Below are 113,916 nucleotides of genomic sequence, written 5' to 3'. Positions count from 1 at the left end.
AACGGAGGGAACCGAGACGGGCTCTGGCGACGTTGGCGGATCAGGTTCAATGACGAACCCAGGGACGGGCGGTTCCAGCTCGGGCGGCACAGGCGGTTCCAGCACGAGCGGCAGCGGCAGCGGCAGCGGCATGGGCGGCGGCTCCACCTCCGGCGGTACCTCTAGCGAAGGTGGCTCAAGCACTGGCGGCTCGGGTGGTGGCGGCTCCGGTGGTAGCGGTTCGAGCACTGGCGGCTCGGGTAGTGGCGGCTCCGGTGGTAGTGGTTCGAGCACTGGCGGCTCGGGCTCAGGCGGCTCGGGCTCAGGCGGCTCGGGCTCAGGCGGCTCAGGCTCAGGCTCAGGCGGCTCAGGCGGCTCAGGCGGCTCGGGTGGTGGCGGGGGCGACATGAGCCGCTGACCCTGACGAGCCGAGGACGCGCGGTACGCGTCCTCGGCTCTCACGTGGCTTCTTGCCCGTGCGCTCAGCGCGGTGCGCACGCCCGGCTCAGCAGCCACTCGGCGCCCCGGCGTGCGGCCTTCCGCGGATGCGCCGTGGACGACATTTCCACTGGGTTCACGTCCAGAGGCCCCTGGCGTGCGCGGCTGCCTACCTCCGTCTGCCCGGTCCCGGACGCATCTGACGCTTCCCCGGGACACCTCCCGCGCGTATCACTGGCCTTCGTGCGCACACCTACCGACCGCTTCCTGCCGCCCCGCACCGACGCTTCTTCCGCCACGCCGCCCCTTCGCGGGCGGGTGGTGGTCATCGCGCCCACGCGAGCCGCGTGCGAAACCATCGAGCTGGCGCTCGGGCTGGAGCTGCGCACGTACCTGGAAGAGCATCACGGCGAGCGCCTCCTTGCGCTCGCGCGGAGCGGGCAGGGGTTCGGCATCGTCGCGGGCACGGGCACGGGCAAGACGCTCGCCATCCGCCCCATCGCGGAGGAGCTCACGGGCCGGCGGCCCCTGCGGGTGGCGGTGGTCAACCGCGAGCGGGAGGCCACCGCGGAGACGCCGCTCGCGGACGTGGCCATCGTCACCACCGGCATCGCGCGGCGCTGGTTCCAGGGCGGCGCCATCCGGCGCGAGGACACGCTCATCGTGGATGAGATCCACCAGACCTCCGCGGAGCTGGAGCTGTGCCTGGCCCTGGGCAAGCGCGTGGGCTGCCGCTTCATCTGGCTGTCCGCCACGGTGGATCCGGCCTTCTACGCGCGCTACCTGGACAGCGCGGACGTGCTCCAGGTGTCCACCTTCGACCCGGGCAAGGCGGCCCAGGTGGAGGTGGAGCGCCGCAAGCCGCTGTCCTTCCTCGACGATGCCTTCCTCCAGGACGTGCAGCGTCAGGGGCGCGGCGTGGGCGTGTTCCTGGCCACGCGTGCTGGCGTGGAGGAGGCGGCGGCCCACGTGCGTGCCCGCTCACCCGAGGTCCACGCGGCGCACTACCACGGCGGCGAACCGCTGCGCGCCATCCGCCCCTTCCTGGAGGGCACGGCGCCCCGGCCGTTCGTGCTCACGATGACGGCGGCGGGGCAGAGCGCGCTCAACGTGCCCGGATTGGACACCGTCGTCATCGACGACCTGCGCTTCACGAACGTGGTGGAGGGCGGCCGCAACGTGCTCACCCGCGTGCACCTGGGCAACAACGAGCTCTTGCAGATGGCGGGGCGCGTGCACGGACGGGTGGCGGGCGGGCGCGTCTTCATCCTCAGTGACCGGTTGATCCACTTCGCCTCGTTGCGGCCCACCGAGCCCGAGTTCCAGCTCGCGGGCGAGCCGGAGCGGGTGGCGCTCACCGCCGCGGCCCTGGGCGTGCGGGCGGATGAGCTGGACCTGCCCGTGCCGTTGGACCGCGCCGCCTATCGGCGGGCGCTCGCGAAGCTGGAGGCGCGCGGCATCGTGGACGCGGATGGACGGCTGTCCGCCTACGGCCGCGCGGTGGAGGCCCTGCCCGTGGAGCGCCCCTGGGCGGAGCTCATCGTCAACGCGGAGGACGCGCTCCTGCCGTTCCTCGCGGTGTGCAGCGCGGTGGAGTCCCTGCACCGGATGACGCGCGAGGAGCGGAACCTGGAAGAGGTGCTCGTGCCCGGCAGCGATCACCTGACCGCGTACAACCTGTACGCCGAGGCCTTCCGTGTGGCGGGCACGGTGGGGGAGGTGCAGGGGTTGCCGCGTCACATCTTCGACCCGGAGAAGCTCGCGGCCTGGGCGGAGGGGCGCGGGGTGCTGGTGAAGGCCCTGGAGGACGCGGCGCTCGCGATGGCGAGCGTGTACCGGAGCGTGGGGCTGGCGCTGCCCGCGCGCATGCCGTTCGCGAACTCCAGCGTCCACCATCGCTTCTGCGACCAGCTCGCGCGCTTCATGCCCTTCGACCTGGTCATCGACGAGCGCACGGCCTGGGGTGAGCTCACCCGCGTGTCGAAGACGAGCGTGTGCGGCAACCTGGGCGCGGTGGCGGGCACGCTGCGCTACTTCGCCGACCGCAATGGTGAGTCGCAGGGCGCCATCGAAGGCACCCAGTTGCCCCAGGCGCTGCTGCGCCGCTACGCGCGCCGTCACTCGGAGGCGCCCGCGTATGACGCGCGCTTCCGCTCGGTCGTGCTCATCAGGCTGCTGGACTACTACGGCTTCACGCTGGAGCAGGAAGTGGACGTGCTGCGCGCCTGGGGGCCAGAGCTCGCCAATGCGGCCCGGCACGCGCTCGCGGAAGCACTGGCGAGGGGCGAGGCGCCGCATCCCGCGGTGGACCGTCACCGGGTCGCCATCGCAGAGGTGCGCGAGCTGTGGCGGCGTTCGGGAGGCACCACCGCGCCGCTGGGGCACCCGGAGCTCACCGCGCTCTACGAGGCGCAGCTCGATGGGGTGGACACGCTCGATGACTTCCGGGAGCGGCCGCTGCGGCTGGACCTGGACGCGCTCGTGCCGCGCGCGACGCGGCAGGCCCTCCTGGCGCTCCCGGACGCCGTGGAGGTCCGCGAGCAGGCGGTGCCGCTGGAGTACGACGTGGAGGAGCTGTCGGACGGCGCCCTGCGGAGCGTGGTGCGGCTGCACCTGCCGGAGAAGCTCGCCCGCACCCTGGTGGAGGAGGAGCTGCCGCTGCTCGACCGCCCCCAGCGCTTCAGTGTGGCCCGGGGCCGGCGGGGCGTGCTCCAGGCCCGCTCACTCCTGGATCTCCAGGACCTGCTCGACCAGCCCTGGATGCCGGACGAGATCACCGAGGCCACCCGCGAGCGTCAGCCCCAGGCGCGTGGCGCCCCCGAGCGTGGGGGCAACCGCGGCCACCATGGCAAGGCCTCAACGTACGGAGGCCGGCGAGGAGGCGGCAGGCGGAGGCGCTGACCTGTCGCACGGGCCCTGGTTGCTCACCACGCGGAGCGGTCCATCCAGGCCTGGAGGGCGCGCGCGATGTCCTCCGGCGCGTCTTCCGGCGCATGGTGCCCCGCGCGTCCCAGCGGAACGATTTCGAGGGACCGGAGGTTGGCGCGCGCCCACTCGACGATGCGCGGTGCGTTGAGCCCCGTGTCGCCGAACGTCAGCAGGAGCACCGGCTTCACGGATGGCTGCGAGAGCCACGCGTCATAGCGTTCGATCACCGCGGCGACGTCGGCGGGCTCGCCATCGATGGGAATCTCCCGGGGCCACTGCAACACCGGGCGTCGCGACGCCGCGTCTGGATACGGAGCGGAGTAGACGGCCCGATCACCCTCCGCGAGGCCACGCTGGACGCCGTTCGCGAAGGACTTCTCGAGGAACGCGTTCTGTTCGAGCACGAGCTGCTCACCGACCTCCGGCGTGCGCAGGGCGCGGAACAGCTGCTCGCCCTGGGGAGGCCAGTCGCTCCAGCGCATGGGACGAAGGAATGTCTCGAACACGGCCACGCCGCGCACGCGGTCCGGATGCCGCCGCGCCCAATCCAGGGCCAGCACTCCGCCCCAGTCGTAGCCGACGAGCACGACGTCCCGCAGGCCGAGCGCGTCGAACCACGCATCGAGGTACCTCGCGTGGTCCGCGAACCGGTATGCGATGTCCGGTTTGCCCGACTCCCCCATGCCGATGAGGTCGGGCGCGAGGCACCGGCCCCGGTCGGCGAGCCGCGGAATGACGTTTCGCCACACGTGTGAGGACGTGGGGTTGCCGTGAAGGAACACGATGGGCGAGCCCGTCCCGGCCTCGCGGTAGGAGATGAACGAATCCAGGACCTGGACCTGGTGAACCATGGGCATGGGCGTGCTCCGGGATGGAAGCGGTGGAGAGGTGTGGCATGCGATGAGCACGCCCGCGACGAGACAGCCGAGCAGTCTGTGCATGCACCCATGATGGGGAAGGGGACACCTCCCTGGTAGTGATGGTTCGTGAGGTCTAGGCTCACCAACCGTGAGCATTTCTATCGCCGCCCTCGACCTCAACCTCCTCCTGGTGCTCCACACCGTCCTCACCGAGCGCAGCGTGGTGCACGCGGCCGAGCGGCTCCACGTCACGCCCTCCGCCATCAGCAACAGCCTGGCGCGCCTCAGGTCCGTGTTGGGCGACCCGCTGGTCACGCGCAAGGGCCGTGGCATCGTCCCCACGCCTCGCGCGCTCGCGCTGGCCCCCGCCATCGCCCGAGGCCTGCGCGAACTGGAGTCCGGGCTGCAAGAGGCCCCATTCGAGCCGGCCCGCTGCACGCGCACCTTCACGCTCGCCGTCGCCGATGCGGGTCAAGTCACGTGGGGACCGCGAATCGCCGCCCGGATGGCAGGAGAGATGCCGAACGCGCGCCTCTCCGTGGTCGGCATCGCCTCGCTCGTGGCGCTCGGGGACCTGACCTCGTCACAGGTCGACCTGCACATCGGCCTCGCCGGGCGGGGCGCGGGCCTGCACGTCGAACCGCTGTTGGACGAGCGCACCGTCCTCGTGGCCCGCGACGACCACCCCGTGCTCACGAAGCGCCTGTCCGCGCGTGCGCTCGGCGCGCTCCGTCACGTGGGCGTGGAGATGGTCCCGGGCAAGGGCTTCCGGGACCTCGTCGGCGCCGCGTACGCACGCGCGGGCATCCGCCGCGAGGTCGCGATGACGGTGCCCTCGTTCCTGACGGCGGCGGCGATGGTGGCCGCGACCGACCTGGTCGCGACGCTGCCGGAGTCACTCGTCGCCGCGCAGGGAGCGCGCCTGGGTGTGCGTGGCGTCAACGCGCCGGTCCCCGCTCACACCGTCAAGATGGCCCTGTGCTGGCATGACCGCACGCATGCGGACCCGGCGGTGAGGCACTTCCGTGAACTGGTCCGGAGCGCTGTCCTGGCCGCGTGAGCGTCAGAAGCTGAAGCCCACCCGCAGGATGTCCATGTTGATGTCCACGATGCGCCCGTTCCTGCGCGTATCACCCCACGGCAGGCTGTACTGGCCGCCGAGGTCCAGCTCCTTGCGCTGCTGGTTCCAGCTGTAGCCCACGGCCGCGCCGAACACCGCGGCGAGATAGAAGTTCGTGCGTGCGAACGTCTTCCGGTAGCCCAGATCCAGGCCCAGGGTGAGCTGGCCTCCCGTCGTGCTTCGATTGGCGGGCTCGCCCTTGTCGGCGTCGGGCCGGTCCTTCTCGTTGCTCACCATGCCGCTCAGCTTGGGCTGGAGGAAGAAGCCGTCGCCCCGTGCGCGGGGCCACGGCGTCCAGGCCACGCCCGTGGAGACCGTGAGCGCCCGGCCCGTGCCGCAGTTGCCGATGTCTTCCGTGCAGCGGCGGCGCGCGTACCGGGGCGTGACTTCAATGACCAGGTCGGTCTGGTCCGACAACTGGAGGTTCGTGCCGACAGGGAGCGCCAGGTGGAGCGTGCCGCCCACGAGTGGCCCCGTCAGCAGGAGGGAACCGGTCACCAGCGGCGAGATCCAGAGCGCGTGCGCGGGCCGCTCTCCCACGGAGGACCGCGGCCCCGGCGGCTCCATGGCCTGGGCCTGGGTCGCGGTGAGGAGAAGGAGCACCGGAATCAGCATCGCCTTGTTCAACGCATGCCTCCTGCTGCGAATGGGGACGGACCCTTGCTGGAGCAAGGGTCGTTCCACCCGTGTGCATGAGGCCCGCTCAGAGTGCCTTCGCACCCGCGCATGACAAGGTTGTCAGAGCCCGCGCCCGCGGATGTCGGACGCAGGTGTCACACGCGCCGTTCAGCGAGCGCCGCGAGCTGCGCCGTGACGGTGCCCCAGCCTTCGTGGAAGCCCAGGTCATGGTGCATGTTTCTGTCCGCGCTGTTCTTGTGCATCACGTGGGCGCTGTAGTCGGTGCCCTGCGGATGATCCTTCAGCGTGATGATGGCGGTCATGAGCGGCATGCCGGAGACGTCCGCGGGCCGCCAGTCAGCGACCATCACGTTCGTGAACACGATGCGCTCGAGCGTGTCGACGGCGAGGAAGCACGCGCTGAGGTGAGGCATGAAGTCGCTGGTGGCCGTCTCGCTGAAGTGCGTCAGCAGCGCGCCGCCGGGCCGCAGGTCCAGCTCCAACACCTTGCACCGGGACGGCGCGGGCACCCACCACTGCTCGAAGCTGGCGGGGTCCGTCCAGGCCTTCCAGACGACAGCGCGCGGCGCCTTGATGATGCGCGAGATGCTCAGGTCGAGCTCGGGATTCAGGGCAGGGGACATCGGTTCACTCCTTGTTGGAGAGGGTGGTGACGAACTGCTCGAGCCGGTCCGTGCGGGCCTCCCAGAGGGCGCGCTGCGCGGACAGCCAGGACTCCACGGCGGCGAAGGACTTCTTCTCCAATGCGCACGTCCGCACGCGCCCTTCCTTGTGCGTGCGGATGAGCCCGCTGTCCTCCAGGAAGTGGATGTGCTTCATGAAGGAGGGCAGGGCCATGTCGAAGGGCTTCGCCAGGTCGCTGATGCTGGCGGAGCCCTTTCCCAGACGCGCAATCACAGCCCGGCGGGTCGGATCCGCGAGCGCCTGGAAAATTCCATTCAGCTGTTCCGGATGCTTTTCCACGAGGCTAAGTAACGTCTTCAGACACTTAGCGCAAGAGCTAAGTGATGAGGTGGCCTTTTGTGATAGCCGGGCCCAAACCCCTGGAGGCGCAATGTCGAACTGGAGTGCCTGGCTGTTCCCCTGCCTTGCCTTGCTGACACCCGGATGCATGCCATTGGAGGCGGACGACGTGCGGGAGCCGGAAGCTCAACAGCAGGCCCTGCCGGGCTCGGAGGTCATCGACTTCGCCTCCGCGAGCACGCAGGCGAACACGGACGCGTCGGGCAAGAGCGGCGGCATGGCCGTGCTCAAGACGAACAGCGCGAACTGCACGGTCGGCGCGTACGCGGACTGCTATGCGCAGTACATCGAGTTCAGCCCCAGCTACACGGGCTCCCTGTCCTTCAACCTCTCCAGCCTCACCCTGGCCGCGCCCACCCCGGCCCAGGTCACCCAGCTCAGCCTGCTGACCAAGTACCAGGGGCCCGGGGTCGCCACGTCCTACTACCAGTGGCAGCTCTACAAGTTCTCCACCTCCAGCTGGGTCAGCATCGCCAACTCGCAGGGGCGCGGTGATTGGGTGTGGACGCCGGCCCTGACGCTCGCGCTCCCCACCACCGAGGTCGCGTCGAACTTCGTGTCGAGCACCGGGGAGATCCGCGCGCGCATCATCAAGGGTGCGGGGACGGACGCGGCGCAGTTGGACAGCCTCCGGCTCCAGGTGGCGTGGGACATCTCCACGACGTGCACGGCTGAGACGGACGCGGCCTTCTGCACGCGGCTGGGCGCGAGCTGCGGTCAGGTGAGCGGCACCGACAACTGTGGCCAGGCGCGCACGGTCGCGAGCTGTGGCGCCTGCCAGAGCCCCCAGACGTGCGGCGGTGGCGGCACGCCGAACGTCTGTGGAGAGGCTTCCTCCTGCACGGTGGCGGCCTTCCCCAAGGGCACCACCTGGATGTGGGACCTGGAGCACAACGCCATTCCCACCAACCTCAACGCCCAGGTCTACGTCGTGGACCTCTTCAATACGACCGCCGCGAAGATCCAGGAGTACAAGACCGCCGGCAAGAAGGTGGTCTGCTACTTCAGCGCGGGCTCCTATGAAAACTGGCGGGACGACGCGAACCAGTTCCCGCAGGACACGTACTGCACCCCTGGGGAGAACTGCGCGCAGTCCGTGCACATCATGGGGGACTGGTGCACGAGCGGCGGTGGCTGTGAGTGGTGGTTGGATCACCGCAAGCAGGCGGTGCGCACGGTGATGACGTCGCGCATGCAGCTGGCGAAGAACAAGGGCTGCGACGCGGTGGAGCCGGACAACATCGACGGCTATTCGCACGACGATGAGATCAACTGCACCGACCAGGCCTGCTGGGGCCTCACGGCGGCGAACCAGCTCGACTACAACCGCTGGCTGGCCACCACCGCCCACTCGCTGTGCCTGGGCATCGCGCTCAAGAACGACGTGGACCAGATCCCCGCGCTCGCGGACTCCTTCGACTTCGCCATCAACGAGGAGTGCCAGCGGTTCAACGAGTGCGGCGCGTACAAGACCTGGTTCACGAACAAGAACAAGGCGGTCTTCAACGCCGAGTACCGCAAGGACTCGAGCGGGGACATCACCAACTGGACGTCATGCACGGGCACCGGGGCGACCTGCGCCTGCGGTGAGAGCGGCTTCGCCCAGGGCGACATGCGCACCCTGGTCTTCAGCACCGCGTCGGTCCGTTACGACAATCTCCAGTTCACCTGCTGGTAGCGCGAGCGAGCCGGGGCGGTCCTCCCGCCCCGGCTTTCTCCTCAGTACTGGACGGTCGCGGTGTAGGCGAAGTGGTCGGAGCCGTACTTCTCCAGGCGCTCGGCGGGACCGGTGCCGATGCCCACGGTGACGTAGATCTGATCGATGGGCACGCCGCTGACACCCGCCGTGTTCAGGTGGTTCATCCCGGGGATGTCCTGCGACAGCGCGCGGTTGAAGTCGCCCACCAGCACCACGGGCAGCCCCCGGCCACGCAGCTCCGCGACGACCTCGCGCACCACGGTGTTGTGCGTCCGCCAGCGCTCCTGCCGCTCCGGGTGCTCCCCGTTCCAGGCGCCGGAGATGTAGTGGGTGTTGATGAACGCCAGCTTCTCGCCGGTCGCGAGGTTCTTCAGCACGACCCAGTTCACGAAGCGCGACGGCGTCACCCCGGCCTCGCCGCCGTGCGTGAGCCGGGACCCGTCGCCCGTCTTCTCGAACTTGTTCTTTCGCCAGGAGATGGCGATGGAGTTGCGCGCGTCCAGCAGGTCATCACCGGGCCGGAAGTGCGCGTAGGCATCCATCGCCCCGAGCTTGGAGTGGCCCTCCGCGGTGTCCACCTCCTGCCAGCCGATGATGTCCGCGAGCGGCCTCGTGTTCGCCTGCCCGTGCCACGTGTTGTGCGTCGCGACCGTGGTCGTCGTGGCCGCGAGCGCCGCCGTCGCTGACTCCTCGGAGGGCGCGGGCAGGAGCCCCAGGGAGAGCAGCAGGCTGAGGACGGCCGACGACAAGAGCTTGAGCATGGTTCCCTCGGAATGCGCGCCAGGTCATTCCTGGCGCGTCCTGGGGAAGCTAGCCAAAGCCGTATTTTCTGAAAATACGAACCGGAATGTTTCTGTCAGCCGAGGACGAAGTCCTTGGGGCGCAGCGGCTCCGGCTGAGGCTCTCCCAGCGATTCCAGCATGTTGATCTCCGCCGTGCGGGACATCGCGAGCAGGGGCAGGTCGTTGGGAGCTTCTCCGAAGGGCTCCTCCAGCTCCTCACTCAGGAGGTCCAGGCCGAAGAAGGTGTAGGCGATCATGGCCGTGAGCACCGGCGTGAACCAACCCATCGACTCGGCGAGTCCGAAGGGCAGCAGCAGACAGAAGAGGTAGGCCGTGCGGTGCAGGAGCACCGTGTAGGCGAAGGGCAGCGGCGTGAGGCGGATGCGCTCGCAGGCGGTGAAGATGCTCATCATGGCGTGCACCCGTTCGTTCAAGACGCCCCAGGTGATGTCGGTGAGCCGGCCCTCACGGAGCAGGCGGGCCAGCTCCAACTGGTGCTCGCGCAGGAGGGCATTCGGGCGGTTTCCGCTGCCCAGGACGCGCGAGCGTTCGGGCTCCTCGAGGTGGCGGCCAATGGCCTCTCCGACGTCTTGCGAACGGAGGTGCGCGGCGAGCGCGTAGGGGAAGGCGATGGTGCGGTGCACCAGCCTCCTTGCCGCCTGCCGCCCGGCTTCGGGCAACTCGGCGCGCCCGTCGTCCAGCAGCGCGATGGTCGCGTGGGTGAAGGCACGCACTTCGATGATGAGCGCGCCCCACTGCTTCCGCCCCTCCCACCACCGGTCGTAACAGGCGTTGTTGCGGAAGCCGAGGAAGATGGAGAGCGCGATGCCGAGCAGCGACAGCGGCGCGGGGGACGTGATTGGAAGCCGGATGTAGCCCTGCTTGAGCGTCAGGACGACCAGCGTGGCGAGCGCCGCGACCCCCAATACGTGGGGCAGGACGCGCGGCAGGATGGTGCCGCGCACGACGAACAGGAGCTTGAAGAAGCCAGGGCGGGGACGGACGATCACGGCGCGTCTCGTGCCCCAAATCCCCGACTGCCGCAAGCGGTCCTCGCTGTGACGCCGCGAATGACCCTTGTTCATCCCGGGTGCACCGCCGCCCTAGACTGCCTCCCTCCTGGAGGCTGAATGCACCCGAAGAGACTTCACCGGTTCCCTGTGTCCACGCTGCGCTCCCTGGCCGCGGGGGTCGCGCTGATGTGCGCCGCTGGCTGCTCGGACGATGAGGGCGTGGACGTGCCCAACCCGCTGACCAATCCGAAGGACGGGCCCCCGGCCGGCAACCCGAACGCCGAGGCGACGTGCGCCGTGCCCGCCGAGGCAGGGCTCGCGGACGTGTCCCGGCCCACCACCGTCGTCGGGACGGGCACGTCGGCCAGCTGTACCTCCGATGCCTTCGTCAACGCCGTGGCGAAGGGCGGGATCATCACCTTCGACTGCGGCCCGGAGCCCGTCGTCATCACGCTGGACCGGACGGCGAAGGTCTTCAACGACAAGGGGCCGGAGATCGTCATCGACGGCAAGGGGCTGGTGACGTTGAGCGGCGCGGGCAAGCACCGCATCCTCTACATGAACACCTGTGATCAGGCCCAGGTGTGGACGACCTCCCACTGCCAGGATCAGGACCACCCGAGGCTGACGCTCCAGAACCTCACCTTCGTGGACGCCAGCTCCAAGAGTGAGAAGGAGTTCGACGGCGGCGGCGCGGTCTGGGTGCGCGGCGGGCGGGTGAAGGTCATCAACTCGCGCTTCTTCAACAACGTGTGCGTGGACACCGGCCCAGACGTCGGAGGCGCCGCGCTGCGGGTGTTCGACCAGCACGACGACCAGCCTGTCTACGTGGTGAACACGACCTTCGGCGGCAAGGCGGGCTACGGCGGGGTCTGCTCCAACGGCGGCGGCATCAGCAGCATTGGCGTGTCGTGGACCGTCATCAACAGCCTCTTCTCCCACAACCGGGCCATCGGCAACGGTGCCAATCCCGCGAAGCCGGGCACGCCGGGCGGTGGCAGCGGCGGGGCCATCTACAACGACGGCAACACGATGACGCTGTCGCTCTGTGGCACGCGCATCGAGCACAACGAGGTCAACGCGCACGGCAGCGCCATCTTCTTCGTGAGCAATGACCACTCAGGCGACATCCGCATCGACCGTTCGGTCATCCAGAACAACAAGGGCGGCTCCTGGTACGAGACCTATCCGCAGATCTCCAACCACGCGGACACGCCCATCCGGGTGACGAACTCCACGATTGAGTAGTGATGGGGCTCAGATGCCTCGCTGGAGCGCCCGCTCCAACCGTGCCTGGAACTCCTCGAGCGTGGCTCCCGCGAGCGAGGGGTGTTCGAGCACGAAATTGGGCCAGTCCAGGTCGCCCGCGTATTCGAACGCCCCCGGCTGGATGGGCACGCTCCACGAAGCCTGCTTCGCCTCGAACACGTGCTGGAGGAAGCCCGGTGGCAGGCGGGTGTCTTCCGCGAGCAAGACCGCGTCGTAGAGGTCCTTGCCCTGGGGCCAGCTGTCATTTCTGAGCCAGAGCAGCTTCCACGCCAGGGACTCCTCTGGCGTGGCGACCTGGACCGGCACTCCCTCCACCGTGTGCCGGAGCGGAGACGAGAGCAGCTGTTCGTTGAACACGACGTCGACCTGGACCGAGTCGCGGACGCGGCCCTCCCAGCTCCACGGGAACGTGAGCCGGCGGCCCTCGGCGCGCTCGTAGGTCCAGATGCCGTCCACCGGGATGCTCGCCGGATCCAGATGGATGCCTTCAAGCCGCAGCGCATCCGTGACGGCCCGGGTCAGGTCCGCCATGAGCTGCCTTCCCTCGCTCGACGTCGGGCTCACGGATGCGGGCGTGACGACGAAGTCGAGGTCCTTGGCCGGCCGGGCGCGCTCTCCGTACCAGAGATCGAGGACGACGCTGCCACGCGCGACGAGCTGCTCACCCACGCGCATGCGGCCAATGCCGGCGAGGCACCGCCGTAGGAGCCGGGCACGGGCCTCACGGAAGCGGGCCGCCTCCGTGGGGTCCTCGAAGCGGGGGGGACCCTTGATGAAGGCTGCGTCGTGGTGCTTGAGGGCCGGATCGAACACGTCGGGCCGGTTGTCGTCCCGCTCATAGCCCGCGGGAAGAACGTGCCGCGGCGATACGGGCTTCGTGGGGCCGCTCATCGGGATGTCTCCTCCAGCCAGCCCTCGTCGAGGGCGATGTTGTCATCGAAGAGCACGCGCTCGCGCTCCACCTTCGTCACCGGGAGCCCCGCGTCCGCCAGGCTCGCCAGGAGCGAGTCGAAAGCCGCACCCATGGCGGCATCGTCCGAGGGACCGAACCGCTGGGTGAGGAACCGCTCCTGGACCCCGTCCGGTGACACCTTGTACGCGCTGCGGGACAGGTGGGCGGACTGCGAGGCCGCGAGCCGCCCCAGGGCCTCCAGGTCGCGGGTGGCCACCCGGACGTGGTGTTCCAGATAGACCGGGGCGGAAACCGCGAACGGGCCCTGGGACCACGGCGCCTCGACCTTGAGGCGGCACCTCCGTGCACCGCAGGTGGAGAGGGCCTCGAAGGCCAGCGCCTCGGCGTGCTGTCGCGCCTCCACCACCGACGTGCCGCTGTGCAGGGTCAGCATGACCTGCCGGGGTGCCACGCCGCGTACGAGCTCGATGCACAGCACCTTCACTCCACGGCGCACGGCCCATGTCCGGAGCTCCGGCTCCGCTCCAGGAGGCAGGGCGAGGGTGAGATGTGTTTCCAGGTGCATGGCGTGCAGTGGCTCGCGGAACGGGTTCTGGCCGGGCCCGGAGCGTACCGCTGCGACGGCTCGGAGATGGAGGCCCTGACGCAAGGAGGACGCGGACACGGCCGTCCTGGTGGCGAACCAACGTGTTTCAGTATGCTCCGCCCCGGTCTGTGTATCCGGCCGGGGGGACTCATGACGGAACGACGTGAGTGGGCATTCGGAGCGCATCGGGTGCATCTCGAGGAGCCCGATGTCTTGTGGGTCGACTTCAACGGCACCACCGGACTGGAGGATGCGAAGCGCCTGCTGTCCATCGTGCAGGAGGTGGCGGTCCAGGGGCCCGTGTTCGTCGTCGTGGACATCGACGGGTCCGTCATCGACAAGCCGGCTCGCGAGTACTTCAGCAAGGAGTCCCGCCCGGAGTGGCTGCGAGGCGTCGTCTACGTCGGAACCCAGCGGCTGCAGATGGCGAGCGCCAAGGCCGTCGCCTTCGCGCTCTACCTCACGGGCCGGCTGAAGGGGGACGTCGAGTTCGTCACGAGCGGACAGGCCGCGCGCGAGCTCATTGAACGCAAGCGCGCGAAGGCGGCGGTCCGCTAGCGGCGCTTCGAGGCATGGCGCCCTCTGTTACATTCGGCGCCATGCGTGCATGGCTGGGCTTCGTGGTCCTGTTCTGCGCCCTCGGCACTCCGGCCCTGGGCGTCACGGTGGAAGCGGTGCCCCGGCCCGCCGCGGGCTCCTGGACGGTGGACCTCACGCCGTCCCACGTCCTCACGCCAGCCGTGAGGGCGGAGGTCGACGAGCTGGCCCGGTCGCTGGACGACCGCGGGCTGGGCCAGCTCATGGTGGTGATGGTGGACACCACGTCGCCCAAGCGCTCGCGTGAGTTCGCGCTGGAGCTCTTCAACCGCTGGGGCATCGGTCATCCCGGAAGGGACGACGGCGCGCTGCTCTTCATCGCGTACGCGGACCGCAAGGCGGAGATCATCCTCGGAGACGGGGTCGATGAGCCCGACGACCAGGTGGCCAGCGACGTGGTGATGGCGGAGGAGATCGTGCCTGCCTTCAAGCGTGGCGACCCGAACGAGGCCGTGCGCGGCGGCGCGCAAGGCCTGAAGGAACTCATCGAGAACTCGCGGCTCAACAACCCCGTCGCCGCCGCCGACGCTCCGAGCGCCGCCAGTGACGACGTCGAGCTCACGGACTGGGAACGGGAGGCGTTCCTGAGCACTCCACAAATGCACGTGCTCACAGCGGAGGAGTCCTCTTCGCCACCGAATGTCGGCCTCTTCGCGGGCGCCGCGGGCGTGCTCGGCGCGGCGGGGCTCGCGGGCCGTGCCTGGCTCCGCCGTCGTCCGCGCAAGTGCCGCACGTGCGGCAACCCGCGAGTGCGGCTCGGCGAGGCGGAGGACGATGCCCACCTCGACCCGGGCCAGCGGCTCGAGGAGCAACTGGGCTCCATCGACTACGACGTCTGGTGGTGTGGACCGTGCGAGGACGCGAGCGTCGAGCGCTACGGCCGGCTCTTCTCAAGCTTCAAGCGCTGCAAGCGGTGCCGCTACGTGACGGGCAAGCAGACCTCGCGCACGCTGCGGAGCGCGACCTATGACCACGGTGGCGAAGTGGAGGTGACGGTGCGCTGCGGGCACTGCGACTTCGTGTCCACCTCGCGCCACAGCACGCCCCGGCGCACCCGGTCCTCGTCGTCGAGTTCCTCCAGTTCATCGAGTTCCTCCCGCTCCTCGTCCGGGGGCGGGCGCTCGTCGGGAGGAGGCTCCAGCGGAAGCTGGTAGCGGCTCCCGGCCATTCAGGGGCGCGGTGGCGCCCAGAGGGCGCTGTGGGCCTCTGGCGCGTCCGGGGATTGCTCCGCCGTGTAGAAGTAGGCCGCGACCGCGGCCCGGCCCCGTCCTTCGGGACACTCCAGCGCGGCGGGGTGGCCATGCCAGTGCGTGTCTCCGTGCGCCATCACGACCAGCCGATCGAGGACCGGAGCGATGCGGGCCTCGCACCGGGAGAGGTCGGCGTTCCATAGCTCCAGGTCGCCGCCCCACGCGGGCTCCCAGCCCGGGTTCAGGTAGTACAGGACGGTGAGTCGCCGTGTGAGCGCGCGGGTGTGGTCGCGGTTGAAGTCCGCGTGGAGCGCCAGATGGCCCCCACGCAGCGTGAGGTGCAGCCCGGCGCCCCGGAAGTGCGGATCCGCGATGAGCCCTTTGACTCCGGTGAGCGTCTCCAGGAAGTCGAGGAACGACATGCCCGAGAGCTCCGCGAGCAGGTGCCGGAGCGCGCCATGCACGCCTTCGAAGGCCTTGCGCTGAAGCTGTCCCAGGCGGGCCGCCTGCTCCGGGTGATCACGGCGCATCCAGGGGGCCCCGGTCGCGCCTGGAAAGACGCCGGCAAGTTGCGTCGCCAGCCGCTCTCCCAGGAAGCCGTCGATGACGACGTGCGGATGGGGCCGGGCCGCGCCGTAGGTGTCGCGATGCGCCAGCCCGAGCGAGCGGAGCGCCGTGCGGCTGAGGAAGAAGCTGGGTCCCAGCAACGGACCTTCATCGACTGTTGCGACGCTCACGGGACCTCTTCTGCTCGGGTTTCCGGCCTTCGATGATGGCATGCGCACGAAACGCATGTCTCTTCCGTCCTCACCCGGGGTCGCCGCCTTCGGTCTCGAGGAGTGCCGCGAGGAACAACGCATACGTCAGCTCGGCGACGGGCCGACGCTCCCGCCGGGCCTGGAGGCGCAGCGCCTTGGGCAGGGAGCAGGACTGGCCCCGTTCACCGTCGCGCATCTGGACATAGCCTCGCGGGGAGTAGCCCATCACCTGCCAGCCCATTTGACACAGCGCCCGGCTGAGGTCGTCGGTGAGCTGGTGATGGAGGGCGCGAGCGATGGGGACGGGGCGGAAACGCTCGCTCGACCAGCCTTCCGTGTCCTCGCGCCAGCCGCGCGCGCGCAGGTAGTTCACCTTGCGCGCAAGCGACAGTCCGCCGACGTGGCGCTCGAGCTTCATGGGGCCTCTGAGGAGCGGGAGCAGAGCATCCGCGAGGCAGGGGTTTTCACGTCCACGGGCGCATCATCCAGCAGCGCGTCCCCTACAATCCGAAATTCTCGTTCCACATCTCAGGAGGGGTTTCTCGCGGAGCCCCGTCGGCGCGGTCTTGCGCTTCTGCTAAGTCGGGACGAAACGCCCCGGAGGCCCGAAGACCATGGCGACGACGACCCGAGTCCCGCAGACGATCGATGCCTATCTGGCGAGCGTGACCGACCCTGCGGCGAAGAAGACCCTGACCGCCCTGCGCACGCAGCTGCGCAAGCTGCTCCCCAAGGCCACCGAGACCATCAGCTACCAGATGCCCGCCTTCAAGGTGGACGGGGACCTCGTGGTGGGCTTCGCGTTCTTCAAGAAGCACTGCGGCTTCTACCCCGGCAGCGGCAGCGTGGTGCCGGCGCTGAAGTCGGAGCTGGAGGGCTACACCACGTCGAAGAGCGGCGTCACCTTTCCACCGGACGAACCGCTCCCGGCGAAGCTGGTGAAGAAGTTGGTGCAGACGCGGCTCGCGGAGATCGCCACGCGCGCGAAGAAGCCCGCGGCCGCGAAGAAGTCCGCGGTCGCGAAGAAGGCGCTCATCACCGAACGCATCACGGACGCCTCGGTGAAGGAGGCCACGGGCCGTGATTGGAAGGCCTGGATGCGCGCCCTGGACAAGGCGGGGGCGGCCGGGCTGACCCACAAGCAGCTGGCCGCGCTCGTGGGCCGCGAGGTCGAGTCTGGCTGGTGGCAGCAGTCCATCGCCGTGGCGTACGAGCAGGCCCAGGGCAAGCGGGTGGTGGGCGAGACCGCCGCCACGGGCTTCCAGGTGGGCGTGGTGCGCACGCTGCCGATGACCGCACCCGAACTCTGGGAGTGGGTCACGACGCAACCGGAGCGCTGGCTGGGCCCGGGCGCGACACTGAAGGCCGAAGCCGGCGGCCGTTATGAGGCCCCCAAGCGTCGCGGGGCACCCGGTGTGCGAGGCGAAGTCCGGGTGGTGAAGCCCGGGCAGCGCCTGCGCATGACCTGGGAGACGGACGGCTGGAAGAAGCCGGCGACGTTGCAGCTCACGGTGACGCCCAAGACGAAGGGCGCCTCCCTCCACGTGCACATGGAGAAGCTCCCGGACGCGGACGCCCGGGAGGCCATGCGCGAGCGCTGGTCGAAGGTCCTCGCCGGGGTTGCCTAGCGTCATCAGGGTGGGGATTGACGCTGCGTCCACCCACCCTGTACCTCCAAGCCCTCACCGCCGAGACGCCGCCCTGGGGGCTGGCCGGTGGTGGATGAGGGGACGCACATGCAGGCCATGGCGAAGTGGGGGGCTCTCCTGGTGGTCCTGTGGTTGGGCCTGGGAGGGTGCTCGGACGCGGGGCGTCCGGGGGCTGGAGTGTCTCCGAAGCAGGGCTCACGCGCCCAGGCGCTCGCGGCGGGGGAGGCCCGGCTCCTGCGCGACATCCACCCGGGAACAGCCGGCACGATCTACGGAAAGGGCGGGGGCGAGGGCCTGCGTGTGGGTCGCACGCTCTTCTATTTCGCATCCGACCCGAACAACGGGGCCGAGCTCTGGAAGAGCGATGGCACCCCCGAGGGCACGGTCCTGGTGAAGGACATCCGGCCGGGGCCCAACGGTTCGAACCTGGCCTACTTCGTGGAGCTGGACGGCATCCTCTACTTCACCGCCAATGATCACGCCGGCAACGAGCTGTGGCGCAGTGACGGCACTTCAGAGGGGACCTGGCGGGTCAAGGACATCGCCCCGGGGCCCGACAGCGGTGGGCTGAGCTTCCTCACCCGCGTGGGCCACCAGCTGTTCTTCACCCGCACGACCGAACTGTGGAAGAGCGATGGCACCGAGGCGGGCACCGTGCTCGTGCGCTCCTTCGCGGGCTCCAACTGGGAAACCATCGGAGAGAGCGCCGCCGTGGGTGGGACGCTCTTCTTCTCCGCGAACGAGGCGGGCTACGGCTGGGAGCTCTGGAAGAGCGACGGCACTCCCGAAGGCACGGTGCTGGTGAAGGACATCCAGCCCGGCACGGGACATTCGCAGCCCGGGAACATGAGGGATGTGAAGGGGACCCTCTTCTTCACCGCGAATGACGGTGTGCACAGCACCGAGCTGTGGAAGAGCGATGGCACGCCCGAGGGCACGGTGCTCATCGCGGATGCGTCCCCCGGAGTCGGCAGCCTGGACGTCTACAATCCAGGGGTCGTGGGCGGGACGTACTACTTCGCGAGCCATGGGCTGAAGGGCGAGGGAGTCGAGCTGTGGAAGAGCGACGGCACCCCTGAGGGCACGGGGATGCTCAAGGACATCAAGGAGGGGAGCGGCAGCAACCCCGATGACTTCATCGAGCTGAACGGGGTGGCGCTCTTCAGCGCCGAGGGCCAGGGGATCGGAGAAGAGCTGTGGAGGACCGATGGCACGCCCGGGGGCACGGTGCTGGTGAAGGACATCTGGCCCGGGGGGTATTCCTCCTCGCCCTTGTCCTACACCCGGGTGGTGCTGGACGGAGTGCTCTACTTCGCCGCGAATGACGGCGTGTCCGGCAACGAGCTGTGGCGGACGGATGGCACGTCCGAGGGCACCTGGCGGGTGAAGGACATCCACCCGGGCTCCGAGAGCAGCGGACTCAGCAAGTTGCTGGTGCTGGATGGCCGCCTCTATTTCTTCGCCTCCGACCCGGCGGTGGGCTCGGAGCTGTGGACGAGTGATGGCACCGAGGCCGGCACCGTGCGGCTGACGTACCGGGGCCCCTCGACGGTCGGCTCCATGTCCCAGCCCTTCGTGGACATGGGCGGCACGGTGTTCTTCTCCGCGGACGATGGCGTGCACGGCAACGAGCTGTGGAAGAGCGACGGCACGCCCGAGGGCACGGTGATGGTGAAGGATATCTCTCCGGGCCTGGCCAGCTCGACGGTGGCGGGGTTCAGCCGGGTAGGAGAGACGCTCTTCTTCATCGCCCACACGCCGGCCTCTGGCTACGAGTTGTGGAAGAGCGACGGCTCCGAGGCCGGCACGGTGATGGTGAAGGAGATCGGCCCCGGGACGGAGTGGTGCAGCTGCAACATGCTCGGCGCCTACCAGGGGCTGTTCTATTTCGTCGCCAACGATGGCGTGTCCGGCGTGGACCTCTGGCGCACCGACGGCACCGCCGAGGGCACGGTGAAGGTGCATGACTGGCCCAACAGCGAGGCCAGCGGCTTGTTCCGCAATCCCGTCCAGATGGAGGGCATCCTGTACTTCATCCGCCTCACCGCGCTGTGGCGCACGGACGGTACGGACGCGGGGACGTGGATGGTGAAGCAGCTCAACAGTGATTGGAGCAGTGATGCCTACCCACTCACCGCCGTGGGGAACCGGCTCTTCTTCCGCGCCTCCGACTCCGACTTCGGCTACGGCCCCGAGTTGTGGATGAGCGACGGCACGCCCGAGGGAACCGCGCAGGTGAAGGACCTCTGGCCCGGCCGTAATGGCTCCAAACCCTCATCGCTGGTGGGCCTGAACGGAAGGGTCTACTTCGCCGCGAATGACGGCGTGTCCGGCAACGAGCTGTGGACGAGTGATGGGACGCCCGAGGGCACGGTGAAGGTGAAGGAGCTGGTGCCGGGTTATGTCGGCACCGGGCCCATGTTGCTGACGCGCGTGGGCGGGACGCTCTACTTCGCCGCCACCGACGCTTCAGGTGCCCCCGCGCTGTGGAAGAGCGATGGCACCGAGGCGGGCACCGTGCGCGTCAGGGGACCAATGCCGGGCCTCCTGGGCACCGGGGACCCGATCTCGTTTCTCGCGCTCGAACCCGAAGGCATGTTGCTGTTCGCCGCCGCGGATGCCGCGTCCGGCGTCGAGGTGTGGAGGACGGACGGGACGGAGGCGGGCACCGTGCGCATCACGGACATCGTGCCGGGGCCCGGCTCCTCGCGCCCGCGCATGCTCACGCGCAGCGGCAACCGCATCTTCCTGTCCGCGAATGACGGCTGGACGGGCTTCGAGCCCTGGCTCATCCCGTGGCGGGCGGTGACCGGACCCGTGCCGCCCACTGTCACTTGCCCCAAGGACGTCACCGCCGAGGCCGCCAATGCCGCGGGCGCGGACGTGAGCCTGCCGGAGGCTCGGGCCTCGGACGACGCCGCCCCGCCGCGGGTGACGTACAGCCCCGAGTCGGGCAGCACCTTCCCGCTGGGTGACACCCTGGTGTCGGTCACGGCGCACGATGAGGAGGAGCTCACGGCCACGTGTGCCTTCCATGTGCTCGTCCGCGACACCACCGCGCCCCAGTTGACGTGTCCGGAGGACGTCTCCGTCACCGTCGAGGCCGAGGCTGTGCACACCGTGGAGTTCCCTCCCGCCACCGCCGTGGATCTCGTCACGGCCTCCCCCGTCCTGACGTACAGCCGGGACTCGGGCAGTACCTTCCCGCCCGGGACGACGCCCATCACCGTCACGGCCGAGGACGCCGCGGGCAACCGCGCCACGTGCGATTTCCAGGTGTCGGTGAACGTGAAGCCGGCACCCTTCGACGCGGGGACGGAGCCGGACGCCGGGACTCAGGAGCCGGACGCCGGGACGCAGACGCCGGACGCGGGTGTGTCACCCATCCCGGATCCAGAGGGCAGGGGGTGCGGATGCGCGGCGGGCAGTGGTGCGCCCGCGAGCGCTGTCTGGTGGATGCTGGGCCTCCTCGGCGCGATGGCGGCCCGGCGGCGCTCCATCTCCTGAGCGACATCTACAGGTGGAACTCCTTCTCCAGCAGCTCCGCCGCGCGCGCGGCTCCCGCCTCCGCGCGTAGCTCCTTGCGGAGGGCCGCGAGCCGGGTCGCGACGGCCGGGTCCTCCGTGAGCTGGAGCAGCGCGGAGCGCAATGCCTCGGCCGTGGCGTCATCCGTGTCGATCCGCCGCGCGATGCCGAGCGCGACGAGCTGGTCGGCATTGGAGAACTGATCCGTGGACTGGGGCACGGCAATCATGGGCAACCCGCAGTACAGGCCCTCCTGCGAGCCTCCCATGCCCGCATGGGTGATGAACGCATCGGCCTGCTCGAGCACCGCCAGCTGCGGCACCCAGCGGTGGACCTCGACGTTGTCTGGGATTGTTCCCAGGTCCTCCATCGCCACGTGCTTGCCGATCTGCAGCACGACGTGCCAGCCGGGAAGTCCTCCAAAGGCAGCGAGGCACGCGCGGTAGAACGTGGGCTGGCGGGTGAAGGTCGAGCCGAGCGACACCAGCAGCACCTTCCGAGCGCCTGGGGGACGCTGCCACGAGCCCTGCGCCGAGCGATCTCCAAAGCACGGCCCCACGAAGGTGAAGCGCTTGCGGTCCACCCGGTCCGCCTGGGGTTGGAGCGCGCGAGGAATGAGCACCAGCCCGCGCGGCGGCTTCCCGACGAAGAGCATGGCGTCGGTCTCCGCCACGCCGCACTCCTTCATCCAGGCGGAGTAACGCTGGTAATGCGCCACGGCGCGCGGCTCGGTGCGCAGTGTCTCCACCAGGGCGGCCATGTCCTGCTCGTAGCCCTCCCAGGCGACGGAGGAGGGGGAGAGCTGGACCGCGGGGATGCCCCAGTTCTCTCCGAGGATTCGCGCCGTGGAACATCCGATGTCGTAGAGGAAGAGATCCGGCCGGTCGTGCTCATACGCCGCGCGCAGCTGCGGAAGCATGGACATGGCGTCATCGAGGAACATGTCCAACTGTCCCACCAGGTCGTCGGGCCACCGTTTGTCCGGCGCCCCATCGCGGGGGAGCAGGGAACGGTAGGGGCGAAGCTCCGCGCCCGTGCGGCTGATGGGCTCGGCGAAGGCCGCGTCATTGGCATACGTCACCCGGTGCCCGCGAGACACCAGCTCCCGGATGAGCTCCAGGCTCGGATTGACGTGACCGTGGGCGGGGATGCTGACCATCGCGATGTGGGCACGACGAGACATGGCGTTCTCCTGGCGGGAGGTGGCGAGACGGACCGTATCGTTTCGTCACAGTCCGTCTGGACGCGCTGGATGTCAAGACGAGACGTTGCGTCTCGTTAACTGATAGGCTGGTGGCCCATGGCTGACCCGAAGACCCCGGAACCGTCCCGCCGCAGTGAGCGCTCCCGCCAGGCCATCCTCACGGCCGCCGTCGAGCTCGTCGGAGAGGTGGGCTATGCGCGTCTGACGGTCGAGGCGATCGCGGCGCGGGCGGGGGTGGGCAAGCAGACCATCTACCGGTGGTGGGCCTCCAAGGGGGCGGTGGTGCTGGACGCCTTCGTGGAGCTGAGCGGCGGCAACCAGCCCGCGGCGCTGCCGGACACCGGCAACCTCAAGGCAGACCTGCGGGAGGTGCTGCGCGCCACGGTGCAGGAGCTCACGGATCCGCGCTTCGAGCTGCCCTCGCGGGCGCTCACCGCGGAGTCCCAGGCGGACCCCGCGCTGGCCCAGCAGTTCGTGGAGGCCGTGCTGCGGCCCCACTTGAGGGCGGTCCAGGAGCGGCTGCGCTCGGCCCAGCGCGAGGGCCAGGTCGCGAAGGGGGTGGACCTGGATGTCGCGGTGGAGCTGCTCGTCGGGCCGCTCTTCCATCGGTGGCTGCTTCGCACAGCGCCCCTCTCGAGCGCGTACGCCGACACCGTGGTGGACCTGGTCATCGCCGCGCTGCGGCCCCTGCCCAAGGGACGCTAGCGGGACCCGGAGCCTTCCGGGCGAAGTGCTGGCGGTAGTAGCGCGTCCAGAGGTTCAGCCCCACCACGCCCACCACCGTGGGCCCCAGGAAGCTCGCGAGCTGAAGGCCCTCGGCGCCGACGTGCCGGGCGTTCACCACCCGGAGGGGACGGTGAAGAACCAGACCTCCAGCATCCTCTCCAAGCTGGGCGTGAGGGACCGCACCCGCACCGTGCTCCGCGCCATGGAGCTGGGCTGCCTCTGAGCGGGCCGCGAGGATTCACGCGAACGGGTGGTGCTGCCGGAGCAGCGCGACGAAGGCGTTCGTCGCGGGCGAGGCGGTGACGGCCGGGGTGGCGACGAACCAGTCGAGCCACAGGCCCCGGCCGATGCTCAACGCCACCACCTCCCGGCGACGCAGCGAATCCTGGACGAACCAGCGCGGACAGACGGTGACACCCCGCCCGGCACGGGCCATCTCCAACGGGACTCCGGACAGGAAGGGCAGGGCGGTCACCCGGGCGAACCGGACTCCGGCCCGCGCGAACGCATCACCGAGCGGAGTGCCGGGCGAGAAGCTGTCCTCGGCTCCCCAGTAGTGCTCCCGGGCCAGCGCTTTCAACGCGATGCGCTCCGACTTCGCCTCCGGGTGCGTGCGTCCGACCAACGCCACCAGCTCGTCGCGGAACAGCTTGTGATGGGAGATGCGCGGGTCCGTCGGCCTGTCTCCGACCACGATGGCCAGGTCAAGCCGCCGCTCGCGCAGCCAGTCGAGCGGGCTGCCACCTGCCTCGGCGACGAGCTCGAGGTGCATGCGACGAGTATGGCTTGACGACATGGTCGGAACAACGCGTTCGACTCAACGCAGCCGGAGCGGCAGAACAAAGCGCGAGGCCCCATGAACGATACGATTGAGATTCGCGAGACCATCGAGCGCTTCCACGACGCGGTGAACCAGCGCAACCCCCAGGCCATCAGCGGGCTCTTCACCTCTGACGGCGTCTGGGAGGTCGCGCCGCCGTTCGAGCACCGCTTCACCGGCCCGGAGGCCATCGCAGCGGGCATCGCCGGCACCATCGGGCGCACCGTGGTGCTCGTGCAGACGTGCGCCCCCATCGTCATCGAGCGCCTCGACGCCCATCACGCGAAGGCGCGCACGTCGATGCAGGAGTGGGGGCGCTTCGAAGACGGCGCGTCGATGCATGCCGCGGGGACCTACTTCGACGCGCTCGTGAAGAGCGGCGACGGGCGCTGGCGCTTCACGCACCGGCGCTTCGTCGCGCACTACGCGGACACGGAGCCGGTGCCGGGCACCGTCTTCCCGGTGAGCCGCTGAGGAGCGGAAGGTCCTCGGTGCCGCGGTCACTGTTGGCTGAATTGGAGGCAGCCCGAACCCACCGCCACAGCAAGGACATGTCTGGACTTTCGAACCGCATCCGGCGGGAGCGACCGGTCCTGGACATCGAATCTGTCCAAACCCAGACGTCACGACGTGAGGAGGCAAGCGTCCAGGGCACATGGGAGTCCGGTCCTGGAAGGGCGGCCATTCCCTGAGGGGCATTGGGAGGGTCCGTTTGCGCCCATACCCTTCCAGGCCACATCGACCTGAAGCGAGGACCCCTGATGTCAAACCCCCGCTGCTCGTGCCGCTCTCGTTGGATCCATCTCCCGGTCTTGGTGCTCTCGCTGCTGCTGTGCAGTGCATGTGAGGCCGTGGGCCGGATCGAGTCCCCTGAAGTGCAGGCGCTTCCCATGGAGCCTTCTTCCGCGCCCGAAGAGGAGGTGCTTCCTCCACCTTCCCCCGCGCTGCCTCCGGCTCCCGCGGGGCTTCGTCCCGTCTCGGTCTGGGAGGGGATGTTCGTGGAGGAGTGGGGACGTGCGCACATGCAGACCTTCCTGCCCTGGAGCAACTCACGCGACAGTTGGGACTTCTACAACCTCGCCTACGGCCTGGACGCCAATACGGCGATGTACCGGGCCACCGGGAAGAGGGCCTACCTGGACCGGGCCCTGCTCTACGTCAACAACCTGGTGGCCTCCGCCCGTGTCTCGTCTTCGTTGCCCCAAAGCCAGTTCAAGGATGGGTACCTGGGCTGGACCTCGTCCCTGTCGGTTCCGGCCGGGCAGGAGGTGCCGCTGTATGAGAGCTACTGCTGGCGCTACGTGACGCGCATGCTGCGCATCATCCGCGAGACGCCGGACCTCTACGGCTCCGCCAGCTACCGCAGGCAGTACGACCGGCTGCTGGCGTTCACGGAGCGGAACATCTTCGACAAGTGGTTCCTGCGCGGGGCGAACGACTTCGTCTACCGCAACCGCACGCACATGGCCGCGCACTGGGCCTTCATCTCCATGGACCTGTCGCGGATGACCACCGACCCGGAGCGGAAGGCCCGCTACCTGGAGGTCTTCAGCAACATCAACCACGGCATGCCGAACTTCCCGTCCTCCCTGCGCGAGAAGCTGGCGCCCAACCCCGACCACCCGACGGCCTGGTTCTGGAACGACAAGTGGGACACGAACGCCCAGCCCGGCCAGGACGTCGCGCACGCGAACAACGTGCTGGCCTTCATCGTCGAGGCCCACGACGCGGGCATGGAGTGGACGGACGCGGACATCCGCAGGTTCGTCGTGACGCTCAACACTGTCATCTGGCCCTCGCCCAAGGTCTATGCGGAGTACGTGGACGGAACCGGGCCCGGGGATGGCTGGTTCAACGACGGGCTGATGAAGCTGGGCCGTTACGACGTCAACCTCCAGCGCCGGCTGGAGCAGCATCGCGTGGGCCAGAACAGCCAGTACTTCGCCAACGGCGCGCTCAACGTGCGGATGCTGTCCGAAAAAGCCGTGCAGTAGGTGGGGGAGGGGGCCCCGTCCTCGGACAGAGGACGGGGCGCGGTGTCGGCACCGTCAGCGGGCCGCGCGGGCCGCCGGGAACAATCGGACCATCAGGGCCGCCAGCGCGGAAGCCGTCGCCAGCAGCGTCACGCCCACCCAGCCCCAGCGGGCCAGGACCAGGCTGCCGCTCGCCGCGCCCACGGACATGCCGGCGAACACGCCGACGAACAGCACCGCGTTGAGGCGGCTGCGGGCGGCGGGCTCGATGCCGAAGACGAGCGTCTGATGCGCCACGAGCGTCATCTGCGCACCCAGGTCGAAGCCAATGGCGCTGGCGCCAATCAGCCACAGCCGGTGATGGGGCTCGAGCCACGGCGCCGCGAACATCGTGGCGAAGGAGAGGACGGTCAGACCGGCGCCCAGGCGCGTGACCACTTCCGGCCCGAAGCGATCCGCGATGCGGCCCGCCACCGGCGCACCCAACGCCCCCGCCGCGCCCGCCAGACCGAAGGCACCGGCCGCCGCGCTCCCCAGGTGGAACGGGGCGCCATGCAGCATCACGGCGAGGGTGGACCAGAACGCGCTGAAGCCAATGGAGATGAGCCCCTGGGCCAGCGCCGCCCGGCGCAGGGCACCATGCTTGCGCCACAGGCCGGCCAGTGAGCCGAGCAGGGCGCCGTAGGAGAGCGTGTTGCTCGGGCGGAAGCGGGGCAGGCCGCGCCAGGCCGCCACGCCGACGAAGGCCACGCTGGCTGCGGCGACCATGAACATGGCGCGCCAGCCGAAGCGCTCGGCGACCACGCCGCTGATGACGCGGGACAGGAGGATGCCGAGCAGCAGGCCCGTCATCACCGTGCCCACCACCTTGCCGCGCTCATGCTCGGAGGCCAGGGTCGCGGCGGCAGGGACGATGTCCTGCGCCACGGTCGCCGTCAGGCCCACGGCGAAGCTCACCACCAGCAGCAGCTGGATGTCCGGGGCCAGGCCGCCCAGGAGCAGGGCCACGCTCAGCAGCGCGGCCTTGATGAGGATGATGCGGCGCCGGTCGAAGCGGTCGCCGAGCGGCGTCAGCAGCAGGATGCCCAGCGCGTAGCCCAACTGCGTGAGCATGGGCACCAGACCCACCGCGGTGTCGGAGGCGCCGAGGGTGGACCCCATCACCCCCAGCATCGGCTGGCTGTAATAGATCGACGCCACCGACAGGCCGGCGCTCGCGGCCAGCAGCAGGCGCAGACCGTGCGACAGGGAGGCGCTGGCGGCGGAGACCGGGGAGGGGAGGGCGCCGCTTCCGGCGGTTCCATGTACGGAGCGAATGAAGGACATGATGTTCACCTCGGGTGATGCGCGATGAGGTGACAGTGCGCCAGAGGGGAAGGAGACGGTAGACGCGTGCTCCGTACAGCGGTTATACGCGGCACGTATCACCTCCTATGGGAGCAGGCCCGCATGCCCAACCCTTCGAAGCCCGCCCGGCGGCGTGGGTCCCCGCCGAAGATTCCCGCGTCCGCCAGCGCCGACCGGCTGGAGCTGATGCAGACGTTCATCCGCATCGTGGACGCCGGGAGCCTGTCCTCCGCCGCCGCGCAGTTGGGCACCACGCAGCCGACGGTGAGCCGCCGGCTCCAGGCGCTGGAGCGTTCACTGGGGCTGCGGCTGCTCCAGCGCTCCACCCACGCCATGAAGCTCACCGAGGATGGGGCGCGCTGCTACGAACGGGCGAAGGAGCTGCTGGCCAGCTGGGACATGTTCGAGTCCGACCTGCGCGGCGCGAGCGACGAACCCGAAGGCACGCTGCGTGTCGTGGTGCCTCACGCGTTCGGGCAGGAGCTGCTGGTGGCGCCGCTGACGGAATACCTGGGCCGTCACCCGCGGGTCTCCGTCGAATGGCTGCTGCATGACCGGCCGGTGGACTTCATCGCGGACGGCATCGATTGCGCGATCCACGTCGGCGAGGTGCAGGACCCCAGCGTGGTGGCGTTTCGCGTGGCGGAGGTGCCTCGCATCGTCGTGGCCGCGCCCTCGGTGCTGGCGGGGGGACGCGTGCCGGTGCATCCCGACGAGCTCGCGAGGCTGCCCTGGCTGTCCCTGCGCACGTTCTATCGCAGCGAAATCACGCTGACCCATGTGGCCACCGGCGAGGTCCAGCCCATCGTCTTCCAGCCGCGCGTGAGCACGGACAGCCTCTACGCCATGCGCAGCGCCGCGGTGAAAGGCCTGGGCGTCTGCGTGGGCTCGTCCTGGGTGCTCCAGGAGGACCTCCAACGCGGCCGGCTCCTGCACCTGGTGCCGCAATGGCAGGCCTCGCCGCTGCCCATGTACCTGCTCTATCCAGCCGCGCGCTTCCATCCCGCGAGGCTGCGCAGGTTCGTGGAGTGGATGCGTGAAAGGATTCCAGCGGCCCTGGCGGTGGCCACGCGCACGGGATGAGTCAGCTCTTTTTGGACGAAATTGACATACGGAGGGTGAATCCAGTGCAAGCCCTTTTCGGGTGCAAAGGACTCCATGGTGCAAAAGAAGCTGCTTGGTTTTGGATTGGGATTGGCGCTGCTCACGGGGAGCACCGCTGCGTGGGCGGGCGGCAAGGGCAGCTCCCCCGTCTACATCAACATCTCGCTCCGTTATGCCTCTGGGAGCATGGGAGATGCACGCAACTCCCTGGACACGGACCAGGGCATCAGCATCTCTGTCGATGCCTCGCCCGGCTCTGAGTTCGCCTATGTCAACGTTCGTGATGGGCCCTCCAGGCCGAGGCCCATCAGTGGCTGGACGAACGCCTCGCCTCCGGTCGATGGGGCAACACGCAGCGCGAGGCGCTCCGCGCCTATCGTCTGCGCCTGACCGCCGCCCAGTACCACGAGCTGTTCAAGAAGCTGGCGGTCGAGCTCAACAGCCAGAAGCTGCGCATCGAAACGACGGACGGCCCTCCCTTCTGAGGGCGCGCCCTGGCTATCTGGCGGTGGGCACGAGGCCGTAGAGGGTGGTGACCTCCCGGGAGCGCGCGGCGTGCAGGGGGTCCGCCTTGTCCTTCGCCTTGGAGTGCCGTGCCGGGGTGGCCTTTCGCCACGCCACCGTCAGGCCGCAGCGCTCGAGCTGCTCCTCGAGCCACCCGGGCGGACGCAGGCCCAGCAGCACCGCCAGGTCCGATAGGATCAGCAATCCCTCTCCCTCCGGGTTCAGCGCGGCGGGGAGCCCTTCGAGGAAGCCGCGCAGGAACTGGCTGTCCTCGTCGAACACCGCGCGGTCCACCCGGTTCTTGGGAGGCTCGGGGATCCACGGCGGATTGCAGACGACGAGGTCCGCTTTTCCTTCCGGAAACAGGTCCGCCTCCGCCACCTGGAAGCGCTGGGAGAGGCCCAGCCGCTCCGCGTTCTCCCGTGCGCACGCCACCGCGCGGGAGTCGCAGTCCGTGGCCTGCGCGAACGCCGCTCCGCGCTGCAGGAGGAGAAAGGACAGCACGCCGGTGCCGGTGCCCACGTCGAACAAGCGCTTGCCCTTCACGTCCGGCACGGCCGCCAGCAGCTCCACGTAGTCCGTGCGTGTGGGCAGGTAGACGCCGTAATGCGGATGGAGCAGCCCCTTCAGCCCCGGGACCTCCAGGCCCTTGCGCCGCCACTCCGCGGCCCCGAGCATGCCGAGCAGCTGCTTGAGCGGCACGACGGTGAAGTCCTCCGTGGGCTCGCCCCAGACCTGCCGGCACGCCTCCGCGACGTCCGGCGCGCGCGCGAGGTCCAGGCGGTAGCCTCGGTCCAGCGCGACGACGATGCGCGACAGCGTCGCGTGCTCCTGCTGCCGCGCGCGGCGTTCGGCCCGGAACGCCTCCAGCGGTGAGCGGGCCTGCCAGGGCCGTTCGAGCCGCCGGCCCAACGCGCCCAGCAGCTGCTTCGCATTGTGGAAGTCGCCGGTGTAGCGCAGGAACTCGCCCCGGCGGACGCGCTTGAGCGCGGTGTCGGCGCTGAGCCCGTCGTCCACGGGCGACAGGCGCGTGGGCGCGGGCTCGTCACTCTCTGAGTGCCAGGTGAACGCGGCTCCGGGCGGAAACTCGAAAGGCGAGGCGGTGGGGCGGCGGGGGCGATCCATGCCCCTGGGGTAGCACGTCCTCGTCCCTCAGTCAGGACTCACGGCACAGCCGGTCCACGAACTTCAACATCGTCGGCAGGCGCGATGCGCCGTGCATCCGCCGGATGTACTCCGCGGCGGTCGCGGTCTCCATTCCAATGGATGTGACGAGCAACGGACGCAGGCTCTGGCCTCGCACGATGGGCAGGGCCGAGCCGGTGGTGACGTAGGGCGTCTTGGCCACGCCGATGATGGGCACCGTGCGACAGAGCGCCTCGTACAGGTGGGCGCCCAGGCCGGGCACGCCCTCCCCGAGCCACACGTAGCCATCCACGACGATGGCCTCCAGCGGCTCCTGCACGTCGGCGAGCACCCGCAGCAGGTGCGGCAACTCACGGCGGTAGAACTGACCGGGCTCGTAGGGGGCCGCGATGGGGCCCCGGTCCACCAGGTGCGCGGCCTCCTTGGCATCTGTCCACGCGCGGAAGAGGACACACGCGGCCACGGTGACGTCAGGGCGGTAGTCCACGTCCACGCAGGCGAGCATCCGGATCTCCTCGGGCGTCCCCCACGCTACAGCTGATCCACTGGACACTGGAGTTCTCAAATCATGGTTGGGTATTTCCTGATTTCGGGCTTTTGCTGTTAATGCAAATTCCTTGCCGGGGGAGTCCAGATGATGAGGCGTGCGGTGGTGTTACAGGCGGTGTGTCTGTTGGGGGGCGCGGGTACGGCCGGGGCGGTGACGCCCACGAACGTGACGAAGGTGGCGCGGGTGACGGGCGCCACGCCAGCGGGTGAGACGCTGCCCAACCCGAACCAGACGCATACGAACTACGAGGTTTACGGCACGGACCTGGGCATCGTCTGGGACAAGGGCGGCGGCGAGGTGTTCGTCCTGTTCGGGGACACCTTCGGCGCGGGCTGGTGCGGCAACGGCGGGTGTGGCGGCGGCTGGCGCAGCAACGTGCTGGCGCGCTCGGCGGACACCACGCTGTCCAACGGCCTGTCCTTCACCACGATGATCCAGGACCGCACCCGCCACGCGAAGGAGGTGCTGGCGTCCAGGAAGGTGGACAACGACGAGATGACCGTCATCCCCACCGCGGGTGTCAGCGTGGGGACGCGCCACTACATCCACTACATGTCCGTGAAGCACTGGGGCGACCCGGGGCAGTGGACCACCAGTTACTCGGGCATCGCGTACTCGGATGACAACGGACAGAACTGGGTGAAGCACCCGTCGGCGCGCTGGGTGAACAACGCGTCCTTCACGAATCCCTTCCAGATGGGCGCCTTCGTGAAGAACGGAGGCTTCGTCTACCTGTACGCCACGCCCAACGGGCGCTTCGGCAACGTGCACCTGGCGCGTGTGCCGGAGGGCGCGCTGCTGGACATCAACGCGTACCGGTATTGGGACGGCAACGGCTGGTCCGCGTCCCAGGCGGCGGCGCGCCCGGTGGTCATCGGCATCGCGGGGGAGCTGTCCGTCGCCTACAACGCCGCGCTGGGCCGCTTCCTGATGACGTATCTCAACGAGCACCGGCAGGCCGTGGTGATGCGCGACGCGGGCACGCCCACCGGGCCCTGGAGCGGGGAGAAGCTGCTGGCCACCGGTGCCGCCTTCCCCGGCGTCTACAACGGCTTCATCCACCCGTGGGGCAACAGCGCCAACGAGCTGTACTTCATCACCTCGCAGTGGACGCCCTACAACACGTTCCTGATGCGCGCGACGCTCACGGCCGACGCGGAGGGCAACAACCTGCTGTCCGAGCCGGGCTTCGAGACGCAGGCCGCGACGCCGACGATGGCGCCCTGGTACCTGGCGGGCGCGGGCGGCATCGACCGGGCGCTGGGCGGTGCGCGCTCCGGCCAGGACAACGGCTTCGTGCGCGCGTCCAGCGGTTGGAACGCGCTCAAGCAGAGCGTCGTGGTGCAGCCGTACACGGACTACACCCTCAAGGGTTGGCTGCGCTCCTCGCCCAACACCACCCGGGGCTACTTCGGCGCGCGCGCCGCGGGCAATGGCCCCATCCTGGGGGAGACGCAGTACGGCTCGCTGCCGTCCTGGGCGGAGCGCACCGTCACGTTCAACTCCGGCGCGAACACCCTCGTGGAGGTGTACGGCGGCATGTGGGCGGACACAGGCGACACCTGGGCGCAGCTGGACGACGTGAGCCTCACGCGGGGCGCGAACCTGGTGGCGCAGGGCGGCTTCGAACAGCAGCCGTCCTCCACCGCCACCTCCCCCTGGTACGTGCAGGGCAACGGCGGCGTCGACCGGGGGCTGGGCTTCGCGCGCACCGGCGCCAACAACGGCTTCGTGCGCAACAACACCGGCTGGAACGCCCTCAAGCAGGAGGTCGCGGTGACGCCCAACACCGTCTACACGCTGACGGGTTGGGTGAAGACGTCCTCCAACCAGGATGACGGCTACTTCGGCGCGCGCATGCTCAACGGCGGCCCCATCCTCAACGAGGTGCACCTGACGCAGCCGCTGGGTGGCTACACGTTCCAGTCCGTCACCTTCAACTCCGGCGCCAACTACAGCGTGGAGGTGTACGCCGGAACCTGGGCGAACACGGGCGACACCTGGCTGCAGGTGGATGACGTGGCGCTGGTCCGCGACTGAAGCTCCAGGATGTACGGCACCTCCGTGTCCTGCGAGCTCGTGGGCTCGGAGTCCACGCCGAGCGTTTCGACACAGCGGTAGTTCGCCGCGCCGCGGTTCGTGTCCTCGCCGTTGACGCTGCGGATGCGTGGCAATCCGCTACTCGGCGGAAGCGCGGACGAAGAGCACCTTGCCTGTTCGAATCGTGCACTTCACGTCGGCGAGCCGCCGGACATCCGTGGCGGGATCGCCGTGGAGCACCACGAGGTCGGCGTCGAAGCCCGGCTTGACTCGGCCCCGGCGCTCGGCGGCGCTCCAGCGCGCAGCGGGGGCGGTGGTCAACGATGCGAGGAGCTGCATCGGTGTCAGCCCCGCGTGGGCCATGAGGACGTATTCCTGCGTCGGATCCAGGTCCGTCATGTACCCGACGTCGGTGCCGAACAGGACCTGGCCACCCGCGCGGGAGAACGCCGCGAGCTGCCGTTCGGCGCTCCCCACCAGGCGGTCGCGCACGTCAGCGGGCACGTCCGCCTTGGCGAGCTCGTACCCCCAGAGCTGCAACGTCGGCACCACGGAAACGTGGCGCGCGATCATCTGGCGGACGAGCTCCGCGCTCCACTCGGTCTTCGGTGAATCGATGGTCGTGTGCACGATGACGTCGACGCCAGCCTGCACGGCGGCACTCACGCCCTCGGGGTCGGTGGGGTGCACCATGACCAGGCCACCCCGCTGGTGGGTTTCATCCGCCGCGGCGCGAGCGACGTCCGCGGCCATGCGCCGGATCTCACCACCTCCCTGGGGCGTGGCGACGAACAGCTTGGTCCCCTTCGCGCCGTCCCCGACATTCTTGCGGACGATGGCGCGGGCCTCCTCCGCCGACGCGGGTTGCGGAAGCCGCGCCAGCAGCTCGGGCGGCAGGTCCCTCAGGTAGAAGGGAATGCCTTTCTCCGGATACATCGGGGAGCCAACGGTGAGGATCGCCGGCCCCTGCAGCTCGCCCCGCTCGATGCGCTGGCGAAGCGCCTCCGTGTTCGCGGGGTCGGAGCCGGTATCGACGACCGTCGTGAAGCCGAAGCGCGTGGTCATCCCGCTCAGCGGTGGCTGAAGCTCGTCGCGCGGACGGCTGCCGGCTCCGGCGAACGCGGCATCCGTGAAGTGGACGTGGCTGTTCTGGAACCCCGCGGTGATCACCCCACCGCTGCAGGCGTCCTCGAGCCGCACTCCAGGGGGCGGAGCAACCGGCGCGGAGCCCATGGCTTCGATCCTCCCGCCGCTCACGACCACCCAGGCGTTGTCCAACGGGGGCGCGTCCGGAGCCACATAGAGCCGCGTGCCCGTCAGGAGATAGCGATCCGTGGGAGCTGGACGCTGGCTGGACGCGCAGCCGGCGGAGGCCAGAGAGAGAAGCAGAGCGACCCGTTTCATGATGTTCACCTCGCTGATCCGAACCGTGCTCCCAAGCGCGGAGCCCGTCAAACGGCCGATGCATTGGACCGGCGCCTGATATGACTTCAGCCATGTCCCTGAAGCACGTCTCGCCCCTCCTCGCGCTCCTGCTGTCCGTGCCTGGTGGTTCCCCCCGGGCGGCGGATGCGAAGCCCGGTGCTCCGGTGCCCTCCAGCTGCGCCCAGGCCCCCTTGTTCCAGCGCTACGCGCGCAGCGGCATGGTGGAGTCCCTGCCTGGAAACAAGGTGCGACTGACGGTGGTGGCGGACGTCCACAGCGCGGACTGCGGCACCCCCGACTGCTACTTCACGAAGGTGCGGGCGGTGTTCCACTTCGCGGAAGGCAAGGGCTGCCACGTGCGCGAGGTGGAGGTCTCCACGGAGGAGGGTGGCTGCATCCCGGAGGGTGAACGTGCTCCGCCGAAGCGGGAGGCCTTCTTCCCCAAGGGCCCCGCGGACGTGGCCGACCCGGCGTTGGCGCAACTCACCCTGCGCACGCGCAAGGCGGACCGTGCGCTCGTCCTCCTCCCGAAAAACCTCTTCTACTTCGAGGACGTGAAGGCGGGTGCTCCGCTCCACACCACGCTGCCCACCGATGCGGAGGGCGAGGCCGCCTGCTGCTGGGGCGCCTCCATCGCGGAGTCGCATTTCCGCGCCGAGTGATTTTTCCAGTATATTCCAGTTTGTCTGAATAGAATTGACTTGCTGGTTTCCGTGCTCGCAATGTCTCCCCGTCGCCAACGATGGCGACAGGGGGAGCACACCATGCCGAAGTCGAAGCAACTCGCGTCCTGCCTTGCCCTCGCGCTGGCCACGGTCTCGCCAGTGGCCCTTGCTGACTCCGCGATCTACGGCGGCGGCCCGTTCTATTCCGGCGGCACCGCGGTGATGAACGACCTGCGCGGCTCGGGCTTCACCACCGTGATCCTCTGGAGCTTCCACATCGAGGACAACGGCGACCTCGTCTACAACGACATCCCGGTCGTCAGGAACGGCGCCTATATCGGCGACCCGGCCTGGCCCACGCGGCTGGCCACGCTCAAGACGGCGCCGACTTCGGTCAATCGCATCGAGGTGTCCATTGGCGCCTGGAGCGTCCCCGACTTCGAGCGCATGGCCCGGCTGGTCAACGGCACCGCCGCTGGCTGCGGCAGCACGCTCGTCTGCGGCACCGGCACCAACAGCATCCTGTACCGCAACTTCCAGGCGCTGAAGGCCGCCACCGGCGCCGACGCGGTCAACTTCGACGACGAGAGCGCCTACGACCTCGCTCCGACCACGCAGTTCGGACAGATGCTCATCGGCCAGGGCTTCAAGATCACCTTCGCGCCCTACACCCAGCAGACCTTCTGGCGGAACCTCAGGAACAACCTCGGCTCCGCGGTCGACGGCATCTACCTTCAGGTCTACGACGGCGGCGCCGGCAACAACCCCGCGAGCTGGAACACCGCGATGGGCATGACCGTCGACCCGGGCCTGTGGTCGCGCCACGGCACCAACTGCGCCAGCGGCGACAGCCCGGCCTCGGTGCAGAGCCGGATGAGCAACTGGAAGAGCACCGCCGGCATCAACGGCGGCTTCATGTGGCTGTACGACGACATCCAGAAGTGCGCGGCGCAGGGCACGAGCGCGCAGTACGCGGCGGCCATCAACACGGCGGTCAGCGGCAACACCCCGCCCGTGGCCAACTTCGGCGTCACCGTGAGCGGACTCACCGCGACCTTCAGCGACGCCTCCAGCGATAGCGACGGCACCATCGCCTCGCGCAGCTGGAGCTTCGGCGACGGCAGCGGCTCGACCGCGACGAATCCCAGCCGGGTCTATGCCAGCGCTGGCAACTACAACGTCAGCCTGACCGTGACGGACAACGGTGGCGCCAGCCACACCCGGACGCAGACCGTCTCGGTCGGCGCGGGCTACGCCAACCTGGCGCTCAACAAACCGGCGACCGGCTCCACCGCCTGCAACAGCAGCGAAACGCCGGCCAAGGCAGTCAACGGGAGCGTCTCCGGCGGCACCACCGACAAGTTCTGCTCGCTGGTGTCGGGCGCCTGGATGCAGGTGGATCTCGGCTCCGTGCAGACGGTCAGCAGCTTCACCGTCCAGCATGCCGGCGCGGGCGGCGAAGCGAGCACCTGGAACACCCGGGCCTTCACCCTCCAGACCTCCAGCAACGGCACGACCTGGAGCACCCCGGTGACGGTGACCAACAACACCGCCAACACCTCCACCCACGCCATCAGCGCCACCTCCGCGCGCTACATCAAGCTCAACATCACCACTCCGTCCCAGAACGGCGACCCGGCGACGCGCATCTACGAGCTCGAGGTTCGCTGACCGACCCTGCCCACGCCCGGGATGGGATGGAATCTCGACAACAAGTAAAAACTGATAAATAGGACTTCCAAGTCTTCGCAGGCCTGGAGGTCCATCGATGAAGAACCCCCCGTTGTTGTCCGCCGTCGTCCTCGCCGCGCTCGCGGCGGGGTGTGGTGAGGAGCGTTCCGACGGCCCCCTCGTGGACGAGGCCCCGGTGGCCACGTCCACGGGGGCGCTCGCGTGCAGCACACGCATCACCTACGGGGACCGGTGGATCCACCCCGGGCACCCGGAGCAGTTCGACATCGCAAGCGGTCTGGTGACGTGGGACGGCAGCTGCGTCAACGAAGGCTCCAACTCCTACGCCGTGTTGTCGAACGGCTGGAAGCCGTACTTCACCGGGTCCAACGCCTGTGTGATGGCGCTCGACACCTCCGACTGCTCCGGCGCCACGGCCTGCGCGACGCGCGTCACCTACGGTCCGGCGTGGTTGCACCCCGCGGGGCACCCGGCGCAGTACGACGACGTGGGCGGCCGCGTGTGGTGGGACCGGGGCTGCACCAATGCGTCCCCCAATTCGTACACGGTGCTGTCGAACGATTGGTCGCCGTACTTCAGCGGCAGCAACGCGTGCGGCATCTCGCTGCGCTACACGGGCTGTGGCGGGCTCTACCAGAACCCCGTGGTGCCCGTGGACTGCGCGGACCCGGGCGTCATCCACGACGGCACGCAGTACGTCGCGGCCTGCACGTCCGGGGGCGCGGCCAACGCGTTCCCGCTGCGCACGTCCAAGGACCTGGTCACCTGGACGGCCGCCGGCAACATCTTCCCCTCCGCGCGCCGTCCGACGTGGGCCACGGGTGACTACTGGGCGCCGGAGCTCCACAAGGTGGGCAGCCGGTACATCGCGTACTTCACCGCGCGCCACCAGGACGGGAAGCTGTCCATCGGCGCCGCGACGGCCACCAGCGCGCTGGGGCCCTTCACGGACCTGGGCCATCCGCTGGTGCATGACGCGGGCATGGGGATGATTGACGCCACGTTCTTCTACGACACCGCGGGCGTGCCGTACCTGGTGTGGAAGGCGGACGGGAACGCGGTGGGGCAGCCCACGCCCATCTATGGCCAGACGCTGTCGGCGGATGGGCTGTCGCTCACCGGCACGCGCCGCACGCTCATGAGCAACACGCTCGGCTGGGAGGGCGGCGTCGTCGAGGCGCCGTGGGTCGTCGCGCGGGGTGGCTACTACTACCTCTTCTATAGCGGCAACTCGTACGCCAACAGCACCTACGCAGTGGGAGTGGCCCGGGCCACGAGCCCGCTGGGGCCCTATACGAAGCTGGGCAACCCCATCCTCAAGACGGGCGGCGGCTGGGTGGGGCCCGGCCACAACTCGGTGGTCACCGGACCCGGCGGGGACACGGTCATGGTCTATCACGCGTGGAACAGCGCCCACACGGCTCGGGTGATGCTCGTGGATGCCATCACCTGGCCCAACGGCTGGCCCGCGGTTCCGGAAGCGCCGTCCTCCGGTTCGCGTCCGATGCCGTAGCGGGACTCTTCAGGCAGGGGACTGGCGCCTGGCCCCTGCCTGACGACGCGTTGTCACCCGGCGTCCGTGATGCGCGCCAGCAGTTCGCTCAACAGCGCGCTCTCGCCTGGGGTCAGGACGGTGAGCCGGTCCAGGGAGGCGCGCAGCGTGGTGGCCGCTGAACGAACCTCCGTGTTCGCCTGAGGGGCGGCCTCGCTGGTGATCGCGGCCATGACCGTCTCTCTCGCGGCCTCCGACAGCCCCAGGTCGCGCTGCCCTTCAGGCTGGCGCAGGAGCGTGAGCACGGCGCCGTTGCACATCGACGACACGAGGCCGAGCGCCCGCTCTTCACTGACCCGCAGCCGGCCCGCGAGCGCGATGTTCCGGATGCGGCGCCGCAGGACTTCATTCCCCGTGCTGCTCACGGAGGACTGGGGGGCTGGCTCCAGGTCGCTGCACATGAGCGCGAACAAGCCTGGATGGCTGAGTCCGAACGCGACGTGCATGTCCCAGCCCATCCGCAGGTCCTGAAGCGGATCCGGGTGCGGCTTGCGCGCGGCCTTCTTCGCCACGTAGCTCGTCAGCTCGTGCTCGACCACGGCTGACAGGAGGCCGCGCTTGTCTCCGAAGAGCCGGTAGAGGGTCGGCGCCTGCACACCGGCCGCGGCGGCCACGGCACGTGTGGTCGCGGCGTCGGGCCCTCCAGAAGCGATGAGCTCCGCGGCGGCCGCCAGGATGCGCGCACGCGTATCGGGGCCCTCGGCGTCTTCGGCGGCGGCCTTCTCGCGATCCTTCATGCGACCGACTTAACACGCGGCTTCCGGAACGGCGGTAACGAACACTTGATAACGGCGATAGCGGTCGCTACGTTATCGTTGGTATCCAGTTTTCGTTTCCGAGGATACGGAAGAGGGGACGTTCAATGATCGTCGTGACCGGAGCAACGGGGCAGCTTGGCCGCCTCATCGTGGAGAAGCTCATCGCCCGCGTCCCCGTGGACCGGGTGGCGGTCAGCGTCCGGGACGTCCAGAAGGCCCAGGACCTGGCGGCGCGCGGTGTCCGGGTGCGGAGGGGGGACTTCGCGGAGCCGACGAGCCTCGCGCAGGCCTTCGAGGGCGCGACCCAGGTGCTGGTGGTCTCGTCGAACGCCGCCGCGCATGGGGGCGATCCCCTGGCCCAGCATCGCTCCGCCATTGACGCCGCGCGGTCCGCCGGCGCGCGGCGCATCGTCTACACGAGCCACATGGGCGCGAGCCGTTCGTCGGCGTTTCCTCCGATGCTCGACCACGCGGCGACGGAGCAGATGCTGGCCGGGTCCGGTCTGGCGTGGACCTCGCTGCGCAATGGCTTCTACGCCTCGAGCGCGGCGTTCCTGCTGGAGCGGGCCCTGCCATCGGGCGTCTTCGAGGCGCCCGCGGACGGGAAGGTCTCCTGGACCACGCACGCCGACCTCGCGGAGGCGGCGGCGGTGATCCTGACGAGCGAGGGTCGCTTCGACGGGCCGACGCCGCCGCTCACGGCGTCGCAGGCGCTCGACTTCGGTGAGCTGTGCGACGTCGCGTCGGGCATCCTCGGACGTCCCATCCGTCGAAGCACCGTGTCGGAGGACGCGATGCGCGCGAAGCTCGTGGCGAGCGGCATGCTCGCGCCCGGGGTCGGCATCTCGCTCGGCCTCTACCGCGCGAGCCGCGACGGTGAGTTCGCGGCCGTCGACCCCACGCTGCGGCAGCTGCTCGGGCGTGAGCCGACGAGCATGCGCGAGCTGCTCACCGGGAAGCTGATGCTCAAGGCGCGGGGATGAACCGAAGCTCCCCGGGACGCAGCGGCCCCAGGTACTTCAGCCACTTCTCGTACTCGCTGTCGTACGAAGCCCGGCGCACGTAGACGTCACCAAAGGCCCCCGAGGTGGGTGTGGCGCGCAGCCACAGGTCCAGCGCGCCCGTGTCGTCCATTCGCGCCACGCCGATGTCTCCCGGCGACGGCGTCCCCGGCAGCGGAGGCAGGGGCTCCACGCCCTCGTCAGGCTTTGTCTGGAGGCTCTGCATCCGGTCCCGGATCGCGTCCAGCACCCAGGGGTCCATGCCCGGCAGCGCGCGCAGGCGGGCGTCCTGTGCCTCCAGCCGCGCGCTCAGCGTGGGGAGCACCTGGGTGCGGAGGGTCTCCACGGCCCGGGCATCCCAGCCCAGGTAGCGGGTGCTGGTCTGGAGGGCGAGCTGCAACCGGCCCAGGTCGTCCAGGGTCGGCAGCTCCTGCGTCCGGGCCAGCCACGTTTCATAGAACGTGCGGAGGAACCACTCCTGGTCGTGCCGGATGACCGGCACCGCCTTGCCCCATTCCCAGTCCGGCGCGAGCCCCGTCTGCCCCAGGTGCCAGGTCGTGAATCCGCCGCGCTCGTCGGCGAACTTCGCAAGCTGCGTCCAGCGGGCCCCGGTATCGGGGCGGGACTCGATGAACTCGCGGCAACGGCGCATGTCCTCGGCGGAAGCGCGCGGATCCGCGGCCACCAGGTCACACGCCTTGTCCACCGCCCCCCCTTCCACCGCGGCGCGCAGCGCGAGCCGCGCTTCCTGCTCCTGCCGTGCGCGGTGGCGCGACGTCGCCCACTCGCCGCCCATGATGGCCAGGAAGGCAGTGACGGCGCACGCGACCAGCGCCACCATGGGCAGGCCCATCCCCAGCGGGACCGGGTCGAACGAGCGGTCCGACAGGAAGCGCCGCCAGCCGACCCAGAGCGTGAGGAGCAGCGGAAGCACCGCGAGCACGAAGGCCAGCCCGTTCAACGCCTGATGCAGCGGCGTGGCGGAGTGCCGGTATGACTCACTGCTGAAGGCCAGGGTGAAGAAGGTGCCGACCAGCAGCGCCACGCCCAACCCCAGCTCCACCAGCAGACACACTCCCGCGACGACCGCGCTCATCTTCGTTGCCCCTGTCCCGTCGCGGTCAGGGCCCCATGCTCCCGGCCGCGCGCCGTGAGCGTAGCCGAATCCGGCGGTCCCTATGCCGCGAGCGGACGGCTGGAGGCGCCACCCTCACGGAAGATGCGCGGGTAGACGCTCCGGGCGACCCGCGCCGAGAAGAGGATGGCCTCCTGATCCTCGGGGTCCGTCAGCTTCCCCAGGATCTTCACCATCTCCGCCACGTGGTCTCCGTCCAGGGCCCCATGGCTGCGCAGGAACGTCACCGACTTGTGGATGTTGGGAATGGCGGCCGCCGCCTGCATCCGCTCCGCCCACCGGCCCGCCCGCGTCTGCGACAGGTACTCCAGCACGTAAGCGGTCCCCAGCACCGCCGTCGGTACGCCCGCGCGCGAGGTGAAGAAGTTCCACCCCGTATAGGCATCCACCGCCGGACTCTTCGCCGCCGCCTCCACCTGCTCCTCCGTACACCCCAGGTTCTTCAGGTCGGACAGCAACCACAGGTCGTGCCCCCGCTCCTCCTCCCCCTTCTGGATCAAGAGCTCCGCCAGCTCCGGATGGCGTCCAAGCTGCCTCAGCCGATGGCCCGCCTCGCTGAGCAGCGCCGTGCTCCAGCGGGCGTAGTGGTACGTCTGGACGAGGTAGTGGATGTAGCCCTCCGCGTCGAGGGTGCCTTCGAGCATGAGGCGGGCGTCGGGCTGCGCATCCACCGCCGCCACCAGCGCTCGCGCCTCCGCGTCCAGCGCCGCCAGCCAGTTCGCTCCCGCCTGATGCTCTGTCTGTGTTTGCACGTGCGTCTCCTGTCCGGGGCCGTCTGGGCTCCCGGCGGATGTGTGTTGAAGACGAAGGAAGGGAAGCGCCGCGCCGGGTCTAGGCGGCGGAGCTCAGGCTGTTCTCCAGCGCGTGGAAGCGCGCCAGGGAGTCCGCCGGGATTTCATCCAGCGCCATGATGAGCGGCAGCGTGAACCACTGGAAATACGCGTCGTAGAGCGGCTCCGCGATGAAGCGCGCCCCCATCGTCCTGGCGAAGAGCGAGGGCGACCTGGGAACCCGCAGTCCGTCCAACAGCCCCTGCTTCGCCCGGGACCGCTCCTCCGGTGTGTAGAAGGGGGTCCGGGAGTGCACCGCGGCCTCCCGTGGATCGGGCACGTCCACCCGGAAGCACGGACTCCGCCATCCCCGGCTCGCCACCACCTGCCACGACAGCAGTGCGTCCTCGGGCGAATCCGTCTCCAGGTTCGCGGACGCAATCCAATGGGTCACCCCGCGCCGCCGGCTCTCCGCGTACATGCCCGCCTGCAGCCAGGTCACGGCCTCCGAGCGCCTCCACTTCGGCAGCACGCAGAAGCGCGAGGGCTCGGCGAACACCATCCCCGGCCGGATCAAGGCCGAGAGGTCCATTCTCTGCTCCAACTCAAGTCCCACCGTCCCGCCCAGGTTCGCCGCCACTTCCGCGTTAGGCAACGCCACCCGCATCGTCGCCACCGGTTCGGCGCCGTCATGGACGAGCACATGCACGGTGGTGTCGAGCGTGTCGACGCAGGTCACTTCCCGCCGTGACAGGGCCGATTGCTCGGACAGCAATCCCAGCTCTCCGCCAAAGACAGCCCAGCGGATGCGAGCCGCGTCATCGAGCTCCCGTTGGGTGGTGGCGACTCGCCAATGCCAATGCTTGCGCCTCATGGGTCGTCTCTCGGGCACCGCCCGAGGCCTCATACAACGGCCCCGGGCGGCGTGAGGCTCACGTCACTGCATGATGGTGACGATCTGCGCGAAGCAGGTGTTGATGTCGATGTAGGAATTGATGGTGTCGAGGGCACAGACGGCGCCGCCATAGGTGTTGTAATAGACCGTCGCGGTGCAGGTCCCCGCGGAGTCCGCGATGTCCACGCGCCAGATGCACGTCTTCGCGCCGGCCGGGTTCGCCGGGTCGACCGTCCAGTAGTACTGCTGGGAGAACGACGGGGCCGGCGCGGGGGCGTCGATCTGGAACCCGCCCAGGTTGGCGGTGGGCACGGGATAGGGCGAGTACACGCCATTGAACGTGCCGGTCACGATCTGGAGGCCCAGGGAGATGGTGGCGCCGCTCTGGTTGGAGACGAAGAAGTTCTCCAGGGCCGGGCCAATGGCGGCTCCGCCCTTCACCTGGGGAACTTCGGTCGCGCCCTCGCGAACGCTGACGTACTCGCCGCGCTGGGAGAGGAAGTCGGGGAACCCGAGTTCGACCGTACCGGCGAAGGCAACAGACGGCGCGAGGGACAACAGGGAGGCAGCCAGGAAACGCTTCACGTTCCTCGTCATGGACTACTCCTGAGTTGATTGTGTGGGGTTGGCCGAAGCCGAGGCATTCCTAGCACTGGTCTTGATTTAACTGCAAATCAGAACGAGCAAATCAGGTAGTTCCTGTGGGTGCGGATGATTTCGTTCAGCCCGTGTTGCACATTGCGTTGGGGGGCAGGCTAGGGGGTTTCCACGGGTCTACTCATACACGCCGCCTGGGTTCGGTGCGCCCCCGCTCGCCGGGTAGGCGGGCGAGCAGGTCAAACACATACGCGCCTTCGCATGGCTTCAATCAATGACAGTCGCGTTCGGAGCGTCAAGGCGCGCCCAGGGCCGGCGGGGCCTCCGGCCGCCGGGTGCGCCGGCTCCAGAACAGGAACACGGGCACGCCCGCGCCAAACAGCAACGTGCCCTTGAGCGCGTTGAGAGGGTTGGAGGCCGCCGAGCCCAGCAGGACGTACAGCGCCGCCGCGATGAAGAGGAGCGGGGTGACAGGATAGCCGGGCACCCGGTACGCGGCGCGGGGCACCAGCCCCTGCCGTTCGCGAGCGCGGTAGACGAACAGCGTCGCGGCCGTGGCGCCGAAGATGAGCCAGTCGGCGAAGACGACGTAATCGAGCAGCTCGCCGTACGTGCCCGTGCCCGTGAGGAAGATGGCCCAGGCCGCCTGGAAGAGGATGGCGTTGGAGGGCGTGTGGTAGCGCGGGTGCAGCCGGGCCATCCACGGGAAGAACAGTCCGTCCGCGGCCATGGCCTGGTACACGCGCGGCGACACGAGGATGACGAGGTTGAGGAACCCGAAGGTGGAGAGGGCGACGCCCAGGGTGATGAACGTGCGGCCCGCGGGCCCGATGAGTTGGCCGAGCGCGTCCGCCGCCGGGGCGCTGCTCGCCGCGAGCCCCGCCGCGCCGAGCGTGCGCAGGTAGGTGAGGTTCGCGAGCAGGTACACCGTCACCACGCCGATGACGCCGAGCAGCAGCGCGCGTGGCAGGTTGCGCTCGGGGTCGACCATCTCCTCGGCCACGAAGTTCGTCTGCTGCCACCCTCCGTAGCTGAACAGCACCGGGACGAGCGCCGCGCCCAGCGCGAGCACCAGGGAGTCGGGCGCCTCCGGAGCGGCAACGACTTCCACCGCGGCGGGATGGGCGCTTTCGAGCAGGAGCCCCGCGCCCACGAGCCCCGCGAGCGCCAGCAGTTTGAGCACGGTGAAGATGTTCTGCGTGAGCGCCCCGGACCGCACCCCGAAGTAGTTCACCCCGGAGAGCAGGAGGATGGCGCCGACGGCGAGGGGAAAGCGGAACCCGGGCCCCAGGCCGGTGAGCGCGAGGGTGTAGTTGGCGAAGGTGACGGCCACCGCGGCGATGGCCCCGGTGGCGATCATCAGCATCAATCCCCACGCGTTGAGGAACGCGGGCAGCGGGCCGAAGGCATCGCGCAGATAGACATAGCTGCCGCCCGCCTTGGGGATGCGCTGGCCCAATTCCCCGTAGATGAAGGCGCCAATGAGCGCCACGCCTCCGCCGAGCAGCCACACGGTCAGGGTGAGCTCTGGCGTATGCACGCGCTGCGCGACGATGGCCGGGTTGAGGAAGATGCCCGAACCGATGATTCCGCCAATGACGAGCATCACCCCGGAGAACAAGCCGACGCGTCGAGCGTAGCCGTCGCGGTGGGGCGCGGCTTCATCCTGGAGGGGGGAGGGGCTCATGGGCACCCAGCATATCGGCTAGCATGGCTGCTCCCGAACATGTCCATGTTGGAAGGAGGGGCCCCTTGGCGGCTTCGGATGGCATTGACCCGGCGTTGGATGCCCTGACAACCGAAGGACCCCTGCCAGGCGTGGAGGGTGCCCTGCGCGCGCTCCTGGCGACCCAGAAGGCCCGCCGCTTCAGGCACCGCCTGACGGCCGGAGTGCGGTCCCTGGCGCCGCTGGGGGGCATCATCCTGTGCATCGGGATTGCTGGCACCGCCGAGGGCCCGCTGTCCGTCGTGGCGGGAGTCCTGGGGATTGGGCTGGCGGCCGCACTGTTTGTTCGGAGCTTGCTCTTCACCCGCTTCCACGCGGCCGGGCACCCTGGCGACGACCCGAACCGCCGGCCAGAGCTGGTCGTCCGGGTGCTTCAGCGCCTCAAGGCGGACCTCGCACCGGACACGTCCGTGCGCCTGCGGCTTCGTCCCGACCCCCGTCCCGAGGGACCGGGTTCGAGCCTGTTCATGGTGAAGTACCGCAAGAGTGCTCCGCCGGATGTGCTGGATCCGTGGCTCCTGTTGGAGACGCGGCTGGCGGATGGCGCGCACCTGAGGCTGAGCGCGGTGGAGCGCCGCAGGATCAAGGTCAGCGACCATGGACCCGACGGGCCACGGCGGCGCACGAAGTCCAAGCAGAGCGACACGCTGTTCCTGGAGGCCCGTCTGCGCGTGAAGGCCAAACGGCACCCGGGGCTCGCGGCGCTGTCGCTCGACCGGGCCCGGGCGGCGGTGCTCCTTCCGCCCGGTGCGAAGCTTCAGCGGCTGCGCATCACCGGAGAGCACCTGCGGCTCCGGATCCAACTGGAGGAGGCCTGGCGTCCCTTTGTCCCGAAGGACACGGGGGACGAGAAGTCCTCCGCCCCTGACGCGTCCCGCGCGGTGACGATGATGCTGCTGAGCCTCTACCAGATGCTCCACCTCGCCCGGACGCCCCCGGCCCCCAAGGCCGCCAGGCAGCCGCCGCGCGAGAAGCCGCCGCACCCCCGCGCCAGGTCGCGGCGCCGCCGATCTGGTTGAGAAGCGGCTCAGCCCACGACGGCCGTGGCTTCGATCTCCACAAGGACGCCCGGCTCGTAAAGCACGGAGACCCCGATCAGCGAGGCCGGCGCCGGAGAGATCCGCAGCTCCCTGGCGACCTGCTCGATGCCGGCGAGGAAGTCAGGCATCGATTCGCGCTTCCAGTCGACCACGTAGAACGTCAGCCGGACGACGTCGTCGAACGTCGCCCCAGCCGCCGCGAGAGCGATGGCGACGTTGCGGTAGGCCTGCGCCACCTGTCCGGCCAGGTCGCCGCGAGCGACCAGCTGTCCATCCGCGTCGTACGCGACCTGTCCCGCGATGTGCACCTGCCGGGTGCCGGTGGCGATGGCCACCTGCCGGTACACGTCGGGCTTCATGATTCCGTCGGGGTTGAGCAGGGTCACGGGCATGGATGATCTCCAGAGGGGAGGCGAGTGCCGGACTCGTATACCGGGACCATTGACGAACAGCGTTCCCCTCTCCAGCGACGCGGTCGCTACAATCGAGCGCCCTCGATGAAACGCGCCCACCTGGATGAGATCTTCGCCTTCATGTCCGTCGTGGACGCGGGCAGCTTCGTGGGCGGCGGAGAGGCCCTCGGTCTGACGCGCTCGGCTGCGGGCAAGGCATTGGCCCGGCTGGAATCCCGCCTGGGGGTGCGCCTGCTCAATCGCACGACACGCCACCTGAGCCTCACCGACGAGGGCCGTGTCTTTCATGAGCACTGCCTGCAGGTCCTCGCGGCCCTGGACGACGCGGAGGCCAGTGTCGGGCAGCGCACGGGTACTCCCCGAGGGTTGCTGCGGCTCACGCTGCCCGCCGCGTTCGGCAGACTGCATGTCCTTCCCCTGCTGCGGGACTATCTGCGGACCTGGCCCGAGGTGCAGGCGGAGGTGAGCTTCTCCGATCGCGTCTCGGACATCATCGAGGAGGGCTACGACCTGGCGGTGCGCATCAATGCCTCCAGCACCGATACGCGCCTGGTTTCGCGGACCGTGGCCCGATACCCGGTGTTTGTCTGCGCGGCGCCCGCCTACCTGGAGGCGCGCGGCGAACCCAGCACGCCGGAGGACCTGTCAGCGCATGAGTGTCTGGTCTTCAGCAGCCGGACGCGACGGCAGCACTGGCACCTGCGCCAGAAGGGCGGCTCCACGGTGAAGGTGGAGGGACGAAGCCGCCTGCGGCTCGACAGTGGCGAGGCGATCCGGGACGCAGCCGTCGCGGGGCTGGGCATCGCCTATCTTCCCGGCTTCCTGGTCAACGAAGACCTGGCGAGCGGGCGGCTCAAGGCGCTGCTTCCGTCCTGTGAGACGGAGCACGTCCCGATCATGGCGCTCTACCCGAGCAAACGTCACCTGCCAGCGAAGGTGCGGCGCTTCATCGACCTGATGGTCGAGCAATGGAACACGACCGTCACTGCTCGATGAGGAAGGAGTTGCTGATCACCGGCTCCTGGACGGCCCGCCCCTGGGAGTCGGTCTCCCGGGTGTCCACGTCGTGCACGATGCGGTACTCGCCCGCGGCCAGCTCCGAGGGGAGCCTCAGCGTGCCCTGGGCCCGGGCGCTGGCCTTCAGCGTGTGCTGGATGGCCTGGCATGCCTCGGTCTCGCCCAGGTGCGGTGTGTGGCTCCACCCGGTGTCCTCCCTGCGCTCGACCCGCACGTCGCAGAGGTTGTAGCCCACCTCGCGAGTGCCCTCGTTGCGCAGCTCGAGCTGGACGGTGTCGCCGGACCGATACGCCGTGGCGTCCGTGGAGAGGGAGACTTCGACCTCCCCACAAGCCACCAGCAGCGTGGTGAGGGCCATCAACGGAACGGTGAGTCGCATCTGCGTCCTCCTGGGATTGAGTCCCGGCGCTGATGCAGCTGCCAGGCCATGGTCATCCCATCGTTTTCCGGAGGAACGCACCCGGCAGGCATCTCAGTTATTTGAGAGCCCCGGCCATCGGACACGAAAAAGCCCCGCCTCCCCGGGGTCGCCGGGGAAGCGGGGCAGGGGGCCATCCACGCCACGTCAGTCCATCACTGACCGTCGAGCCTGCCGTCCAGGTTCCGGTCGAGCGCGATGCGAGTGCCGGAGCCCGGAGGCACCGCGGTGAAGGTCACCTCCTGGCCCAGCGTGTTCGCCAGCGCGCGCAGGGCCGTGGTGGTGAGGTTGGCGGTGCCGTCGTCCGGCTTCCACGTGCCGGCTGCGCGGTCGAAGAGGAAGCCCTTCACGCGCGTGCCGATGGCGGCCTTCGCCACCAGGTCGGCCTCATACGTGGAGCCTCCGAGGATCTTCGACACGAACGGCGCCTTCGCCCGGGCGATGAGCAGGTCGATGCGCGCTCCCACCGCGGAGGCGTTCGTCGACGTGAGCGTCACCTGCTGTCCGACGATGGGCGCCAGGTCGGAGTCCACCGCCATCATGTAGGCCTCCACCTCGCGGCGCTCGGTGTCGCTGCGGAAGCCCACCAGCGGCCCGCCGATGCTGGTGTTGGAGAAGACGATGGCGCTGAAGAAGCGGAACAGCGTGTCCACCGCGCCGTCGTGCGTGTAGCCGAAGCCGCGGATCTGATCGCCCGTGGGCCCGGTCTCCGAGTGCTGGAAGAAGCTGCTGTCCGGGAAGCCGAACATGCCGACCTTCGTGTACATGTTGCGCACGTGGGGAATCTTCATGATCTGGCTGATTCCCTCGAAGCTGGCCTGACCGTCGGTGCCGAAGAAGCCCTGCGCGGCGTCGATGGTGTGACAGCCATTGCAGTTGAAGCCGGTGTTGCTGCCAATCGCCAGGCCGTCCACTCGGCGGCTGCCGAAGTAGAAGTCGCGGCCGGCCGCCTGCGTGGACGTGAGCGAGTTGTCCAGCTTGCGGATGGGGTTGGGCGGCAGCTGCACCTGGAGCTGGTAGTTCGTGAACTGGTTCATCTCCGCCTCGGTGGGCTGATCCACGCGGCCGAGCAGCCCCGGGAAGGCGACGACGAAGTTCTTGAACGACAGGGCCTCATCGTACGAACCCGAGCCGAAGAAGCCCGTCGACCGGTCCCCGCGCCAGTGCATGGCGCCCGAGGTGGACATGCCGCGCAGGGTCTGCGTCGTCATGGGCCCCTTCATCGGGTGGAAGGAGTTCTGGTTGCCGGTGCCGTTGACGTCCGAGCTCGGGTGGCCGGTGAGCAGGCGGAACGCGCCAATCTCCAGGCTGCTAGCGAGCCGCTTGTCGATGCCGTTGGCCGTCACCGGGTCATCCGGGTTGCCCAGGTCCCAGGCGAGCTCGTCCTTGTCGCCGAAGATGTGGCAGCTGGCGCAGGAGGCCTCGCCGTTGGCCGAGGAGAAGTTCGCGTCGTAGAGGAACGGGCGGCCCTGCACGACGGAGGCGGGCTCGGGGTTGTAGAGCGCCGCCGAGGCCACCTGGCTCTTCGTGGACAGGTCGATGACCTTCACCGCGTTGTCGAAGCGGGTCATCACGTAGAGGCGGTTGCGCGCCTCATCCAGCACCAGGCCGCTGGGGCCGCCGCCGCTCACCGGGATGTAGTTGGCGCTGGCCGTCCGGGGATTGAAGGTGTCCGCCTCCAGCGCCGCGGTGTCGAAGACGCCGACCTTGCTGGAGCTGAACGCGGCCACGTACAGCTTCGCGCCGTCGCTGGAGATGGCCATCTCCGTGGGCGTGGAGAGGCTGTGGTTCTTCGCCGTGGGGTCGAAGCCGGGCGCGCCGGCCAGCTTCGAATAGTCGATGTGCTTGTTCAGGTGGCGCGCGGACACCGTCGTCCCCTTGATGACGGTGATGCGCATCTTCGCGATGTTGCCCTGCACCGTGCTGCCGCCGAAGGCGCCGGGGCCCTCGAAGCGGGTGTGGTTGTTGGCGTCGCTGTTGGTCGCGTACACCGCACCCGTTTTCGGGTTGGTGGCCAGGTTGAAGACCGTCGTCCCCACGCCCGTGTAGAACGCCTTCTGCTGAAGGCCGTCCGCGTCGATGGCGAAGACGTCCTTGTCCGGCAGGTTGAAGCGCACGCCGTTGTTCCAGCCGCGGCCGAGCGTGTCCTCCCAGCGGCTGAGGGCGCTGTTCCACTTGACGATGAGGCCCGTCTCCGGCGCCTTCGCACCCTGGGCGTTCGTGGACGGCCCGGGCAGGCCTCCCAGGAAGAGGTTGTTGCCCCACGGGAACGAGTCTGGCTGGACCAGGCACACGCCCGCGCTGCCAAAGCCGTTACACACGCTGTCCATGTTGATGGTCGTCGTCCGGTTGCCGGACTGGGCGATGGCCGCGTAGACCGTCTTCTTGTCCGGGCTGACGGCGAGGCCTCGGGGCGTGTCGCCGAAGAGCGTCAGGATGCGGACGGGCGTGCCTCCCAGCGTCGTCCCCAGGGCCGCGGGGTTGAAGACCCAGATGTCCGCGCGGCCCACGCCCGGAGTGGTGAGCTGCGGATCCCCCGCGCCGGGCACGGAGGCGATGGACGGATCCGTGCGCTGCTGGCCGCGGTGCGCGGTGGTGATGAACGCATTCCCGTTGGCGCCGGCGAACACGATGTCGCGAGGCTCGTCACCCACGAGCAGCGTGCGCACCACGTGCGGCGTGCCGCTCACGCTCACCACGCTGATGCTGTCGGACAGGTGGTTGACCACCCAGACCTCGGTATTGTTGCGCACGGCGACGGACACGGGCTCCAGGCCCACCGGCACCTCCACCGCGAGCGTCAAGCCCGCGCTGGTGACGTTGAAGACCTCCAGGCGGTTGTCCGGCGTGTTGACGGCGAACAGCTTCGTCCCGTCCGGAGAGAGGGCCAACGGACGCACGTGCGCGCTCTCGAACTCGATGAACGAGGGCGCCTGGGCTGCGGCGGGGGAGGCGACGAACAGGGATGCGGCGGCGCACAGCAGACCGGTTCGGGCGCGCCACCGGTTCTTGCTCGGGCCCACTTGCGGGGTACGGACCATGGGGATCTCCTGGGTGAGCGGATGAGAGCTGCGCACTCGGGATTACCAGTGAGAGCCGCGACATCGCCCCCTCCGAAGGGAGGGGCTGGGGAGGGGGATTGTGACGCGTTGCGGTGTTTGCTGTCTGACATTGGATGCGTCAGAGCCCCGGCCGCGGCACGAGCGGCCCGTGGTCTACTTCGCAATGCAATCGGTCTCAGGGGGAACGTGCCCATGGGCGATCCGCTCTCGCACCTGCTGCCGACGAAGCTCACGCCGCCGCGGACGGCGTCGGTGCTCGTGTCGCGGAGCGCGGCGCTCCGGAAGATTGAACGGGGTGTCGGCGGCACGCTCGTGCTGGTGACCGCGCCGCTGGGCTCGGGCAAGACGACGCTGCTGACGCAGTGGTACCGCGAGGTGGGCGGTTCGCGGTTGCTCGCGTGGCTGTCGCTCGACGAGCGGGACAACGCGCCCGAGCGCTTCTTCTCCTACCTCGTCGGCGCCATCCGCCGCGCGGCCCCGGAGTTCGACGCGTACATCGCGAGCCAGCTGGACGCGCAGGTGGCGCCCCCGCTCGACCATGCGACGACAGTGGTGCTGCGGAGCCTGTGGAACCTGGGGCGCGAGCTCGTCGTGGTGATTGACGACTTCCACGTGCTGCGGGAGCGCTCGCTGGTGCGGGCCTTCTCGTACCTGCTGGACCACGCGCCGCCGCACGTCCACTGGATTGTCTCGTCGCGCAGCCCGCCGGAGCTGGACCTGGCGAAGCTGAAGCTCACCGAGCAGCTGGTGACGCTCGACGGCCGCGACCTGGGCCTGGATGGGGAGGCCATCCACGAGCTGGGTCAGCGCCTGTGCGGCGCCGCGCTCAATCCGGAGGACGTGGAGTACCTGCGCGCGCGCACCGAGGGCTGGGTGGCCGGCGTGAAGCTGGCCCTGCTGACGGCGGGCGAGCACGCCAGCGTGAGCGACGCGCTCCGCAAGGCCGTCGGCTCCAACCACGACGTGGCGAGGTATCTGGCGGACGTGGTGCTGCGGGAGCAGACGGAGGAGGTGCACGCGTTCCTGGTGCTCAGCTCGGTGGTGGACCGGCTCAACGGGGAGCTGTGCAACGCGCTCCTGGGCATCACGCAGGGGCCGGCGCTGCTGGCGGAGCTGGAGCGGGCGCAGCTGTTCATCCAGTCGCTCGACACGCAGCAGCAGTGGTACCGGTACCACCCGCTGTTCCTCGACTTCCTGCGCACGCAGCTCGCGTGCACGTATGGCGACCGCATTCCCCGGCTGCACCGCGCGGCGAGCGCATGGTTCGCCGAGCACGCGCTGCCGGACGAGGCCCTGACGCACGCGTTCGCTTCCGGGGACCGGAGCTGGTGCCTGGAGCTCACGGCCCGCTGCGCGGAGGCGTGGATGCGCGAGGGCGAGATTGCCTCCGTGCTCCATTGGACGGCGAAGCTGACGGCGGAGGAGACCTTCCACGCGCCGGCCATCTGCGTGGCGCGCATCGCGTGCCTCATCCTGTCCCGAGGCTTCGCGCCGGCATCCCTGGCCCTGCAGGACGCGCAGCGCCGGCTCCAGACGGCCGCGGCAGACCCGCAGCGCGAGCGGCTGGCGCGACAGCTCTCCCGGCTCGAGCTGCTGCACGCTGTCCTGTCGGACTCGGCCCCTGCCTCCGGCGTCGAGCTGGAGACGTCACCGGGGGACGAGGACCCGGACGTCTTCATGGCGGGCTCGGTGCTGGCGGCGAAGGCCTACCAGGCGCTCCGGCAGAACCGGTTCGATGCGATGCGCCGGCTCGCGTCCGTCGCGCGCGAGACGCTGCAGGGGCTGAACAACCCCTACATGGTGGGCTACACGGACGTCCTCATCGTGCTGGCGGACCGGGCGCAGGGGCACATGAAGGACGCGGTGGACCGGTGCGAGGCGGCGTTCGAGCGCGCGAGCCGCGGACGGCGCAATCCGGTGTGGGTGAACGCGGCGACGGCGCTGGCCAACACCCGCTACGACCAGAACAGGCTGGACGAGGCCGAGGCGCTCTGCATCGAGGTCCTCCCGCTGCTGTCACAGGCGGCGGTGTTCGAGACCTTCGCGGTGGCCTACCTGGTGCTGGCCCGACTCAAGGCAATCCGAGGCAAGTACGCGGAGGCCTGGCAGCTCTTGGACTACCTGCACAGCGTGCTCGAATGCGGGCACCAGACGCGTTTCCTGGCCCATGTCTGCGGCGAGAAGATCCGCCTCGCGTTGGTGGAGCAATCCCCCGCGAGGATGAAGGCGGTGGCGCGGGAGTTCGACCTGGGCGAGCGCATGCGCCGGGGCGAGTGGAGCGAGCGGCGCTTCTACGACGAGACCTGGGAGCAGCTGGGGGTGGCGCAGGCGTGGGTGTTGATGGCGAAAGGGCGGCACGACCGGGCGCATGGGCTGTTGGAGACGCTGCGGGCCAGCGCGCATGACGCGGGCTGCGTGGCCCGGGAGACGGCGCTGCTGGCGGCGCTGGCGGTGTGTCATTGGCGCACGGGGGACCCCGCGGCGGCGTTCGCCGCGGTGAACCGGGGGTTCGCGCTGGTGCCCCGGTTCGGCTTCAGCCGGGGCGTGTTCGACGAAACGCCGGGCTTGCAGGAGGTCATCGTCGCGGCGGCCACGCAGCGGAAGCTGAGCCACGTGCTGCCGGCCCGCTACACCGAGCGGTACCAGGATCTGCTGTCCCTGGGCCCCAGCGGGCCGGCCGGAATCGCGCCCCTGCCCAGCGCGCCGCTGGAGCCGCTCACCGAGCGGGAGCTCCAGATGCTCAAGCTGCTGGCCCAGGGGCTGAGCAACCAGGAGATCAGCGAGCGCTCCAACGTGGCGCTCTCCACCACGAAGTGGCACCTGCGCAACGTGTTCTCGAAGCTCGAGGTGACAACGCGCACCGCGGCCATCGTGAAGGCACGGGAGCGACTGGCGCGGAACCTCTGAGGGCGCGGACCGTCAACCGCGCTCGTCTTTGACCGTCGCGGTGTTCAAGAGCCGGGTGGGATCCTTGTTGGCGAGCGATACCAGGCCGGCAATCTCCTCGACATGCCCCTCCCTGGCGCAGAAGACAATGGCACCCAGCAATCGGTCGGTGGGGTGCGAGACCTGGCTCAACTGCGCGAGCACGGGTTCCACCTGGTCGCGTCCGAACTTCCGCTCGATCTCAGCGACGCGGTCCGCGTGATTGAGACCGTACTCCTGCTTGTTGCGTGGCATCCGTCCCTCCTTACGCCGCGTGGGAAAGCCCCCGCCGCTCCAGGAAGGCTTGCAGCTCGGGCCACCGGGCGGAGAGGAACTCGAAGTCGCCGGGGCGCACGGGCTGCAGGGACGCGAGCGCGGCATCAATGGCAGTCGCGTGGCTCGCCGGATCCAGGGCGTCCAGGGCGAAGGCCCGGAGGAGCTTGAGCCGGCGGGCGTCCCGTCCCACCAGTGCATCCGCTTCGCCCGCCCGCGCATCCAGCGTGGACACGGCGGCGGCGGGGTTGCCTTCGCGGCAGAGGAGCGCGACCTCCGGCAGCAGCGCATAGATGGGGGGCAGGTCCCCGTTGCGCTTGCGTCCCTCCGCCAGCCAGGCGCGCGCGGAGGCGAGGTCCCCTTGCGTGAACCGCGCCATGGAGATCAGGCCCGGCATCCACCGGTGCATCGCCGGTACGGAGCTCCGGAGCTTCCCGGAACGCTCCGCGGAGCCGAAGAGCTCCAGCGCGCGTCCCGTGTCGCCCATCGCCAGCTGGCACTGACCCATCATGGCGACCGACACCGCCCGCTGGGCCCCCTGGGTGGCGCGGCGGGCGGCTTCCTCGAAGCGGCGGGAGGACTCCTGTTCGTCCCCCGCGCTGAAGAAGGAGACCCCCTGGTGGTACGCCTCCGCCCAGCGACGGAGCCGCCAGTAGAAGAAGGCGAACAGCGTCAGGAAGACCGTGACGAGCAACGGGATGAAGAACCGCGGCCCGCCCAGGGCCTCTCGCGCTGCCTCCTCGCCGCGGCTGGAGGCGAAGAAGTTGTAGGCGACGAGGAAGATGGCGATCCAGACCCCCCATGCGACGACCCGGTGGGGCGCGACGAATGGAAAGGGTTTGAGGTGGGACTCTTTGGGCAGGGGCAGTTCGTTCACGGGACCTTCCACCCTAACACCCCCTGGTCCTCCGTTCAGTCATCCAACTTTCTCGCGAAGGGGGTGAGGGAAATTCCGCCCGGATTTCGTTGATGGGCCATCACCCAAACCCCAGACGGGGGAAGGACGGACCATGAAACTCCGGATGCAGACACACCTGTGGACGGGCGCGGCGCTCGCGCTGCTCCTGCCCGCGGCGGCGCTGGCGAACGAAACCCACGTCTACGGCATCGCCAACTTCGGAGGCCCGGGGCAGTGCAATGCCGAGTCGCACTCCGTGCATACGGCTACGGCGGCGGAGTTCGCCAACTACTTCAACTCACTCAAGAGCAACGGGCTCTGGTCGGACGTCCGCACCATCAACAACTCGAGTGCGCGCGCGGACTTCTGGACCGACTACTCGAAGCTCCCGGCTGAAGCGAAGGACACCCAGGCCAACTTCGGCGTGGATGACGCGGATGTCCTCTTCGTGCATACCCACGGCGGCCACAACGAGGCGAACCTGCGCAGCTGGCTCGTGATGGGGACCAACGCGGATGCGTGCTCGGCCGTCACGGACACCCACATGAGCCTGAACGGCAAGCTGAACATCGCCGTCGTGAAGGCCTGCCAGTCTGGCGACTACCAGGTCTGGAAGCAGGGCGGGTACCGGCGGGCGCTCGTGACGCCCAACAGCGGCTTCACCATGTGGAATGCCTTTCACGGCGACTCGTCGTGCGGCAACTTCGTGAAGACCTACGTGAAGGGCTACGTGGCGAATTCGCGGCGCGAAGGCGCGGGCGAAAACTGGCTCGACGCGGCCTACGACGTCGACGAGGGCGAGAACAACGACGACTGCCCGGTGTCCATCGTCTTCGGTGAAACCAAGGCGCAGCGCATCGCGATGTACGAGACCGGCGGCTGGCGGGACCGCCAGTACACCGGGCGCAAGGTCGCCTCCCACATCTTCTACGTGGGGGGCTGCGACCCCTCCGGCGGGCAGAAGCTGCCCGAGTGACCGCTTCCGTCATCGACCTCGAACAGAAAGAACGAACCGCCATGAAAAGCCATCTGCTCCTCCGATTCCTGACCGTCCTGCCGCTCGCCGCCGCGTCTGGCTGTGACAGCGGCGCGCCCATGGAGCCCGCCGAAATCACCACCCAGTCCGCCCAGGCGACCATCGGCTTCATCTTCGACTCCACGGGGATCGCCACGCCGCCCACGGGAGGAATCCCCACCACGCTGCTTCCCCGCACGGCGTTTGATGCCGCCGCGCTGCAGGGCTCCCTGGTGGGGACGACCGAGCCCTTCACCCAGACGGAGACGGTGGGTTCCCGCGCGGATCTGGAGTCCCAGTCCTGGGCGCTGGAGCGCGACCCGTCCGAAGGCCAGGTGCTGGTGCTGAGCAAGGTCGCCAGTGGCCCGGAGACGCCGCAGGAGCCCGCGGTGTTGCAGCGCACCGCCCTGGCCCGCCTGCAGCGCTGGGGCATCCCCACTGCGGAGCTGGGGCTGGTGCGGCAGGTGAAGTCGTTCAGCCAGGGCGAGGACGATGGGGCCCTCGAAGCGCCCTCGCTCCACCGCCACAAGACCTTCGTGATGCGTGCCATCAATGGCATTCGCGTGGAGGGCCACCGCGCGGTGGTTTCCCACGGGCCGGACGGCAGCTTCCAGCGCGCGCTCATCAGCTGGCCGGCCCTGGCCCGGACGGGACACCTGCTCCGGACGCGGCTGACGACGGCGCAGATTGAAGATCGGGCGCGCACGGCGCTCCAGGCCGAGGGAGAGACCACGGGGCCCGTGCGCCTCTTCTGGAAGTACGTGCCCGCCCAGCTCAGCACGGGCGAATGGGCGCTGACGCTCAAGGTGTCCGCCAGGATGCCGGCGGTCACCGGCACGACGAGCACCGAGGAGCCCCGCGTCGTCGACGTGGACGTGAGCGCCGTCCCCTGACGGCACCCAAGCAAGCGTCCGCATTCGTCTGACAAACGATGGCGCGTGCGCTACCGGGGTAATGTCCAGCGCCGCCTCCCCTTGTCATTACTCCGCGCCACGTCAGCCAGTCGGCTGGCTGCAAGGAATTGGCAAGGGGAGGCGGTCGCATGAAGAAGGCATTCACTCCGTTGGTGCTCGCGCTCGCAGTGTCACTGCTGGCGAGCTGCTCGGATTCCTCGAAGGACACCGGCTCGGCCCGGTTCGCTGTCTCCGTCAACCAGGCGCTCGCTCCCGACATCCTCTACGTCCTGGTCACGTCGAGCGGACCGGACATCCCCCCGGTGACCGTGGAGCTGACCGCGACCAATGGCGTGTGGGGCGGCATCATTGGCAACATCCCCGCGGGCGCCGACCGCACCTTCGTGGCCCAGGCCTTCGACCTCTCCGGCGACCTGAGCTTCGAAGGGGTCGTCACGGGCGTCACCATCACCGCCAACCAGAGCACCCTGGTCGCCATCACCCTTCAGCAGCTCAACCCACCGCCTCCCTTCGACAACGAGGCGCCCATCATTGACTCCCTGGTGGCTTCCTCCACCACCGTGGCGGCGGGCGGCACCATCGCCCTGGCCGCCACCGCGCATGACCCCAATCCGGGCGATACGCTCTCCTACGCCTGGAATGCGACCGCGGGCTCCTTCTCCGCTCCCTCGGCTGCCGCCACGTCGTGGACCGCGCCTGCCTCCACGGGCATCGCAACGTTGATCCTGACCGTGACGGACTCGCGCGGCCTGGCCTCCAGCGTCTCGCTGGCGGTCAACGTCACCGCGGACGGGGAGGGGGAGGGGGAGGCGGAGCTGTCCCTCTCCTTCAACACTTCGCCCGGGGTGACCGCTCTCAGCGCCAGCCCCACGACCCTGGCCGTCGGGGAGACGACGTCTGTCTCCGCCTCCGCTTCCGACCCGGACGGTGACAGCCTGTCCTATGCCTGGAGCGCCTCCTGTGCCGGGACCTGGGCGCAGGCCTCCTCCAGCGCTGCTCAATTCACGCCTTCGGCCCTGCCCGCGGGGGCCTGTAACAACTGCCGTCTGACCGTCACCGTCACCGATGGGCGCGGCGGACAGAACACCGGCACCGTCGCGCTGTGTGTCAGCGACACGCCCCCGGCCAATCACTTCCCTCCCGCCATCATCCGCTCCTACCGCTCCTCGGACACGGCCTCATCGGGCCAGGAGTTCACCTACGAGGTGAATGCCATCGATCCGGAAGGTTCCGGGCTCACCTTCTCCTGGGAGGCCACCGCCGGCTGGCTGGAACTGCCGCTCAGTGACCCCTTCCGCAGCCGCGTCACCTGGACGGCTCCTTCCTGTGCCAGCGCTCCTCCTTCCATCACCGTGACTGTCACCAATGCGTTCAACCTGACCGACACCCAAACCTTCACCGCGACGGGGCTGCCGGCCTGTTCGGGGAGTTGGGCCCTGACGGACTCCCTGGCGGGGCCTCGCGCCGACCAAAGGGCAGCGCTGCTGCCCAACGGCAAGGTGCTCGTCGTGGGAGGGCTCGCCTCGGATGTCGACTACCTCGCGACGGCGGAGCTGTACGACCCGGCCCTGGGGACCTGGAGCAACACAGGCTCCATGGCGGAAGGGCGTTGGCAGTTCACGGCGACATTGCTGCCCGATGGCAGGGTGCTCGCCGTCGGGGGGCTCAACTCCACCGGCTTCCTCGCGACGGCGGAGCTGTACGACCCGGCCACGGGCACCTGGAGCCCCACCGGCACCATGGCCGAACCTCGCTCCAGCCAGACGGCGACGCTGCTCCCTGATGGCAGGGTGCTCGTCGCGGGAGGCAGTGACGTTCCCGGCGCGCCCCCGACGGCGGAGCTGTACGACCCGGCCACGGGCACGTGGAGCTACACCGGCTCCATGGCGGAGTGGCGTCGGAACCACACGGCGACGCTGCTGCTTGAGGGCAAGGTGCTCGTCGCTGGGGGATTCACTACTTCAATTGGCAGCACCAGGACGGCGGAGCTGTATGACCCGGCCACGGGCACCTGGAGCAACACCGGCTCCATGACTGAAGCCCGCGCCCTCCAAACGGCGACTTTGCTGCCCGATGGCAGGGTGCTCGTCACGGGAGGCGTGGACGAGTTTGTCTCCAGTCTCGCGACGGCGGAGCTGTACGACCCGGCCACGGGCACCTGGAGCCCCATTGCCCCCATGCTCGAACGTCGCGCCCTCCACACCGCGACGCTGATGCCCGGTGGCAGGGTGCTCGTCGTCGGGGGCCGGTTTCCGCAATTGTACGACCCGGCCACGAGCACCTGGATCCCTGCCGGAACCATGGTCGTACCGCGCTCGGACCAGTCCGCGACGCTGCTGCCCGACGGGCAGGTCCTCATCGCGGGAGGATGGGGGGGCTCCCTCGGGTATCTGTCAACGGCGGAGCTATACACACCCTGAGCCCGGAGCAGGCGGCCGGGTGCGAGGTCACGCCATGTCGAAGCCCCAAAGCCCGCCGTCCGAACCGAGCAGCTCCTCCCTCTCCGACGCAGACGACCTCCGGGTGCGCGAGCTCGCGTCCCGGCATGGGCTGTCACTGTCCGGCCCCATCGCGTTCAATGAACTGGGATTGGACTTCCGGGTTGCCATCGCCAGCGCGGGCGATGGCACCCGCTGGGTCCTGCGCATCCCCCGGCACGAGCACGCGACACGCAAGGTCCAGGTAGAGGTGCGCACGCTCGCGTTCCTCAAGGCATCCCGACTGCCGTTCGCGGTGCCGGACTGGCGAGTGGTGGCGACGGACCTCATCGCCTACCCGCTGCTGGTGGATTCCCCCGCCCTGGTGGTCCCAGAGGGCTCGGCCACTCCGGAGTGGAGGATCGACCCGGGCTCGGACGCCTTCACCGGCAGCTTCGCCCGGGCCCTGGCCGCGCTGCACGCGCTGTCAGGGGAAGCAGCGGCCCGGGCGGGGATGCGGACACGGACGCCCCAGCAGGCCCGTCAGGCCGTCGCCGACGACGTGGCGCGAGTCTCGCGGGAGCTCGACGTGAACCCGGCGCGGCTGTGGCGCTGGCGGACCTGGCTGGACGACGACGCGTGCTGGCCGGACTTCTGCGTGCCCACCCATGGCGACCTGTATCCCGGCCACGTCCTGGTGGATGGCTCGGGACAGGTGTCGGGGATGATCGACTGGACCGAGGCGCGTGTGGACGATCCGGCCATCGACATGAGCGCGCACCTCCAGCTCTTCGGTGAGCCCGGCCTGGAGCGGCTCCTCCGGGACTACGCGGCGGCGGGGGGCCGGGTCTGGCCCGGAATCGTCCGGCACGTCGCGGAGCGGCTGTCCACGGCGCCGGTGGTGCTGGCCCTGTTCGCGCTCGATACCGGCAACGAGGACTGGCTGGCCGCCGCGAAGGAACAGCTGCTGGCGGATTGACCGTCTGTCCTCACGACGCCATGAAGCCGTGGCCGCGGACCTTGTCCGGCGTGGTGCCCGTCATCCGCCGGAACATCGCGATGAAGGCGGAGGCGCTGCTGTAGCCCAGGTCGAGCGCGATGGCCTCCACCGCGTGTCCCTGCTCCAGCATCGCGAGCGCCTTCACCACGCGCAGCCGCTGCCGCCATTCGCTGAATGACAGGCCCAGGTGCTGCTGACAGCGCCGCTCCAGCGTGCGCTCCGTGGTGTGCAGCACCTTGGCCCATTCAGCCAGGGAGCGCTCATCCTCCGGGTGTTGCTCCAGCGCCGTGAGGACCGGCTGGAGGAGCGGGTCATCGGACATGGGCAGGTAGCTCCCATGGGCGGGGGCAAGCGCCAACTGGTCGATGAGCACCCGGAACAACCTGCGCTCGGCGCTGGTGCGTGGCTGCGCCAGCTCATGCGTGCGCAGGTGCTCCATCAGGGACTTCATCAGCGGGCTGACCGCCATCGCGCACGCCGTCTTGGGCAGCCCCCGGCACCACGCGGGGTCGAGGTAGAGCGAGCAGTGGCTCGCCTCGAAGCGGTTCATGCCCCGGTGCTCCAGGTCGGGCGGCAGCCAGATGCCGTACTGCGGGGGCGCGAGGTAGTGGCTGCCTGCCAGCTTGAGCTCCATCACCCCGCTGTAGGCGTAGACGAACTCACCCCAGGGGTGGCGGTGACGCGGATAGGCCGCCGCCGCGGGCAGGTTCGCCGCGCGGAAATACACGGGGTGTGGAAGCTTTGAGGTGAAGGGAACTTGCAGCTGCTTCGCCATGGCGGCTTCTCGGGATGGGTTGTCGGAATCTCGCTATATCCATCCGCCCCGTCAGCCGCAGGATGAAGTCATGAGCTCCCAACGAAAACCCGCGGATGGCTTCGCGCTCGCGACCATGGTCGTGCTGTGCGCCATCTGGGGCCTGCAGCAGGTGGCCGTCAAACTGGCCGCTCCCTACGTCCCCAACCTGATGCAGATGGCGCTGCGCTCGGGCGTGGCCGCGCTGCTCGTGGCGCTGCTGTGCTGGGTGCGGGGCGAGCGAGGGCTGCTGCGCCGCGGGCCGTGGCGCGCCGGCATGCTCGTGGGCGTGCTCTTCTCCCTGGAGTTCCTCTTCGTGGCGGAGGGGCTGCGACACACGAACGCCTCGCACATGGGCGTCTTCCTCTACACCGCGCCCGTCTTCTCCGCGCTGGGCCTGCACTGGTTCGTGCCCTCCGAGCGGCTGAAGCGGACGCAGTGGCTGGGGATTGGCGTGGCCTTCGCGGGCATCGCGCTGGCGTTTGGCGGCGGGTGGCTGCGAGGCGGCCTCAGCCCGAGCGTGCTCCGAGGCGATGCGATGGGGCTGCTCGCGGGCCTGGCCTGGGGTGCCACGACGGTGGTGATCCGCACGTCATCGCTGTCAGACGCACCGCCCACACAGACCCTGCTGTATCAGCTGGCGGGGGGCGCCGCGCTGCTGCTCCCCGTGGCCCTGCTCACGGGACAGGCCGGTCCCATCACCATGGTCCCCGTGGCCTGGGCGAGCCTGTTCTTCCAGTGCGTCATCGTCTGCTTCGCCAGCTACCTCGTGTGGTTCTGGCTCCTGCGCCACTATCTCGCCTCCAACCTGTCGGTCTTCTCGTTCATGACGCCCCTGTTCGGCATCAGCGCGGGCATCCTCGTGCTGAACGAACAGGCGGACGTCTCCTTCGCGGTGGGCGCGGTGCTGGTCCTCACCGGCATCCTCATCGTGAGCGGTGCGGGCCTGCTGCGCTCCGTGTCCGCGTGGAAGCAGGGTACGACATGAGACGGGGGACTCCGCGGGTGTGAGGTTGGGCTCACTTTTCGCGAGGGTTCCGGTTGTGTAGCAGGGTGCGCGCATCCTCGAAGGCCCGCTGCCGCAGCGCCACGCCGGCCAGCCCCAGGAGGATCCAGACGCGCGCCCTGGATTCGGAGAGGGGCGGGCGTTCCCAGAGGCGCAGCTGATCCAGACAGAGCCGGACGGGCAGGTCGCCGAAGGGGCTGTGGTACGTGCCCATCCAGCGGGCCTGGGCCTCGACGGCGCCGGGCACTCCGAAGACTCGCAGGAGCCGCAGTCCAATGAGTCCGCCGTCCCGTTGTCCCCGCCGCCGCCGCGTCCGCGCTTCTGGAGGAACTCAGGCAACGGCTGCCAGTGCCCGCGGTGGGGGAGGGCAGGGCCCGCTGGTACCGGGGCACCTTCCACGTCAACCTTCCGGATGCGCCGGAGGGCCACGCCGTGGTGGAGTTCCGGGAGGGACGCTTGCGATTGGAGACGAGCTCCGCCGGGCTTCCAGTGCGTCATTGAACGTCGAAGGGTGGTGTACCCTCTGGGAACGCGTATGCCGACCTCCGCCGAAGACACCCTGAAGCAACTCCGCGCCGCGCTCCAGCAGCGCAAGGCGACCGAGCGGGAGCAGGTGGCGGAGGCTCGGGCCACGTCTGGCAAGGAGCCCTTCGACATGGAGACGCTCCACGCCCTCTACAACGTCACGTGGGATATCCATGATGCGCCGCTTACCCCAGACATCATCGAGGACTACGAGCGGCGGTATTACCTGGAGTCGCCCCAGGTGAAGACGCTCCCGCAGTTCGCGGAGCACCTGGCCATGCTGCGCGACAACGACGCGACCTGAAGCCGGGCGGACGTCCGCATCCGTGCCAGCCGGTGCGCACCGTGCAGCCCGCTGCACACGCAACGGCATGGCCCCCAAAGGACGCGGCCACAGGCATGACGGTTGCTACCGGGGGCGGTATGTCCAACCGACTCCTGCTGCTCCTCTGCGTCCTCACTGCGTCCGTGGCCCGCGCTGAAACACCCTCGCTGCCCCGCGACGAGACCTGGCTCATGGTGGGTCCCCTGTTCAGCAGCTCGGCTCGGGGGACGGGCGCGGGCCTGGAGGCATCCCTCAATATCGCGGACGACATCCATGCAATGGGCGTGTTCGGCCAGGCGCAGCGGATGGAGGACTCGCATACCCGGCTGAGCGCAGGAGTCCAGGCCAGCTTCTTGTTGCTGGGGCTGGAGCTGGGCGTGATGCACGAAACAGAATCCCGGACGCACGTGGCCACGACGGGGCTCCACGTCGCGCCCTATTTCTCCTTCATCTACGGCTCGGTGGGCCTGCGCCTGGGCATCCCGCTTTCCGCCGCGGAGGACCACCGGCCCCGGTATGGCTTCGAAGGGGCTGTCGTCCTGAGCTTGAAGCTTCCCGTGTTGTTGGGCGGGAGGACCGTCGCTCGCTTCCCCCATCTGTGAGTCGAGCGTGGCCGGCTCCGCGCGCTACTCCAGCTCCGAGTAGGCCTAAGGCTCTACCAGCGCATCCCCCCAGGCCAGGCGGTCTGGGCCTACGCCCTCCGCGGTGACCTGACGCAGCTCTGCGAGCCTGGCGCGCGCAGCCTCGGCGCTCAGTCCGAGGTGTCGCAAGAGCGCGTAGCCGAACATGCCCGTGCGGTGAATCCCCGCCGAGCAGTGGATGACCAGCTTGCCGCCGCCCTCGACGATGGCGCTCAGTTGGCGCAACACCTGCCTGAGCTCCTGGGTCCGCTCGGGGGCCGGGACCGCTCCGCCGTGAAACGGTACCCAAATCCAACCGAGGCCCGCTCGGGTCGCGGCCTCGCCAAGCTGGCGTGCGCCCTCGGTTTCCGCAAGCAGGGTGACGACGTGAGTCACCCCTTCGGCATGCAGCGTGGAGAAGTCCTTGAGCTTGGGTCGATGTGTCAGCGAGATCGCACCGCCGCCAATGGAAACAAGGTGGACATCACTCATGGGCAGTCCTCGTCACCGGGTGCCGGGCGCTGACAGCGCCGCCCAGCGCTTGACTTCGTCCGCAGTGGGCTTGAGGTCAACCACGATGAAGCGCTCCTCGTCATCATCGAAGTAGGTCTTCGCCGTGGCCTCCAGCAGGCTCCGGGCCAACACTTTCTCCAGGAGCATATTCCTGGGGTCGGTCGACTTGCCCAGGCTCCTACGAAAGGCCTTCTGCATGCGGGCAAGCTGCGGAGGTGGTGCGGGGGGCTCATCCCATTCGGTGTAAGAAGCGAGGTTCACTCCGTAGAGGTGGTGCTTTCGAGCGACGAAGTCGCTGCCCACCTCGACCGGCTGCTCAACGGACACCAGGCGTTCCAGTTCGGGATTGCGTTCGAACCATTGTTGCGCCGAGCGCAGCAGCGCGACGAAGGGACCCACCATCGTGCTCGGCAGGCTACCGTCGAAGTGCCGCACGACGAGTCTGGATTCTCCTGGTACCTCCCGAGAGAGGTACAGGGCTCCCAGTGGGCTCTCCAGAAACGGCTTCAGCTTGAGTTCACTGTGGAGGGTGGCGAAGTCGCGCATGGGTTCTCACATCATGTCAATGACGACGAGCTTGTTGATGTCCGGGGACCAGTGAATGTTATTCGAAGGCCCCTTGGGCCGGGTCAGCTTTTTTAGCAGATCCTCAAGCACCGGAGGCAGTTGCCCCACGGACTTCATTCTCTGCAACTCGGTGATCACGCGCCGGTAGGCCGCCGAAGTCATGGAGTTGCTCATGGCCTTGCTCAACTCCATCGAGCTGGAGTCAAAGTCACGCAACACCCAGTCAGGGCCTTGTTCGATGATTTTCACGACTTTGATGTCGGCTTGGAGTCTGTGGTTGGCCTCTACCGCAGCCTCCGCCTCTTGTAGCTTCTTGACAGACTTAGGCATGTCGGAGAGCCGGCTCTTGAACCACCGCTTCAGTGTTTTGCCGGGCAACTTCTCCGACAGGAAGAGCTGCCCCTCGCCACCGACAAGCCCCTTGGCGGGCTTGAGGTCCGTGGCTCCGCGGAACTGCTGGAGTCGTCTCTTGAAGCTTTCGTCCAGTTCCCGAGCGAAGTTCTCCCATCCCTTGGGGACCCCTGACGCTCCGGGCTTCTTTGTGGGGGTTTTCGGTTGCTTCTGTGGAGCGGCTGTCTTCTTGGGTGGATTGGCCTTGGACAGATCACGCTCGGGCGAGAGCACGCGCTTCGAGTCCGCGCGCGTGTTCAGCCGCAGCACCAGGGGCTTCGTGATGTCTTTCGCCTTCTCAGCGAGCTTCACGAACTTGGGGACCTTCGCGAGGAGCTTGCCAAGCTTTCCAGCCTTGCCTGCCCACTTCACGATGGTGGCTCCCCCAGAGGCAACCGCCAACACGATCTCGACGATGACGTACCCGATCAGCCAGCCCCGGAAGTGCTCACGGCGAAGGAGATTTGGGTCGTTCCAGCGGTTGGCGAGTGCCTGGATGCCTGCCTCGGCCAGCGTCTTCAGGTTCAACGATGCAGCCAGATCCCACAGGCCCTTCAAGTCCGATACGATCTCGCCGCTCAGCAAGCTGTAGACGAGATTCCACGCCAACTCGATCAGGTCGATAAGTCCTGTCAGCAGATCCCAGACGGATTCCAGCGCTCCGTGGATCAGGCCTGCGGAGAAAGCCAGATTCCCCAGGTAGGCTTTCCCGACGTTCGCGGCGAGATCCTTGACGTCCTGCCACAGTTCATAGGTGATGGAACCCGAGCCCACCTTGCCACGCAGGCTCTTGGCGAACGCTACGCTCGGAATCCAGATGAGGTAGCCTTCACGCGTCTGGGTCGTATCCCAGGCCGCGTCCTCGGCCGGCTTGTAGATGCCGCGGAGCCCAGGACCCCGATTCGCCTCGACAAGGACATTGGCATAATAGCGTTCGTCTTGGCCCCATTGGATGGTGGAGCCCTTGTAGTGCTGCTTGACGATGGCCAGTGCGCCTTCGTTCTTCTTGATCCTATGAAGGACCGCTCCGGGGTCGGGCAGGTTGATGTTGATGTACTTCTTGTAGACGAAGCCGGAGTTTCCATCCTCGAGCGTCACGAAATACCAGTCGCCCGAGAGTTCACGGCTGACGAAGACGCGAGTGTTGAATGAGAGCTTCTTCTTGACCGTGCCGGAAAGGTGAGGCTGCGCTCGAAGGTTCACGCCGTCGCCGTTGGACACCCGGCCAAGACTGGAGACTCCTCTTCCCATCTCGAACGGGAAGCCCTTGGGGATGTTGGCGTTGCCGGCCGTTGAGGCAGGAATTGTGAGGGTGTTCAGGGCTGCCCAGGTCGAGGGGCCCACGATCCCATCCGCACTCAACTTCCTGTCGAACTGGAACTGCCTGACGGCATAGTCGGTGTCCGCTCCAAAGCAACCATCAATGGGCCTTTTATAGAGTCCAGCCCGCCGGAGATGATTCTGGAGGTTGGCCACCGAGGACCCCGTAGAGCCCAATCGAAGCAATTCCTCGGAGACCTCGAAACTTCCTGTTGGTTGGCCCATCGCCCACCCCTGACCTGAAGTCGCGGCGCGTGTGGGCTTGGACTGTACAAAGGCTTGTCAAGACAGACGAAGAACCCAGGGAGAGGGGGTTGGGCCTATCGCAGAGTGTCCTGAAGCGTTGGGTGAGGCATGACCTCCGATGAGTCTTCTCACAGCGCCTTGACGTAACCGGAAACCTTCGGATTGCAGGCGCCCACCTTCTTTAGCGCGGCTTCGGCTGTCTTCTTGTCCGGATGGATGCTTGTCACGATGAACAGCCCCGGCGTCAGGCGCTTGTGCGGCGTGGTCTCGAGGACCAGGAAGCTGCTCGTACAGGCCTGCTCCAGCTGCGCGTTGTCGCGGGATGCGATGGCCTCCTGGACCGTCTTGAAGCTTCCGATGATGGCCGCGTAGCGCGCGGGCCGGTTCCGGAGCTCCTTCACCACTTTGCGGCCAGCGGCATCCCAGCGGTAGGCATCAATCTTCCACTGGTCTGGCTCGGCGGAGAGAAACGCATACTCCCTGTAGAAGCCCTCGACCGGTGAGCCCGGCGTCAGCGGGTATGGGCCGACGTGGGAACTCTCCGGACCCGCGAAGTTCTCATCCCCGTTCCAGGCTTCCGCCACCCCGCCGTCCTTGACCGCGTAGAGGCGGTGATGGCGATGGACATGTTCGAACCCGCCCTCCTGGGTGACGAGGAGTCCCCACTCCCCGGCCTCCAGTCGTACCGGCTGGACGGAGGTCGTGACGTTCTGTTCCTCCTCGCCGGAGGTCCAGCGCTCGGAGGACTCGGCTTGAATCCCGTACGCCATACCGGCGGGCAGCTTCGCCTTGCGCTTCCCGCCAGCCCCGTCGCTCAACTCGAGCTCGAGCTGGCAGGTATCGCCCGCCTTGCGGCAGCCCGTGGCGCGCAGGACGTACATCGCTTCGGTCGTCTCGCTCGCCTTGAAGCGCTTGAGCTCGAGACCTCCCTGCGTCGTGGGCTCGGCGCTGACCGCCCGCGGAACGCTCGCGCCCAGGAGCATGATGAATACCGAACCCAGCGCGGACCGACTTCCAAAGCCCATCTCTCCTGCCTCCCTGATTCCGACCGCAGTGTCCTCCACCTGAGAATTTCACGCCGCCGTTCGGGCCTCCAGGGGGCATCCAAGGAGTACAGTGCCGCCCTTTGGGCGAGAGCGAGGGGATCTCATGGGCTGCTACGTGTTGGGTCTTCAGGAACTCGACCAGACGCAGGTCGCGATCGTGGGCGGCAAGGGCGCGCATCTGGGGGAGCTTTCGCGGATCGACGGCATCCGCGTGCCGGCTGGCTTCTGTGTGACGACCGACGCCTTCCAGCGGATCCTGGCGGAGGCGCCGTCAATCGACGGGCAGCTCCAGCAGCTGTCGCGCCTGAAGCCGGACGACCGGGATCAACTCCGCGCGCTCAGCGCCGAGATCCGCCGGACCCTCGAAGGGACCGCCATCCCTGACGATGTGGCCGTGGCAATCACCCACGCGCACGCCAGTCTCGGTGAGCACGCCGCCTACGCCGTCCGTTCGAGCGCGACGGCGGAGGACCTGCCCACGGCCTCCTTCGCGGGCCAGCAGGACACGTACCTGAACGTCGTGGGGACAGCGGCGATCCTCCAGCACGTCAGCCGGTGCTGGGCCTCGCTCTTCACCGAGCGGGCCGTCATCTATCGCCTGCGGAACGGCTTCGACCACCGCAAGGTCCGCATGGCGGTCGTCGTGCAACAGATGGTCTTCCCGCAGGCGGCCGGCATCCTGTTCACGGCCGACCCCATCACCTCCCACCGGAAGGTCGCCTCCGTGGAGGCAAGCTTCGGCCTCGGTGAGGCCCTGGTCTCCGGTCTGGTGAACGCGGACTCCTACAAGGTGCGGAACGGCGAGGTCATCTCCAAGGCGATCGCCACCAAGCAACTGGCCATCCACGCCTTGCCGGCAGGCGGGACGCAGGAACAGGCGATCGATCCGGAGCGGCAGCAGCAGCCCGCGCTGACGGATGCGCAGGTCGTGCGGCTCGTGCAGCTGGGCCGGCGGATCGAAGCGCACCTCGGCCGTCCCCAGGACATTGAATGGTGCCTGGTCGATGACGCGTTCTTCTTCGTCCAGAGCCGGCCCATCACCACGCTGTTCCCCATCCCCGTGGCCAGCGACCAGGAGAACCACGTCTACGTCTCCGTCGGTCATCAGCAGATGATGACCGACGCCATGAAGCCGCTGGGGCTCTCCCTGTTCCAGCTGACGGCCTTGCGGCCGATGTTCGAGGCCGGCGGGAGGCTGTTCGTCGACATCACCCAGCTCCTGGCTTCCCCGGCGGGCCGCGCGGTCCTCGTGGACGGCCTGGGGAAGAACGATCCGCTGATCCGGGATGCGCTGCAGACCCTCCTCGGACGCAGCGACTTCATCCGGCCACTCCCGGACGCGAGTCCCAGCAGGCCGCCGGCTGGCGGCGCACCCGCCCCGATCGCAACCGATCCGGCCATCGTCGACGAACTGATCGGCGGCAATCAGGCCTCCGTCGCCGCCTTGAAGCGCGACATCCAGACGAAGTCCGGGGCGGCGCTGTTCGACTTCATCCTGACGGACATCCAGGAGCTGAAGCGGCTCCTGTTCGAGCCGCGAAGTCATCAGGCGATCATGGCCGGGATGGAGGCCACCTGGTGGCTCAATGAGCAGCTGCAGGCGTGGCTGGGCGAGAAGAACGCGGCAGACACGCTCACGCAGTCCGTCCCCAACAACGTCACGTCGGAGATGGGGCTGGCGCTCCTGGAGGTCGCGGACGTGATCCGCCCGCATCCGGACGTGGTGGCCTACCTGCGGCAGGTCGAGGATGAAGGCTTCCTGGACGGGATGGACACGCTCGCGGGCGGCCGGGAAGCGCGAGACGCCATCCGCGCCTATCTCGACAAGTACGGCATGCGCTGCGTCGGCGAGATCGACATCACGAAGCCGCGTTGGAGCGAACGGCCCTCCACGCTCGTGCCCATCCTCCTGGGCAACATCCAGAACTTCGAACCGGGTGCCGGCGCGCGGCGCTTCGAGCAGGGACGTCAGGAGGCCTGGAAGAAGGAACAGGAGCTGCTGGAGCGCCTGCGGGCCTTGCCGGACGGGGAGGCGAAGGCTGAAGAGACGAAGCGGATGATCGACCGGGTCCGGACCTTCATGGGGTACCGGGAGTATCCGAAGTACGGCATCGTCAACCGGTACCTCGTCTACAAGCAGGCCCTGTTGGAAGAAGCCGGGCGCCTCGTGCAGGCCCACGTGCTTCGTGAAAAGGAAGACATCTTCTACCTCACGTTCCAGGAGCTCCACGACGTCGTGCGCACGAACCAGGCGGATGACCTGCTCATCCGTCAGCGCAAGGACGCGTTCCGGTCGTATCAAGCGCTCACGCCGCCCCGGGTGCTCACCTCGGATGGCGAGGTCATCGCCGGGGCATACCGGCGCGACGACCTGCCGGCGGGCGCGCTGGTCGGCCTGGCGGTTTCCGCGGGGACCATCGAGGGACGCGCCCGCGTCATCCTGGACATGGCGGAGGCCAGGCTCGAAGCAGGCGACATCCTGGTCACCTCCTTCACGGACCCGAGCTGGACGCCCTTGTTCGTGTCCATCAAGGGCCTGGTGACGGAGGTCGGCGGCCTGATGACCCACGGCGCGGTGATCGCACGGGAGTACGGCTTGCCAGCCGTCGTGGGCGTGGAGCAGGCCACCCGATTGATCCGGGACGGGCAGCGGATCCGCGTGCATGGGACGGACGGATACGTCGAGCTCCTGTCCTGGCCAGACGAGGCGCTCCGGCGGTGATCACCGGAGCGCCAGGGACGACTACTCGGCGACGTACACGAGGGTGTCCCCCTGGTAGAAGGGGCGGTAGCGGACGCCGCCGCACTGCTGGTAGGCGACGCCGCCCACCGTCGTGGCCGCGCAGCCCGCGGGGAGCGTCGTGACGGTGGCCGCGCCCGCCGGTGCCGCCACCACGGTCGTGTTGTTGCCGTAGACGGCGTCCTGACGGGCGGCCGTGCGTCTCGAGGTGCGCCGCGCCACCCGGCGCGACGTGCCGTAGTACTGGGCCAGGGCCACCTCCGGGAGCATGTCTCCCAGGAAGAAGAGCCCCAGCAACATCGCCGCCGCCCGCTGGCGGGGCTTGCGCGAGTGCGTTGTCATTTCGAGCCTCCTTGCTGCGCTCCGCCCTTCGAGTCCGGTGCGAGGAACGACACGCGCGTGGCATCGCGTGGGGGCGTGAACTGGAACTGGTCCGGGGTGAGCTGGGGCGACAGGTTCCACTCGGACAGAGTCACCGAGTACTGCGGCGCTCCCGGCAGGTCCCGCGAGGTGATGACGTACTTGAGCGGCAGGGGCCGCGGGCCGTCCTCGACCCACAGCTCCCAGTCCACGCCGTCGCGGTTGCGGAACGCCAGGTGATGCACGGGCACGCCGTTCACCTTGGCGCGGCCGAGGTATTTCCCGGAGCGCACGTCCTCGGTGAGCGCGGTGTAGGGATTGCTGACGAGCAGGTCACCCCCGGGCGCATCCAATCCGAGCTTCTGCGAGGCCATGTCCAACGTGGCATCCAGGGTGGAGGGGGCGGGCGTCGTCGCATACGCGTTGGCCTGCTCGCCGTGGACCGTGAGTCGCTGGCCGTCATAGAAGAGGTGGAGCCTGGCCAGGTCTCCGGCGCGGTCCACGCGGAGCCGGTTGGGCCGCTGCAGGCGCACGTCGCCCGCGCGCTGCAGTTGGATCTTCTGCCCCGAGTCGAGCACCTCATCGAGCGTCCCCTCGGTGCGGACGGAGAACTCCCGCTGCTCGGCCAGGAAGTCGCCCATCTGGCGCAGGATGCGCTGGGCCTGGGGATCGATCTTGGCCTCGGACTCGGTGCGCTCGGCGGTTGCTTGCTCCTGTTGCGCGCCCGCGAGCAGAGGTGTCGCTCCCAGGAGCAGGGCGAGCAGGGCCCCGCACCACCTCTTCCTCAAGCGTGCACTGCTACCTGTGTCTGTCATGAACCCCTCCTGTCCCCAGGACGTTGGGGACATGGCCGAGGGGCTCCAAGGCTCACCGGTTCAACCGCCGCGCTGTCTGGTGCCTTGCAAAAGGCCGTCACCGCGGACCGACATCAGTGGGAGGCGCCGGGGGGGCCCTTGCCATGCGGGGGCGCGTCGCCGCTGTCGTGGCGCACCTGGGCTGGTGTGCTCCGGATGGCCAACTCCTCCATGGTGGCGAAGGTGCGGAAGGCCCACCAGCCCAGGCTGAACCACGGAGGGGCTTCGAGCCTTCCTTTGACGGCCACATTCATCACGCCCGCCGCCGCGAAGCCCAGCGCCGTCAGCGCGCCCAGGTCCACGTGGCCCTCGGTGGCTCGTAGCAGCTCCACGTTGAGTCCCTTGATGAACGAACTGGCCGCTCGCGCCACGCCGCTGCCCTCCTCGAGGGACCGCAGCAGGGCGTCCCCGTCGGGCAGTTCCTCTCCAGGGCGCACCACCGTGTCCACGCCGGTGCTCCGGCGCACCTCCTCCAGCAGTCGATCGACGTCTATTTCCTCGGGGTCGTGCATGCACAGCACGCTGCCGGTGAAGGGCCGCACCTGCACTTCGCTGATGCCCTCCACCAGCAGCAGGTCGTCCGCCAGCGACGTGGCCACCTTCCCGGCTCGCCGCAACCACGGCAGCCGCAGGCGCGTGCGCCCCGGCGACGTGTGGATGACGTGGATGCTCTTCTCCATGTGCGCTCCCTAGGCCCGGGCCTCGTCCGCGGGCCGCGCGCGTTCGCCTCCGCGAGCCCTCGCTTTCGCTTCCGCCATCAGATCCTCGATGTCCTCGTGCTTCATCGCGGCGCGCGCGATCACCATGTCGACGAAGTGGTAGGCCGCGGTGGCCACCTCCACGAGGAGCGGCCGCAGATGCTTGGTCACCAGCACGGTGCCCGCGCCCGCGCCGTAGCCCATGAGAAAGGAGGGGAGGTCGAACTTCATGAAGGTGTCTCCAGGGAAGAGGTTGTGTCCGTCACCCGCCGCGCCCGGCGCACCACCTGAGCGCCCCACGCGGGCGTCGCGCCCACCAGGGCCGGGAGCAACAGTCCCGCGGCCAGCCCGCCGAACGTCAGCGGCGTGGGCGCTGGAAGGCGCAATACCCGCCGCAGCGGCGGGAGGGTGAGCGCCGCCACGTGCAGGGCCGTGGCACCGCCGACGAAGGTGTAGATGCGCCACTCGCCGTCCGTGGGGATATGCCGCCGCGCCTCCCGGGGCGCGCGGCACACGGCCGAATAACCGAGCTGCACCGCGGTGAGCGTCCCGAACGCCAGCGGTGGTCCACCCAGTGCCATCCCCAGTGCTCCGACGCCCGCCATCAGCGCGCCGTCCCGCGCCACCCGCCGCACCGCCGGTCTCGTGAGCAGCGGCATCCCCGGTGGCGCCGGAGGCCGGTCGAGGATGGCCGGGTCTCCCGGCTCCAGCGCCAGGGCGATTCCCGGCAGCGTGTCCGTGAGGAGGTTGATCCACAGCAACTGCAGCGGCGAGAGCGGCTCCCGCAGCCCCAGCAGGCTCGCGCCCAACACCAGCGTCATCTCCGAGAGGTTGGTCGCGAAGAGGAAGCGCAGCGCCCGGCGCAGGTTGTCCTGGACGATGCGGCCTTCGCCCACCGCGGACATGATGCTGCGCAGGTCCTCGCTGGCCATCACCACATCCGCCACCGCGCGCGCCATGTCGCTGGAGCGCACGCCCACCGCCACGCCCACGTCCGCGGCCCGGAGCGCCGGGGCGTCGTTGATGCCGTCTCCCGCCATGGCGACGATGGCTCCCTGCGCGCGCAGGGCCTTCACCAGCTTCCGCTTGTCCTCCGGAGTCACACGCGCCAGCACCGCGGTGCGGGCGAGCCCGTCCGAAAGCGCCTCTCCCGACAGCTCGAGCAGCTCCGCCAGCTCATGCGGGGTGAGGGTGTCCCCCTCCAATCCCACCTGCCGGGCGACGGCCTCGGCCGTGCGGGGCTGGTCTCCCGTCAACACCACCGTGCGGATGCCCGCGCCTCGCGCCTGGCGCACCGACTCCGCCGCGCCCTCGCGGAGCGGGTCCCTCAGCCCCACGAAGCCGATGAAGGTGTACCCCTCCGTCGGCGCGGGGCCCGCGTCCCCGTCGAGCCGCCGCCAGGCCAGCGCCAGCACGCGCAGCCCGTCCGCCGCCAGCGCGTCGTTGCGCCTCGCCAGCCGCTTCCGCTGCTGTGCGTCCAGCGGCCCTTTCGAGTCCCGTTCGCAGATGGCCAGCACCTGCTCGGGAGCTCCCTTGATGAAGGCCACCGTGCCATCGCCGGGCGCATGGTGGACACTCAGCACGTAGTGGATGGCCTCGGAGCGCTCGCGGAGGTGGCGGCGAGGGAAGGCGCGGCGCAGCGCGGCCCCGTCCAGCCCCGCGGCGTGCGCGGCGGCCACCAGCGCCTTCTCCGTGGAGCTGCCGGACACCTCCAGCGTCGTGCCGCGGTGGTGGATGTCCACGTCGCTGTTGAGCAGTCCCAACGCCAGCGCCAGCGTGGGTGGATCCTCCAGCACGGCCTGGGGGCGCGGACGCAGCGAGGACAGCTCCAGGGGGCCCTCCCCCAGGTCCAGCACCTCCAGCCGCATCTCGTTGCGCGTGAGGGTGCCCGTCTTGTCCGCGCAGATGATGGTGACGCCTCCGAGCGCTTCGGCGGCCACCACGCGCCGCACCACCATGCCGCGCGCGTGCAGCCGCTGCATGGCGCGCAGCAGCGCCGCGGTCGCCACCAGGGGCAGGCCCTCGGGAAGCGCCGCCACGCCCAGCGCCACCGCGCCGCGCAGCACCTGGGGCCCGGAGCGGCCGTGGGCCAGGCCCGCCAGGGCGGACAGCGTCGCCGCGCCCACGGAGGCCGCCGCCACGCGCCGGTCCAACTGGCCCATCTTGCGCGTCAGCGGCGTGGACGGCGCGGACTCCTGCGCCACCAGCTCCCGCACGCGCGCCATCTCCGTGTCCGCGCCCGTGGCCACCACCAGGGCGCGCCCACGTCCCGAGGCCACCGCGGTTCCCGCGAACAACAGCGGCGTCCGCTCGGCCAGCGGCGCCCGCGCATCCACCGGCGCGGCCTGCTTGGGTTGCGGCTCGCTCTCGCCGGTGAGGGGAGCCTCGTCCGCGCAGAGCCGGTGCGCCTCCAGCACGCGCATGTCCGCGGGCAGCACGTCTCCGGCGCGCAGCAGCACCACGTCCCCGGGCACGAGCTCCGCCGCGGGCACCGTGAGGAGGACGCCGCCGCGCAGCACCTGTGCCGCACCCGCCTCCAGCTTCTGCCACGACGCGAGCAGCTCCTGGTTGCGGCGCTCGATGCGGTAGCCGATGCCCGCGTTGAGCCCCACCACCGTGAGGATGGCGGTCGCCTCCAGCCCGTCTCCCGCGAGCACCGAGGCCCCCGCCGAACCCAGCAGCAGCATCGTGGGCACGGTGGCCAGCTGCGAGCCCATCATGGCCAGGCGCGAGCGCGGTGCCTCCTCCTGCATGACATTGGGGCCAAAGCGCTTGAGCCGCCGGGCCGCCTCCTCGGTGGTGAGGCCCTGCTCCGTACCGTCCAGCCGGGCCAGCACCGCGTCCACGGTCATCGCATGCCACGGCTCCTGCTGTCCGCGCCGCGCGTGTTGCACCGGGCCGGCCTTGCGCGGCGTGGGGCCTTGGGCGGTCTGTGTGTCGGGCTCCTGGCGCAGCCGGGCCAGCAGCGGGGCCTGCGGCGCGTAGCGCACCAGCAGCCGTCCCGTGCGGGGTTCCGCGCTCACGTCCACGACGCCGGGCCAGGTGGCGAAGGTTCGCTCCAGCCTCCTGCCGAGGAAGGCGTTCCACCGCAGGTCGGGGACCTCCAGGCGCAGCCTGCGCGCCGCGGTCGAGTGGCGCACCACCCGCGCGGGTGCGCACTGCCCGTCCATGAGGAACACCACCATTAGCGACCCCCTGACCGGGTCTCAGAGAGGTGGGGATGGTGGCCCGCCGGAACAAGTCAGCCCGGCGGGCCAGCGAAAGCCGCGGGGGCGACACCGTGCGCGGGTCGTTTCACCGGTCAACACCCGGTCCACCCTCGCGCTGGATACCTATGGGTCCCGGGCGGATTCACCGGTGAAGAGTGCGAAGTCGGGCCCGCTGTAAGCCAACTGAGTCAAGCTCTGAAGGAGTGAAGCCATGCGTCTCAATGGCGCCATCCGTGACAGTTCAATCTCGTAGGTCTTGTCGAACCAGCGCCAGGGAGTGGCGTGGGCGTGCTTGACGACAAGCTCGCCCATGCTCTTTCCTCACGACATGAAGACGCCTCTCTCCTTGTTCGTGAGTGCCGCGTTCACCCTTGCCTCTGTCCCCGCGCTCGCCCAGGACCGCGCGGATGATTTGCTCAGCGGCAGGCCTCCCCCCACGGGCACCGGGATGCTCGTCACAGGCAGCATCTTGTCCGGCGTGGCCGCGGTGAACCTGCTCTCCTCGCCTCTCTGCAAGACGAGCCTGATTCCTCGCGACACGCAGGATGTCTGTCTTGGGTCCTCCCTGGTGATTGGCGGCGTCCTCGCGGCCGTGGGGCTCCCGCTCCTGTTCGTGGGCATCAGCCGCCACAACACCTACGTCGAATGGAAGCGGCAACACCGCGCCATCTCGTTGCTCACCGACGTTGGCGTCGCGCCGACTCCAGGGGGAGCCGCGCTCACGTGGAGCGCCTCGTTCTGAAGGCTCAACCGGAGCGGCGGCGCCGCGACTTCGCCCGGCGCTGCGGCGCCTTCTCGCGCTGCGGTGCCTTGACGGCCTCGGGCGTCCGGGCGAGGTGGAGCATCTGGTAGAGGCTCAGCAGCATCATCGTCACCGCGCGGGACGCGTCCGGGGCAGGGGACGCTTCAGCCGCCGCGTCCTTCGGGGCATGGGGGAGCCAGGACTCCTCCAGCCGGATCCGGAGCCGGAGGCGCTCCCCGGTGATGCGCAGCCGCTGAAGCTTCGCACCGGGCGGAAGGCGCACCGCCTCCCGGGCCCGGTCCAATGACAGCGCCGCGAGCCGTGGGTGCCGCTTCGCCTTCACGCGCAGCCGGGCGTCCAGGAACAGGGTGTCGTACTCCTTGGTCTTCTTGCGGCGCCGGGGCCCGTTGGGTCCCGGGTCGCTGACCTTGTTCCTGCGGCGCTCCACCGCGCTCAGCCGCAGGTGCGCGCCATCCGCCAGCCGCGTCTCCAGCGTGAGCCACGGGTCCAGCACATCCGACACGGCCTTCGAAAGGAGCTTCAGGTCATAGAAGCTCGAACCCGGCCCCTCGGGACGCGGGTCGGGACGAAGCCGCAGGCGCACGGGCGTCTTGGGTGCGAGGTCGTCCTTGAGGCGCAGGAGCACCCGGCGGACCAGCTCCGGCCGGCGGTCCAGCGCATCGCCAGGATGGCCCTCGGCGTGGAAGCGATTGGGAAGCAGACTGCGAAACCACAGCACGATGCCCAGCCCGACCGCGAGGGTTCCCGCCACGACATCCAGGGGGCCGTCGGCGGTGCCGGCAACCCATAGGAGCAGGAGGAAGACCCCGATCCTCGACAGGGAGATCAGCCGGTGCCCCACGCGGCTCCGGAAGCGGCGGGCCTTCTGGGTGGACGGGAGCGCCGCCAGGGCATCCATCACCCCTGGCAGGGGAGCCTCGAGCTCCAGGGCCTGCGACTTCGGGTGGATGCCTTCAACGGATGCCACGCGGCCCTCCTGCTTGCACGGGCGTGTTCGGGAGCGGGCATGCTAGCCGTCGCGGCGAGACATTCCACGTGGCGGGAAGGTCCGCCTCGCAGAACACACAGACGAACCAGGCCTCCTTCACGAGGTTGATTTCGCCGCACTGCGTGCAGCGCCGGAAGACGGCCTCGTGCGTGAAGCCAGCGGGGGGACTCAGCCCCGCGTTCGTGAGGGCCCATTCGACGGCGGCCCAGCAGGTCGTGTCCGGGCAATACCCCGTCGACTGATTCGAGACTTCCGTCACGAAGGGAGCCGGGCTCCCTCGTTGGAAACGGATCTCTCCGGCTGCCAGCACTTCTTCGCCCCCCGCGCATGCAACGTGCTCGGAGCGTCGTGGGGCCAGCCGCAGGCGTCCCTGGAGGTCGACGACGTATGTAGCCCCTTCGACGAGGGCGTCTGGCGTCGCATCGAGCCACGCCTCGACGTCGCGTGGTGCCACGATGGGAAATCCCACCGGGGCGTTCTCGACGGCGAGGCGTATCGCCTCCGGACCGATGTAGGAGTAGGCGTGTAGTTGCATGCCTGCTCCTCTACGGCCGAAAGGGCGTCGGCTGACTCAGGTCCCCGGGGCGGCCGCTCGGAACTCTCGCAGGCTCATCTCCAGGTCCCCTCCCGCCGCATCTCCAGGGGGAGGGCACTTTCGGGCCGGGCCATGAAGGACTCCACGCCCTGCAGGACGGCACGGCACAGCTCGTCGGACGCCACTTCACCCAACGACGCCGTGCCGCACTGGATGGCGATGCGGCCCTTCTTCGCCCGTTTGACGCGCAGGCTGAAGGATGAGTCCGCGCCCACGAAGCGGTGGTCCGTCGCGCCGCCCACCACCAGCGCCTTGAGCCCTCCGCGCAGGTCCGCGAACGCGATGACGAGCATCATGCCTGGTCCGGGGACCTGCCCTTGGAGGTGCAGGTCCCCGCGTCGCTCGTGAAGGTCATGTGCCCCAGGTCGAAGCCCGAGCGGTCGGGGGCCTGGGAGCTCTACGATCCGGCCACGGGCGCCTGGGCCGTGTCAGGCGCCATGTCCACGCCGCGCTACAACCAGGCGACCACCGCGCTGAGCACGGGCGACATCCTGGTCGCGGGCGGTTACCTGAGCCCCAGCGCGCAGAACACCACGGTGGAGCTGTACCGCCCGTGACGTGAAGCGGGGACTCACCGCCGCCTTTGACGGGGGGAGTCCTTGGTGCGTCTGTCCCTCGGCCTCAAGAGGTCTGGGCGCTTGAAGCGCAGCCTGGCCGCTGGAGGCCGGCGGCCCTTGCCTGCGCCGGGCCTCGTCGCGAGCTTGAACCATGAGTGTCAGAGGAGCTTCGCGATGGAACTCACACCTCAAGCAGTAGCCATCCCCAAATCGACCGAGCACCTTGAGAAGGGGAAGTACGGCCCCATCTTTCCGAAGACTCCCGCCTGTTACGGCTTCACCATCGTCGCCAACGTCAAACCGGGGCGCGCCGATACGATGCGCGGCTACGGTCAGCGATTGGCCGAGTCCCTGAAGACCGAGCCCCACCTGCTGGCGCCGCTCAAGCTCCACTACCTGCGCTGGGTGCTCTTCGATAACGACACCCGGTTCATGTACCAGGGCATCTTCGATACCGATTTCGACAAATACACCGAGGACGCGGTCGTCATCTTCACGCGCTCCGGCATCAACACGGCCTTCGAGAACCTCGAGGGTTTTCCCATGGACTGGAAGACCAACACGCAGGCGTTCATCCAGTTCATCCGGGACCACCAGTGCACCAGCTTCCTGGAGTACGGCGAGTATCCGTACTTCACGAGCGATGAGATCAAGAAGGCCCTGAAGCTCAAGGCCGCGTTCTCCGAGATGATCGAGCAGATGCAGTAGGACCGCAGCGAGAAGGGCCTGTCATGAGCACCCAGCCCGCACGGACGTACAACCAGGACCACGCGCCCCGGCGATATGCGAAGGGGCATCGGCGCGTCAGCGTCTACACGTCCTGGAGCTACCCCGGAGAGGCCAATCGGGATCCGACCGAAATGGACAATCGGTTCTCGACGATGACCGAGGTCCGCCGGGTGCTCTGGCCCACGTATGAGTCCCCGCAGTGGGCGGACCCGCGGAGGTTCCAGCAGGGCATCTCCGGCTCGCTGGAGCTCTTCTTCTGGGCCTGGGTGCGGTTCCAGAAGGTCGTCGAGGAGGCCACCGGGTACGCGGTCCCCATGTTCCAGCGGGTGGATCAGGCGGGCTTCACCCTGCCGCTCGACGAGCGGGTCCTCGCCGACGCGGACACGCTGCTCGTCTTCAGCCTGGACCACAACGTCACCGAGCAGGTGGCGGCTCCGGAGGAGATCGAAGCGGTCCGCGCGTTCCTCGCGCGCGAAGGCACCTGCCTGGTGATAGGCCCTCACCATGACGTCGGGCACTCGGAGGACATGCAGGAGCGTGCCCTCGAGTACGCCCACCATGGCGACGCACTGGTGCCTCGCCAGCAGCGCTTTGGCAGTTATGCGCGCTCGTTGATGCAGGGGCTGGGAATCCCCGTCGAGAATCGCTGGGGCCTCCGCCCGGCCGTCATCGAGGGAACGAGCCGGAGTGTCCCGCTGACGGTGCGCGAGGACCTGGACACCCGCGGCTGGCTCAACGGGGTCCAGAACTTCAACTTCCACATGCACCTGCCGCATTACGCGGTCACGACGGACGACGCCCGTTCGGTTCGCGTCCTGGCGACGCAGCCCATTGATCTGACCCGGCCCCATCCCTTCACGAACGCGGGGAACACCGAGTTCAACGCCCTGGTGTGGATGCCGCCTGGCGACGGCAGGGCCGGTGACGTGCTGGTGGCGGACTCCACCATCTTCAGCACCCTGTTCGGGGCGGACGAGAGCCTCGAGCGCTTCTGGAAGAACCTGGCCACCGACCACTGACATGCTCGAACTGGACGACATCCAGAGCGGAGTGCTCCGGCCCCGGCCCACGCCGTATGTCGCGACCTACATCCTCCTGCGCATCGACGACCGGAGGGCAGGGCGGGAGTTGATGCGCCGGCTTCTCCCGGTGGTGTCCTCGGCCGCGCATCCGGAGCGTCCGGCCGCCGAATGCTGGGTCAGCGTCTCGCTCACGTATTCCGGGCTCGAGGCGCTGGGCGTGCCAGGGGACTCCCTGGACAGCTTCGCGTGGGAGTTCCGGCAGGGGATGGCGGCCCGGGCGAGGGCGCTGGGGGACGAAGGGGAGAGCAGCCCCGAGCAGTGGGAATCGCCGCTGGGAACTCCAGACGTCCATGTCGTGCTGACGATGCTCTCACCGGACCAGGCCCGGCTCGATGCCGCGCTGGAGCGCGCGGGCGGGGCCCTGCGGGAGCTGGGCGGCGTCCAGGCCCTCTGGCGTCAGGACTGCCACGCGCTCAGCACGGAGCGGGAGCCGTTCGGGTTCAGGGATGGCATCAGCCATCCGGCTGTCGAGGGAAGCGGCATTCCAGGAAGCAACCCCCACGAGGCGCCGCTCAAGGCAGGTGAGTTCGTCCTGGGCTACCCTGACGAGACAGGCACCCTGCCACCCATGCCCCAACCCGACGTCCTGGGCCGCAATGGGACGTACATCGTCTTCCGCAAACTCCATCAGCGGGTGGCCGCGTTCCGGCAGTACCTGAAGCAAAGCGCGAGCAGGCCCGAGGACGAGGAGCTGCTGGCGGCGAAGATGATGGGGAGGTGGCGCAGCGGCGCGCCCCTGGCGCTGTGCCCGCACCATGACGATGCCTCCCTGGGCGCCGACCCCCGGCGCAACAATGACTTCCACTACGCGGACGACCCGACCGGCTACAAGACACCTCCCGGGTCGCACGCCCGGCGCGCGAACCCCCGTGACGCGTCCGTCGCGGGAGTGGTGAGACTCCACCGGATGATCCGGCGCGGAACCGCCTACGGGTCCGAGCTTCCCGAAGGCGTCCTCGAGGATGACGGAGCCGACCGGGGGTTGATGTTCGCCTTCATCGGCTCGCACCTCGGACGGCAGTTCGAGTTCGTGCAATCCGAGTGGATCAACGGCGGTGAGTTCCTGGGGTTGGGGGAGGCGAAGGATCCGCTCGTTGGCGCCCACGACGGAACCGGGGAGTTCGCCTATCCAAGGCGGCCCATCCCCCGGTGTCTCAAAGGCCTGTCGCGGTTCGTGGTCACCCGAGGAGGCGAGTACGGCTTCATGCCCGGCCTGCGCGCCCTGCAATGGCTGGCGGACCTGCGGTCCTGAACGCCCGGTGAATCACTTCTCCAGGTCTCCGACGATCTTCTGGAAGGGCGACGGCTGGCCGGACAGCTTCTGGAAGAAGTTCCGGGCGTCGGTGCCTTCGTCGTAGTTCTTGAAGGCCTGGTCGTTGCTGTTCTTCCCGTCGGGCTTCAGGCCCGAGTAGTCCTGGCGGGAGGGCAGGCCGTGCTCGGCGCGGATGGCGTTCTCGGACGGGGCCCAGTTGTTCTTCGTGTGCGGGGTGGGGCGCAGGCCAATGGTCTCGAACTCCTCCGAGAGGCGGAGGCGGTTGTCCACGGTGGACTTCATGTTGTCCGAGTGCGCCGGGTGCTGCTTGAAGACGTCCGCGTTGCTGTGCTTGCTGGCGGCCAGGGGGCTCACCTGGAGGCCGTTGGACGCGCGCCAGGCGTGGACGGACTCGTGGCCCAGGCTGTTGAAGCGCTGGCCGCCGCCGTTCTCGTTGTACTTGATGTCGCTGGCCGTGCCGGCGCCGGGCTGACCGTCGAAGCGGTACGCCGGGCGGGTGGACGACAGGGTGCCGTCGTTGCGCGGCACATGCGAGTTGGGCATCGCCGAGTTGCGGCCCGAGTAGATGTCCATCGCCGTCAGCGGCTTGCTCTGCATGCCCGTGGCGCCGGGGTTCACGGCCTGGGTGCGGCCGTTGATGTCATTCAGCATCTGGTTGCCCACGGGCTTGCTCGTGAGGCGGTTGGTGGAGTTGCGCACGTCCTGCGTGAAGTCCGCGAACTGCGCGCCGGACTGGCCGCTGTCACGGCGGGTCCGGATGCCCTGGAGCTTGGGGTCCACCACGCCGTAGTCCGTGGGCTTGAGGTTGTTCTTGCCCGCCTGCAGCTCCGCGGGAGACGCCACCGGCTTCGGCTTCGCGGTCTCGGGCTTCGCCGGCACGCTGCCGCTGCGGGGGCGGGAGGTGGAGCTGGAGCCGAACGACGAAGAGGGCTTGGAGAACGAAGAGGAGCGCAGCTTCATGGGAAGGCCTCGGGAGTGGAGTGCAGCGACGGACCACCCCTAGTGCACCCCGCGTGCCCACCGTTTCACGGCCCTTCGCTTCGTGATTCCAGGAGGTTACGTCGAAGTGGAGGCCCCGCCCTGGTGACTGGCGTCGGGGGCCTGATGTCTCCAGACATCAGGCCCCGACCCTCCACTGTCAGTTCGCGGGCCCGATGTAGATCTGCTTCACGACCTGCGTCTGGTTTCCCGCCGCATCCGTGGCGGTCACCAGCAGCGGGACGAAGCCCCGGTTGACCAGGTCCACCGTGTGGGTGACCGTGCCCGTGCCGCTGTCCACCGTGCTGGTCTCCAGCCACTGGGTCGTCACGCGCGTGGGCGTGGCGTCCTGGATGGAGGAGGTGACGACCACCAGGGGACTGGAGAGCGTCTCATCCTCCCGAGGCGAGACGATGGTGACGACGGGAGGCGTGAGGTCCACCGACACCGTCATCTGCTTGCGCGTGACGGCACCGCTCGCATCGGTGGCGGTCAGCTCCACGACATGGGTGCCTTCCACGAGGTCGAGGAAGGTGAGGACAAAACCCCCGCTGAAGTCCGGCGTCACGGGGATGGGCTGGCCCCCGTCCACCGTGAAGGAGGCCTGGGTGATGGACGCGCCACCAGCACGAGGCGTGCTCCAGCCGCAGGCCATGAGGGTCGTCTCCTGCGTGTAGCGCGGCAGGTTGCACATCGTGACGTTGGGCCCATCGTCCGGCGGCTCCTGCACTGTGACGTGGAAGCCGCACGTGGAGGTATTTCCAGCGGCGTCCCGGGCATCCACCACCGTCAGCGTCTGGCCCACGGGGAACAGGCTCCCGGACGCGGGCCGGTAGCTCACTGTGACGGCCGACACCGCGTCGGTGGCGGTGGCCGCCGGATAGCTGACCGTGGCACCTGTGGCACTGGCCGCCACCACCGTCACGTCCTGGGGACAGGTGAGCGCGGGCGCCGTGGTGTCCACCACCGCGACGGTGAAGACGCAGGCCGCGGTATTGCCCGCCTCGTCGCGGGCCGTGGCCGTCACGGCCGTCTGACCCAGCGCGAACAGGCCGCCGCGCGCGGGGCTGTAGGTCACCTCCGGCTGCGGCGTGACGTCGTCCGTGGCCATGGCGTCAGGCCAGGTGGCGATGGCACCCGCGCCGCTCGTGGCCTCCACGGTGACGGCCGGAGGACAGGTCACGGACGGCGGCGTCGTGTCGTCGATGCCCTCCCCAACCCTCCACAGCTCGGTGCCGGTGAGCCCGTCATCGGCGGTGAAGTACAGGACGCCTCCGCTGACGGTCAGCTGATCCGGTACCGACGATTCCGGTCCCTCCCGGAGGTCCGCCACCCGCCGGGTGCCCTCCGGGGTGCCATCGGTCACCCACAGCTCGCGGCCGGTGGTCCCGTCATCCGCCGTGAAGTAGATGAGGTCCCCGAACACCGTGAGCTTCTCGGGCGAGGAGCCCTGCGCGCCGGGACGGATGTCCTTCACGAACTCCACCGCCTGCGCGCCATCCGTCCGCCACAGCTCCGCCCCGAACGTGCCTTCGTCCGCGACGAAGTACAGCCAGGGCCCCACGGACAGCCACTGCTTCGGCCACGCGTCGCTAAACCACTTACTCGGCAGCGACAGGAGGCGCACGGTCCCCTCGGACGTGCCATCCGTCCGCCACAGCATGGGCACCCCGTTCTCCGAGGTGGTGAAGTACAGGCCTCCCTGTCCGGGCGTCAGGTAGTCGTAGCTGTACTCGAAGGGGCGGACGGTCCCCGTCGGCACGACGTCCGTGACCTTCACCGTCCCGGCCTCGGTGCCGTCGGTCCGGTGGATGAAGGGAACGCCTGTGTCGTCGTAGGCCACGAAGTAGAGCAGGCCCTCGTAGGGCGTGAGGTCACTGGGGACAGAGGGTGCATTTCCCGACCGGATGTCCTTCACGCGCACGGTCCCGTTCGGCGTGCCGTCCGTCTTCCACAACTCCATGTCGCCCGTGCCCTCAAAGGGCGTGAAGAAGAGCGTCCCATTGAACGGGGTGAGGCTCTGGGGCGCGGAGCCGCCCGGCCCCGGAATGAGATCCAGGACGAGCGTGGTGCCCGCTTCCGTCCCGTCGCTCCGCCACAGCTCCACGCCCGTCGTCCCGTCATTGGCCCGGAAGTAGAACGTCCCGTCCCCCATCCCCACGAAGCCATCCGGCGCGACGCCGTTCGTCGGCCCGGGGAGGATGTCCTTGAGCAGGCGCGTGCCTTCCGCGGTGCCATCGGTAATCCAGGCCTCGGGGCCGGAGACACCGTCGTTGGTGCTGTAGACCGCCTTGTCGCCCACATTCCACATGAAGCCACCGGAGGACTTCTGGCCCGGCGCGATGTCCTTGATGAGCACCGTGCTCCCGGGCGTGCCCCGGCTCTTCCACGGCTCGAAGCCGGACTCCAGCGTGTAGGCGCTAAGGAAGAGCGTGCCGTCGACGTCCACCAGGGTCACCGGTCGCGAGCTGTTGACCGGCGACGTCCTGAGGTTGCGCACCAGCCGGGTGCCCGCCGCCGTGCCATCCGTCCGCCACAGCTCGCGGCCCCAGAGGCCATCATCCGCGGAGAACCACGCGAAGCCGTCTCCAGCCGTGGCCGCGGTCGGGCCGGAGCCGGCCGCGCCGGGCCAGATGTCCTGGACCAGCACCGTGCCCGCTTCCGTCCCATCGCTCTTCCACAGCTCCTTCCCGTGGACGTCATCCTGCGCGGAGAACAGCAGCACTCCGTCCAGGTCCACCAGCGGCACGGGCGAAGCGCTTCCAGCGCCGGGCAGGACGTCCCGGACCAGCACGGTGCCCGCTTCCGTCCCGTCGCTCGTCCACAGCTCCGTCCCGTGGACGGCATCGGTGGCGCTGAAGAAGAGCCTTCCCCCCGAAGTCATCAGGTTCGAAGGATTGGAGCCCGTCGCGCCCGGGGAGATGTCCTTGAGGCGCCGTGTGCCGTCGGGCGTCCCGTCCGTCACCCAGGGCTCCTGGCCGGACGTGCCGTCGTCCGCGGTGAAGAAGACGCGCGAGCCCAGTGCCACCAGGGAAGTGGGCCGGGAGCCTCCTGCTCCCGGTTGGATGTCCTTGATCATGAAGGTGCCCGGGGCTACCCCGTTGCTCCGCCACAGCTCCAGGCCGTGGGTGCCATTGTCCAGCGTGACGTAGAGCACTCCATTCAGCACCACCGACGCTTGCACGGAGATGCTCGAGTCCGGCCCCGGGCGGACGTCCTTCACCAGCGAGGTGCCGAACGCGGTGCCATCGCTCCGCCACAGCTCATAGCCCGTGGTGCCGTTGTTGGCGAAGAACAGCAGCGTGCCATTCACGTTGCGCAGCCCGGAACTCAAGGCGCCGGAATTGCTCCCCGGGAAGATGTCCTTCACCAGCACGGTGCCGTTCGGCGTGCCGTCGCTCTTCCAAAGCTCCTGGCCGGTGGTGTCACCGTTGGCGACGAAGAACAGCGTTTCATTCACCGCCGTCAACGCCGAGGGCCGGGAGTCGGTCCAGACGTTGAGGTCCTTCACGAAGACCGTGCCGCCCGCGGTCCCGTTGCTCTTCCACAGCTCACCCGTCGAGAAGAAGACCGTGTTTCCCACGCGGGTCAGGTTCTGGGGCTCGTTGGAGAACCCCTGCGACCCCGCGCTGTTCACGCGCGTCGTCCCGCCCTCGGACCCGTCGCTCGTCCACAGCTCGTAGTTGGACGCCGGTCCGCCGGAGGACGTGAAGACCACCGAGTTTCCCAGGCGCACCGGGTTGTTGGGAGAGGCGCTGGAGTCTCCAGGCCGGAAGTCCTTCACCAGCGAAACCGGCGCCTCCAGGCGCTGGCGGGTGGAGACCGGTTCGGGCGCGGCCTCCTCCTGCGTTCGTGTCTCGCCGCATCCCGCCCCGACCAGCACCGCCAGACTCCATCCCCACCGCCAAAGACATCCATTCCGCATGGGTTTGTGTTCCCCCTTGGACGCGGCCGGACGGCCTCCAAGAGCCAATACTGACCGCGCCTGGACCCATCTACTCCAAATGTTGACTTCAGGACAGTGCCACCTGGAACACCAGACAAGCGCGTTATCATGGATTGTCTGATTGTTTTGGTTTGCCCATGGAATACGAAGGCGCGGGGAGGAACAAGGGGTCCTCCCCGCGCCCAGCGTCACCACTGGCTGTTACCGGATGGTCCAGGCCACGGTGCCGCTGCAGCTGCTGCTCGAGTAGCAGCCAGCACGGAGCTGGTAGCTCCCGCTGCCGCCCGCGGGCACCGTGTAGACGAAGTTCGAACCCACGCCACCGCATGCGTCATCGTTGAAGGTCACCTGCGTGCCGCTCGGACCGTAGAGCCGCAGATAGGTGTCACCGGAGAAGCTCGAGCCCGTCACACCGCAGGTTCCCAGCGTGAGGACCTGCCCCGCCGTCAAGCTGAGGGTCTGGTTCACCGTGCTTACCGTGGCGCTGCTGGTGTTGCTCGCGCTGTACTGGAGGGGCCCGGAGCCCGGCGCCGCGCTGAGCGTCCAGGCCACGGTGCCCGTGCAGCGGGTGCTCGCGGAGCAGCCTGCTCGGAGCTGGTAGTTGCCGCCGGCGCCCGCCGGCACCGTGTAGACGAAGCTCGAGCCCGCACCACCACACGCGTTGTCGCTGAAGGCCACCTGTGTGCCATTCGGGTTGTAGAGGCGCAGGTAGGTGTCACCGGTGAACGTTGAGCCCGCCACGCCGCAGGTTCCCACCGTGAAGGTCTGTCCCGCCGTCATCGCGATGGTCTGGTTGGCCGTGCCCGTCGTCGCATCGCTCGTGTTGCTCGCGCTGTAGCTGAAGGGGCTGTAGTTGGGGAAGGGCGGATACTGCACCGTCACCATCACGGACGCGCTGGAGGTGACATTGCCCGCGGCGTCATATGCCTTGGCGGATACCGAGTGGAGCCCGGCGGTGGTGTAGATGTACCAGGGCACCGAGAAGGGCGCGGTGGTGCTGGTGCCGGCCGGCATCCCGTCCAGGAAGAACTCGACCCGGGCCACCCCGACATTGTCGCTGGCCGAAGCCGTGACGATGTACGACGTCTCGCGCAGGAGGATGTCGTTCGGCGCGGGGTAGGTGATGGAGACCGTGGGCGCGATGAAATCATTGTTCAGGGTCACATTCAGGCTGGTGCTGCCCACGTTCCCCGCGCCGTCGTACGCCTTGGCCGTCAGCGTGTACGCGCCGTTGACGAGCGCGCGTGTGGCCCAGTCATGGGTGAAGGGCTCACTCGTGTCCGTCCCGAGCAGCGTGGCGCCCCGGTAGAACTCCACCCGCGTGATGCCGGAGTGGTCGTCGCTCGCGCTGGCCGCCAGCGTGACGGTCCCCTGCAGGACGGCGCCCTCCACCGGCGACGTGAAGGAGACCCCCGGCGCGACGGCGTCATTGTCCACCGTGATGTTCACGGTGGCCGAGTTCGCCAGGTTGTACGCCGCGTCCCAGGCCCGCGCGGACACCGTGTGGGTGCCATTGGCCAGCTGGGTGCTGCTCCACGTGAGGGTGTACGGCGCAGTGTTGTCGATGGCCACGGTGTTGCCGTCCACCTTGAACTCCACGGAGGTGACCCCGCGGTTGTCGGAGGCGTCGGCCGAGAACACCAGGCTCCCCCTCACGGTCGCTCCCGCCACGGGCGAGGTGAGGGTCACGGTGGGCGCAGTGAGGTCGTTGTCCAGCGTGAAGGTGAGCCACTCGGAGTAGACGAGATTGCCCGCCGTATCCAGGACCTCGGCCCGGACCCGGGTGGGGCCATTGGGCAGGTTCCGGGTGTACCAACTGCAGCTGTACGAGGGACTGTAGGCGTTGCACAGGATGGTGTTGTTCAGCTCCGCGCGGAAGTCCACCCGGGAGACAGGCGTGTTGTCCGTCGCCGTGGCGGTGAGCGACACCGAGCCGCTCAGCACGGCGCCCGCGGCGGGCGACACAACGGCCACCGTGGGCGGCGGGTCCACCGTGATGTGCACGGGCGCCGACGTCGTCACCTTCCCGGAGGCGTCGTAAGCGCGGGCCGTCAGCGTATGCGGGCCGGGCGGCGCGGTCTGGACGTTCCAGGGGATGCCGAACTGGGCCTGGACGCTCGTGCCGAGCAGCACGGTGTCATCGAGGTAGAACTCCACGCGGGTGACGCGGATGTCGTCGGTGGCGTTGGCCACCACGCTCCTCGACCCGCCCACCGTCGCTCCATCCACGGGGGCGATGAGGCTCACCGTGGGCGCGGCGTAGTCGTTGCGGATGTACAGATTGACGGACGAGGCCCGGGCATTGCCCACGGCGTCGTAGACCCGCACCATCCAGTAGACCATGCCGTTGGGCACGGAGAAGCTGTCCCAGCTCGCCTCGAAGGGTGCGCTGCTGTCGCTGCCCACGAGGACGTTGTCGATGAAGAAGTCCACCCGGCCCATGGCCTGGTCATCCACGGCCTGGGCCACGAGCGTCACCTGCCCGGAGACGGTGCTCCCGGCGGCGGGCAGGTGCGTGACGGAGGGTTGGGTGACGTCCGGCGCCGAGACCGCGAAGGCAAGGTCGTCGTGGTCATGGACAGCCCCGGGGGTGCACGGAGCGCCCTGTGCCTGGGCGGCGTCCACGAGCACGGCGCGCACGGCCTGGAAGCTGCCCGCGGGGAGCTTGAAGGTGGTGGAGAGGGTCTCGGCGCCGCCGGTGGCGGGCAGCGTGACCAGGTGCACCCACTGTGGCGCGGTGGCGTCCGTGGCCCGGAAGAGCATCAGCGCGCTGCCGGAGGAGGGGGCACCCCACACGTCCGCCTCCACCTTCACCGTCCGCCCCTGGGCGAGCCATGAGACGCCATCCACGGTGGAGACGCGGAGGGCCTCCACGGAGGCGTCGGCCTGGAAGGTGCCGTCGTTCCCGTCGGCGCAGCTTCCGCCCAACGTATTGGGAGCGTTGGACTCGGGGCCCACGGTGCCCCGGCCCGTCAGCGTGGAGTTGGAATCACAGAGGGCGCCGTGGGCGGTGCACGCGGGCGCTGCCAGCTGGGCGTCATACTGCGCGTTCGATGATGCGAGCGTCTGGGCCACGGAGGCGCTCGCATCCGGGGCGGAAGTCGTATCGGAAGGGCCGGGGGCGCAAGACCCTCCGGCAAGGCACAACATCAGGGTTTGAGTCAGTCGGAGTGAAAATCTCATCACGCGTCCTTGGGGTGATTGGCCAGCGCTGGACGCAGTATGGGAAATGGCCCTGACGCGGGCCTGGCGATGGGGCACGTGGGGTGAAATCGCCACGGCCCCTGTGTATTCAGCCTACTGGCACGACGCCGGATACGACGGGGTGATGACGGTCTGCCCCGACTCCGTGAGGGTCAGGACGGAACCCTCCGTGGCGCCAGTCACGGCCTTCGCCGTGGCGGTAAAGCCAGTCGTTCCGTTCAGCGTGACCTTGTAGATGAACCGGCAGCCCGCCACCCAGGACGCGTCCGGGACGGCGGCGCGGGTGCCATTCGAGCACCCCTCCGGCACGAAGCCGATCAGCGGCAGGTTGGTGGAGTATTGATCCCTCTCCGCGAAGTACGACTGCTCCACCACGTGGATGTAGTTCATGTTGCTCCGGGCCTCTCGCAGCTGGGCTTCGCAGGTGAAGGATTGCGGCGGCTGGCACTCCGCGGAGTCCACGTAGCGGCGCACGCCCTGGCGCTCCAGCCAGAAGAGGCGGCCGGAGACGGGGTGGGTGCCAATCTGGAGGGTGATGCCCGCGGACGCCGTCCCCGCCACGCCCTGCGCCACCGCCGTGAAGCCCGCCGATGGATTCGGCGTGATGCCGGTGACCTTGTAGGAGAAGTTGCACCCGGACACCCAGCCCGCTCCCGGCACGGGGGCGCGGCTGCCATTCGGACACGCCGCGGGCGCGAAACCCGCACTGGCGAGGTTCGGCGTGAAGACATCATTCACCCCGAAGTAATCGGACTCCGCCGCGAAGAGCGACCGCATCTCGCGGATGGCCTCGCATTCCACCGTGCCGCAGTCCACCGGCGTCCCCACGTCCGCCCAGGCGGTCGCGGACACTCCTGCCATTCCCATGCACAGCACGGACAGCCACTGCTTCAGGTTCTGCTTCATGAGGTGTGCGCTCCTTCTCGGGAAAAAGTCGCGCCTTGGACACGCGCGCCCTGTCGCCGGTTCCGTTCGCCGGTCACATATCAGGTCCAGGCGCCAGCACGCTCTCGAACCTGGGGTGCTAGCGTACCCAGACACAGGGCTTGTCCTATTCATCTCCGCCCCCGAAAGCGGCTGGCTTGAAACCGCGAGGCGCGAGGCATCCGGATGCGCCGCCCCGTCGGAATGGCAGACCCTGCCGCGACGTGGGTCACCCCATGACCCCATCCATGAAAAGAGTTGCAGCCGTCCCAGCTCTCCTATTGGCACGGACCTGCGCGGCCTGCGGCACGGACGCAACGGACTTCAGCCCTGGCACGCAGCGCGCGGAACGTCACAGTGGCGGTCCACCGGCGCCATGCTGACGGCGCGCAGCGGCGCGGTGGCGGCGCGGTTGACCTCGGGCGAGGTGCTGGCCGTGGGCTGCGCGACGGCCAGTGGGCCGTCCACGGAGCTGTATTCGCCGTGAGCTGAAGTGAACTCACGCAGGCCCGGCGCAACGGCGCCGGGCCTGTGGGGCAGGGGCGTCCGGCGCTAGGCTGCCCGGCATGAGTTCCCCGCCCGAAGCCGACCTCTCCACCGATGAGCTGTTCGCCCGCACGCTCCAGGGCGACGAGGAGGACGAGGGAGCGTGGTTCGCTATCTGGCAGCTGCACCACCGAGGAGGGGAGGACGTCTTCCAGCGGGCCGCCGCCTGGCTCCAGTCCTCCTCCCCGAAGGAGCGGGGACGCGGCGCGAACATCCTTTCCCAACTGGACTTCCGGCACCGGCCCCCGGAGCGCATCGCACGCTTCATGGACGCGCTCCTGCCGGCGCTCGCGAAGGAACAGGACGCCGCCGTGTTGGCGGCGATGACCGCCGCCCTGCGCCACCTGGGCGATGATCGCCGCGGGGTGCCCGCGCTCCTTTCCCTGAGGGAGCACCCAGACGCCCACGTTCGCTTCGGCGTCGTCATGGGGCTGTCACGGTTCCGGGACGCCCAGGTGCTCCAGGCATTGATTCAGCTTTCCCGCGACTCCGACGACGCCGTGCGAGAGTGGGCCACGTTCACACTCGGCTCCGAGGCGCGGGAGGTGGACACGCCGGAGCTGCGCGAGGCGCTGGTGGACCGGCTCTCCGAGACCCACGTCAAGATTCGCGGGGAGGCCCTCTTGGGATTGGCCCTGCGCAAGGACGCGCGCGTCCTCGAACCGCTGCGCCGCGTGCTGGAGGGGCCCGTGGTCACCACGCTGGACGTGGAGGCGGCCCAGGCGCTGGAGGACGTCTCGTTGCTCCCGCTGCTGCTGGGGCACCGTGAGGCCTTCGACGAGGAGGACGAGGACCACGAGCTCCGCGCGGTCCTCTTCGAGGCCATCCACGCGCTGGAGTCCCTTGCCCGGTGACGGACGTGTCGCCGACGGGAGCGGAGAGGGCTGCTCGCCTCACCGGAACAGCAGGTCCGCCTCGGTGATGGGCCGCGCCGGAGTGTCCGTCACCGCATCGAGCAGGAAGGATTGCCACCTGGCGACCGCGTAGCCACCGTAGCCGTTGCGGTTGAGGTAGGCCTCAATCGCCACGGCCCGCTCAAGCTTCTCGGCAATCTGCCAGCGAACTCCACTGGGAGGGGGGCTAGCTCCTTCGCGGAGACAGCTCACCTCGAAGGAGATGCGCGAGGCGAGCAGGGCCGGGTCCCCGCGGAAGACACGCGCGACGCGTCCTTCAACGACTGCCTCGCCTCGCACCTCTGAGGGAAGCACCACGCGGTCAATCTCAACCTGGACGTGGAACTCGGCATCCAGGGCGGCTCGGGTGTAGTGGTCGGGAAGTAGCATGTCCCGAGGCTATCCCTTCTGCGGGCCTACGGCGCTTTGAGGACGTCGGTGATGCGCAGGTGGCGGGGCTGGGCTTGCACCCGCTCGAACCAGGCGCGGATGGCGGGATGGCGGCCCAGGTCGAACCGGCCCTCCTCCGCCACGTGTGTGTACGCATACAGCGCGATGTCCGCGAGGCTGTAATGCTCGCCCGCGAAGAAGGGCCGCTTGCGCAGCTCACCCTCCATGACGTCGAGCGCGGCGTAGCCCTTCTGGATGCGCTCCTCCAGCTCCTTCTCCTTGCCGGAAGGGACGCCGAAGAAGGTGAGCCACGCCCGAGCCACGGCGATGTAGGGCTCGTGACTGTACTGCTCGAAGAACATCCACTGGAGCATCCGCGCCCGCTCCAGCCGGTCGGTGGGAATGAAGGGGGTGCCCTCGCCGAAATACCAGAGGATGGCGTTGGACTCGGCGAGGAAGACACCGGGCTCCAGCTCCACGGTGGGGGTCCGGGCAATGGGGTTCATCGCCTTGAACTCCGGCGTGCGCGTCTCTCCGGCGGAGAGGTCCACCTCCCGCGTTTCAAACGGAATCGCGAGCTGATGCAGCAGGAGGCGGACCTTGTAGCAATTCCCAGAGGGGTTGAACTGGTGGAGCTTGATCATGGGCGGTGAGTCTACTCCCATGCGGTTCCGCGGCCACCCCGAGGTCAGGCAGCGGTCATGGGTAGACGCAGGTCACGAATACCGAGCTGATACTGACATCGCCCAGGCTCCATGTGCCACCGCCGCGCACGACGATGCGACTGCTGGCATAGGGGGTCGAGGTCCAGATCCACTCAAGAGTCCATCCCGCGTTCGCGAGGAAACGACCGCCTTTCGCGACGTGCAAGGCCTCCAGCTCCGATGAAGTCGGCAGCCGCCACCCCATGTGGTTGCCCATCGTCCTGCTGGAGCAGTACGCCTCCGCGTTCGTGTACGTTCGCGTGGTCGCGTCGGGTCTCATCCAGGTCAGTCCTGCTTGGGAGAAGGTGGCGGGGTATTCACCCGTCCCACGAACACACGTCAGGAATTGCTTGTCGGAATCAAGGGAATAGCTGGAGCCGCCGGTCGACATGTGCGTGACCCTGTGGCCATAGGAAATGGGTGTCATGGCCCAGATCCAGTCGAGCGGCCAGCCTTCCGCCGCGAGAAGACTCGTCCCTTTGTCGACCCACAAATCGGTCAGTTCTTCCACGGTGGGCATGCGCCATCCGCTCTGACCCGCGATGACCGTATTCGTGCAATACGTCGTTCCGTCCATCCAGGTCACGGTGGCCGCCCCCGGCCTCACCCAGGTCAATCCTCCGCTCGTGAGCGTGCCGGTGGGGTCGATGGCCGCCGGCAGCCCCGAGACAGTGAAGGACTTCGAGGCCGAGAGGCCGTGGGCGTTGGTGACGACGACGGTGATGGTGGGGGGCATACCCGCTGCCGCGAAGGCAGGCGCCGTCCACACGACATGGCTGGTATTGGCGCCGTCCTGCGCCGTGGCCAGTGAGCCTGCGCTGGCGGTCCAGGAAAAACCCAGGGTGCTGGACTGCGGGTCCAGGGCGGTGACGTCAAAAGCCACCGTCTGCTCAGGCGAGGTGGAGGTGGCGGATTGGTAGAAGTGGGTGAAGGTTGGCGCAAAGCGCACGGGAGCGGTGTCGGTGACACAGAGGTTGAGCGAGCCCGTGGTCTGCCCACCCCGGCCGTCTTGAACCGTGACGGCGAGGCGGCAGTTGTTGCATGCGCCGGCCGGTCTGGAGGAGGGGACAAACGAGGCGGTGCTGGACGTCGCATCCGTCCAGGTGCCGGGGCAGGAGGAGGTCCACTGGTAGGAGAGCGCATCCGCATCCGCGTCGGACGCAAGCGCGGAGACGGCGGTGGACTGTCCCGCGTCGAGGCGGTTGAGGGACGCGGAGACCTTGGTGACGACAGGCCAGCGGTTGAAGGAGATGTCGAGGGTGGCGTCGCCGGTGACGAGGTCCGGGACGACGTTGACGGTGAGGGAGACGGAGACGGCGGATCCCTGAGAGTCCGTCACGGTGAGGGTGAGGGTTTGCACGCCGGGGGAAGCAGGCGCCGTCCACGAGGAGGTCGCGGCGGTGGAGTCGGAGAAGGTGCCGCCGGAGGCGGTCCAGGCCAGGGTGAGCGCGTCTCCGGCGTTGGGGTCATGAACCGTCGCGGACAGCGAGAGGGAGGCGCCTGGTTGAAGCGCGTTGCTGGAGGCGGTCAGTGAGTCAATGACGGGCGCTTCGTTGTCATAGGGCGTAGGGGCCGGAATCTCCTGGAGGCTGAGGAACACGGCAGTGGTCTGGTTGGCGGTGATGGAGACACCGGAAGCCTGGCCTTGGAAGAGCAGGGTGCCGGAGGTGTCGAAGGCCTCCGCGAGGACGGAGCGGTTGGGCCCGGCGGGAATGTTGCCGACGAGGCCACCCCAGGAGCCGCTGGACTTGAGCAGTTCCACGACGCGGGGGGACATGTCCGAGGAGGAGATGGTCACCTTGACGCGGGTGACATCGCTCACGGTGAGGGCTTGCTGGACGGAGCTGGCGAGTTGGACGGAGCCGACGGGCTGCGCGCTACAGGCCATGAGGGCGAGCAGCAGCAACCCAGCGAGGGCGGGGAGTGGGCGGTGGAGGGGCATGGTTTGTAGGGAATGAGCTGACGAGCGGAGAAATGATGCGGAAGCTCGTCAACGGTACCCCAGCAGCCGCCACCCTCCTGGGCCGGCGTGTGTCAGCGCGGGTACGGGACGTCTCCGCGCGCGTTCCGGCAGCGCCCTTTGACGAGGCCCTGGACTCCGAAGACCGCCAGTTGCGCAGCCCCTGAACGTGTCGCCACGTAGGACCGGCCGGAGTGTTTCGGCTCGTCAGGATTCAACGGCGCGGTCCCCATGGAAGGGACCGGCCGCGACACCGCGACTAACAGTGATTGACCCGCTCGAAGTAGGCCGAGCGGTAGCCGTGCAACACCGACTGGTCACCGAACCCGCATCCGCAGATGATCTCTCCCCTCCAGAGGGTGTGCGCCGGATCCTCGTAGTACGTGATGACGTAGTCCTGCCCGTTGCAATCGGGAAGCGCGTCCTTGCGCGTCCCGATATCCGTCGGGCCTTCCACCTCACCTTCGGAGGTTCCACATCCAGCAAGGAGGCCGACTGCCATCATCCCGGCGATGATTGCCGATCGCATCTGTTGTTCCTGGTCGTGTGTGTTGGGTGCTGCGAGGCCATGATAGCGCTGTCATTCACGGACGTGTCTGGTAGGAAATGTAGGGTAGTTGATTATTGCTCGTTTTGCTCTTATTGAAATGGTTTTGGCGCATGCATGGATGGGGACGCGCGGTCGCGCGCTGTCCTTTCCTCGAACAGGAGGTTTGCATGCGTAGACTTTCCATGGCGCTGCTCGTGGGTGTCTCCCTCGCCGGTTGCGGAGGCGACCCGGAAGTGGAGAACCAGGAGATCGTCTCCAACCTGATCAAGGCCGGCTTTCCGGCCAATGACATCCAGGTCTTCGACGGTGCCGTGTACGTGGGCCGGGACGCTCACGTGACCCTCGATGCGTCCCGCGAGCTGCTCCAGCCCCTGGAGGGGAGCGCCGAGCAGTACCGCACGACGAACCAGGTCGGCACGGGCGTGACGAAGATCTGCGTCAACCCCACCGCCGCGTTCAACAGCTATCCCAACCTGAGCCAGGGCCTCGACCTGGCCCTCGCCAACTACAACGAGCAGGGGCTGCGGCTCACCTTCGCTCGCGGCCCGACCACCGGCTGTACGGCGAACATCTCCGCGGAGACCACGTCCGGTACCGGCGGCCAGGCGGGCTTCCCGTCGAACGGGATGCCCTATGGGGTCTTCTATATTGGCACCGGCTTGGACAGCTACAGCGCCGACGTGAACGAGCACGTCATCACCCACGAGCTGGGCCACGCCATCGGCTTCCGTCACTCGGACTACTACAACCGCAGCATCAGCTGCGGCGCCGGTGGCGACGAGGGCGAGGCGGGCGTGGGGGCCATCCACATCCCCAACACGCCCACCACGGCCACCGTGGGCGGCTCCGTCATGAACTCGTGCTTCCGGTCGACCGAGACGGGGGAGTGGACCGGCTCGGACATCACCGCGCTGGCGGCCCTCTACTCCACGGGCGGCGGGGTCCAGAGCTGCTCGAACTACAACATCATCTCCTATCGCGGGCAGAACGGGACGCAGATCCGCTGCGGCTGCGACGCGGTGGGCGGCGGCGCAGTGTGGGGGACGGACCTCTACACCGACGACTCGAGCGTCTGCGTGGCCGCGGTCCATGCCGGCGCGATCGGCAATGCGGGTGGGACGGTGGTGGTCACCATCCAGCCGGGGCAGGCCAGCTACGCGGGCACCACCCGCAACGGCGTCACCACGTACTCCTACGGCGCCTGGTCGGGGAGCTTCTCCGTCAGCGGCACGACGCCTCCGCTGAACACCTGCTCCAGCTACAGCTTCACGTCCTACCGCGGCCAGAACGGCACGAGCATCCGTTGCAGCTGCGGTCCGGTGAGCGGCGGCACGGTGTGGGGGACGGACCTCTACACCGATGACTCGAACGCCTGCGCGGCCGCGGTGCACGCGGGGGTGATTCCGGCTTCGGGTGGCAACGTGTCCGTCACCATCCAGCCGGGGCAGTCCAGCTACACGGGCACCACGCGCAACGGCATCACCACGTTGTCCTACGGCGCCTGGTCGGGGAGCTTCTCCCTCAGCCCGTAGTCGTCGCGTCCGCATCTGGAACGAGCGGCCCCTGGGGACGGTTGTCCCCGGGGGCTGTTTTTTGACCTGTCAGGAACGGGCGGCAAGGAACTCCCGTCTCCCTGCCCCGCAGTAGGTGCAGGGGAATGGGTCTTCGTCCTCGGATACAATCGCCATGCACACGGTCCAGGGGGAACGCGGCTTGAAGCCTTGGGTGTTCGTCGTACTCAGCGTGGTGATGGGGGGCTGCTCCACTCGCGACATCGACAGTGACGCGGATGGCGGAGTGAACGTCGTTGTCGATGCGGGCACTGACGGGGGCCTCGACGCCGGCACTGACGGCGGCCTCGACGCCGGCGCCGATGCGGGCACGTGCACGCAGGATGCGGACTGTGACCTGGAGCAGCGGTGCGAGCCCGCGACCGGGGCGTGCGTGCCCCGGACCTTGCGGTGCACGACCTCCGCGGACTGTCTTGCTTCGGAAATCTGCCATCCCACGGCGGAGGTCTGTGTCCGGACCTGCATGACTGGCGCGGACTGTCCGGATTCGGCGAAGACCTGTGACGTGCTGAGTCCCACCGATTCGCAGCGGGTCTGCAAGTGCTCCACGGATGCGCTGTGCAACGAAGGGCGGAGCACCTTCGACCGGGTGTGCTCGACCCAGGATGCCGTCTGCACGCCGAAGTGCGCGGCGGATGAGGCATGCGCCGAGGGGCTGCGCTGCGATACCAGCACAGGGCAGTGCAAGGTGCGCGGTGACAGCGGCGCCCCCTGCACGGGAGCGGGGCAGTCGAACTGCGACTACGGCACGCACTTCTGCAGCTCGAACGTGTGCACGGCCCTCTGGGGACCCACTTGCCTCAACTACGAGAACTTCCCGAACAAGGACCGGCTGGGCACCACCGGCCCCATCCTCTACGACGCCCGCCGGGTGAGCGTCAGTCCCGACCCGGCGCTCTGCGGGAGCGCGACCCCCAAGCGCGTGGATGTCGCCCTCTCCGCGTATTCCAGCAGGCCGTTCCCGACGCTCAAGGCGAACCTGAGTGGCTTCTTCCGGGTGATGGTGGACGGGTCCACGCGGGATGGCCAATCGCTCCTGTTCCCGGGGAACAGCTACGCCGTGTCGGGTGAGAACCGGGAGCGTGCGGAGTTCGTCGTGAGCCTCTGCGTCGAGTCGACAAGCACCACTCTTTCAGGCGGCTTCTACTTCACGGACGGCAACTTCCTCTGCTTCCAGGCCAACTACTAGGGAAGGCCACATCACGAATGCGGGGGGCGGATGTGTCCACGGGGCGCCATGGGAGGCCCTGATCCCCGCTCTTCCGGCTCCGGTCCGTAGTAGGAACGCTTCGATGTCCGAACTCGACGACGCCGCGCTCCTGGAACTGCTGGACCTGACCTTCGACGCGCTCTGTGCCTCCCGCGTCTCGGACTGGGTGGACCCCGACCGGGTCCTCGCCGCGGTCGACCTCGCGCTGACGCCCGCGCGGGTGATGGACTGGCACGCACGGTTGGTGGTCCCCATGCGCACGCGCCTGCTCGCGCGCGCGGCGAAGAGCCGCACCCGGCTGGGCGCGTGGCTCCCCGCGGAGGCCACCGCGTCCCTGACGGCGCTCCTGGGCCAGCCGGTGCACCTGCCTCGCAAGGCCATCGACGAGATGGTGGCGTCCGAGCAGGTGCGGGAGACCGTGCGCACCACGCTCCAGGAGACCCTGTCGTCCCTGGTGAGCAAGGTCATCGCGGGTGCTCCCGGGGCGGGTAGCGGCGGGCTGCGGGATGCGCTGAGCTGGGGCGCGCGAGCGGCGGCCTCGGCGAGCAAGGGAATCCTGGGAGGCCTGGGCGGCAGCTTGCAGGACCGCGTGCGCGAGGTCATCGACGGCTCCATGGCCCTGGTGCAGCGGCGGATCGCCGAGCGGCTCGCCAGCGAGGAGTCCGCCCGGTCCCTGGGGGCCCAGCGCCAGAAGGTCTTCCTGTCCACCCTGGAGAAGACGGAGGCGGACGCCGCGCAGGCGCTGAACCGGGTACCCCACGAGCAGCTCGATTCGCTGACACCCCACGTGATTGCCCACAACCTCACGCGTCCCGAGGTGCGCGAGGGGTTGAAGGCCGAGCTCCACGCCGTCCTGGAGGACCTGTCACGGCACACCGTGGGGGAGCTGCTCGATCAGGCCGGGCTGCGGGACGCGACACGCCAGTGGCTGCATGCGCACGGTCTGCCCTTCGCGCGCAGCCTGGCACGCTCCGCACCCATCAGCGCATGGAGGGCCCGGCCCGCGGGGTGAGCAGGCCAGGCCGATGCGCCGCGAAACGACAGGCTTCAGAAGTAATAGGTGTAGCGGATGTAGAGCTTGTAGTTGATGGCCACGATTTCACAGCTGTCCATCTTCGCGAAGCTGCTGTGATTCTTGACCATGTGGGCCTCCGCAATCTTCCGTTGCTCTGAGTTGCAGGACACGCCGCCCTCTCCGTCGGCCTTCACCTCGAACTCGTCGGCCATGGCGCCCTGGGCCTGGACCGTGCGCTCGTCGCCTGTCGTTGCTTCCGAATCGACGCCGCCACAACCGAGCATCAGTCCGCCGGCCAGAAGTCCCACGATGATCCGCATGTGCATTTGTCTTCCTGGGTAGAGGTTGGTCTTACGTCGCAATGACGCAGGCACGAAGCAAAGCAGGCTTCATGCCAGTCATCGCGGAGTCCAGCGTTCCCAGGGATTCCAGAGTGCGGGCCGGACGTGGCGATTGTGATTCGTGAATGGAGATGTGTCGATTCACGTCACAGGGCCCTGCCTGCTTGTAGCGCTTCACGCCACAGGCAAATATTTACACTGTCGGTGACTTCGCCTGTCTCGCCGCGTGAGGGCCCGCGCCCGGATGCAGCCCGGCTAGTAATTGAGCCAGCGGTAGCCCGTGGTCGCCGAGCCCGAGCACAGCAGGGAGTCCGGCCTGTGGCTCGTGGCGTTGCAGCAGTCCTTCGTTGCGTTCGGGGTCGTGCACGGCTTGTTCACGTACAGGCTGCATGACAGCAGGCCGCCGCACGATGACGGACACGCGGTCGACACGCCGTCGCACGTCACGCCCTGGTTGTCCGTAGACGTGCAGGTGGTCCCCGTACAGGAGACAGAGGTCCCCCCTGCGCAGGTCGCCGTACAGGTGCCAAACTGGGACACCGTCCGCGCATCGGCCTCGGGGGCCATCGTGTCGTCAAGGGCCGGGCCTCCGCACCCGACGAGGGAAAGGCCGACCAACGTCACCAGCGCAGCAAGGGAAAGCTTCATGGGAAACCCCTGGAGGTCCTTCGAGTGGACCTCAATCCCAACCGTTTCCGCGCTCCAGGTCTAGACCCAAATCGTTGGCCCATGCCTGACGCGCGTGCCCTCGCAATGGGCACGGAGGTCAGCGTTGAGGGCGCCACCACAGGCTCTTCAGTTCAGCGGCCTCGCAGGCCTGCCGGGCTTCCTCGGTGAAGCAGTAGAAGGTCAGCTCCGGGACACAGAAAACGGGTGGGAAGCCCCCGTCGGCTGGCGGAGCACCAGGGGCAGGGCTTCGTCCTGACCCAGGACGGATTCACCGGATTGATGGAATGGCACTCCCTTCACGAGGGTGCGCTCACGGTCCAGACAAGGGGTTTCTTCCAGCAACTGGAGGATGACGAAGTCCTCGTTCTTCATCGAGGGGTTCGTCACCGGGTACCAGCGTTCTCCAGGTTGCCCACGAACTCGACGACCTCGGGTGCCCCTTGCTCTCGCTGGTGGTCGATGGAGGGCTCGTGGAACGTCACGTACTCGAAGCCGTCGAACTCGATGATCTCGGCATCATGGACCCCATCCTCCGTGATGTGAGTGACGTCCGGCAGCAGTTCATGAATCATGCGGTGTTCGACTCCGAGTCCTGGGGGCCTACTCGAACACGCCGATGCCCGGGTCGTTGCCCCCGGTCTTCACGGGCTTCGCGGGCCGGGGCGGCGGCGCGGCGCGCACCGGCTCCAACCGCACGTTCACGCGTTGCTCCGCCGTGTCCGCGAGCCGGCTGTAGTCCAGGGGATCACCTCGCCCTCGGCGGGTGCCACGGTCCGTTCGACCGTGCAGGTCCAGGCCACCGCCACCGATGACACGCAGATCGTCCGGGTCGAGCTCTACGTAGACGGTGCGTTGATTGGAACGGACTCCTCCTCGCCCTACGCGATCTCCTGGAGTCCGAACTCGGTGGCTATTGGCAGCCACACGTTGACGGTCAAGGCATATGACTCCTATGGCAACGTGGGGACCTCGCCCGCGGCGGGGGGGACGGTGGCCCGCGACGTCACCGCGCCCACGGTCTCGGCGAGCTCACCGGCGGAGGGCGCCACCGTCAGCTCCTATGCCTTCTTCGCGGCGAACGCCGCCGATGATGATGTCATCTCCAGGGTGGATTACTTCCTCGATGGACAGTTGCTGGGGTCGGGTGGCAACAGCACAGGGAGTACGATGAGGCATGCACTCTCCCAAATGGCTCCTCCTGGCCGCCCTGGCATTCGCTTGCGTCGCCTCCGCAGCCAGCCCCGTTCCCACCTACCAGACCCAGACCCTCGAGGGCTGGACGGTTCGCATCGATGACCGTCTGCTGACACCGGCGAACAAGCCCGCGACGAACAAGGCCCTGGTGCTCCTGGCGGCGCAGCTCAAGGATGTCGTCCGGATCGTCCCCGCGGGCCCCGTGGCTCAGCTCCGCAAGGTGACGCTGTGGCTGTCGCCGCCCTATCCCAACGAGGAGCCGAGGGCGACGTACCATCTTTCCGAATCCTGGATGCGCCAGAATGGTCGCAACCTGGCGATGTTGAAGAGCGTCGAGTTCTCGAACGTCTCCATCTTCGAGAAGGAGTTCAAGCGGATGCCCGTGCTCGTGCTCCACGAGCTCAGCCACGCCTATCATGACCAGGTGCTCGGCTGGGAGCACGCCGGCCTCGCGGCTGTCTATGTGCGCGCAATGGCAAGCAGGAGCTACGACTGCGTGGAGCGCTGGCGTGCGCCCGAGCTGCACAGCACGTTCGAGCGTGCCTATGCCATGACCGACGTGGGGGAGTACTTCGCGGAGAACTCGGAAGCGTTCTTCGGCCGCAACGACTTCTATCCCTCTACGCGTGAAGAGCTGGGCAAGCACGACCCGGGCATGCTCGCGCTGCTCCAGCAGGTGTGGCAGGTGACGCCGACCACGACCACGACACCCATCCCGCCGCCGGTGCCCGCCGCCTTCGATGCCCGCTGCTACTACCGGTTGACGACCCTGTGGCAGGGCGAGGGCATGTCGCTGGACATCCTCTATGACGGCAAGGCCAACAACGTGCCCATCCTCGCCAGGACGGGCGACTACGATGGGCAGCGATGGAAGCTGACGCCGGAGGCCAACGGCTTCTACCGACTGACGACCCAGTGGCGTGGGACCAGCCTGTCCCTGGCCAACGCCGCCGGCAATCGCCCCCTCCTCGTCAAATCGGCGGATGTTCCGGAGCAGCGATGGAAGCTGATTCCGGAGCCCAACGGCATCTACCGGCTGACGACCCAGGCGCAGGGCGACGCGCTGTCACTGGACATCGTCAATGACAGCATCGCCAACAACATCCCCATCCTCGCCAAGACAGGCTGCAATGACTCGGGGCAGCTGTGGAAGGTGACCACCGTCCCCGTGCCCCCTGAGCATCGAGTGGAGGATTCGCCGTGAGCCAGGAGCGGCAGGAGGTTCTCGTCGGCGCCATCAAGGCGGAAGCAAAACCCCAAGCAGGTCGCGCTGTTACCGGCTAACGCCTTGAGCTCACAGCAGGGGCGGAGCCGGGGCTGGAGGAGGAGAGACCCGCCATTGCCGCGACGGTGGAGGAGCCGAGGAAGGAGCGCACACCGCGTTTGGACTGGGCGGGGCTGCTGAAAAGGACGTTCGCCCTGGACGTGTTCGCATGATTGAGGAGTGGAGGCAGGCTTGAGGGTGTTGGCGTACGTGAAGGGAGCAGGAGGCGTGCGGCTCATTGGCTCCCCGTCAGCATCCCTCACCTCCCGCGCTGCTCCCGCCCGCTACGCCCAAGCGGGCTCCTGTCCTTCTATGCTCACCGTCGTCCTGTAGATGACGGCGAGCCGCCTGCCCGGGTCATGGACGGTGATGCCTGCCATCCTGGATGTTCGTCTTCATCGCCAGCAGGATGGGCACTCGCCGGTGGGGTGTTCTCGCGCCCTGCTCGAAGTCCTCTCATCCGCTGCGACTGCTTCGCGAGGCTCACACTCGCGGCAAGAGGGGGACGTTCATGAAAAGAGCAGGCATTCAGCTGGTGCTGGCGCTCGCGGCGGCGCTGTTCGCGGGCTGTGGAGTCACGTCCGGGGACACGGGGACGGCGCGGTTCGCCGTATCGGTGCCCCAATCCCTCTCTTCTACCATCGCCCGCGTCGCGGTCGCCTCGGGCGGGCCGGACATCCGCACCGTCTGGGTAGACCTGGCGCCCACGAATGGCGTGTGGGGCGGCACCATCGGCAACATCCCCGCGGGCACCGGCCGTGCCTTCGCCGCGCGCGCCTATGACGCCTCCGGCGCTCTGCTCTTCTCTGGCTCCGCCGACGGCGTCTCCATCCTCGCCAACCAGACGACCCTCGTCGCCATCACCCTCCAGCAAATCAACCCGCCGCCCCCTTTCGACAACGAAGCGCCCATCATCGACTTCGTGGCGGCGAACCCAAGCACCGTGGCGGCCGGAGGCACCGTCTCCCTGTTCTCCTCCGCCCATGACCCGAACCCGGATGACACGCTCGGCTACGCGTGGAGCGCCACCGCGGGCACCTTCTCCTCGACCTCCGAGCGCTTCACCTCGTGGACGGCGCCGGCCTCCGCCGGGATTCAAACGCTGACACTCACGGTGACCGACTCACGTGGCCTGGCCTCCAGCGCCCTGCTGGTCGTCAACGTTCTGCCCGAGGGCGAGGGTGAGGCTGAGCTGTCCATCTCCTTCAACAGTACCCCTGAAGTGACCTTGCTCGTGGCCTCGCCCACGCAGCTCGTCGTCGGGCAGCCGACGTCGGTGTCCGTCACGGCTTCGGATTCAGACGGGGACAGCCTCGCCTACTCCTGGAGCGCCTCGTGCGCAGGCACCTGGAGCAACGCAAGCTCCAGCATCGCTCGATTCACGCCCTCACTCGCGCCGGCCGAGGCCTGCAACAACTGCCGGCTGAGCATCTCCGTGTCCGACGGGCACGGAGGGCACAACACGGGCACCGTCGCCCTGTGTGTCAGCAACACGCCCCCCGTCCAGCACCTCTCGCCCGTCATCCTCCGCTCCTACCGTTCCTCGGACACCGCCAATCCCAGCGATGTGCTCACCTACGAGGTGGCCGCCAGCGACCCGCAGGGCTCCGCGCTCACCTTCTCCTGGGAGACCACTGCCGGGGCGTTGGGCACGCCGACCGGCGACTCCACGCACAGCCGCATCACCTGGAGGGCCCCGTCTTGCGCCATCGCCGGCACGCCCCCTGTCGTGACCGTCACCGTCACGAATGCCTTCGGCCTCACTGCCACGCGAAGCTTCGAGGTGATGGGGCTTCCGGCGTGTTCCTTCACGGGTTGGACGACGACCGGCCCCATGGTCACGGGTCGTTGGCTGCACACGGCGACGCTCCTGCTCAACGGCAGGGTGCTCGCCGCGGGAGGAATGGGGTTCAACCTGCTCGAGACCGCGGAGTTGTACGACCCGGCGACCGACACCTGGTCCGCGACCGGTTCCCTGAACTCCGGTCGTGAAAGTCACACGGCGACACTGCTGCCGGACGGCAGGGTGCTCGTCGCGGGGGGAGCTGGCGGCAACTTTCTTGCGAGCGCGGAGGTGTATGACCCGGCGACCGGTATCTGGAGCATGACCGGTGACATGGCTTCACCTCGCTACATGCACACGGCGACACGGCTGCTCGACGGCAAGGTTCTCGTCGTCGGGGGAACCAGCGGAATTGGTGAACTCGCGACGGCGGAGCTCTACGACCCGTCCTCGGGCACCTGGAGCATGACGGGCGCCATGGCCCAACAGCGCTTCGTGCACACGGCGACGCTCCTGCTCGACGGCAAGGTGCTCGTCACGGGAGGGCGCAACGGGACGGACACTCTCGCGACAGCGGAGCTCTATGACCCATCCTCGGGCACCTGGAGCACGACAGGCACCATGAGCGAACCTCGCGCCTACCATCGGGCGACACTCCTGCCCGACGGCAGGGTGCTCGTCACCGGCGGAGTCAGCGACGACGCCCTCATGACCGCGGAGGTGTATGACCCGGCCTCGGGGACGTGGAGCGCGGCGGGCGTCATGACCCAACGCCGCCTTGCTCACACCGCGACCCTCCTGCCCGACGGCAAGGTGCTCATCGCGGGAGGCAGTGACAGCAGCATCGAGCTGGCGACGGCGGAGCTTTACGACCCGGTCGCCGGCACTTGGAGTCCGACGGCCACCATGGCCTCTGCTCGCGCGTGGCACACGGCGACGCTGCTGCCCAACGGCAAGGTGCTCGCCGCGGGGGTGGGCATTGGCGAGACCACGACGGCGGAGTTGTACACACCCTGAGCTGAGAACCGAGGCCATCATCACCTCGCTGGCGCCCATCACGAGGCCCACGCGAGATGTACCTGGGAGCGGCGGCAATCGAACCCGCGGGCTACTCGAACACGCCGATGCCCGGGTCGTTGCCCCCGGTCTTCGCGGGCTTCGTGGGCCGGGGCGGCGGCGCGGCGCGCATCGGCTCCAGCCGCACGCTCACGCGCTGCTCCGCCGTGTCCGCGAGCCGGCTGTAATCCAGGGTCTTCTCCAGGTCCTGATGCCCGGCGAGCTTGAAGCGCAGCTCAGTGGCCCTGGAGCGCGGCATCAGCAGCCGGGTGGGCGTGGTGCCGATCTGCGCATCACCATCGAAGATGGCCGCGCCAGACGGCGAGGAGGTGAACTCCACCGTCACATCCTGCGGCAGCGCCGCCGGAGGAGGCGTCGTCGGCGGCTCCTGCACCCGCGTGGGCGGCGCGTCCACGGGTGCCTTCGGAGGCGTCATCCCCACGGGGGCCTGCGGCGTCTCACCACCCCCGCGCGTCATCACCACCGCCACGCCCGCGCCAATCAGCAGCAGCGGCACGCCGATGAGCGCCGCCTTCACGCCCCCGGACATGCCCTTGGGCGGCGGCGGAAGCTCCGGTTCCACGGCACGAGGGGCAGGGGGACGGGGCCTGTTCGAGCCCACCGGCGCCGGGCTGTTCCCGTTGGACGTCGCCCGCGGAGCCGCTGCCTGCGCTCCCGCCGACGTGCCACCCCGAGGCGGAGCCATGCCCACGCGCGACCCCGTCTTGCCCGTGGCCGGCGCACGGCCCGCGCGGCTGCCAGAGCCCAGCCGGCTGCCCGAACCGGCGCGGCTTCCAGAGCCCGCGCGGCTGCGGCTGCCCGTGCCACGCTCGGCGCCGGGCGTGCCGCCCGTGGGGTGCGCGTCCAGCTCCTCGGGGGACAGGCCCTCCACCGCGTCCAGCAGCGAGTCGATGAACTCCTGCGCGTTCTGGTACCGGTCCTCCTTCTCCGGCGCGAGCGCCTTGGTGAAGAAGGCATCCAGCTCCGGCGGTACCGGCGCGCCCTGGCGCTTGCTGTTCACCGGGGGCACGGGCTGCGTCAGCGACGCCGTCAGCGCCTTGCGCACCGTGTTCGCGCCGTAGGGCGAGCTGCCCGTGAGGCAGAAGTAGAGCACGCCCGCCATCGAGTAGAGGTCGGAGCGCTGGTCCACGGACTCGCCGCCGGCCTGCTCGGGCGGCATGTACTGCGGGGTGCCCAGCACCTGGCCCGTGGAGGTGAGCTGCTCCTCCTCGTCCTGCTCCAGGGCCTTCACCAGACCGAAGTCCAGCACCTTGACGAAGTCCTTCCCGTCGAGCGCCTGGACCATGATGTTGTGCGGCTTCAGGTCGCGGTGGACGCAACCCTCGTCGTGCGCGTGCGCCAGTCCCAGCGTGGCCTGCTCCAGCAGGTTCACCGCGCGGCGCAGCGTCATGGGCCCTTCGCGCTTCACCAGCTCCTTGAGGCTCTCCCCCTTGAGGAGCTCCATCACGTAGTAGCAGGTGCCGTCCGCCGCCCGGCCGAAGTCGAAGATGGTGATGACGTTCGGGTGGCGCAGCCGGCTGGCGATCTCCGCCTCTCGGCGGAAGCGCTCGAAGAACTGGGGCGCCGCGGCGAGCGACGGGTTGAGCGTCTTCACCGCCACCGGGCGCTGCACGGACGTCTGCGTGGCCCGGAACACCATGCCCATGCCGCCCTGACCCAGGACGCTTTCAATCTTGTAGCGGCCGTCCAGCACCTGGCCCAGGAGCTGGAGGCTCTGCGCCGCGCACAGGTGATCTTGACCTTCGGTACTTCCGCAGTGGGGGCAGGGGGCGGCCATGGGTGCCGGGAGTATAGGCAAGCCCTGCCTTCCGCCCAACCGGGGAGATGTGCCCCCTGGGCAGTCAGGCAGGCATCAGAACCGTTCCCGAAGGGCTTGCCGGCTGTTATCTCCCCCCTCCGCCATGAGCCTCGTCATCGCCCAGGACATCAGCCTCGCCTACGGAAAGAAGGTCCTCTTCGACGAGGACAATTTCACCCTCGGTCCCAGGGACCGGGTGGGTCTGGTGGGGGCCAACGGGACGGGAAAGTCGTCCCTTATGAAGATCATCGCCGGGGCGAGCCAGCCGGACGGAGGCACCGTCCAGTACAGCCGCCGGGCCCGGGCGGGCTACCTGCCCCAGGAGATCGCCGGCCTGCCGGAGGGCACGGTGGTGGAGGCGGTCATGAGCACCGTTCCCGGCCGGGACTCGTTGGAGGTCCGGCTGAAGGACACGGAAGCGGCGCTCGCGGCCAGCACGGACGAGGAGGAGCAGCTGGAGCTGGCCCAGACGCTGGCGGACCTCCACGCGGAGCTGGACGACTTCGAGAACCGCTACGGCCGGCACCACGCCGAGCGCATCCTCAAGGGCCTGGGCTTCAAGGACGCGGACCTGTCCAAGCCCACCCAGGCGCTCTCTGGCGGTTGGCGCATGCGCGCGGCGCTCGCGGGTCTGTTGCTCCAGGACCCGGACCTGCTGCTCTTGGACGAGCCCACGAACCACCTGGACGTGCCCACGCTCGCGTGGTTCGACGGGTTCCTGCGCCGCTCCAACAAGGCGATGGTGCTCATCTCCCACGACCGCGACTTCCTCAACCGGCAGATCAACCGGGTGGTGTCGCTGGAGATGGAGGGCGTGCGCGAGTACGCCGGCAACTACGAGGACTACAAGCGCCAGCGCGCGGAGGAGATGGTGCTCCTGCAGGCGCGGGCGGAGAAGGTGGAGCAGCGCCGCGCGGAGCTGCAGGGCTTCATCGACCGGTTCGGCGCGAAGGCCACCAAGGCGAAGCAGGCGCAGAGCCGCGCGAAGATGCTGGCCAAGCTGGAGAAGGTCCAGGTCCTGGAAGAGCGCCAGACGATGAAGTTCCGCTTCCCGGAAGTGGAGCGCTCAGGCCGGGACGTGGTGTTGATGGAGGACATCACCAAGCGCTACGGCCCGCTCACCGTCTATGACGGGCTGAACGCGCGGCTGGAGCGGGGCCAGCGCATCGCCGTGGTGGGCGCGAACGGCGCGGGCAAGACGACGCTGCTCAAGATGGTGGCGGGGGAGCTGGCGCCGGACACCGGCAAGGTGTCGCTGGGGCACAACGTGGTGGTGGGCTATTACGCGCAGCACCACGCGGACAAGCTGGACCGCCGCAACACCATCATCGAGGAGGTGCGGCCCCTGGCGGCGGACAAGCCGGAGAGCTACGTGCGCGGCGTGCTGGGCGCGTTCCTCTTCAGCGGCGACGACGTGGACAAGCCCATTGGCGTGCTGAGCGGTGGCGAGCGCGCCCGCGTGGCGCTGGCGAAGCTGCTGCTGATTCCGTCCAACTTCCTGCTGATGGACGAGCCGACGAACCACCTGGACCTGGACTCGTCGGAGATGCTGATTGAGGCGCTGAAGCTGTACGGCGGCACGCTCCTGTTCGTGAGCCACAACCGCAGCTTCATCAACAACCTGTGCACGCACGTCTGGGAGGTAGCGGACGGCAAGCTCACGTCGCACGCGGGCAACCTGGACGAATACCTCTACCACCAGGAGCAGCTGCGCCTGCTGGCGGAGGGCGCGGACACGGGCGCGGCGAGCGGGAAGGGCGGGGCGGCGGGTGCGGGCCCGGTGTCGGAGAAGGACCGCAAGCGCCTGGAGGCGGAGGCCCGTCAGCGGCGCTCCGTGGTGGAGGGCCCCATCAAGAAGGAGATCGCGAAGCTGGAGGAGCGCATCGCGAAGGTGGAGGCCGAACAGAAGGAGCGCGAGGGGCAGCTCGCGGACCCGGTCCTCTACAACGACTTCGCCAGGGCGAAGCCGCTGATGGACGCGCACCGCACGGGCAAGGAGGAGCTGGAGGACCTCTATGCCCGCTGGGAGGCCGCGCAGGAGAAGCTGGCGGCGGCGCAGGCCTGACGCGGGAGGGCTGGACAGGGGAGGGGCCTTGGAATCCAATCCAAGGCCGCCCGAAGTCCGGAGCCTCCATGTTCTTTGGCCGTTCCAACGAAAACCCGACGTTCATTCCACACAGCAAGATTTCAGCGGCGGTCCAGGACCTGATTGAAGGTGCCAAGCGCGAGCTGACGCTGGTGACACCCTATTTCAAGCCCTGGAATCACTTGCAGAATGCCATCCGTGGCCGGCTGAAGGAGCATGTCGCGGTCACGCTGGTCATCCGGGCGGATGAGCTCACCAAGACCTCGGCGCACCTCCAGCCGTTTGCTGCGGAGGGGGCCCGGATCATGAGTCTGGATCGACTGCATGCGAAGCTCTACATGAGCGAGAGGTGCGCCGTCCTGACATCCATGAACCTCCTGGAGACGTCCGCACTGAACAGCTGGGAATGTGCGTTGCAGATCTCCGCCGAGGACTCGCCCACGCTGTTCAAGCAGTTCGCGGAGCAGGTACTTGCTATTCGCAATGCCGCGAACCTTGTGCCGCCTTCGGCGCTCACCGGGGCGCCTTCCCCGGCTCCTGCGTCGCAGCCTGCTGCGAAACAAGAGCCCAACCTCATCCAGCACTTCGGCATCTGGAAGACCGACCTGAAGCCCGAGATGATCGAGGCGCGTCGTACCTATCCGCGTGCCTATGAGGGGTGGTCAGACGAGGAGTTGGGTGTCGTGAAGCTGCTCGGGCAGCGCGGAGAAGATGCCGAAACCATCGCCAAGCGATTGGGCCGCCAACCCAGCTCCATTGAGCGGAAACTGAAGGAACTGCTTTAGACCTGCCATGGCGCATATCAGCAGAGAGGTTGCGCGCAACCTCATTGTCGAGCTGGGGCTGCCTCAGGTCATCCTGGACATCTTCGAGGGCAATCCACCGGAGGACTGCAGCTACCGGTACGGCCGTCCGGATGAGTACTACCGGATGACCGAAGAGCATCAGGCTCACTACGGCGCGGACGCCGTGGTGCCGTTCATGGACAACAGCAACTTCGACGTTCTGTTCGCCTACGATCGACAGCGGCATGCATTTCTTCGCTTCTACGTGGAAGCGCCAGCAGAGGGCCTCGCCCGACCCTTGTGCTCATGGCAGCAGCTCATGGCTCAAGAGTTCATCCGTCACTACGAAAATGAAATGGACAACGCCCTCCTTCGTGATTTCGCGAAGCGGTTCGACTTCCATTTCGTAGAGGAGTTGATCGAACTGGGAGAGCGGGACTGCCGGGAGGACGACGAGAGGTGGCTCCCGGAGTGCGAAAAGTTTGTCGCCTGGGTTGGCGAACGAGGAGACAAGGCGCTGCTGTAGGCGGGTTATTGAACATCGAAGACCTTCCGGACCGGCGCTCCGCCGCGCTCGATTTGCAGCTCGATGCGCCGGGCGTCCCGCAGCTTCGTGAAGGCCTCCAGCGCCTTGTCGGGGCTGTCCAGGTCCAGGCCGTTGATGCGCTGGAGCACGTCTCCGTTGCGCAGCCCCAGCCGTGAGTAGAACGACTCCTCGCGGATGGAGAACAGCTTGAAGCCCACGGGGCGGCCGTCCTTGAAGGCGGGCACCACCCGGGCCTGCATCGACAGCTCGTTCAGGTGCGTGAGCGCTTCGGTGACGTCCTCGCGCGGTATGGCGTAGGTGTCCGGGCCTGTCTCCCGGATGCCGCGGCCCAGGCCGGAGCCTCCGGGCTGCGCGGCCCCCGGATGGGCGTTCACCGCGACGGGCCCTGCGCTCCCGAATCCGTCGACGTATTCGAGCCGCCCGTCCACCAGCAGCAGGATGCGCTCCCGTTCAATGGCGAAGACCCGCGCCCCCTGGATGATGTCACTGACCATCAGGCTGTGCGCGCTGCCGGCCGGCAGCTCATGGATGGAGGCCATGGACCACCGGGGATCCTGCGCCACCAGGGTGCCCAGCAGCCGGATGCCCAGCGTGCTTCGGCGCAGGTCCGGCGGCGGCTCTGGAGGCAACGCCACGCTGGCGACGGACGAGAGTCCCGTCAGTTGGGCCAGACGCGTCCCATCCAGAGCCGTCGCGGGAGGGACGTTCGATGGCACCGGAGCCTCGGCCCAGGTGGCCCGGACGCCTGGCATCACGAAGGCACTGGTCACCTGGTTCACGATCAGCGCGGCCGTCAGGGCACACGAAAAGACAAGCAGGACGAACAGGCCCTGGACGGGCCGCTGCATTCCACGATTCACGGAAAGGCCTCCCTGTTTGGAACAGGGAGGCCTTGAGCAAGCCAGGGGCCAGCGGCTTCTCCAGAGGGAGCGCTGTTGGCGCTGAAGCCCGGTCAGGGACCTCGTGTCAGGGTCCGCGGTGCCAGGAATGACAACCCGTCATGACACGGTGTCCAGCGGTCCTCAGTGGTTGTAATAGAAGCTCGAGCCCCAGATGGAGGCGGTCCGGCTGGCGGGAGCCGTGCCCACCAGGCAGTGCGCGCCGTCATAACCGCCGATGACACAGTGGGGCGGAGGCGTGATGTAGAGGTTGTTCGCCCACTTGAACGGGCTCGAACCCCACGGCAGCGGCATGACGTAGCAGTTGGCCCCGTCGAACGTCGACGGCGCGGGGCACGCATTGCCGGGGCCGGGCGTCAGGTAGAGGTTCCCGGACCAGATGAAGTAGCTGGTGCTCCATGACGGGTAGGGGAGGATGTAGCAGTTCGCCGTGTCCCAGCCGGAGGGCGCCGGGCAGAAGGTGCCGGGGACCGCGTTGACGTAGTAGGCGTTGTTGTGGACGAACGCCGTCAGCCCGGAGGGCACGTTCATCACGTGGCAGTTCGCCCCATCCCAGCTCGCGGTGATGGGCGCGCCCGTGTGCGACGTGACGGTCGGCGCGCAGGGGTTGTAGGGGTTGTAGGGCGTGGCTGCTGAGAAGAACGCGTACGAGTCGGCGTTGCGGATGGCGCTGCTGGGATCGACGCTCGCGAGCGTCAGGTTGGCGGAGTATCCGTACTGGATGTCATCCGTCTTCGCCACGACCCGGAAATGGCTGACTTCATGAATCAGGGTGTCTGCCTTGGAGCCCGGTCCAGTCATGGGCGCGGGCCAGAATCCGGAGCACAGGTGGATCTTGTATTCCTTCCGGGGCTTGACGTAGGCGTAGGCGTTGCTTTGGTTGCAGTCGCAGTAGAACTTGAACGTCTCGTTGTCCACGGCGTTCCGAATCTTCCGGAAGTTCTCACGGACGGTGCTGTAACGAGAGCTGTCGTAGGCGCCGAACCACTGGGTGTAGCGGGTCACCGGGTTCCCCGCCACCAGGTAGTCATAGGAGTCGTTCGCGTAGTTGAGGGCGTGCTGCCGGGCGTCAATCAGTGCGTTCTTCTGCGAGCTGCTGCACTGCTTCCACTTCTCGTTGCTGCCATTGACGATCTTGGTCTCCGGTTCGTCGTCCAGGTCGTCTGGATCCAGGGGCGGCTCGCGACCCTCGATGTCGAGGAAGACGACGTTGGAGACCGCCGTCCCCTTGCCCATTCGCGCGTCCAGGAGCTCGGTCTTGAACTGGACGGCGTAGGTGCCCGAGACGGAGAGGTCGTAGTTATCCCAGAGCGAGGCGATGCCCGAGATGCTCTCTCCCGGCTTCAGCGTGAGGTAATCGCTGTCCGCGGGCGCGTCGCGCCTGTAGAGCCGGCCGATGTACTCCACCGGCTTGCGCTCCAGGGCGACGGTGAGGATGTCCGCCTGGATGCCATCCATGGCAGGCGTCTGGTAGCCGAGGATTCGCACCGGCTCTTTCGATACGTTCGTGAATGTAACGGCGAGGTCGACGGGCGCGTCCGCCGGGAACTTCGTCACCTTGGACGCGAGCTTGATTTCAATGGCCTCCCCGGCGCTCGCGTGGAACGGAACCGACACGAGCGCTGCTACGATGAGACAAATCCACTTCATCCGGCTTCCCCCTGCTTGGGTTGATTGCCCGAGCAGGGTGCGACAGTCTGGCTGGATAATTCAATGTGACTAATGCGCTACTCGGGGCGTGGATTTGTAGCCGGAAAGGTTACAGCGAGCGGTTCATCCCGCCTCGGCGCTTCGTTCCTGAAGACCCTGACCCGTTGAACAGCCGGGCTACGTGCGCATCAACGGGGTGGAGGTCTACGAGAACGGGAGGCCTCCCGGTTTGAGCGGGAGTCCATGAGCAGTCACGTACTCAACCCCGCGACCACCAATCCAGTGGCTTCTTCGTGAGCGGGTCGTACGCATTCACGAACATCCAGACCGCTCCCTCGATACGTGACACGGCCAGGTCGAAGAAGTCCGCGATGCGATCAAAGCCGATGGACGCGGGCATGGTGAAGATGAGCGACGTCACGGCGCCGCCATCCAGCTGGCCCCCGAGCTCCGCTGCTTCCCGTTGGAGGCGCGTCATCTCCGGGCCTTGATTCATTCCCTCTTTGGGAAAGAAGATCCAGGCGGAGAAGTTCCCGCCTCGCTTCAGGACCTTGAACGTGTCGAGCGCCTCGCCCGTCAGCTTGATTTCGTCGCCGGTCGCGAGTCCCTCCACTAGTACTACCCGGTCACTTGAATCCAGGTGGCGGGCGTGATCTACGGTCGGGATGACACCCGCGCAGCTCAAGAAGCTGGACGAGGCGCTGGGCGCCTACCTTGAGGAGATGGTCGCCGGCATGGGGCGA

97 protein-coding genes and 1 pseudogene are annotated in these 113,916 nt (G+C 68.5%); 43 read left to right on the top strand and 55 right to left on the bottom strand.

Going from position 1 to position 113,916, the window contains the following annotated elements:
* The first annotated feature begins 660 nt into the window (after window positions 1–660).
* Window positions 661–3,318 (top strand): DEAD/DEAH box helicase, encoded by a 2,658-nt coding sequence (locus tag D7X30_RS33820; protein WP_120567114.1) that lies wholly within the window; start codon window positions 661–663, stop codon window positions 3,316–3,318.
* A 23-nt stretch (window positions 3,319–3,341) separates the two neighbouring features.
* On the opposite strand, the gene D7X30_RS33815 is transcribed toward D7X30_RS33820, so the two are convergent.
* Window positions 3,342–4,202 (bottom strand): haloalkane dehalogenase, encoded by an 861-nt coding sequence (locus tag D7X30_RS33815; RefSeq protein ID WP_120567113.1) that lies wholly within the window; start codon window positions 4,200–4,202, stop codon window positions 3,342–3,344.
* 151 nt (window positions 4,203–4,353) lie between these two features.
* Between D7X30_RS33815 and D7X30_RS33810 the strand changes: the two genes are divergently transcribed.
* On the top strand, window positions 4,354–5,265 hold the full coding sequence (locus D7X30_RS33810; RefSeq protein WP_120567112.1) for a LysR family transcriptional regulator: 912 nt from the start codon (window positions 4,354–4,356) through the stop codon (window positions 5,263–5,265).
* Between the two features lie 3 nt (window positions 5,266–5,268).
* Here the strand turns inward: D7X30_RS33810 and D7X30_RS33805 are convergent, their stop codons facing one another.
* The 3 genes from D7X30_RS33805 to D7X30_RS33795 form a co-directional block, all read right to left on the bottom strand.
* Window positions 5,269–5,952 carry a hypothetical protein gene (locus D7X30_RS33805; RefSeq protein WP_120567111.1) on the bottom strand — a complete coding sequence of 228 codons (684 nt, stop codon included), beginning with the start codon at window positions 5,950–5,952 and terminating at the stop codon, window positions 5,269–5,271.
* A 146-nt stretch (window positions 5,953–6,098) separates the two neighbouring features.
* Entirely contained in the window at window positions 6,099–6,587 is a 489-nt protein-coding gene (locus tag D7X30_RS33800) for an SRPBCC family protein (protein ID WP_120567110.1), read from the bottom strand.
* Between the two features lie 4 nt (window positions 6,588–6,591).
* Complete coding sequence (locus D7X30_RS33795; protein ID WP_120567109.1) at window positions 6,592–6,927, bottom strand: helix-turn-helix transcriptional regulator; 336 nt, start codon at window positions 6,925–6,927, stop codon at window positions 6,592–6,594.
* Between the two features lie 148 nt (window positions 6,928–7,075).
* Between D7X30_RS33795 and D7X30_RS33790 the strand changes: the two genes are divergently transcribed.
* On the top strand, window positions 7,076–8,665 hold the full coding sequence (locus tag D7X30_RS33790; protein WP_158619435.1) for an endo alpha-1,4 polygalactosaminidase: 1,590 nt from the start codon (window positions 7,076–7,078) through the stop codon (window positions 8,663–8,665).
* A 41-nt stretch (window positions 8,666–8,706) separates the two neighbouring features.
* Here D7X30_RS33790 and D7X30_RS33785 read toward each other — a convergent pair whose 3' ends face one another.
* Together D7X30_RS33785 and D7X30_RS33780 are read right to left on the bottom strand one after the other, a co-directional pair.
* Window positions 8,707–9,447, bottom strand: a complete 741-nt coding sequence (locus D7X30_RS33785) for an endonuclease/exonuclease/phosphatase family protein (protein WP_120567107.1) — start codon at window positions 9,445–9,447, stop codon at window positions 8,707–8,709.
* Between the two features lie 95 nt (window positions 9,448–9,542).
* The gene (locus D7X30_RS33780; protein WP_120567106.1) at window positions 9,543–10,478 is read right to left on the bottom strand and encodes a bestrophin family protein; all 936 of its coding nucleotides are present in this window, start codon (window positions 10,476–10,478) and stop codon (window positions 9,543–9,545) included.
* Between the two features lie 120 nt (window positions 10,479–10,598).
* On the opposite strand from D7X30_RS33780, the gene D7X30_RS33775 reads away from it, so the two are divergent.
* Window positions 10,599–11,729 (top strand): hypothetical protein, encoded by a 1,131-nt coding sequence (locus D7X30_RS33775; protein ID WP_120567105.1) that lies wholly within the window; start codon window positions 10,599–10,601, stop codon window positions 11,727–11,729.
* Between the two features lie 9 nt (window positions 11,730–11,738).
* On the opposite strand, the gene D7X30_RS33770 is transcribed toward D7X30_RS33775, so the two are convergent.
* Window positions 11,739–12,641 (bottom strand): nucleotidyl transferase AbiEii/AbiGii toxin family protein, encoded by a 903-nt coding sequence (locus tag D7X30_RS33770; RefSeq protein ID WP_120567104.1) that lies wholly within the window; start codon window positions 12,639–12,641, stop codon window positions 11,739–11,741.
* Window positions 12,638–13,159 (bottom strand): hypothetical protein, encoded by a 522-nt coding sequence (locus D7X30_RS33765; protein ID WP_233591947.1) that lies wholly within the window; start codon window positions 13,157–13,159, stop codon window positions 12,638–12,640. Before D7X30_RS33765 ends, D7X30_RS33770 begins: the two co-directional genes overlap by 4 nt.
* A gap of 303 nt (window positions 13,160–13,462) precedes the next feature.
* Here D7X30_RS33765 and D7X30_RS33760 point away from each other — a divergent pair, with 303 nt between their 5' ends.
* Entirely contained in the window at window positions 13,463–13,807 is a 345-nt protein-coding gene (locus tag D7X30_RS33760) for a hypothetical protein (RefSeq protein WP_120567102.1), read from the top strand.
* 41 nt (window positions 13,808–13,848) lie between these two features.
* Window positions 13,849–15,000, top strand: coding sequence for a YgcG family protein (locus tag D7X30_RS33755; protein ID WP_120567101.1), 1,152 nt, complete (start codon window positions 13,849–13,851; stop codon window positions 14,998–15,000).
* 14 nt (window positions 15,001–15,014) lie between these two features.
* On the opposite strand, the gene D7X30_RS33750 is transcribed toward D7X30_RS33755, so the two are convergent.
* Both D7X30_RS33750 and D7X30_RS33745 read right to left on the bottom strand, forming a co-directional pair.
* Complete coding sequence (locus tag D7X30_RS33750) at window positions 15,015–15,773, bottom strand: 2OG-Fe(II) oxygenase (protein WP_120567100.1); 759 nt, start codon at window positions 15,771–15,773, stop codon at window positions 15,015–15,017.
* A gap of 70 nt (window positions 15,774–15,843) precedes the next feature.
* Window positions 15,844–16,212 carry a hypothetical protein gene (locus D7X30_RS33745; protein ID WP_120567099.1) on the bottom strand — a complete coding sequence of 123 codons (369 nt, stop codon included), beginning with the start codon at window positions 16,210–16,212 and terminating at the stop codon, window positions 15,844–15,846.
* A gap of 196 nt (window positions 16,213–16,408) precedes the next feature.
* Here D7X30_RS33745 and D7X30_RS33735 point away from each other — a divergent pair, with 196 nt between their 5' ends.
* A complete protein-coding gene (locus D7X30_RS33735) occupies window positions 16,409–17,422 on the top strand; it encodes a DUF1801 domain-containing protein (protein WP_120567098.1) in 1,014 nt (337 codons plus the stop codon).
* A 108-nt stretch (window positions 17,423–17,530) separates the two neighbouring features.
* Window positions 17,531–20,950: an ELWxxDGT repeat protein gene (locus D7X30_RS33730; protein ID WP_120567097.1), complete on the top strand. Its 3,420-nt coding sequence runs from the start codon at window positions 17,531–17,533 to the stop codon at window positions 20,948–20,950.
* A 7-nt stretch (window positions 20,951–20,957) separates the two neighbouring features.
* Here the strand turns inward: D7X30_RS33730 and D7X30_RS33725 are convergent, their stop codons facing one another.
* A complete protein-coding gene (locus tag D7X30_RS33725; protein WP_120567096.1) occupies window positions 20,958–22,151 on the bottom strand; it encodes a macrolide family glycosyltransferase in 1,194 nt (397 codons plus the stop codon).
* Window positions 22,152–22,268: 117 nt separating this feature from the next.
* Between D7X30_RS33725 and D7X30_RS33720 the strand changes: the two genes are divergently transcribed.
* Complete coding sequence (locus D7X30_RS33720) at window positions 22,269–22,877, top strand: TetR/AcrR family transcriptional regulator (protein WP_120567095.1); 609 nt, start codon at window positions 22,269–22,271, stop codon at window positions 22,875–22,877.
* 259 nt (window positions 22,878–23,136) lie between these two features.
* On the opposite strand, the gene D7X30_RS33710 is transcribed toward D7X30_RS33720, so the two are convergent.
* Complete coding sequence (locus tag D7X30_RS33710; RefSeq protein ID WP_120567094.1) at window positions 23,137–23,694, bottom strand: substrate-binding domain-containing protein; 558 nt, start codon at window positions 23,692–23,694, stop codon at window positions 23,137–23,139.
* A gap of 60 nt (window positions 23,695–23,754) precedes the next feature.
* On the opposite strand from D7X30_RS33710, the gene D7X30_RS33705 reads away from it, so the two are divergent.
* Both D7X30_RS33705 and D7X30_RS33700 read left to right on the top strand, forming a co-directional pair.
* Window positions 23,755–24,192 carry a nuclear transport factor 2 family protein gene (locus D7X30_RS33705; protein WP_120567093.1) on the top strand — a complete coding sequence of 146 codons (438 nt, stop codon included), beginning with the start codon at window positions 23,755–23,757 and terminating at the stop codon, window positions 24,190–24,192.
* Window positions 24,193–24,533: 341 nt separating this feature from the next.
* On the top strand, window positions 24,534–25,712 hold the full coding sequence (locus D7X30_RS33700) for a hypothetical protein (RefSeq protein WP_233591960.1): 1,179 nt from the start codon (window positions 24,534–24,536) through the stop codon (window positions 25,710–25,712).
* Between the two features lie 54 nt (window positions 25,713–25,766).
* On the opposite strand, the gene D7X30_RS33695 is transcribed toward D7X30_RS33700, so the two are convergent.
* Window positions 25,767–27,017: an MFS transporter gene (locus D7X30_RS33695; RefSeq protein ID WP_120567091.1), complete on the bottom strand. Its 1,251-nt coding sequence runs from the start codon at window positions 27,015–27,017 to the stop codon at window positions 25,767–25,769.
* Between the two features lie 123 nt (window positions 27,018–27,140).
* Here D7X30_RS33695 and D7X30_RS33690 point away from each other — a divergent pair, with 123 nt between their 5' ends.
* Window positions 27,141–28,121 carry a LysR family transcriptional regulator gene (locus tag D7X30_RS33690; RefSeq protein ID WP_233591946.1) on the top strand — a complete coding sequence of 327 codons (981 nt, stop codon included), beginning with the start codon at window positions 27,141–27,143 and terminating at the stop codon, window positions 28,119–28,121.
* Between the two features lie 519 nt (window positions 28,122–28,640).
* Here D7X30_RS33690 and D7X30_RS33685 read toward each other — a convergent pair.
* Entirely contained in the window at window positions 28,641–29,771 is a 1,131-nt protein-coding gene (locus tag D7X30_RS33685) for a class I SAM-dependent methyltransferase (RefSeq protein WP_120567090.1), read from the bottom strand.
* 31 nt (window positions 29,772–29,802) lie between these two features.
* Window positions 29,803–30,345 (bottom strand): endonuclease V, encoded by a 543-nt coding sequence (locus tag D7X30_RS33680; RefSeq protein ID WP_370038049.1) that lies wholly within the window; start codon window positions 30,343–30,345, stop codon window positions 29,803–29,805.
* Between the two features lie 81 nt (window positions 30,346–30,426).
* On the opposite strand from D7X30_RS33680, the gene D7X30_RS33675 reads away from it, so the two are divergent.
* Window positions 30,427–32,382 (top strand): DUF4185 domain-containing protein, encoded by a 1,956-nt coding sequence (locus D7X30_RS33675; RefSeq protein ID WP_120567088.1) that lies wholly within the window; start codon window positions 30,427–30,429, stop codon window positions 32,380–32,382.
* 138 nt (window positions 32,383–32,520) lie between these two features.
* Here the strand turns inward: D7X30_RS33675 and D7X30_RS33665 are convergent, their stop codons facing one another.
* Window positions 32,521–33,786, bottom strand: coding sequence for an amidohydrolase family protein (locus D7X30_RS33665; protein ID WP_147443384.1), 1,266 nt, complete (start codon window positions 33,784–33,786; stop codon window positions 32,521–32,523).
* 92 nt (window positions 33,787–33,878) lie between these two features.
* Between D7X30_RS33665 and D7X30_RS33660 the strand changes: the two genes are divergently transcribed.
* The 3 genes from D7X30_RS33660 to D7X30_RS33650 all read left to right on the top strand — a co-directional run bounded on the left by D7X30_RS33660 (window position 33,879) and on the right by D7X30_RS33650 (window position 37,677).
* The gene (locus tag D7X30_RS33660; protein WP_120567085.1) at window positions 33,879–34,469 is read left to right on the top strand and encodes a hypothetical protein; all 591 of its coding nucleotides are present in this window, start codon (window positions 33,879–33,881) and stop codon (window positions 34,467–34,469) included.
* Window positions 34,470–34,571: 102 nt separating this feature from the next.
* Window positions 34,572–36,143, top strand: coding sequence for a PKD domain-containing protein (locus tag D7X30_RS33655; protein ID WP_120567084.1), 1,572 nt, complete (start codon window positions 34,572–34,574; stop codon window positions 36,141–36,143).
* Window positions 36,144–36,240: 97 nt separating this feature from the next.
* Window positions 36,241–37,677 (top strand): glycoside hydrolase family 43 protein, encoded by a 1,437-nt coding sequence (locus tag D7X30_RS33650; RefSeq protein ID WP_120567083.1) that lies wholly within the window; start codon window positions 36,241–36,243, stop codon window positions 37,675–37,677.
* Window positions 37,678–37,730: 53 nt separating this feature from the next.
* Here D7X30_RS33650 and D7X30_RS33645 read toward each other — a convergent pair whose 3' ends face one another.
* The gene (locus D7X30_RS33645; protein ID WP_120567082.1) at window positions 37,731–38,453 is read right to left on the bottom strand and encodes a TetR family transcriptional regulator; all 723 of its coding nucleotides are present in this window, start codon (window positions 38,451–38,453) and stop codon (window positions 37,731–37,733) included.
* Window positions 38,454–38,578: 125 nt separating this feature from the next.
* Between D7X30_RS33645 and D7X30_RS33640 the strand changes: the two genes are divergently transcribed.
* A complete protein-coding gene (locus D7X30_RS33640) occupies window positions 38,579–39,457 on the top strand; it encodes an SDR family oxidoreductase (RefSeq protein WP_120567081.1) in 879 nt (292 codons plus the stop codon).
* On the opposite strand, the gene D7X30_RS33635 is transcribed toward D7X30_RS33640, so the two are convergent.
* The 5 genes from D7X30_RS33635 to D7X30_RS33615 form a co-directional block, all read right to left on the bottom strand.
* The gene (locus D7X30_RS33635) at window positions 39,441–40,571 is read right to left on the bottom strand and encodes a hypothetical protein (protein WP_120567080.1); all 1,131 of its coding nucleotides are present in this window, start codon (window positions 40,569–40,571) and stop codon (window positions 39,441–39,443) included. The two genes, D7X30_RS33640 and D7X30_RS33635, sit on opposite strands and share 17 nt — an antisense overlap.
* Window positions 40,572–40,651: 80 nt before the next feature.
* Window positions 40,652–41,362, bottom strand: coding sequence for an iron-containing redox enzyme family protein (locus D7X30_RS33630; protein WP_120567079.1), 711 nt, complete (start codon window positions 41,360–41,362; stop codon window positions 40,652–40,654).
* Window positions 41,363–41,441: 79 nt separating this feature from the next.
* Window positions 41,442–42,254 (bottom strand): GNAT family N-acyltransferase, encoded by an 813-nt coding sequence (locus D7X30_RS33625; RefSeq protein WP_120567078.1) that lies wholly within the window; start codon window positions 42,252–42,254, stop codon window positions 41,442–41,444.
* Window positions 42,255–42,317: 63 nt separating this feature from the next.
* Window positions 42,318–42,872, bottom strand: coding sequence for a hypothetical protein (locus D7X30_RS33620; protein ID WP_120567077.1), 555 nt, complete (start codon window positions 42,870–42,872; stop codon window positions 42,318–42,320).
* A gap of 295 nt (window positions 42,873–43,167) precedes the next feature.
* The gene (locus D7X30_RS33615) at window positions 43,168–44,559 is read right to left on the bottom strand and encodes an APC family permease (RefSeq protein WP_120567076.1); all 1,392 of its coding nucleotides are present in this window, start codon (window positions 44,557–44,559) and stop codon (window positions 43,168–43,170) included.
* 65 nt (window positions 44,560–44,624) lie between these two features.
* On the opposite strand from D7X30_RS33615, the gene D7X30_RS33610 reads away from it, so the two are divergent.
* Window positions 44,625–45,617 (top strand): hypothetical protein, encoded by a 993-nt coding sequence (locus D7X30_RS33610; protein WP_120567075.1) that lies wholly within the window; start codon window positions 44,625–44,627, stop codon window positions 45,615–45,617.
* An 8-nt stretch (window positions 45,618–45,625) separates the two neighbouring features.
* Here D7X30_RS33610 and D7X30_RS33605 read toward each other — a convergent pair whose 3' ends face one another.
* Window positions 45,626–46,030: a RidA family protein gene (locus tag D7X30_RS33605; protein WP_120567074.1), complete on the bottom strand. Its 405-nt coding sequence runs from the start codon at window positions 46,028–46,030 to the stop codon at window positions 45,626–45,628.
* A gap of 105 nt (window positions 46,031–46,135) precedes the next feature.
* On the opposite strand from D7X30_RS33605, the gene D7X30_RS33600 reads away from it, so the two are divergent.
* A complete protein-coding gene (locus D7X30_RS33600) occupies window positions 46,136–47,047 on the top strand; it encodes a LysR family transcriptional regulator (protein ID WP_120567073.1) in 912 nt (303 codons plus the stop codon).
* Here D7X30_RS33600 and D7X30_RS33595 read toward each other — a convergent pair.
* Together D7X30_RS33595 and D7X30_RS33590 are read right to left on the bottom strand one after the other, a co-directional pair.
* On the bottom strand, window positions 47,034–47,447 hold the full coding sequence (locus D7X30_RS33595) for an immunoglobulin-like domain-containing protein (RefSeq protein WP_120567072.1): 414 nt from the start codon (window positions 47,445–47,447) through the stop codon (window positions 47,034–47,036). The genes D7X30_RS33600 and D7X30_RS33595 overlap by 14 nt on opposite strands.
* A gap of 194 nt (window positions 47,448–47,641) precedes the next feature.
* The gene (locus tag D7X30_RS33590) at window positions 47,642–50,527 is read right to left on the bottom strand and encodes a YncE family protein (protein WP_120567071.1); all 2,886 of its coding nucleotides are present in this window, start codon (window positions 50,525–50,527) and stop codon (window positions 47,642–47,644) included.
* Between the two features lie 213 nt (window positions 50,528–50,740).
* Here D7X30_RS33590 and D7X30_RS33585 point away from each other — a divergent pair, with 213 nt between their 5' ends.
* Window positions 50,741–53,455, top strand: a complete 2,715-nt coding sequence (locus tag D7X30_RS33585) for a LuxR C-terminal-related transcriptional regulator (RefSeq protein WP_120567070.1) — start codon at window positions 50,741–50,743, stop codon at window positions 53,453–53,455.
* A gap of 12 nt (window positions 53,456–53,467) precedes the next feature.
* On the opposite strand, the gene D7X30_RS33580 is transcribed toward D7X30_RS33585, so the two are convergent.
* Together D7X30_RS33580 and D7X30_RS33575 are read right to left on the bottom strand one after the other, a co-directional pair.
* Window positions 53,468–53,728 (bottom strand): hypothetical protein, encoded by a 261-nt coding sequence (locus D7X30_RS33580; RefSeq protein WP_120567069.1) that lies wholly within the window; start codon window positions 53,726–53,728, stop codon window positions 53,468–53,470.
* Window positions 53,729–53,738: 10 nt separating this feature from the next.
* The gene (locus D7X30_RS33575; protein ID WP_120567068.1) at window positions 53,739–54,623 is read right to left on the bottom strand and encodes a tol-pal system YbgF family protein; all 885 of its coding nucleotides are present in this window, start codon (window positions 54,621–54,623) and stop codon (window positions 53,739–53,741) included.
* A 133-nt stretch (window positions 54,624–54,756) separates the two neighbouring features.
* On the opposite strand from D7X30_RS33575, the gene D7X30_RS42085 reads away from it, so the two are divergent.
* The 4 genes from D7X30_RS42085 to D7X30_RS33555 all read left to right on the top strand — a co-directional run bounded on the left by D7X30_RS42085 (window position 54,757) and on the right by D7X30_RS33555 (window position 59,969).
* Window positions 54,757–55,620, top strand: coding sequence for a hypothetical protein (locus tag D7X30_RS42085; RefSeq protein WP_158619433.1), 864 nt, complete (start codon window positions 54,757–54,759; stop codon window positions 55,618–55,620).
* A 41-nt stretch (window positions 55,621–55,661) separates the two neighbouring features.
* Complete coding sequence (locus D7X30_RS33565; RefSeq protein ID WP_121711258.1) at window positions 55,662–56,552, top strand: hypothetical protein; 891 nt, start codon at window positions 55,662–55,664, stop codon at window positions 56,550–56,552.
* A 149-nt stretch (window positions 56,553–56,701) separates the two neighbouring features.
* Complete coding sequence (locus D7X30_RS33560; protein ID WP_120567066.1) at window positions 56,702–58,993, top strand: kelch repeat-containing protein; 2,292 nt, start codon at window positions 56,702–56,704, stop codon at window positions 58,991–58,993.
* A gap of 34 nt (window positions 58,994–59,027) precedes the next feature.
* On the top strand, window positions 59,028–59,969 hold the full coding sequence (locus D7X30_RS33555; protein ID WP_120567065.1) for a macrolide 2'-phosphotransferase: 942 nt from the start codon (window positions 59,028–59,030) through the stop codon (window positions 59,967–59,969).
* A 10-nt stretch (window positions 59,970–59,979) separates the two neighbouring features.
* Here D7X30_RS33555 and D7X30_RS33550 read toward each other — a convergent pair whose 3' ends face one another.
* Entirely contained in the window at window positions 59,980–60,765 is a 786-nt protein-coding gene (locus D7X30_RS33550) for a helix-turn-helix transcriptional regulator (protein ID WP_120567064.1), read from the bottom strand.
* 70 nt (window positions 60,766–60,835) lie between these two features.
* On the opposite strand from D7X30_RS33550, the gene D7X30_RS33545 reads away from it, so the two are divergent.
* Window positions 60,836–61,771 (top strand): DMT family transporter, encoded by a 936-nt coding sequence (locus D7X30_RS33545; protein WP_120567063.1) that lies wholly within the window; start codon window positions 60,836–60,838, stop codon window positions 61,769–61,771.
* A gap of 31 nt (window positions 61,772–61,802) precedes the next feature.
* Here D7X30_RS33545 and D7X30_RS33540 read toward each other — a convergent pair whose 3' ends face one another.
* Window positions 61,803–62,036 (bottom strand): hypothetical protein, encoded by a 234-nt coding sequence (locus tag D7X30_RS33540; protein ID WP_120567062.1) that lies wholly within the window; start codon window positions 62,034–62,036, stop codon window positions 61,803–61,805.
* A gap of 288 nt (window positions 62,037–62,324) precedes the next feature.
* Between D7X30_RS33540 and D7X30_RS33535 the strand changes: the two genes are divergently transcribed.
* On the top strand, window positions 62,325–62,618 hold the full coding sequence (locus D7X30_RS33535; RefSeq protein WP_120567061.1) for a hypothetical protein: 294 nt from the start codon (window positions 62,325–62,327) through the stop codon (window positions 62,616–62,618).
* Between the two features lie 119 nt (window positions 62,619–62,737).
* On the top strand, window positions 62,738–63,241 hold the full coding sequence (locus D7X30_RS33530; protein ID WP_147443383.1) for a hypothetical protein: 504 nt from the start codon (window positions 62,738–62,740) through the stop codon (window positions 63,239–63,241).
* Window positions 63,242–63,286: 45 nt separating this feature from the next.
* Here D7X30_RS33530 and D7X30_RS33525 read toward each other — a convergent pair whose 3' ends face one another.
* From D7X30_RS33525 to D7X30_RS33510, 4 genes are all read right to left on the bottom strand, one after another.
* The gene (locus tag D7X30_RS33525; RefSeq protein ID WP_120567059.1) at window positions 63,287–63,751 is read right to left on the bottom strand and encodes a tyrosine-protein phosphatase; all 465 of its coding nucleotides are present in this window, start codon (window positions 63,749–63,751) and stop codon (window positions 63,287–63,289) included.
* 12 nt (window positions 63,752–63,763) lie between these two features.
* Window positions 63,764–64,318, bottom strand: coding sequence for a hypothetical protein (locus D7X30_RS33520; RefSeq protein WP_120567058.1), 555 nt, complete (start codon window positions 64,316–64,318; stop codon window positions 63,764–63,766).
* Between the two features lie 6 nt (window positions 64,319–64,324).
* Entirely contained in the window at window positions 64,325–66,274 is a 1,950-nt protein-coding gene (locus tag D7X30_RS33515; RefSeq protein ID WP_120567057.1) for a peptidoglycan-binding protein, read from the bottom strand.
* 149 nt (window positions 66,275–66,423) lie between these two features.
* Window positions 66,424–67,320, bottom strand: coding sequence for a hypothetical protein (locus D7X30_RS33510; RefSeq protein ID WP_120567056.1), 897 nt, complete (start codon window positions 67,318–67,320; stop codon window positions 66,424–66,426).
* A 124-nt stretch (window positions 67,321–67,444) separates the two neighbouring features.
* Between D7X30_RS33510 and rph the strand changes: the two genes are divergently transcribed.
* On the top strand, window positions 67,445–70,063 hold the full coding sequence (gene rph / locus D7X30_RS33505; RefSeq protein WP_120567055.1) for a rifamycin-inactivating phosphotransferase: 2,619 nt from the start codon (window positions 67,445–67,447) through the stop codon (window positions 70,061–70,063).
* A gap of 21 nt (window positions 70,064–70,084) precedes the next feature.
* Here rph and D7X30_RS33500 read toward each other — a convergent pair whose 3' ends face one another.
* From D7X30_RS33500 to D7X30_RS33480, 5 genes are all read right to left on the bottom strand, one after another.
* Window positions 70,085–70,423, bottom strand: a complete 339-nt coding sequence (locus D7X30_RS33500; protein ID WP_120567054.1) for a hypothetical protein — start codon at window positions 70,421–70,423, stop codon at window positions 70,085–70,087.
* Entirely contained in the window at window positions 70,420–71,229 is an 810-nt protein-coding gene (locus D7X30_RS33495) for a DUF2092 domain-containing protein (protein ID WP_158619431.1), read from the bottom strand. Before D7X30_RS33495 ends, D7X30_RS33500 begins: the two co-directional genes overlap by 4 nt.
* Before the next feature lie 140 nt (window positions 71,230–71,369).
* Complete coding sequence (locus D7X30_RS33490; protein ID WP_120567052.1) at window positions 71,370–71,975, bottom strand: HMA2 domain-containing protein; 606 nt, start codon at window positions 71,973–71,975, stop codon at window positions 71,370–71,372.
* Window positions 71,976–71,984: 9 nt separating this feature from the next.
* Window positions 71,985–72,224 (bottom strand): hypothetical protein, encoded by a 240-nt coding sequence (locus D7X30_RS33485; protein ID WP_120567051.1) that lies wholly within the window; start codon window positions 72,222–72,224, stop codon window positions 71,985–71,987.
* Window positions 72,221–75,178, bottom strand: a complete 2,958-nt coding sequence (locus tag D7X30_RS33480) for a cation-transporting P-type ATPase (RefSeq protein ID WP_120567050.1) — start codon at window positions 75,176–75,178, stop codon at window positions 72,221–72,223. The genes D7X30_RS33485 and D7X30_RS33480 overlap by 4 nt, the downstream gene beginning before the upstream one ends.
* A 334-nt stretch (window positions 75,179–75,512) precedes the next feature.
* Between D7X30_RS33480 and D7X30_RS33470 the strand changes: the two genes are divergently transcribed.
* Window positions 75,513–75,944 carry a hypothetical protein gene (locus tag D7X30_RS33470; RefSeq protein WP_120567048.1) on the top strand — a complete coding sequence of 144 codons (432 nt, stop codon included), beginning with the start codon at window positions 75,513–75,515 and terminating at the stop codon, window positions 75,942–75,944.
* Window positions 75,945–75,948: 4 nt separating this feature from the next.
* Here the strand turns inward: D7X30_RS33470 and D7X30_RS33465 are convergent, their stop codons facing one another.
* The 3 genes from D7X30_RS33465 to D7X30_RS33455 form a co-directional block, all read right to left on the bottom strand.
* Entirely contained in the window at window positions 75,949–76,932 is a 984-nt protein-coding gene (locus D7X30_RS33465; protein ID WP_120567047.1) for a hypothetical protein, read from the bottom strand.
* Window positions 76,919–77,488 (bottom strand): hypothetical protein, encoded by a 570-nt coding sequence (locus D7X30_RS33460; RefSeq protein WP_199724625.1) that lies wholly within the window; start codon window positions 77,486–77,488, stop codon window positions 76,919–76,921. The genes D7X30_RS33465 and D7X30_RS33460 overlap by 14 nt, the downstream gene beginning before the upstream one ends.
* Window positions 77,489–77,562: 74 nt before the next feature.
* Entirely contained in the window at window positions 77,563–77,844 is a 282-nt protein-coding gene (locus D7X30_RS33455) for a hypothetical protein (RefSeq protein WP_120567046.1), read from the bottom strand.
* A 21-nt stretch (window positions 77,845–77,865) separates the two neighbouring features.
* Here D7X30_RS33455 and D7X30_RS33450 point away from each other — a divergent pair, with 21 nt between their 5' ends.
* The 4 genes from D7X30_RS33450 to D7X30_RS33435 all read left to right on the top strand — a co-directional run bounded on the left by D7X30_RS33450 (window position 77,866) and on the right by D7X30_RS33435 (window position 81,168).
* Complete coding sequence (locus tag D7X30_RS33450; RefSeq protein WP_120567045.1) at window positions 77,866–78,105, top strand: hypothetical protein; 240 nt, start codon at window positions 77,866–77,868, stop codon at window positions 78,103–78,105.
* 174 nt (window positions 78,106–78,279) lie between these two features.
* A complete protein-coding gene (locus D7X30_RS33445; RefSeq protein WP_120567044.1) occupies window positions 78,280–78,813 on the top strand; it encodes a hypothetical protein in 534 nt (177 codons plus the stop codon).
* A 23-nt stretch (window positions 78,814–78,836) separates the two neighbouring features.
* Entirely contained in the window at window positions 78,837–79,853 is a 1,017-nt protein-coding gene (locus D7X30_RS33440) for a hypothetical protein (RefSeq protein ID WP_233591944.1), read from the top strand.
* Between the two features lies 1 nt (window position 79,854).
* Window positions 79,855–81,168: a peroxidase gene (locus D7X30_RS33435; RefSeq protein ID WP_120567043.1), complete on the top strand. Its 1,314-nt coding sequence runs from the start codon at window positions 79,855–79,857 to the stop codon at window positions 81,166–81,168.
* Between the two features lie 12 nt (window positions 81,169–81,180).
* Here the strand turns inward: D7X30_RS33435 and D7X30_RS33430 are convergent, their stop codons facing one another.
* The 4 genes from D7X30_RS33430 to D7X30_RS33415 form a co-directional block, all read right to left on the bottom strand.
* The gene (locus D7X30_RS33430) at window positions 81,181–82,149 is read right to left on the bottom strand and encodes a M91 family zinc metallopeptidase (RefSeq protein WP_120567042.1); all 969 of its coding nucleotides are present in this window, start codon (window positions 82,147–82,149) and stop codon (window positions 81,181–81,183) included.
* Window positions 82,150–82,327: 178 nt separating this feature from the next.
* The gene (locus D7X30_RS33425) at window positions 82,328–86,050 is read right to left on the bottom strand and encodes an ELWxxDGT repeat protein (RefSeq protein ID WP_158619430.1); all 3,723 of its coding nucleotides are present in this window, start codon (window positions 86,048–86,050) and stop codon (window positions 82,328–82,330) included.
* A 264-nt stretch (window positions 86,051–86,314) separates the two neighbouring features.
* Window positions 86,315–89,188 carry an Ig-like domain-containing protein gene (locus D7X30_RS33420; RefSeq protein ID WP_120567040.1) on the bottom strand — a complete coding sequence of 958 codons (2,874 nt, stop codon included), beginning with the start codon at window positions 89,186–89,188 and terminating at the stop codon, window positions 86,315–86,317.
* A gap of 222 nt (window positions 89,189–89,410) precedes the next feature.
* Window positions 89,411–90,223, bottom strand: coding sequence for a hypothetical protein (locus tag D7X30_RS33415; protein ID WP_120567039.1), 813 nt, complete (start codon window positions 90,221–90,223; stop codon window positions 89,411–89,413).
* Between the two features lie 584 nt (window positions 90,224–90,807).
* Between D7X30_RS33415 and D7X30_RS33410 the strand changes: the two genes are divergently transcribed.
* Window positions 90,808–91,641, top strand: a complete 834-nt coding sequence (locus tag D7X30_RS33410) for a HEAT repeat domain-containing protein (protein ID WP_120567038.1) — start codon at window positions 90,808–90,810, stop codon at window positions 91,639–91,641.
* Between the two features lie 39 nt (window positions 91,642–91,680).
* Here the strand turns inward: D7X30_RS33410 and D7X30_RS33405 are convergent, their stop codons facing one another.
* From D7X30_RS33405 to D7X30_RS33390, 4 genes are all read right to left on the bottom strand, one after another.
* Window positions 91,681–92,070, bottom strand: coding sequence for a hypothetical protein (locus D7X30_RS33405; protein WP_120567037.1), 390 nt, complete (start codon window positions 92,068–92,070; stop codon window positions 91,681–91,683).
* Between the two features lie 26 nt (window positions 92,071–92,096).
* Window positions 92,097–92,714, bottom strand: coding sequence for a glutathione S-transferase family protein (locus D7X30_RS33400; protein WP_120567036.1), 618 nt, complete (start codon window positions 92,712–92,714; stop codon window positions 92,097–92,099).
* A gap of 55 nt (window positions 92,715–92,769) precedes the next feature.
* Window positions 92,770–94,596 (bottom strand): PKD domain-containing protein, encoded by a 1,827-nt coding sequence (locus D7X30_RS33395; RefSeq protein WP_370051894.1) that lies wholly within the window; start codon window positions 94,594–94,596, stop codon window positions 92,770–92,772.
* A 397-nt stretch (window positions 94,597–94,993) separates the two neighbouring features.
* Window positions 94,994–95,191 carry a hypothetical protein gene (locus D7X30_RS33390; RefSeq protein WP_147443382.1) on the bottom strand — a complete coding sequence of 66 codons (198 nt, stop codon included), beginning with the start codon at window positions 95,189–95,191 and terminating at the stop codon, window positions 94,994–94,996.
* 260 nt (window positions 95,192–95,451) lie between these two features.
* Here D7X30_RS33390 and D7X30_RS43705 point away from each other — a divergent pair, with 260 nt between their 5' ends.
* The 3 genes from D7X30_RS43705 to D7X30_RS33375 all read left to right on the top strand — a co-directional run bounded on the left by D7X30_RS43705 (window position 95,452) and on the right by D7X30_RS33375 (window position 99,077).
* Window positions 95,452–96,816, top strand: a complete 1,365-nt coding sequence (locus tag D7X30_RS43705; protein ID WP_120567033.1) for a M57 family metalloprotease — start codon at window positions 95,452–95,454, stop codon at window positions 96,814–96,816.
* A 193-nt stretch (window positions 96,817–97,009) separates the two neighbouring features.
* On the top strand, window positions 97,010–98,044 hold the full coding sequence (locus D7X30_RS33380) for a hypothetical protein (protein WP_147443381.1): 1,035 nt from the start codon (window positions 97,010–97,012) through the stop codon (window positions 98,042–98,044).
* 103 nt (window positions 98,045–98,147) lie between these two features.
* Window positions 98,148–99,077, top strand: a complete 930-nt coding sequence (locus D7X30_RS33375) for a hypothetical protein (RefSeq protein WP_120567031.1) — start codon at window positions 98,148–98,150, stop codon at window positions 99,075–99,077.
* A 35-nt stretch (window positions 99,078–99,112) separates the two neighbouring features.
* On the opposite strand, the gene D7X30_RS33370 is transcribed toward D7X30_RS33375, so the two are convergent.
* Window positions 99,113–99,406 carry a hypothetical protein gene (locus tag D7X30_RS33370; RefSeq protein ID WP_120567030.1) on the bottom strand — a complete coding sequence of 98 codons (294 nt, stop codon included), beginning with the start codon at window positions 99,404–99,406 and terminating at the stop codon, window positions 99,113–99,115.
* 1,067 nt (window positions 99,407–100,473) lie between these two features.
* Window positions 100,474–100,662 carry a hypothetical protein gene (locus D7X30_RS43200; protein WP_120567028.1) on the bottom strand — a complete coding sequence of 63 codons (189 nt, stop codon included), beginning with the start codon at window positions 100,660–100,662 and terminating at the stop codon, window positions 100,474–100,476.
* A gap of 133 nt (window positions 100,663–100,795) precedes the next feature.
* Here D7X30_RS43200 and D7X30_RS43880 point away from each other — a divergent pair.
* The 3 genes and pseudogenes from D7X30_RS43880 to D7X30_RS33340 all read left to right on the top strand — a co-directional run.
* Window positions 100,796–101,014 (top strand): annotated as a pseudogene (locus tag D7X30_RS43880) (Ig-like domain-containing protein); the annotation flags it as partial.
* A gap of 250 nt (window positions 101,015–101,264) precedes the next feature.
* Window positions 101,265–102,488: an RICIN domain-containing protein gene (locus D7X30_RS43195; protein ID WP_120567027.1), complete on the top strand. Its 1,224-nt coding sequence runs from the start codon at window positions 101,265–101,267 to the stop codon at window positions 102,486–102,488.
* A gap of 571 nt (window positions 102,489–103,059) precedes the next feature.
* The gene (locus D7X30_RS33340) at window positions 103,060–105,348 is read left to right on the top strand and encodes a kelch motif-containing protein (RefSeq protein WP_120567026.1); all 2,289 of its coding nucleotides are present in this window, start codon (window positions 103,060–103,062) and stop codon (window positions 105,346–105,348) included.
* Window positions 105,349–105,439: 91 nt separating this feature from the next.
* Here D7X30_RS33340 and D7X30_RS33335 read toward each other — a convergent pair whose 3' ends face one another.
* On the bottom strand, window positions 105,440–107,185 hold the full coding sequence (locus tag D7X30_RS33335) for a serine/threonine-protein kinase (protein WP_120567025.1): 1,746 nt from the start codon (window positions 107,183–107,185) through the stop codon (window positions 105,440–105,442).
* Window positions 107,186–107,309: 124 nt separating this feature from the next.
* Here D7X30_RS33335 and D7X30_RS33330 point away from each other — a divergent pair, with 124 nt between their 5' ends.
* From D7X30_RS33330 to D7X30_RS33320, 3 genes are all read left to right on the top strand, one after another.
* The gene (locus D7X30_RS33330; RefSeq protein ID WP_120567024.1) at window positions 107,310–109,271 is read left to right on the top strand and encodes an ABC-F family ATP-binding cassette domain-containing protein; all 1,962 of its coding nucleotides are present in this window, start codon (window positions 107,310–107,312) and stop codon (window positions 109,269–109,271) included.
* A 68-nt stretch (window positions 109,272–109,339) separates the two neighbouring features.
* Window positions 109,340–110,077, top strand: coding sequence for a phospholipase D-like domain-containing protein (locus tag D7X30_RS33325; RefSeq protein WP_120567023.1), 738 nt, complete (start codon window positions 109,340–109,342; stop codon window positions 110,075–110,077).
* Window positions 110,078–110,084: 7 nt separating this feature from the next.
* On the top strand, window positions 110,085–110,603 hold the full coding sequence (locus D7X30_RS33320; RefSeq protein ID WP_120567022.1) for a hypothetical protein: 519 nt from the start codon (window positions 110,085–110,087) through the stop codon (window positions 110,601–110,603).
* 5 nt (window positions 110,604–110,608) lie between these two features.
* On the opposite strand, the gene gspC is transcribed toward D7X30_RS33320, so the two are convergent.
* From gspC to D7X30_RS33305, 3 genes are all read right to left on the bottom strand, one after another.
* A complete protein-coding gene (gene gspC, locus D7X30_RS33315) occupies window positions 110,609–111,484 on the bottom strand; it encodes a type II secretion system protein GspC (RefSeq protein WP_147443380.1) in 876 nt (291 codons plus the stop codon).
* Window positions 111,485–111,646: 162 nt separating this feature from the next.
* Window positions 111,647–113,173 (bottom strand): M35 family metallo-endopeptidase, encoded by a 1,527-nt coding sequence (locus tag D7X30_RS33310; RefSeq protein ID WP_120567020.1) that lies wholly within the window; start codon window positions 113,171–113,173, stop codon window positions 111,647–111,649.
* 259 nt (window positions 113,174–113,432) lie between these two features.
* Window positions 113,433–113,786: a DUF4265 domain-containing protein gene (locus D7X30_RS33305; RefSeq protein WP_158619428.1), complete on the bottom strand. Its 354-nt coding sequence runs from the start codon at window positions 113,784–113,786 to the stop codon at window positions 113,433–113,435.
* Window positions 113,787–113,916: the final 130 nt, after the last annotated feature.

The organism is Corallococcus sp. AB011P (assembly GCF_003611605.1).
Taxonomy (GTDB): Bacteria; Myxococcota; Myxococcia; order Myxococcales; family Myxococcaceae; genus Corallococcus; species Corallococcus coralloides.
Note: the sequence above shows the minus strand (reverse complement) of the source record. Positions and strands in the feature narration are given on the sequence as shown.

Bases quoted from the DNA above. Each gene is read 5' to 3' on its own strand.
- D7X30_RS33650 (WP_120567083.1), top strand. From the start codon at position 36,241: ATGAAGAACCCCCCGTTGTTGTCCGCCGTCGTCCTCGCCGCGCTCGCG.
- D7X30_RS33645 (WP_120567082.1), bottom strand. From the start codon at position 38,453: ATGAAGGATCGCGAGAAGGCCGCCGCCGAAGACGCCGAGGGCCCCGAT.
- rph (WP_120567055.1), top strand. From the start codon at position 67,445: ATGGGCTGCTACGTGTTGGGTCTTCAGGAACTCGACCAGACGCAGGTC.
- D7X30_RS43195 (WP_120567027.1), top strand. From the start codon at position 101,265: ATGCACTCTCCCAAATGGCTCCTCCTGGCCGCCCTGGCATTCGCTTGC.
- D7X30_RS33600 (WP_120567073.1), top strand. From the start codon at position 46,136: ATGAAACGCGCCCACCTGGATGAGATCTTCGCCTTCATGTCCGTCGTG.
- D7X30_RS33340 (WP_120567026.1), top strand. From the start codon at position 103,060: ATGAAAAGAGCAGGCATTCAGCTGGTGCTGGCGCTCGCGGCGGCGCTG.
- D7X30_RS33440 (WP_233591944.1), top strand. From the start codon at position 78,837: ATGAGCACCCAGCCCGCACGGACGTACAACCAGGACCACGCGCCCCGG.
- D7X30_RS33605 (WP_120567074.1), bottom strand. From the start codon at position 46,030: ATGCCCGTGACCCTGCTCAACCCCGACGGAATCATGAAGCCCGACGTG.
- D7X30_RS33655 (WP_120567084.1), top strand. From the start codon at position 34,572: ATGCCGAAGTCGAAGCAACTCGCGTCCTGCCTTGCCCTCGCGCTGGCC.
- D7X30_RS33430 (WP_120567042.1), bottom strand. From the start codon at position 82,149: ATGAAGCTGCGCTCCTCTTCGTTCTCCAAGCCCTCTTCGTCGTTCGGC.
- D7X30_RS33625 (WP_120567078.1), bottom strand. From the start codon at position 42,254: ATGAGGCGCAAGCATTGGCATTGGCGAGTCGCCACCACCCAACGGGAG.
- D7X30_RS33595 (WP_120567072.1), bottom strand. From the start codon at position 47,447: ATGCGACTCACCGTTCCGTTGATGGCCCTCACCACGCTGCTGGTGGCT.
- D7X30_RS33615 (WP_120567076.1), bottom strand. From the start codon at position 44,559: ATGAGCCCCTCCCCCCTCCAGGATGAAGCCGCGCCCCACCGCGACGGC.
- D7X30_RS33455 (WP_120567046.1), bottom strand. From the start codon at position 77,844: ATGATGCTCGTCATCGCGTTCGCGGACCTGCGCGGAGGGCTCAAGGCG.
- D7X30_RS33720 (WP_120567095.1), top strand. From the start codon at position 22,269: ATGGCTGACCCGAAGACCCCGGAACCGTCCCGCCGCAGTGAGCGCTCC.
- D7X30_RS33815 (WP_120567113.1), bottom strand. From the start codon at position 4,202: ATGCCCATGGTTCACCAGGTCCAGGTCCTGGATTCGTTCATCTCCTAC.
- D7X30_RS42085 (WP_158619433.1), top strand. From the start codon at position 54,757: ATGAAACTCCGGATGCAGACACACCTGTGGACGGGCGCGGCGCTCGCG.
- D7X30_RS33705 (WP_120567093.1), top strand. From the start codon at position 23,755: ATGAACGATACGATTGAGATTCGCGAGACCATCGAGCGCTTCCACGAC.
- D7X30_RS33330 (WP_120567024.1), top strand. From the start codon at position 107,310: ATGAGCCTCGTCATCGCCCAGGACATCAGCCTCGCCTACGGAAAGAAG.
- D7X30_RS33585 (WP_120567070.1), top strand. From the start codon at position 50,741: ATGGGCGATCCGCTCTCGCACCTGCTGCCGACGAAGCTCACGCCGCCG.
- D7X30_RS43705 (WP_120567033.1), top strand. From the start codon at position 95,452: ATGCGTAGACTTTCCATGGCGCTGCTCGTGGGTGTCTCCCTCGCCGGT.
- D7X30_RS33445 (WP_120567044.1), top strand. From the start codon at position 78,280: ATGGAACTCACACCTCAAGCAGTAGCCATCCCCAAATCGACCGAGCAC.
- D7X30_RS33545 (WP_120567063.1), top strand. From the start codon at position 60,836: ATGAGCTCCCAACGAAAACCCGCGGATGGCTTCGCGCTCGCGACCATG.
- D7X30_RS33620 (WP_120567077.1), bottom strand. From the start codon at position 42,872: ATGACGAGGAACGTGAAGCGTTTCCTGGCTGCCTCCCTGTTGTCCCTC.
- D7X30_RS33800 (WP_120567110.1), bottom strand. From the start codon at position 6,587: ATGTCCCCTGCCCTGAATCCCGAGCTCGACCTGAGCATCTCGCGCATC.
- D7X30_RS33785 (WP_120567107.1), bottom strand. From the start codon at position 9,447: ATGCTCAAGCTCTTGTCGTCGGCCGTCCTCAGCCTGCTGCTCTCCCTG.
- D7X30_RS33725 (WP_120567096.1), bottom strand. From the start codon at position 22,151: ATGTCTCGTCGTGCCCACATCGCGATGGTCAGCATCCCCGCCCACGGT.
- D7X30_RS33660 (WP_120567085.1), top strand. From the start codon at position 33,879: ATGTCCCTGAAGCACGTCTCGCCCCTCCTCGCGCTCCTGCTGTCCGTG.
- D7X30_RS33410 (WP_120567038.1), top strand. From the start codon at position 90,808: ATGAGTTCCCCGCCCGAAGCCGACCTCTCCACCGATGAGCTGTTCGCC.
- D7X30_RS33735 (WP_120567098.1), top strand. From the start codon at position 16,409: ATGGCGACGACGACCCGAGTCCCGCAGACGATCGATGCCTATCTGGCG.
- D7X30_RS33490 (WP_120567052.1), bottom strand. From the start codon at position 71,975: ATGGAGAAGAGCATCCACGTCATCCACACGTCGCCGGGGCGCACGCGC.
- D7X30_RS33635 (WP_120567080.1), bottom strand. From the start codon at position 40,571: ATGAGCGCGGTCGTCGCGGGAGTGTGTCTGCTGGTGGAGCTGGGGTTG.
- D7X30_RS43200 (WP_120567028.1), bottom strand. From the start codon at position 100,662: ATGATTCATGAACTGCTGCCGGACGTCACTCACATCACGGAGGATGGG.
- D7X30_RS33555 (WP_120567065.1), top strand. From the start codon at position 59,028: ATGTCGAAGCCCCAAAGCCCGCCGTCCGAACCGAGCAGCTCCTCCCTC.
- D7X30_RS33400 (WP_120567036.1), bottom strand. From the start codon at position 92,714: ATGATCAAGCTCCACCAGTTCAACCCCTCTGGGAATTGCTACAAGGTC.
- D7X30_RS33530 (WP_147443383.1), top strand. From the start codon at position 62,738: ATGTCCAACCGACTCCTGCTGCTCCTCTGCGTCCTCACTGCGTCCGTG.
- D7X30_RS33685 (WP_120567090.1), bottom strand. From the start codon at position 29,771: ATGGATCGCCCCCGCCGCCCCACCGCCTCGCCTTTCGAGTTTCCGCCC.
- D7X30_RS33515 (WP_120567057.1), bottom strand. From the start codon at position 66,274: ATGGGCCAACCAACAGGAAGTTTCGAGGTCTCCGAGGAATTGCTTCGA.
- D7X30_RS33560 (WP_120567066.1), top strand. From the start codon at position 56,702: ATGAAGAAGGCATTCACTCCGTTGGTGCTCGCGCTCGCAGTGTCACTG.
- D7X30_RS33375 (WP_120567031.1), top strand. From the start codon at position 98,148: ATGTCCGAACTCGACGACGCCGCGCTCCTGGAACTGCTGGACCTGACC.
- D7X30_RS33590 (WP_120567071.1), bottom strand. From the start codon at position 50,527: ATGGTCCGTACCCCGCAAGTGGGCCCGAGCAAGAACCGGTGGCGCGCC.
- D7X30_RS33335 (WP_120567025.1), bottom strand. From the start codon at position 107,185: ATGGCCGCCCCCTGCCCCCACTGCGGAAGTACCGAAGGTCAAGATCAC.
- D7X30_RS33370 (WP_120567030.1), bottom strand. From the start codon at position 99,406: ATGCACATGCGGATCATCGTGGGACTTCTGGCCGGCGGACTGATGCTC.
- D7X30_RS33405 (WP_120567037.1), bottom strand. From the start codon at position 92,070: ATGCTACTTCCCGACCACTACACCCGAGCCGCCCTGGATGCCGAGTTC.
- D7X30_RS33460 (WP_199724625.1), bottom strand. From the start codon at position 77,488: ATGCAACTACACGCCTACTCCTACATCGGTCCGGAGGCGATACGCCTC.
- D7X30_RS33745 (WP_120567099.1), bottom strand. From the start codon at position 16,212: ATGAAGCTCGAGCGCCACGTCGGCGGACTGTCGCTTGCGCGCAAGGTG.
- D7X30_RS33565 (WP_121711258.1), top strand. From the start codon at position 55,662: ATGAAAAGCCATCTGCTCCTCCGATTCCTGACCGTCCTGCCGCTCGCC.
- D7X30_RS33730 (WP_120567097.1), top strand. From the start codon at position 17,531: ATGCAGGCCATGGCGAAGTGGGGGGCTCTCCTGGTGGTCCTGTGGTTG.
- D7X30_RS33550 (WP_120567064.1), bottom strand. From the start codon at position 60,765: ATGGCGAAGCAGCTGCAAGTTCCCTTCACCTCAAAGCTTCCACACCCC.
- D7X30_RS33485 (WP_120567051.1), bottom strand. From the start codon at position 72,224: ATGAAGTTCGACCTCCCCTCCTTTCTCATGGGCTACGGCGCGGGCGCG.
- D7X30_RS33310 (WP_120567020.1), bottom strand. From the start codon at position 113,173: ATGAAGTGGATTTGTCTCATCGTAGCAGCGCTCGTGTCGGTTCCGTTC.
- D7X30_RS33755 (WP_120567101.1), top strand. From the start codon at position 13,849: ATGCGTGCATGGCTGGGCTTCGTGGTCCTGTTCTGCGCCCTCGGCACT.
- D7X30_RS33580 (WP_120567069.1), bottom strand. From the start codon at position 53,728: ATGCCACGCAACAAGCAGGAGTACGGTCTCAATCACGCGGACCGCGTC.
- D7X30_RS33415 (WP_120567039.1), bottom strand. From the start codon at position 90,223: ATGAAGCAGAACCTGAAGCAGTGGCTGTCCGTGCTGTGCATGGGAATG.
- D7X30_RS33520 (WP_120567058.1), bottom strand. From the start codon at position 64,318: ATGCGCGACTTCGCCACCCTCCACAGTGAACTCAAGCTGAAGCCGTTT.
- D7X30_RS33480 (WP_120567050.1), bottom strand. From the start codon at position 75,178: ATGGTGGTGTTCCTCATGGACGGGCAGTGCGCACCCGCGCGGGTGGTG.
- D7X30_RS33710 (WP_120567094.1), bottom strand. From the start codon at position 23,694: ATGTCGTCAAGCCATACTCGTCGCATGCACCTCGAGCTCGTCGCCGAG.
- D7X30_RS33435 (WP_120567043.1), top strand. From the start codon at position 79,855: ATGCTCGAACTGGACGACATCCAGAGCGGAGTGCTCCGGCCCCGGCCC.
- D7X30_RS33640 (WP_120567081.1), top strand. From the start codon at position 38,579: ATGATCGTCGTGACCGGAGCAACGGGGCAGCTTGGCCGCCTCATCGTG.
- D7X30_RS33320 (WP_120567022.1), top strand. From the start codon at position 110,085: ATGGCGCATATCAGCAGAGAGGTTGCGCGCAACCTCATTGTCGAGCTG.
- D7X30_RS33775 (WP_120567105.1), top strand. From the start codon at position 10,599: ATGCACCCGAAGAGACTTCACCGGTTCCCTGTGTCCACGCTGCGCTCC.
- D7X30_RS33535 (WP_120567061.1), top strand. From the start codon at position 62,325: ATGCCGACCTCCGCCGAAGACACCCTGAAGCAACTCCGCGCCGCGCTC.
- D7X30_RS33470 (WP_120567048.1), top strand. From the start codon at position 75,513: ATGCTCTTTCCTCACGACATGAAGACGCCTCTCTCCTTGTTCGTGAGT.
- D7X30_RS33325 (WP_120567023.1), top strand. From the start codon at position 109,340: ATGTTCTTTGGCCGTTCCAACGAAAACCCGACGTTCATTCCACACAGC.
- D7X30_RS33525 (WP_120567059.1), bottom strand. From the start codon at position 63,751: ATGAGTGATGTCCACCTTGTTTCCATTGGCGGCGGTGCGATCTCGCTG.
- D7X30_RS33695 (WP_120567091.1), bottom strand. From the start codon at position 27,017: ATGTCCTTCATTCGCTCCGTACATGGAACCGCCGGAAGCGGCGCCCTC.
- D7X30_RS33770 (WP_120567104.1), bottom strand. From the start codon at position 12,641: ATGAGCGGCCCCACGAAGCCCGTATCGCCGCGGCACGTTCTTCCCGCG.
- D7X30_RS33665 (WP_147443384.1), bottom strand. From the start codon at position 33,786: ATGAAACGGGTCGCTCTGCTTCTCTCTCTGGCCTCCGCCGGCTGCGCG.
- D7X30_RS33500 (WP_120567054.1), bottom strand. From the start codon at position 70,423: ATGACAACGCACTCGCGCAAGCCCCGCCAGCGGGCGGCGGCGATGTTG.
- D7X30_RS33690 (WP_233591946.1), top strand. From the start codon at position 27,141: ATGCCCAACCCTTCGAAGCCCGCCCGGCGGCGTGGGTCCCCGCCGAAG.
- D7X30_RS33510 (WP_120567056.1), bottom strand. From the start codon at position 67,320: ATGGGCTTTGGAAGTCGGTCCGCGCTGGGTTCGGTATTCATCATGCTC.
- D7X30_RS33790 (WP_158619435.1), top strand. From the start codon at position 7,076: ATGCCATTGGAGGCGGACGACGTGCGGGAGCCGGAAGCTCAACAGCAG.
- D7X30_RS33675 (WP_120567088.1), top strand. From the start codon at position 30,427: ATGATGAGGCGTGCGGTGGTGTTACAGGCGGTGTGTCTGTTGGGGGGC.